General features: G+C 44.7%; 69 protein-coding genes, 1 tRNA gene and 1 pseudogene. 35 read left to right on the top strand and 36 right to left on the bottom strand.

The genetic code is table 11. The features are described 5' to 3' along the window. Positions 1-169: 169 nt before the first annotated feature. From T433_RS0111370 to T433_RS0111355, 4 genes are all read left to right on the top strand, one after another. A complete protein-coding gene (locus T433_RS0111370) occupies positions 170-619 on the top strand; it encodes an HU family DNA-binding protein (RefSeq protein WP_155808489.1) in 450 nt (149 codons plus the stop codon). A 459-nt stretch (positions 620-1,078) separates the two neighbouring features. Beyond that, entirely contained in the window at positions 1,079-1,690 is a 612-nt protein-coding gene (locus T433_RS15285; protein WP_081778479.1) for a DUF4468 domain-containing protein, read from the top strand. 38 nt (positions 1,691-1,728) lie between these two features. After that, positions 1,729-1,953 (top strand): hypothetical protein, encoded by a 225-nt coding sequence (locus T433_RS0111360; RefSeq protein WP_027449685.1) that lies wholly within the window; start codon positions 1,729-1,731, stop codon positions 1,951-1,953. Between the two features lie 61 nt (positions 1,954-2,014). Next, a complete protein-coding gene (locus tag T433_RS0111355; RefSeq protein WP_044109799.1) occupies positions 2,015-4,330 on the top strand; it encodes a putative porin in 2,316 nt (771 codons plus the stop codon). Between the two features lie 34 nt (positions 4,331-4,364). Here the strand turns inward: T433_RS0111355 and T433_RS0111350 are convergent, their stop codons facing one another. Further along, the gene (locus T433_RS0111350; RefSeq protein ID WP_027449683.1) at positions 4,365-4,985 is read right to left on the bottom strand and encodes a TetR/AcrR family transcriptional regulator; all 621 of its coding nucleotides are present in this window, start codon (positions 4,983-4,985) and stop codon (positions 4,365-4,367) included. A 135-nt stretch (positions 4,986-5,120) separates the two neighbouring features. On the opposite strand from T433_RS0111350, the gene T433_RS0111345 reads away from it, so the two are divergent. Both T433_RS0111345 and T433_RS0111340 read left to right on the top strand, forming a co-directional pair. After that, the gene (locus tag T433_RS0111345; protein ID WP_027455881.1) at positions 5,121-7,433 is read left to right on the top strand and encodes an NADP-dependent malic enzyme; all 2,313 of its coding nucleotides are present in this window, start codon (positions 5,121-5,123) and stop codon (positions 7,431-7,433) included. Positions 7,434-7,442: 9 nt separating this feature from the next. Next, positions 7,443-7,811: a 2-amino-4-hydroxy-6-hydroxymethyldihydropteridine diphosphokinase gene (locus T433_RS0111340; RefSeq protein ID WP_027455880.1), complete on the top strand. Its 369-nt coding sequence runs from the start codon at positions 7,443-7,445 to the stop codon at positions 7,809-7,811. Positions 7,812-7,896: 85 nt separating this feature from the next. On the opposite strand, the gene T433_RS0111335 is transcribed toward T433_RS0111340, so the two are convergent. Then, positions 7,897-8,814 (bottom strand): glucosaminidase domain-containing protein, encoded by a 918-nt coding sequence (locus T433_RS0111335; RefSeq protein WP_044109796.1) that lies wholly within the window; start codon positions 8,812-8,814, stop codon positions 7,897-7,899. 128 nt (positions 8,815-8,942) lie between these two features. On the opposite strand from T433_RS0111335, the gene T433_RS0111330 reads away from it, so the two are divergent. Continuing rightward, a complete protein-coding gene (locus T433_RS0111330) occupies positions 8,943-10,199 on the top strand; it encodes a rhamnogalacturonan acetylesterase (protein WP_027455878.1) in 1,257 nt (418 codons plus the stop codon). Continuing rightward, positions 10,199-12,760, top strand: coding sequence for a glycosyl hydrolase (locus T433_RS0111325; RefSeq protein WP_027455877.1), 2,562 nt, complete (start codon positions 10,199-10,201; stop codon positions 12,758-12,760). The genes T433_RS0111330 and T433_RS0111325 overlap by 1 nt, the downstream gene beginning before the upstream one ends. Here the strand turns inward: T433_RS0111325 and T433_RS0111320 are convergent. Both T433_RS0111320 and T433_RS0111315 read right to left on the bottom strand, forming a co-directional pair. Beyond that, entirely contained in the window at positions 12,746-13,507 is a 762-nt protein-coding gene (locus tag T433_RS0111320; protein ID WP_027455876.1) for a nitrilase-related carbon-nitrogen hydrolase, read from the bottom strand. The two genes, T433_RS0111325 and T433_RS0111320, sit on opposite strands and share 15 nt — an antisense overlap. Continuing rightward, positions 13,504-14,202 (bottom strand): tRNA1(Val) (adenine(37)-N6)-methyltransferase, encoded by a 699-nt coding sequence (locus T433_RS0111315; RefSeq protein ID WP_248616521.1) that lies wholly within the window; start codon positions 14,200-14,202, stop codon positions 13,504-13,506. The genes T433_RS0111320 and T433_RS0111315 overlap by 4 nt, the downstream gene beginning before the upstream one ends. 86 nt (positions 14,203-14,288) lie before the next feature. Between T433_RS0111315 and lon the strand changes: the two genes are divergently transcribed. The 9 genes from lon (at position 14,289) to T433_RS15270 (ending at position 23,634) form a co-directional block, all read left to right on the top strand. Beyond that, entirely contained in the window at positions 14,289-16,745 is a 2,457-nt protein-coding gene (lon, locus tag T433_RS0111310; protein WP_027455874.1) for an endopeptidase La, read from the top strand. Then, on the top strand, positions 16,742-17,869 hold the full coding sequence (gene tgt / locus T433_RS0111305) for a tRNA guanosine(34) transglycosylase Tgt (RefSeq protein WP_027455873.1): 1,128 nt from the start codon (positions 16,742-16,744) through the stop codon (positions 17,867-17,869). The genes lon and tgt overlap by 4 nt, the downstream gene beginning before the upstream one ends. Then, positions 17,866-18,996 carry an LptF/LptG family permease gene (locus T433_RS0111300; protein ID WP_027449673.1) on the top strand — a complete coding sequence of 377 codons (1,131 nt, stop codon included), beginning with the start codon at positions 17,866-17,868 and terminating at the stop codon, positions 18,994-18,996. The genes tgt and T433_RS0111300 overlap by 4 nt, the downstream gene beginning before the upstream one ends. Positions 18,997-18,998: 2 nt before the next feature. After that, positions 18,999-20,297, top strand: coding sequence for a DEAD/DEAH box helicase (locus T433_RS15280; protein ID WP_044109794.1), 1,299 nt, complete (start codon positions 18,999-19,001; stop codon positions 20,295-20,297). 136 nt (positions 20,298-20,433) lie between these two features. Next, positions 20,434-20,685 (top strand): T9SS type A sorting domain-containing protein, encoded by a 252-nt coding sequence (locus T433_RS0111290; RefSeq protein ID WP_162164199.1) that lies wholly within the window; start codon positions 20,434-20,436, stop codon positions 20,683-20,685. Positions 20,686-20,744: 59 nt separating this feature from the next. After that, the gene (locus tag T433_RS0111285; protein ID WP_052357098.1) at positions 20,745-22,202 is read left to right on the top strand and encodes a L,D-transpeptidase family protein; all 1,458 of its coding nucleotides are present in this window, start codon (positions 20,745-20,747) and stop codon (positions 22,200-22,202) included. A gap of 15 nt (positions 22,203-22,217) precedes the next feature. Continuing rightward, positions 22,218-22,769, top strand: coding sequence for an RNA polymerase sigma factor (locus tag T433_RS0111280; protein ID WP_027455871.1), 552 nt, complete (start codon positions 22,218-22,220; stop codon positions 22,767-22,769). Positions 22,770-22,816: 47 nt separating this feature from the next. After that, a complete protein-coding gene (locus tag T433_RS15980) occupies positions 22,817-23,170 on the top strand; it encodes a hypothetical protein (protein WP_052357097.1) in 354 nt (117 codons plus the stop codon). A 20-nt stretch (positions 23,171-23,190) separates the two neighbouring features. Beyond that, a complete protein-coding gene (locus T433_RS15270) occupies positions 23,191-23,634 on the top strand; it encodes a hypothetical protein (protein ID WP_044109790.1) in 444 nt (147 codons plus the stop codon). Here T433_RS15270 and T433_RS15265 read toward each other — a convergent pair. The 9 genes from T433_RS15265 to ileS are packed head-to-tail and all read right to left on the bottom strand — an operon-like array spanning position 23,631 to position 32,099. Next, complete coding sequence (locus tag T433_RS15265; RefSeq protein WP_081778477.1) at positions 23,631-24,074, bottom strand: DUF3256 family protein; 444 nt, start codon at positions 24,072-24,074, stop codon at positions 23,631-23,633. The genes T433_RS15270 and T433_RS15265 overlap by 4 nt on opposite strands. A gap of 3 nt (positions 24,075-24,077) precedes the next feature. Further along, a complete protein-coding gene (locus tag T433_RS0111260; RefSeq protein ID WP_027449669.1) occupies positions 24,078-24,797 on the bottom strand; it encodes a 16S rRNA (uracil(1498)-N(3))-methyltransferase in 720 nt (239 codons plus the stop codon). Further along, on the bottom strand, positions 24,797-25,327 hold the full coding sequence (locus tag T433_RS0111255) for a UvrB/UvrC motif-containing protein (protein ID WP_027455870.1): 531 nt from the start codon (positions 25,325-25,327) through the stop codon (positions 24,797-24,799). The genes T433_RS0111260 and T433_RS0111255 overlap by 1 nt, the downstream gene beginning before the upstream one ends. A 2-nt stretch (positions 25,328-25,329) precedes the next feature. Further along, complete coding sequence (locus tag T433_RS0111250) at positions 25,330-26,640, bottom strand: MFS transporter (protein ID WP_027455869.1); 1,311 nt, start codon at positions 26,638-26,640, stop codon at positions 25,330-25,332. Positions 26,641-26,662: 22 nt separating this feature from the next. Next, complete coding sequence (locus T433_RS16545) at positions 26,663-26,881, bottom strand: hypothetical protein (protein ID WP_155808488.1); 219 nt, start codon at positions 26,879-26,881, stop codon at positions 26,663-26,665. Beyond that, positions 26,838-27,662 carry a DUF4296 domain-containing protein gene (locus tag T433_RS15260; protein ID WP_052357095.1) on the bottom strand — a complete coding sequence of 275 codons (825 nt, stop codon included), beginning with the start codon at positions 27,660-27,662 and terminating at the stop codon, positions 26,838-26,840. The genes T433_RS16545 and T433_RS15260 overlap by 44 nt, the downstream gene beginning before the upstream one ends. After that, complete coding sequence (locus T433_RS0111235; RefSeq protein WP_027455868.1) at positions 27,652-28,284, bottom strand: lipoprotein signal peptidase; 633 nt, start codon at positions 28,282-28,284, stop codon at positions 27,652-27,654. Before T433_RS0111235 ends, T433_RS15260 begins: the two co-directional genes overlap by 11 nt. Next, complete coding sequence (locus T433_RS0111230) at positions 28,281-28,667, bottom strand: TraR/DksA family transcriptional regulator (protein ID WP_027449663.1); 387 nt, start codon at positions 28,665-28,667, stop codon at positions 28,281-28,283. The genes T433_RS0111235 and T433_RS0111230 overlap by 4 nt, the downstream gene beginning before the upstream one ends. A 6-nt stretch (positions 28,668-28,673) precedes the next feature. Further along, entirely contained in the window at positions 28,674-32,099 is a 3,426-nt protein-coding gene (ileS, locus tag T433_RS0111225; protein WP_027455867.1) for an isoleucine--tRNA ligase, read from the bottom strand. Between the two features lie 179 nt (positions 32,100-32,278). Here ileS and uxuA point away from each other — a divergent pair, with 179 nt between their 5' ends. The 4 genes from uxuA (at position 32,279) to T433_RS0111200 (ending at position 37,931) form a co-directional block, all read left to right on the top strand. Further along, on the top strand, positions 32,279-33,532 hold the full coding sequence (gene uxuA / locus T433_RS0111215; protein ID WP_027455866.1) for a mannonate dehydratase: 1,254 nt from the start codon (positions 32,279-32,281) through the stop codon (positions 33,530-33,532). Positions 33,533-33,563: 31 nt separating this feature from the next. Beyond that, entirely contained in the window at positions 33,564-34,376 is an 813-nt protein-coding gene (locus T433_RS0111210; RefSeq protein WP_027455865.1) for an SDR family oxidoreductase, read from the top strand. Positions 34,377-34,574: 198 nt separating this feature from the next. Continuing rightward, entirely contained in the window at positions 34,575-35,447 is an 873-nt protein-coding gene (locus tag T433_RS0111205) for a sigma-70 family RNA polymerase sigma factor (RefSeq protein ID WP_027449659.1), read from the top strand. A gap of 456 nt (positions 35,448-35,903) precedes the next feature. Further along, positions 35,904-37,931: a DUF5686 family protein gene (locus tag T433_RS0111200; protein ID WP_027455864.1), complete on the top strand. Its 2,028-nt coding sequence runs from the start codon at positions 35,904-35,906 to the stop codon at positions 37,929-37,931. A gap of 153 nt (positions 37,932-38,084) precedes the next feature. Here the strand turns inward: T433_RS0111200 and T433_RS0111195 are convergent, their stop codons facing one another. Continuing rightward, entirely contained in the window at positions 38,085-39,050 is a 966-nt protein-coding gene (locus T433_RS0111195; protein ID WP_027455863.1) for an IS110 family RNA-guided transposase, read from the bottom strand. A gap of 216 nt (positions 39,051-39,266) precedes the next feature. Here T433_RS0111195 and T433_RS0111190 point away from each other — a divergent pair, with 216 nt between their 5' ends. Next, the gene (locus T433_RS0111190) at positions 39,267-42,407 is read left to right on the top strand and encodes a UvrD-helicase domain-containing protein (RefSeq protein ID WP_044109784.1); all 3,141 of its coding nucleotides are present in this window, start codon (positions 39,267-39,269) and stop codon (positions 42,405-42,407) included. Then, positions 42,404-45,148: a PD-(D/E)XK nuclease family protein gene (locus T433_RS0111185; RefSeq protein ID WP_027455861.1), complete on the top strand. Its 2,745-nt coding sequence runs from the start codon at positions 42,404-42,406 to the stop codon at positions 45,146-45,148. The genes T433_RS0111190 and T433_RS0111185 overlap by 4 nt, the downstream gene beginning before the upstream one ends. On the opposite strand, the gene T433_RS0111180 is transcribed toward T433_RS0111185, so the two are convergent. Further along, complete coding sequence (locus T433_RS0111180; protein WP_027449655.1) at positions 45,124-46,155, bottom strand: glycosyltransferase family 2 protein; 1,032 nt, start codon at positions 46,153-46,155, stop codon at positions 45,124-45,126. The two genes, T433_RS0111185 and T433_RS0111180, sit on opposite strands and share 25 nt — an antisense overlap. A 7-nt stretch (positions 46,156-46,162) precedes the next feature. Continuing rightward, entirely contained in the window at positions 46,163-47,512 is a 1,350-nt protein-coding gene (mtaB, locus tag T433_RS0111175; protein ID WP_027449654.1) for a tRNA (N(6)-L-threonylcarbamoyladenosine(37)-C(2))-methylthiotransferase MtaB, read from the bottom strand. 277 nt (positions 47,513-47,789) lie between these two features. Here mtaB and T433_RS0111170 point away from each other — a divergent pair, with 277 nt between their 5' ends. Then, positions 47,790-48,056, top strand: a complete 267-nt coding sequence (locus tag T433_RS0111170) for a hypothetical protein (protein WP_027449653.1) — start codon at positions 47,790-47,792, stop codon at positions 48,054-48,056. A gap of 135 nt (positions 48,057-48,191) precedes the next feature. On the opposite strand, the gene T433_RS0111165 is transcribed toward T433_RS0111170, so the two are convergent. From T433_RS0111165 to T433_RS0111135, 8 genes and pseudogenes are all read right to left on the bottom strand, one after another. After that, the gene (locus T433_RS0111165; RefSeq protein ID WP_282706169.1) at positions 48,192-49,586 is read right to left on the bottom strand and encodes an RICIN domain-containing protein; all 1,395 of its coding nucleotides are present in this window, start codon (positions 49,584-49,586) and stop codon (positions 48,192-48,194) included. A 99-nt stretch (positions 49,587-49,685) separates the two neighbouring features. Beyond that, positions 49,686-49,808: pseudogene (locus T433_RS16935) on the bottom strand (C10 family peptidase); the annotation flags it as partial. Then, a complete protein-coding gene (locus T433_RS17055) occupies positions 49,793-50,098 on the bottom strand; it encodes a C10 family peptidase (RefSeq protein ID WP_428837377.1) in 306 nt (101 codons plus the stop codon). The gene T433_RS17055 and the pseudogene T433_RS16935, both read right to left, overlap by 16 nt. Before the next feature lie 224 nt (positions 50,099-50,322). After that, entirely contained in the window at positions 50,323-50,886 is a 564-nt protein-coding gene (gene rplI, locus T433_RS0111160) for a 50S ribosomal protein L9 (protein ID WP_027455859.1), read from the bottom strand. An 18-nt stretch (positions 50,887-50,904) separates the two neighbouring features. Then, the gene (gene rpsR / locus T433_RS0111155; RefSeq protein WP_027455858.1) at positions 50,905-51,171 is read right to left on the bottom strand and encodes a 30S ribosomal protein S18; all 267 of its coding nucleotides are present in this window, start codon (positions 51,169-51,171) and stop codon (positions 50,905-50,907) included. A gap of 3 nt (positions 51,172-51,174) precedes the next feature. Then, positions 51,175-51,522: a 30S ribosomal protein S6 gene (rpsF, locus tag T433_RS0111150; protein WP_027449649.1), complete on the bottom strand. Its 348-nt coding sequence runs from the start codon at positions 51,520-51,522 to the stop codon at positions 51,175-51,177. Between the two features lie 358 nt (positions 51,523-51,880). Next, positions 51,881-54,457: an alpha-glucan family phosphorylase gene (gene glgP / locus T433_RS0111140; protein ID WP_027455857.1), complete on the bottom strand. Its 2,577-nt coding sequence runs from the start codon at positions 54,455-54,457 to the stop codon at positions 51,881-51,883. 25 nt (positions 54,458-54,482) lie between these two features. Then, positions 54,483-56,180 carry a glycosyltransferase gene (locus T433_RS0111135; protein ID WP_027455856.1) on the bottom strand — a complete coding sequence of 566 codons (1,698 nt, stop codon included), beginning with the start codon at positions 56,178-56,180 and terminating at the stop codon, positions 54,483-54,485. Positions 56,181-56,316: 136 nt separating this feature from the next. Here T433_RS0111135 and T433_RS0111130 point away from each other — a divergent pair, with 136 nt between their 5' ends. Both T433_RS0111130 and T433_RS0111125 read left to right on the top strand, forming a co-directional pair. Next, positions 56,317-56,745, top strand: a complete 429-nt coding sequence (locus T433_RS0111130) for a hypothetical protein (RefSeq protein ID WP_027455855.1) — start codon at positions 56,317-56,319, stop codon at positions 56,743-56,745. 5 nt (positions 56,746-56,750) lie between these two features. Further along, positions 56,751-57,554, top strand: a complete 804-nt coding sequence (locus tag T433_RS0111125) for an EFR1 family ferrodoxin (RefSeq protein WP_027455854.1) — start codon at positions 56,751-56,753, stop codon at positions 57,552-57,554. Here the strand turns inward: T433_RS0111125 and T433_RS0111120 are convergent. The 3 genes from T433_RS0111120 to T433_RS0111110 all read right to left on the bottom strand — a co-directional run bounded on the left by T433_RS0111120 (position 57,538) and on the right by T433_RS0111110 (position 60,527). Further along, the gene (locus T433_RS0111120) at positions 57,538-58,368 is read right to left on the bottom strand and encodes an N-acetylmuramoyl-L-alanine amidase-like domain-containing protein (protein WP_052357094.1); all 831 of its coding nucleotides are present in this window, start codon (positions 58,366-58,368) and stop codon (positions 57,538-57,540) included. The two genes, T433_RS0111125 and T433_RS0111120, sit on opposite strands and share 17 nt — an antisense overlap. After that, positions 58,368-59,354 carry a DUF4421 domain-containing protein gene (locus tag T433_RS0111115; RefSeq protein WP_248616519.1) on the bottom strand — a complete coding sequence of 329 codons (987 nt, stop codon included), beginning with the start codon at positions 59,352-59,354 and terminating at the stop codon, positions 58,368-58,370. The genes T433_RS0111120 and T433_RS0111115 overlap by 1 nt, the downstream gene beginning before the upstream one ends. A 189-nt stretch (positions 59,355-59,543) precedes the next feature. Then, positions 59,544-60,527 carry a Gfo/Idh/MocA family protein gene (locus tag T433_RS0111110; RefSeq protein ID WP_027449642.1) on the bottom strand — a complete coding sequence of 328 codons (984 nt, stop codon included), beginning with the start codon at positions 60,525-60,527 and terminating at the stop codon, positions 59,544-59,546. Positions 60,528-60,615: 88 nt separating this feature from the next. On the opposite strand from T433_RS0111110, the gene T433_RS0111105 reads away from it, so the two are divergent. From T433_RS0111105 to T433_RS0111065, 9 genes are all read left to right on the top strand, one after another. Continuing rightward, positions 60,616-61,458 carry a hypothetical protein gene (locus tag T433_RS0111105; RefSeq protein ID WP_027455851.1) on the top strand — a complete coding sequence of 281 codons (843 nt, stop codon included), beginning with the start codon at positions 60,616-60,618 and terminating at the stop codon, positions 61,456-61,458. An 11-nt stretch (positions 61,459-61,469) separates the two neighbouring features. Further along, positions 61,470-62,537 (top strand): bifunctional histidinol-phosphatase/imidazoleglycerol-phosphate dehydratase HisB, encoded by a 1,068-nt coding sequence (hisB, locus tag T433_RS0111100; protein WP_027455850.1) that lies wholly within the window; start codon positions 61,470-61,472, stop codon positions 62,535-62,537. A gap of 86 nt (positions 62,538-62,623) precedes the next feature. After that, positions 62,624-62,893, top strand: coding sequence for a hypothetical protein (locus T433_RS0111095; RefSeq protein WP_027449639.1), 270 nt, complete (start codon positions 62,624-62,626; stop codon positions 62,891-62,893). A gap of 24 nt (positions 62,894-62,917) precedes the next feature. Further along, a complete protein-coding gene (locus T433_RS0111090) occupies positions 62,918-63,472 on the top strand; it encodes a 1-acyl-sn-glycerol-3-phosphate acyltransferase (RefSeq protein WP_027455849.1) in 555 nt (184 codons plus the stop codon). Next, positions 63,465-66,041: a golvesin C-terminal-like domain-containing protein gene (locus T433_RS0111085; protein WP_027455848.1), complete on the top strand. Its 2,577-nt coding sequence runs from the start codon at positions 63,465-63,467 to the stop codon at positions 66,039-66,041. Before T433_RS0111090 ends, T433_RS0111085 begins: the two co-directional genes overlap by 8 nt. 10 nt (positions 66,042-66,051) lie before the next feature. Then, positions 66,052-66,372, top strand: coding sequence for a hypothetical protein (locus T433_RS0111080; RefSeq protein ID WP_027449636.1), 321 nt, complete (start codon positions 66,052-66,054; stop codon positions 66,370-66,372). After that, positions 66,353-68,308, top strand: coding sequence for a YgiQ family radical SAM protein (locus T433_RS15255; RefSeq protein WP_044109781.1), 1,956 nt, complete (start codon positions 66,353-66,355; stop codon positions 68,306-68,308). Before T433_RS0111080 ends, T433_RS15255 begins: the two co-directional genes overlap by 20 nt. Then, the gene (locus tag T433_RS0111070) at positions 68,232-69,029 is read left to right on the top strand and encodes a hypothetical protein (protein ID WP_027455847.1); all 798 of its coding nucleotides are present in this window, start codon (positions 68,232-68,234) and stop codon (positions 69,027-69,029) included. The genes T433_RS15255 and T433_RS0111070 overlap by 77 nt, the downstream gene beginning before the upstream one ends. A gap of 74 nt (positions 69,030-69,103) precedes the next feature. Further along, a tRNA-Arg gene (locus tag T433_RS0111065) sits at positions 69,104-69,177 on the top strand. A gap of 106 nt (positions 69,178-69,283) precedes the next feature. On the opposite strand, the gene T433_RS0111060 is transcribed toward T433_RS0111065, so the two are convergent. From T433_RS0111060 to T433_RS0111020, 9 genes are all read right to left on the bottom strand, one after another. Then, positions 69,284-69,703, bottom strand: coding sequence for a hypothetical protein (locus tag T433_RS0111060; protein WP_044109804.1), 420 nt, complete (start codon positions 69,701-69,703; stop codon positions 69,284-69,286). A 181-nt stretch (positions 69,704-69,884) separates the two neighbouring features. Next, the gene (locus T433_RS0111055) at positions 69,885-72,419 is read right to left on the bottom strand and encodes a BT4734/BF3469 family protein (protein ID WP_081778472.1); all 2,535 of its coding nucleotides are present in this window, start codon (positions 72,417-72,419) and stop codon (positions 69,885-69,887) included. 17 nt (positions 72,420-72,436) lie between these two features. Next, positions 72,437-72,772, bottom strand: a complete 336-nt coding sequence (locus T433_RS0111050) for a hypothetical protein (RefSeq protein WP_027455844.1) — start codon at positions 72,770-72,772, stop codon at positions 72,437-72,439. Positions 72,773-73,265: 493 nt separating this feature from the next. After that, on the bottom strand, positions 73,266-73,553 hold the full coding sequence (locus T433_RS0111045; protein ID WP_027449630.1) for a hypothetical protein: 288 nt from the start codon (positions 73,551-73,553) through the stop codon (positions 73,266-73,268). Positions 73,554-73,566: 13 nt separating this feature from the next. After that, entirely contained in the window at positions 73,567-74,022 is a 456-nt protein-coding gene (locus tag T433_RS0111040) for a phage antirepressor KilAC domain-containing protein (RefSeq protein WP_027455843.1), read from the bottom strand. 210 nt (positions 74,023-74,232) lie between these two features. Next, a complete protein-coding gene (locus tag T433_RS15975; RefSeq protein WP_081778471.1) occupies positions 74,233-75,084 on the bottom strand; it encodes a LexA family protein in 852 nt (283 codons plus the stop codon). 286 nt (positions 75,085-75,370) lie between these two features. Continuing rightward, positions 75,371-76,378 carry a Fic family protein gene (locus T433_RS0111030; RefSeq protein WP_155808486.1) on the bottom strand — a complete coding sequence of 336 codons (1,008 nt, stop codon included), beginning with the start codon at positions 76,376-76,378 and terminating at the stop codon, positions 75,371-75,373. Between the two features lie 406 nt (positions 76,379-76,784). Continuing rightward, positions 76,785-77,753 (bottom strand): AbiH family protein, encoded by a 969-nt coding sequence (locus tag T433_RS0111025; RefSeq protein WP_027455841.1) that lies wholly within the window; start codon positions 77,751-77,753, stop codon positions 76,785-76,787. Between the two features lie 12 nt (positions 77,754-77,765). Beyond that, the gene (locus T433_RS0111020) at positions 77,766-80,864 is read right to left on the bottom strand and encodes a type ISP restriction/modification enzyme (protein WP_027455840.1); all 3,099 of its coding nucleotides are present in this window, start codon (positions 80,862-80,864) and stop codon (positions 77,766-77,768) included. Between the last annotated feature and the right edge of the window lie 486 nt (positions 80,865-81,350).

The raw sequence follows: 81,350 nt of genomic DNA, 5'->3' as shown, positions 1-81,350 counted from the left end.
TATATTTGCACACCTCGCATTTATTTAGTACCTTTGCGATACATTTGAGGAACGGAGGATGGAGGCGCCAAACGGAGCGTTTAATGCCGGCAAACGGGACGAATGGGGCCACCAAACGAAATCCTCGGCAAAATCACAATTAACTTTAACCATTTAATACCTTAACACTATGCCTGTACTTTACAAAACTTATGTCAACCAGATGAGAAACTCAAAGATGTTCGGCAAGGTCTATGCCCGCATCGTATCGCTGAAGACCATGACCTACCCTGAGCTGTGCAAGCACATGGCGGAACACAACTCGGTGTATGGCACCGATGTCTGCCTGGGCGTTGCCAACAAGTTGCAGTCCTGTATCCTGGAGCAGCTGATGGAGGGTAAGAAGGTGCAGTTTGGCGACCTGGGTACGTTCTATCTCTCTACGCACACCACGGGTGCCGACTCTGAGGAGGAGTTCAACCTGGCGTCCAACATGCGCGGAATATACCTGCGTTTCCAGCCCAGTCGCATGGACTTGAACGACCTGACGTCGAAGTCACTGAAGAAGCGTGCCTCGCTCCTAAACGTGAAGGAGTTGGCAGGAATTGAGACCGCGAGTCAGGGGGAGAATGAGGACTAACCCCTATCATCCGCTGAACTCCCCTCCCTTCAAGGGGAGGGGCAGGGGTGGGGTCTGTAACTAAACAATATTCCGCAGATTTTCTACGTAGGCACTCCCCTCCCTTCCGCTCGAGCTCTGCTCGCTTGCTACCGAAGGGACGCAAGAAGAGGTGGGGTCTGTAACTCCATTGGCAGTTAGAACAACACTGACCCCACCCCCGACCCCTCCCCTACATGGGAGGGGAGAAAACAACACAACCCAACAACCCCTCCCCGACCCTCCCGAGGGAGGGGGGTAAGTCATCCCCTTGGAGTGCAAGTAGTTTAACAGGAATACCTCAATCTTTTATAAAGCGGCCCCGTAAAAGGGTCGCTTTTTTCATGTTAACAAAGGAAACACGCAGAATAGATTTGGTTATATGGGAAATTAATTGTAATTTTGTCGCCGTAAACAAACAAAAACAAGATTAACGCAGAGATGAAACAAATTTTCACAGCAATAACACTGGCGCTGGCAATGACAGCCAACGTGCAGGCTCAAGACAACACATGGGAACAGACGACGCCCAGCGAAAAGGCCGCCATCGATGCAAAATACTTGGTGGGCGCAGTGCCCGAAAAGGATGGACGCGTGGTGTTTGAAACCACCATCAAGGTGCCGGGCAAAAGTCGCGCCCAGCTGTTTGACGAGATGCAGAAGCTGATGACGGCTATGACCAAGGCTCCCGAACAGCTGGAAAACAGCAATATCTCGACCACTGACCCCGAGAATGGATTGGTGGTGGGCGCCTACCAGGAGTGGCTGGTGTTCAAAAACAAGCCCCTGATTCTGGATCGCACCCGCCTGTACTACAACCTGGTGGCAGAATGCAACGACGGCGAAGTTCATCTGTCGATGAATCGCATCTTCTATATTTATGATGAAGAGCGCACGCCCCTGACCTACAAGGCTGAGGAGTGGATCACCGATCGCTACGGGCTGAACAAGAAGCAGAACAAGCTGGCACGCGTCAGCGGCAAATTCCGCAAGAAGACCATCGACCGCAAGGACTACCTGTTTAGCACCATCGCGAAGCAGCTGAAGAAATAATTATAATTAGGACGCAACAGACCATACAATTGTACATCATGGAAGAACAGGTAAAACACCCTCGACGCCACAATCTGGAACCTTTTCGCGACACAGGCAAGATGCGACGCTTGCGCATGTGGCTGAACATTGCCTTCATGCTGATAGCAACGGCAGGTATGGCTCTCTATTTCGTGATAGACCACGAGGTGGCCTTCTGGATTCTTATTGTGGCAACGGTGTTTAAGTTCGTGGAACTGACACTGAGATTGTTGAAACTTTAACCCGCCACACACCCTTTTACGAAGAACAAAACACACTCACATCCCCCTCTCCTACACACCAATGAGCATTAGGCAGCTATCCATCATAACACTCCTTGCAACGGCATCACTGAATACTTGGGCGCAAGACTACAACGAGATTGACGAATACGGAAACGTGACGCCACGCAACGAACAGAACCGCAACTTCAACCCTCACAACAACGACACTACGAAGAAATCGAAGGTGGTGCCAAAGGGCATCTATGTGTGGACTTTGGATCGCCGCTTTGGCGACATCCACAAGGCTGAGGTGGACACCCTGCCCTATCTGTTTCCGCAAAGCACGCTGGGAATGGGCAAGACGGGGCAGTACAACACGCTGGGCAACAACTACACGGCTCGGCTGTCGCGTATCGTGATGGATCGCAAACTGGGCACTCAGTCACTGTTTACTGATGCCTACGATCAGGTGCTAAGGTCGCCCGACGAGTGGCACTTCACCAACACGTTGTCGCCTATCACCAATCTGACCTACGACAACTGTGGCGACAAGCTGAATGGTGAGGATCATTTGGGCGCTCGCTTTGCCGTGAATGCTGGTAAACGCACTGGATTGGGCTTCGATATTGACTATGCCTACGCTCGCGGCTACTTCCAAAATCAAAGCACGTCGCATCTGGGCGCTACATTCTCGCTCTCGCATCTGGCCGACCAGTATCAGCTGCACTTGCTCGTCAGCACAAACCATCAGAAGGCCGCCGAGAACGGGGGTATCACCAACGACGACTACGTGACGCACCCTGAGCTCTTCACCGAGACGTTTGCATCCAACGAGATACCTACCATCCTGGAACGCAACTGGAACCGTAATCATCATCACCACCTCTTTCTGACGCATCGCTACAGCTTGGGCTTCTACCGCAAGGTGAAGATGACCGACGAGGAGATCAAGGCACAGCAGTTTGCGGCTAAGTCAAAGCAGCAGCGCAAACAACGCGAAGACAGCCGACAGTTTATGCCGCAACAACCTACAGGGCGCCCCGATGATGCTAAGATTGCTGGCAACGAACCCGTAATGCCCAAGCATGAGGCACTGACTGCTGACACAACCCGCATCCGTGTGGACTCGAAACAAATGGCCGACAGCCTCTTGGCACTGCAGGCACAGCAGGACTCGCTGGATGCGCTGATGAAACGCGAGTTCGTACCTGTGACCAGCGTGATACACACTGCCGAGGTGAATGCTCACGAACGCGTCTTCAAGGCTAATACAACTCCCACTGACTATTATGCCAACACCTTTTATAATACGTACGACGGTGGTACGCCTGGCGATTCTATCTACGACAAGACGAAATATCTGGACGTGAAGAACACGATGGCTCTGGCTTTGATGGAGGGATTCAATAAGTATGCACCGGCTGGTATCAAGGCCTTTGCCTCGCATCAGGTGCGACGCTACGATATGCCTTATGTGGCTGCAGCCAGCGATGCGCTGTTGCAGCGCTTCACTGAGCACAATGTGTCGGTGGGCGGACAACTGCAGAAATTGCAGGGCCACACGCTGCACTACGATCTGGTGGCAGAGACATGGGTGGCTGGCGAGGATGCCGGACAATTGAAGTTCGACGCACAGGCCGATGTGAACTTCCCACTGTTTGGCGACACTGTGCGACTGAAGGCTAAGGGCTATTTCTATCGCCTGGCGCCTACGTTCTATCAGCGCAACTACCACTCAAAGCACTTGTGGTGGGACAACACGCTGGACAAGGAGACGCGCACGCGCATTGAGGGGGCTTTCACCTACGACAAGACGCGCACCACGCTGCGCGTTGCTGTAGAAGAGATTCAGAACTATACTTATCTGGGCATGAACTACACCCGCGAAAATGGCGCGGTGAAAGGACTCGACGCCAATTTCCGTCAGCACTCGGGCAATGTTCACTTGATGATGGCTCAGCTGGATCAGAAGTTGAAGGTGGGTCCGCTGCACTGGGACAATGTGGTAACCTATCAGACCACCAGCAACAAGCAGGTACTGCCTCTACCCACACTGAACATCTTTTCAAATCTATACGTGAAATTCATGGTGGCACGTGTGCTGCGCGTAGAATTAGGCGGCTCTGCCACATGGTTTACAAAATACGAAGCTCCCGACTTCTTGCCACAGCTGAACAGCTTTGCCATTCAGGAGAATGCTGCCAGCAGAGTGCAGTTGGGTGAGTTCCCCTTTGTGGATGTCTATGCCAACATGCACCTGAAGCATGCCCGCTTCTTCGTCATGATGCAGAATGTGGCAGGCAATGCACTTTCAAAGAAAGCCTTCTTGGTCCCCCACTATCCACTGAACACCCAAGTCATCCATTTCGGTATCTCGTGGAATTTCTTCAATTAAAAATAGCTGCTATAGAAACTTTAATCTGCCGCGATCAAATATCCGTTTTGTCAAAGAGGTCCAGACCTTTGCGGGTGCATATGCCACGGATAGAGACAAAGGCAATATTGCGAAACACATCTTCGATGGGATACTGGCGATAGAGTTCGCCATTCATCATCGTCGATGTCACCGCATCCAGCAAACGGGCAATCAAATCCAGGTTTAAATCCTCGCGGAAGAGGCCCTCGTCAATACCACGACGAAGAAAGTCGTGGTAGTTGTTGTGCGCCTGCTCTCTGTCCTGGTTCAACAATTCAATCACCAATGGATACTTTGCCAGGTCAGTATAAAATTTCGGATTTGTCTTCTTGAAAGTTTTTATCTTCTGGAAATATGCATAGAACAGCAACTCTATGACGTTCTGGCAGTTGGCTGCTTTCTCATTCAGCTCTTTCTCTTTCGCTGCTTTATACGTCTTGAGTACCTCGATGAGCAACTGTTCCTTGTTGCCAAACATCTCGTAGATAGTGCGCTTCGAGATTGATAAACTCTGAGCCACATCATCCATCTTCACCGCACGAACACCATGAAGAGCAAAAGCCTTCATCGAAGCTTCAATAACAATGTCGCGTAGTGACTTTCTGTATTCCGAAATACCCTTTATTCTTTGCATATTTATGTAATTTGAGTGCAAAGATATAAAAAAAAGATAAAATAAAACGTTTTTCCGTGATATTTTAGTAATTTTGCGCCTTGAAAGATTTTGTTTGTATTCAATTCCAACATAAAATATTAAAGTATTAGTTCTATGGTAAAAATTACTAAAGAGGCTGCACTCGAATATCACGAGACAGGCAGACCTGGTAAGATTGAAGTAAAGCCCACCAAAGCTTATCGCACCCAGACCGATCTGTCGCTGGCATATTCGCCAGGCGTAGCCTTCCCTTGTTTAGAGATTCAGGAAGATCCCAATGCAGCCTATCGCTACACTGATAAAGGCAATTTGGTAGCAGTTATCTCAAATGGTACCGCTGTACTTGGACTTGGTGATATAGGTGCGCTGAGCGGAAAACCCGTGATGGAAGGTAAAGGATTGCTGTTTAAAATCTATGGCGGCATTGATGTGTTCGACATCGAAGTGGCCGAGAAAGATCCTGAGAAATTCTGCGAAGCCGTAGAACGCATTGCACCCACCTTCGGCGGTATCAACCTAGAGGATATCAAGGCGCCTGAATGTTTCTACATCGAAGACCGTCTGAAGAAGACACTGAACATCCCTGTGATGCACGACGACCAGCACGGCACAGCCATTATCTCGGCTGCTGGACTTAAGAATGCACTGGAGGTGAACGGAAAAGACATCAAGAAGGTGCGCATCGTGGTGAACGGTGCTGGCGCTGCTGCTATTTCATGCACCAAGTTATATATGGCACTGGGTGCTCAGAAGGAGAACATCGTGATGCTCGACTCTAAGGGTGTCATCTCTACCGAGCGTACCGACCTGAACGAGCAGAAGAAATTCTTCGCCACCACTCGCACAGATATTCACACACTGGCAGAGGCAGTAAATGGTGCCGACGTCTTTGTTGGTCTGTCTAAGGGCAACGTACTCTCACAGGATATGGTTCGCTCAATGGCTAAGGATCCCGTGATTTTCGCTTTGGCTAACCCCACACCCGAGATCACCTACGAAGAGGCAATGGAGGCACGCAAGGATGTGCTGATGGCTACCGGCCGTACCGACTACCCCAACCAGATCAACAATGTGATAGGCTTCCCCTACATCTTCCGCGGTGCACTCGACGTTCACGCTACGGCTATTAACGAGGAGATGAAAATGGCTGCCGTTCACGCTATCGCCGACTTGGCCAAGCAGCCTGTTCCCGATGTTGTGAACGATGTTTATAAGGTGAACAACCTGAAGTTTGGACGCAACTACTTCATCCCCAAACCCGTTGACCCACGACTCATCTCTGAGGTTAGTGCTGCCGTAGCTAAGGCTGCTATCGAGAGCGGTGTGGCTCGCAAGACCATTGAAGACTGGGACGAGTATAAGAACTCGCTATCGGTAATGCTGGGACAGGAGACCAAACTTACACAGAAGCTCTATGCCACCGCAGCATCTCATCCTCAGCGCGTCGTGTTTGCCGAAGCCATTCACCCCACCATGCTGAAGGCTGCTGTCCAAGCCAATAACGAAGGCATTTGTCAGCCCATTCTGCTCGGTAATGAGGAGATTATCGAAAAGATGGCAAAGGAGATGGACCTGAACCTGGAGGGCATCGAGATTGTCAATCTTCGTCATCCCCGCGAGCAGGAGCGTCGCGAGCGCTATGCCAAGATACTGACCAACAAGTTGCAGCGAAATGGCTACACCTTCCAGGAGGCCAACGATAAGATGTTCGAACGCAACTACTTCGGTATGATGATGGTTGAGACGGGCGAGGCAGATGCCTTTATCACAGGTCTCTATACCAAATACTCGAACACAATCAAGGTGGCTAAGGAAATCATTGGCATACGTCCTGAATACAACCACTTTGGCACCATGCATATCATCAACTCGCCTCGCGGCACACTCTATATTGGCGATACGCTGGTGAACGAGAATCCTGATACAGAGGCTCTGACAGACATAGCCAACCTGATGTCTACTGCCGTACGCTTCTTCAACGAGAAGCCTGTCATCTCAATGGTGTCACACTCTAACTTTGGTTCTTCGCAGAGCGAAGGTCCTCAGAAGGTTCGTCTGGCCACCGAGAAGATGCAGCAGATGTATCCTGATTTGGCAATCGACGGAGAGATGCAGATCGGTTTTGCACTCGACAAGGAGTTGCGCGACGAGCAGTATCCGTTCACACGCCTGAAGGGATTGGATGTCAACACACTGGTGTTCCCCAACCTGACCTCTGCGCGCTCTTCTTACAAGATGCTGCAGAAGCTCGATCCCGATGTTGAGATCATCGGCCCCATCCAGATGGGTCTTAACAAACCTATCCACTTTATCGACTTTGGCGCTTCGGTTCGCGACGTTGTGAACATCGTATCTATCGCCGTTATCGATGCTTATGTGGATAAGTTGAAGAACAATGTCACAAAGAAAATAAACCGAAAGAAATAAACTCCCTTTATGATGCATTCGGTCATCATCTCACTGGCATCTAATCATGATGCTAAACAAAATCTGAACGAGGCGCGACGATGCCTCGCTCAGATTTTTTCTAATGTCAAATATTCTAATGAACTCCTTACAGACCCTATCAATGCGAAACGTAAGGATAAGTATTTGAACCAGTTGGCGCAGTTTGAATCCGCATTTGATGCAGAGCAAATAAATAGTAGACTGAAAGCCGTCGAGCAGCAAATAGGTCGCACTGACGAAGACCGACAGCAGGGCATCGTGAGGATAGATCTGGACTTGCTGCAGCACGACGAGCAGCGCTACCACCTAAAAGACTGGGAACGTCCGTATGTGCAAAAGTTGCTGCCGGAACTCTGATGTTTATTTGAAACAACAACGAAAAAAGGAAGATACTTTCTCCCTTTTTCTGATTTAGTCTTATTTGGTCTAATCTTATCGAGTCTTATCTCAATCTTAAGTTATCGCCTACACGAATACTGTATTCAGGGGACAAACCATTCATCTGATAGAGATATTTCACGCGAATGCCATAGGCTTGAGCAATAGAATACATTGATTCACCGGGCTTCACCTGATGATAGCGATGCTTGAATTCCTTCGGGGCGCGGCGTTGCTTCTTCTTCAACCAGATAATTTCACCCTCACGCAGGCGGTCGTTCTTATCGCGCTCGTTATAGCGTGCTATCTTCTTGTAGGAAATACCAATTTCCTCGCCAATAGAACGGAAGGTGTCTCCCCGACGAGCTATCACGTAATAGTTCTTGTTGAAAATGGTGATGAGATGCAAAGGCTGCCCACCAACAGGTTTATCTTTCACTCGCTCGGTCATAAACTTATCATAGTGGCGGGCGGTATCATACTGATAGAGCTTGTAGATCTGAATTATCTCTATTAACTTATCAGCATAAACGGGATTGGTGGCATAGCCAGCAGCTTTCAAACCACGCGCCCACCCCTGATAGTCGGTGGGTTTCAAACTGAATAAGCTGCGATAGCGCTGGCCCGTCACCAAGAACACAGAGTGATCTTCGTACGACTCAAAAGCATTCTTATAAACACGGAAACACTCTCCTCGGGCATCATCATCTTTATAAATGGTAGGCCCTGTCCAATGGTGGCATTTAATACCAAAGTGATTGTTGGCTTTGACTGCCAATGTACTATTGCCTGCACCCGATTCCAACAGGCCTTGAGCCAACGTGATAGAAGCAGGAATCTTGTATTTCTGCATCTGCTCAATAGCCACATCCTTATATTGATTGATATATTGCTGGTATCGGGCGTTCCATTTGGCTTGTGCCCAAAGGCCTATAGGCAAACAAAATAATCCGATAACAACAAATGCTCTCAAATACTTCATAAAGCTCATTTTTTCTTACTATCTGCAAAGATACACAAAAAGAAAGAATATTTCCATATATCCATTTGAATTTTTAAATAATACGAAAAAAATTAGTTCCATTAATGAATAATATGTATCTTTGCAATATGAAACAGATCTACTTAAACACTTTAACAATCATTGCAGCATTTATTTCTGCAACAGGAGCTGCTAAAGCTCAATCATTTGATTTCGACATGTCCAAACCACAACCTGTTTATTGCAATGAAACTGGTTCTGGCTATGACATTCTGCCTGCACCTGACAAGAAGCATGCGGCAGATCCGTACTACTTTAGTGTGAAGGTGCCTGACGGCAACTACCTGGTAAGGGTGACGCTGGGCGGAAAGAAAAACAGTAACACTACCCTGAGAGCTGAGGGAAGACGACTCATGATGGACAACATCACCACTAGTAAATCGAAAGAAACGCGTGTCGTCTCGTTTGTTGTTAACAAACGCTCACCTCTGATTGACGAGAAACGACGCGTGAAAATCAAAGAACGTGAGAAAGACTATCTCGCTTGGGATGACAAACTGACACTTGAGGTCAATGGTTCTAACCCCGCAGTGAAGAGCATCCACATTGAGCGCACAGATGTGCCAACCATCTATCTCTGTGGCAATTCAACGGTAGTGGATCAAAACTTCGAACCATGGGCTTCGTGGGGACAGATGATTACACGCTGGTTTGATGATGGCGTTGCTGTGTCGAACCATGCAGAGAGCGGACTCACGGCTCGCACATTTATCGACTCGTTCCGATTGGAGAAGATTCTCTCTACTTTGAAGGCTGGCGACTATGTCTTCGTGGAGTTCGGTCATAACGACGAGAAGGAGAAACGGGCTGGTGACGGGGCTTGGTATCACTACCAGTATCAACTGAAAATTTTCGTTGATAAGGTGCGCGACAAAGGTGCAGAGATTGTTTTCTGCACTCCGACACAGCGCCGTTTCTTTGAGAAAGACAATAAGACAATCCGCAATACGCATGGTGACTTTCCTGCTGCGATGAAGATGGTGGCTGAATTAGAAAAGGTGCCTGTGATTGATCTCAACGGTATGACAAAGACGCTCTTCGAGACAATGGGTTTTGAAGATTCTAAGCGTCTGTTGGTACACTACCCTGCTAATACTTTCCCTAATCAACCGAATGCATTGGCAGACAATACTCACTTCAACACTTTCGGAGCTTACGAGGTGGCAAAATGTGTTGTGATGGGTATTAAAACGCTCAACTTGCCATTGGTGCAGCATCTTCGCAGTGATTGGAAAGACTTTACACCTGAACACCCTGACGACTGGAAGGTGTTTAAGTGGGCTCCAGCAAAGATCTCAGAACTAACCAAACCTGACGGAAACTAATGAAGAAATCATCATTCATCATATTGTCCACACTCTTTTCGGCTTCTGTGATGGCACAGTCATGGCCCACTCAAACCGCTGAATCAAAGGCGGGCACCCGTTGGTGGTGGCTGGGCTCTGCTGTTGACAAGGAGAATTTAAAGTGGAATCTGCACGAATATGCAAAGCATGGCATCGGAGCTGTAGAGATAACGCCGCTTTATGGTGTGCAAGGTAATGAGAAGAACAATATTCCGTATCTCTCTGACAAATGGATGGAGATGCTGAGATACACAGAAGAACAGGCCGAACGTAACGGCATCGAACTGGACATGTCAACAGGCACTGGTTGGCCTTTCGGCGGACCTTGGGTATCACTAAAAGAAAGCGCTTGTCGAGCTGTGTTTGTTGAGAAAGCTATAAGTGGCAATACGCTGATAGATATCACTCCAGCAGAGAAAGATGCTAAGAATGCTTTTCTTCATAAAGTGATGCTCTATGCTGCAGATGGAACCGCCACAGACGTTACGCAACAGGCGAAGAGCAACCAGTTGGTGCTGCAAGAAGCACAGCGTGGCGCATATAAAGTCATCGCTATATTTATAAAATATGGTGTTATGAAAGTAAAGCGTGCAGCTCCTGGCGGAGAAGGGCTGGTGATTGACCACTTCGATCGTAGAGCTGTAGCTAATTACTTGAAGCATATTGAGCAAGCCTTTGAACGAACAAAGACCCCCTACCCTCATACATTCTTCAACGACAGTTATGAAGTAGCAGATGCCACATGGACACCTTCGTTACTCGAAGAATTTGAAAAACGTAGAGGATATAAACTGGAAGAACATTTGCCAGAACTGATAGCCTATGAGCCCAAGGTGCTTTCTGACTATCGTGAAACGTTAGGCGACTTACTGCTGGAGAACTTCACCAATCAATGGACAGCATGGGCACATTCTCATGGAGCCATCACCCGCAATCAGGCTCACGGTTCGCCTGCCAACCTGATAGATTGTTATGCAGCAGTGGATATTCCCGAAATTGAGGGTTTCGGTCTTTCAAACTTTGGAATCAAAGGACTTAGAGAAGACCCAGGCAAGACACGAAAGAACGACTCAGACTTCTCGATGTTGAAATATGCGCCCTCTGCGGCTCACATTTGCGGAAAAAAGTTTACTTCAAGTGAAACGTTTACTTGGTTGACAGAACATTTCCGCACATCATTATCGCAGTTGAAACCCGACATCGACCTGATGTTTTGCGCCGGTGTGAACCACATGTTCTTTCACGGTACCTGCTATTCGCCTAAGGAAGATGAATGGCCAGGATGGAAGTTCTATGCCTCTATCGATATGTCACCCACTAACACAATCTGGCGAGATGCTCCGTTCTTTATGGATTATGTAACCAGATGTCAGAGCTTTCTGCAGTGGGGTGAGCCAGACAATGACTTCCTTGTCTATCTTCCTGTCAGAGATATGTGGAAGAAGAACATCAATAAGCTATTGATGCAATTCTCTATTCATGCTATGGGACAACTGGCTCCTGAGTTTATTCAAAGCATCCTCGCGATAGAAAAAGCTGGATATGACTGCGACTATATCAGCGATAAGTTGCTGGCGAAGGTGTCTGTCAAAGGTCAGCAACTAGTCACTGAAGCTGGTACGCACTACAAAGCCATTATCATTCCTTCCGGCACGACTATCACGCCTGAATTAAAACGGGTGTTGGAGCGCTTGTCCCCATATGTCATCTATGGTGAAGATACTCAGAAGATGGCTCACTTTGCGCAACCCGAGGAAATGAAGACATCATGCGGTTTGAAACTCATTAGGCGCAGAAATGCCAATGGTTATCATTATTTCATAGCCAATCTGACTGCCAATGATGTTGAAGAAGATGTGAAACTGGCCGTACCTTTCAAAGATGCGAAATGGTTTAATCCGCTGAATGGCGAGATAACAGATGCCGACATAGACGATGATGGCATAGAGGTTAATTTGCGTAGTGGTGAGTCTATGATACTTCAAGTGTTCAATACGCCCCTTAAAGTGAGTGAAAATGCTTGCTCTAACGAGGACGAACAAGACGAAATTGAGATTGATAACAGCTGGACTCTTTCTTTTATAGAAGAGACACCTCATATTGATAAGACCTATCAATTAGATAAGCTGCAAACTTGGGAGAGTCTCGACGAAAAGACTCGCACCGTGATGGGAACAGGCGTTTATACCACGAGTTTTGAACTGAAAAAGAAGCAGTTAGATGCTAATTGGTATATAGATCTTGGAGACGTACGAGAATCAGCTCGTGTATATATCAATGGACAGTTTATTGGATGTGCATGGGCCGTTCCTTTTATCCTCGATACTAAAGGAACGCTAAAAGCTGGTCGCAACGAACTGCGTGTGGAAGTCACTAACCTGCCAGCCAACCGCATTAGCGAACTGGATAGACAGGGCGTGAAATGGCGCAAAATGGAGGAAATCAACGTGGTTGATATCAACTACCAAAAGACGCTCTATGATCAATGGAAGCCCGTGAAGAGCGGTCTTGCCAGCAAGGTAAGACTAATATATAAATAAGTCGCGGTCTTCCAGAACCCTGAATCGACTACGTATCTTCTGTAGGTTTTCCATCGAAAGCTCTGCGGAAGATACGTTTTCTTTATCCCCATTGGCAGCTAATATAACACCTAATGGGTCAACCACAACACTTCCTCCGGCATAAACGGATGTTTCATCGCTTCCCACACGATTCACGCCTATCACATAACATTGATTCTCTATAGCACGAGCTTTCAGTAGAATATCCCACGCCTGCTGCCTGGAAGAAGGCCAATTGGCTACGTAAATGATAGCATCGTATTCGCCAGCACGCCCATATCGCGAGAAACATGGGAATCTCAGGTCATAGCACGTCTGCAACAAGAAGCGAAAACCTTGATATTCCACGATAACAGGAGTGCCGCCTGCGTGATAGAAAAGTTGCTCTTTTCCATGAGAAAACAAGTGCTTTTTGTCGTAAAAAGCATAACTATTACTTGATAAAAAGTACTGTCTATTTCTGTAGGTTCCATCTTCTAACGATACAGCCAAACTACCACAAATTGCACAATTCTTTTCTGATGCTATCTGACGCATCCATTTTAATGAAGTAGAAGTTGATTCAGATTCTGCAACGCCCTGTGGTTTAACAATAAATCCAGTTGACCACATTTCAGGAAGAACATATAAGTCAGCATCTTCCTCACGTATCAATTGTGTGGCACGAGTAATATTCTCGTCAATCTTACACCACTGAGAATCAAATTGTAGTAGTGCTACTTTCATAAGTAAAATTCATTTACCAATTCATTATATGATTCAGAACCTATTACAATCTCTTCACGCTGAAGTCCTAGAGCAACTTTACTAAACTCCAATAGATAACGTTTCACTGGCTTACGGATCGATGTTTTGACAGCACAAACTCTCGACGTAAAGAATCCAGCAAGGTAAGCCTCTGCTTCGAGTTTCGACTTGCATTCAGAAGGTATAACTACAGAGAAATGTCCCTCTGCTGACAACAAGCTGAAGGCTCCCGTCATCAGTTCGCGATAAGATAAGGACGAAGTGTGTCTTGCGGCAGTACGTTGGGCATCTGGAGATTCTAATGAGATGTCGAAAAATGGCGGATTAGAAACTATTGCATCAAACTCGCCATCGATACCCTGTCGGAAATCTCGGCAAGTAATAGCGATTCTATTGGAAAACGGCGATGCCACTATATTTTCTTGTGCTTGACTGGCTGCTTGCGCATCAATCTCGACGCCTAAAACTTGCGCATCAGGAAAACGTTGAGCCATCATCAATGCCAGCAATCCCGTACCAGCGCCAATGTCAAGGATGTGTTTTCCACCCCTTGACCAAGCTCCAAGCAATGTGCCATCGGTACCCACCTTCATGGCACATTGATCTTGAAAGATCGTGAACTGTTTGAACCTAAAGAAGTTGTTAGCCATAATAAACGCCGCAAAGATATACATTTTTTGTTAATTATCAATGAAGGTTTCGAAAATATCAATTAAAATTAGTACCTTTGCATTTCAAAATGATACAGATAAAAATAAAAATGAGCGATAATCAGAATAACAAGCCCTTTTCAATGATTGCAGATATTGAAGGGGACTTTATGGATTTAACGAATATTGAGACCCCCAGCGAGGTTCCCATACTTGCCGTTAGAAACATGGTCTTGTTTCCTGGCGTTGTTTCTCCGATTTTGATTGGTAGAGAAGCTAGCTTAAAACTAGTCAAAAAAGCTGAAAAAACAAACGGTATCATCGGTGTTGTCAGCCAGCGTGATCCCGAGGTGGAAGAACCAACAATGAGTGATCTGTACGAATATGGCGTATATGCTCGCGTGGTGAAGCAACTGACGCTGCCAAACGGTTCTGTGACTGTTATTATGCAGGGACTGGGACGTATGAGACTGTATGACATCATCAAAGAAACCCCCTATCTAGTTGGCTTCACAAAACAAGCACCCGAGATTCAGCCAGACAAACGCGACCGCGAGTGGAAGACCGCCATGGATGATCTGCGAAAGATGACTGGCGAATATATCTCTGTGACTGAAGAAATTCCTGATGATTTTTCATTTGCTATTCAGAACATCCGCAACGATGTGATGGCTTTGAACTTCGTTTGCTCTAACATGCCTTTCGGTACCAAGGAGAAGATGGCTCTTTTGGAAGCTGAATCCATGAAAGAGCGCCTGTTTGGCACAATGAAGGCGATGAATAGAGAAATCAATCTGCAGAATCTGAAGGCCGATATTAGAAACAAGACACGCGAAGATCTGGATGAGCAGCAGAAAAACTATTTTTTGCAACAGCAAATCAAGAATCTGCAGGCTGAGATGGGCAATGAGCAGTCTCCAGAGAAAAGCGAGTTGATCAAGAAAGCTAAGAAAAAGAAATGGTCGGAAGAAACACAGAAGATCTTCAACAAGGAACTTAGTAAGTTGGATACGCTCTCCACACAAAGTCCTGATTACAATGTACAGCTGAATTATCTTCAGACGTTCGTTTCGCTTCCCTGGGGAGAGTATACCGAAGACGATCTGAACCTTCAGCGTGCACACAAGATTCTGGATCACGACCATTACGGGATGGAAAAGGTGAAAGAGCGTATTTTGGAATATATGGCAGTGTTATCGCTTCGTGGTGATTTGAAGTCGCCAATCCTGTGCTTATATGGCCCTCCTGGTGTGGGTAAAACTTCACTCGGAAAATCTATTGCCGAAGCAATGAAACGCAAATATGTACGTGTGTCACTAGGTGGTCTTCACGATGAAGCAGAGATTCGAGGTCATCGCCGCACGTATGTTGGAGCAATGCCCGGACGTATTATCAAAAGCATACAAAAAGCAGGTAGCTCTAACCCCGTGTTTATACTCGACGAGATTGACAAAGTAACTCAAAACACCATCAATGGTGATCCTGCTTCGGCACTTCTCGAGGTGCTCGACCCAGAACAGAACACTGCCTTCCACGACAATTTCCTGGATGTGGACTATGACCTCTCGAAGGTTTTATTCATCGCAACAGCAAACAACCTGAGCACCATTCCTCGTCCCTTGCTGGATCGAATGGAAATTATTGAAGTAAGTGGTTATATCACAGAGGAAAAAATTGAGATTGCCAAGCGTCACTTAATCCCTCGCGAACTGGACAATACTGGATTGCAGACATTGCCGGAAAAGCCAAAATTCAATAAGGCTGCAATTGAAAAAATCATTGAGCAGTATACCCGAGAAAGTGGTGTAAGACAGCTAGAAAAGCAAATCAATAAGGCTATGCGTAAGTTGGCTTTCAAGCGCCAGATGGAGAACGTGGAGCAAAACTGGAAGATTACGCCAGATTCGCTTGAAGACCTGCTGGGCAAGCCACCCTTCTATCGTGACATCTATCAGGGCAACAACTATGCTGGTGTTGTTACTGGATTGGCATGGACAAGTGTAGGTGGCGAGATTCTCTTCATCGAGACATCACTTAGCAAAGGCAAAGGCTCAAAGCTGACTCTTACGGGTAACTTAGGAGATGTTATGAAGGAATCGGCAGTGTTGGCATTGGAATATGTCAAGGCGCATGCTGATACGCTTAATATTGATTACCGCATCTTCGATAATTGGAATATCCACATCCACGTGCCTGAAGGCGCTACACCTAAAGATGGCCCATCTGCTGGTATAACCATTGCAACTTCTATTGCTTCGGCTCTTACACAGCGAAAAGTTCGCAAGAATACAGCAATGACCGGTGAGATAACCCTTCGTGGAAAAGTATTGCCCGTAGGCGGTATCAAAGAAAAAATACTTGCTGCCAAACGTGCAGGTATCACTGACATTGTGATGTGTAAAGAGAACGAGAAGGACATCTTGGAAATTCCCGACATATACTTGAAGGGCGTTAGCTTCCACTATGTCGAGAATGTACAGGACGTATGGAATTTCGCTCTGACTGACGAGATTGTGGAGCATCCACTGACATTCACTATTGAAGAAGAAAAGGAAAGCAAAAAATGACATTCGAACTGCAACATACCGATCCCTACAGCGATGCTCGTGCTGGCGTTATTACAACCGATCACGGACAAATAAAGACACCAATCTTTATGCCGGTTGGCACGTGTGGTAGTGTGAAAGGTGTTCACTTCTCAGAACTACGTGAACAAGTGAAGGCTCAAATCATTTTGGGCAACACCTATCATTTGTATCTTCGTCCAGGCTTAGACACACTGAGAAAAGCTGGAGGCTTGCATAAATTCAACACATGGGATCGTCCGATACTAACTGATTCGGGGGGATTTCAGGTTTTTTCTCTGACAGGCATTCGCAAACTTCGAGAGGAAGGCTGTGAGTTTCGTTCACATATTGACGGATCAAAACATTTCTTTACTCCAGAGAATGTGATGGATACAGAGCGCATCATTGGTGCTGATATCATGATGGCCTTTGACGAATGTCCTCCAGGACAGAGTGACTATCAGTATGCAAAGAAAAGTCTTGGTCTAACACAGCGTTGGTTAGATCGTTGCATCAAGCGCTTCAACGAAACAGAACCTATCTATGGTCATAAGCAGAGTCTATTCCCTATAGTACAGGGTTGTACGTTTAAGGAGCTAAGACAAGAAGCCGCAAAACACGTAGCCGACAAAGGTGCTGACGGAAATGCTATCGGGGGTTTGGCTGTAGGTGAACCCACTGAGGTGATGTACGATATGATTGAGGTGGTGAATGCTATTCTTCCTAAGGACAAGCCTCGCTATTTGATGGGTGTAGGCACACCTCAAAACATTCTGGAAGGCATCGAACGTGGTGTTGATATGTTCGACTGTGTAATGCCTACTCGCAATGGTCGCAACGCAATGCTCTTCACTTATGAAGGAACCATCAACATTCGCAACAAAAAATGGGAACAGGATTTTTCTCCTATTGATCCTGACGGATGCGACATAGACCGTCTTCATAGTAAAGCCTATCTGCACCATCTTTTTAAGGCACAAGAGTTGTTAGCTATGCAAATTGCTTCAATTCACAATCTTGCCTTCTACCTACGCTTGGTATCAGATGCAAGAAAGCACATAGAACAAGGAGACTTCAGTATGTGGAAACGTTCGGTAATTGACAATTTAGGACGTAGAGTATGAAGATGCATAAGTTGAAGATTCAGAATCCTGTCAAGCTCTTCTTAACGCGCATAGACAGGTATATTATCTCGAAGTTCATCGGAACCTATATTTATTCTATCTTCTTGATAATCTCTATTTCCATCGTGTTTGATTTCAACGAGAACCTGGCAAAGTTCTCGAACAATCATGCGCCTTGGAAGGCCATTATCTTCGACTACTACGCCAACTTTATCCCATACTATGCAAGCCTTTTCTCACCGTTGTTTGTATTTATTGCCGTCATCTTTTTTACATCAAAATTGGCAGGCAACTCTGAGATTATAGCCATGTTGGCTTCTGGCACAAGTTTCAAAAGACTCTTAAGGCCTTATCTTATCTCGGCAGCAATCATCGCAGGACTGAATTTCTATTTGTCAGCTTTTCTCATTCCAAAAGGAAATGTTATTAGACAAAACTTTGAGACTCAGTACAAAAACAAGCGCAAGAATACTTCTGCGACAAATGTTCAGCTTCAAGTCGGTCCCGGAGTCATTGCTTTCATGCAGTCGTATGATAATCTCACCAAACGAGGTTATGGATTTACTTTAGATAAATTTGAAGATAAAAAACTGGTGAGCCACATGACGGCTAATGTGATTCAGTATGACACTATCAGCGATTCTCGTTATCAATGGAGGGCAATCAACTATAAGATTAGAACACTGAAAGGATTGCGCGAACACATCACCACTGGAACCGAAATGGATACCACCATCATCATGGAACCTATGGACTTGGTATATTCTAAAGGTCAACAGGAAACTTTCACGTCACCTGAACTCAAGCGTTACATCAACAAGCAACAAGAACGCGGCTCGGTTAATGTGGTTCAGTATGAAGTAGAATATCACAAGCGCATAGCTACATCGTTCGCATCTTTCATTTTGACCATTATCGGAGCATCACTTTCATCCAGAAAACGAAAAGGTGGTATGGGACTTTATCTTGGCATAGGATTAGGTTTATCTTTCTCTTATATCCTGCTGCAGACAGTGAGCTCTACATTTGCTATCAACGCCAGTGCTCCACCGTTTTTAGCCGTGTGGATCCCCAATATTTTATATGCATTAATCGCCTATTATTGCTATAGGCAAGCACCAAATTGACTATGACATTTGAAGAAACATATTTAAACGACAACATTCTAGATGCACTCTATGATATGCACTTTGACGAGATGACTCCTATACAGGAGAAGTGCATACCAGAAATACTTGACGGACACGATGTATTAGGCGTGGCACAAACGGGTACTGGTAAAACAGCGGCCTACCTACTGCCTATTCTAAGCATGCTCGACGACGGAGGATTCCCCGACGATGCCATCAACTGTATCATCATGTCGCCAACTCGAGAATTGGCCCAACAGATAGATCAGGCTATGGAGGGCTTCAGCTATTATCTTGATAATGTATCATCGATAGCTGTTTATGGAGGTAACGACGGATCACGCTTCGACCAAGAGATAAAAAGTCTTCGTGGAGGCGCACCGGTAGTTATTGCAACACCAGGAAGACTTCTCAGTCACTTGAAGGTTGGAAACCTCGATTTGTCTAAAACATCATTCTTTGTACTGGACGAAGCAGACAGAATGTTAGATATGGGTTTTTCTGAAGACATCCTTCAAATCAATAAGCTACTTCCCGATACTTGCCAGAAAGTCATGTTCTCTGCCACTATGCCGAGCAAGATTCGTGAGTTAGCCGTTTCCCTGCTGAAAGACCCCGTAGAGGTCAAATTAAAGGTGAGCAAGCCAGCGGAAAAGATACAACAATCTGCTTATGTTTGCTATGATCCGCAAAAGGTAAAGATCATTGAACATCTTTTCAAACAGGGAGAATTCAAGCGCGTCATTATATTCTGTGGAAAGAAAGACAGAGTGAAAGAAATTAATAGGACGCTACAGAAAATGAAAATCAACTGTGCTCCGATGCATTCTGATTTGACCCAAGCAGAAAGAGACGAGGTAATGTATCAATTCAAAGCTGGACAAATTGATGTTTTGGTAGCTACAGATATTGTAAGTCGCGGCATCGATATTGACGATATTCAAACGGTCATCAACTTTGATGTACCAAATGATGCCGAAGATTACGTTCACCGTATAGGAAGAACTGCTCGTGCTGATCGTGATGGTGTAGCCATAACATTTGTCAATGAGAAAGACATGAAGCAATTCCAGCAGATTGAGAAATTTCTGGAGAAAGTTGTTGATAAAAACACATTACCAGAAGGACTTGGTGAAGGACCCGAATACAAGATAATAGAGAAGAAGAAACATTCGGGAAGAAACGGAAAACCCCACAAGAGAAACACCAAGGGAACAGGCAAAGGAACGCACAAAGGCGCTTCTAAGGGACAAAACAAAGGTCAACATAAGCAAAAGGGAAAAAGCGAAGAAAAGTAATTTTTTTCGCTTTTTCTTGGAAGTTTCAGATTTTATTCCTACATTTGCAATAAATTAAATAATTGTGTATATGCGGAAACAATTACTCATACTCTTTTGTGCTACATTGCTTGGTGCTGCCACGCCCGTTAAAGCTATGAATATGGTATTGGAGATGGGTGTAGCTGAGCAGATTGACGACAATGTACCCACCATCGTCGTAGAAGGGAAAACCGTTACCATACTTGGAGCAAATGGTATGACAATGGAAATTGTCTCTTTGACAGGACGTCCTGTAACAAAACTCAAAATTGAGAATTCTTCACAACGTATTCAACTTAACAATTTACAAAAAGGGTGCTACATTATAAAAGTTGGAAAAGTAGTGCGCAAAGTGACCGTACAATAATATTCCTCCGTATTATTTTTTTCGCGCTTGCATCTAGTTTTATTAGTTGCAAGGGTATATTGACGAGTAGTAATGAAGATTTAATCGCACAAACGCTTGCTGAAAACATTGATTCAGCTAAAGTATCGTTAAATCAACTTCTTCTTAATAATAACGATTCTTTCTTATCCTCCTCTGAGCTAAAAGATTATTATCAAGATAATGGAGATTTTATATGGGTCAATTCTCCAGAATCACTTGAAAAGAGTGACACTCTAATTAAGTATATAGGAAAGTCATCAGAGGAAATCGGCTTCAATAAAAAAGTATTTTTAGTAGATAGCATTCTGTCTGATATATCAAGATTAAACCAACAAATAACAGATTCTTCATCAGTAGTTTACGAGACAATGGCTCGAATTGAGTTTAATCTTTCAAGAGCTTATCTCAAATTCATATCAGGTCAGTACTATGGCTTTCTTAATCCTTTAAGACTATTCAACAAATTAGATAAAGACAACAATGGTGCATATCGTCCCTTGTTTGATATATCTATTCAACTACCAGAAAAAGAGTTTGCAACAAATGCTCTTTCCAAGGCGAATAGCGATGATGTTCTTGAATACATCATGAGTTTAGAACCACAGGACCCGATATATCTTGCTCTAAAAAAAGAACTGCAAAAAGACAGTATAAAAGAACATCGGCAAAAGCTTATTCTCAACATGGAAAGATGCCGATGGAAGATAAAAGACTATCCTCTCAATGAGAAGAAATATGTTTTTGTAAATATTCCTTCACAGAACCTGTGGGCTATACAACCTGATAGTGTACTATCTATGAAGATTTGTTGTGGTGCATTCCATACCAAAACCCCCTTGTTAATCAGCAAGATCAACTTAGTCCAGTTTAATCCTGAATGGGGTATCCCAATGAGTATCATCAAAAAAGAAGTTAGTGAACATGCGGGCGACTCTGCCTATTTTGCACGTCATCGCTACTCTATTATCCAGAATGATGGAGATACCATCAATCCGGCTGAAATTACCAGTGCTGAACTGCGTAGTGGCAACTATCGCATTAGTCAGAAAAGTGGTCCTGGCAATTCTCTAGGCAGAATTATTTTTAGATTTCCGAATAAGTTTGATGTCTATCTGCACGACACGAATAATCCTGGTGCGTTCCAGAATGAGCGTAGAACAATTTCGCATGGATGCGTTCGTGTACAGAAGCCATTCCAGCTCACAATGTTTGTATTGCCAGATTTAGATGAATGGACAATCGACAAGATACGTCTTTCTGTTGATATCAAACCGGAAACTGATAAAGGAAAAAATTATCTTCAGAACTTCAGACACAAAAATGGTGCAAAACCTTTAAGATTGATAAATTCATTAAGAACCAATCCAGAGACACCGGTATATATTGCTTACTACACAGCATTTCCCAATCCATCAACTCACGATATTGAATTCTGGCCAGATCGTTACGAATACGACAAGCAAATGTGGCAGGCCCTTAAACCATTTCTTCCATAAGTCATAATTCTATTGATGAAACAATACGACGATGAAGCGTTAATCAATCTCATCAAAGAATCAAAAACCAGAAGGAACGGATTCGAAATGGTGGTAAGACAATATAGTGAAAAACTATATTGGCAGATAAGACGTATAGTATTGATTCATGAAGATGCAGATGATGTATTGCAAAACACATTTATCAAGGCATGGAATTCTCTAGATACTTTTCATGGCGACTCTAAGCTATATACTTGGCTATCGAGAATCGCTATTAACGAGGCTTTAGACTTCATGAGGAAGAAGAAAGTTAGAGCATCATTAAGTACTGATGACGTTGAATCTGGAATTGTTCAACAATTACTAGCCGACACTTATTTCAATGGAGATGAAACCGAAGCGCAACTACAAGAAGCTATCGCCCAATTGCCAGAAGTTCAGAAAACCGTGTTCATGCTTAGATATTACGAAGAGATGAAATACAGCGAAATCAGCAAGATTACAGGAACCACTGAGGGCGGACTAAAAGCTTCGTATCATATTGCGGTAAAAAAAATAGAGGATTTTTTTAAGCAACACGATTAAACTATTTGCATTATTAAACATCTATATATATAAAATGGTAGCATGATATGCAAAAAGAAAGAGACGACATAGAATTTAAGATGGGAAATAATAATCCATTTTCCACACCTGAGGGCTATTTTGAGCACCTCACAGATAGAGTGATGTCTAAGCTTCCTGATACTAAACCAGAAGAGAAGCCAGCCATCATTCGTTATCTACGTCCCCTACTCTATGCTGCCGTGTTCACAGGTGTGATTGTTCTAAGTGCTACATTCTTAATGAAAGATGATCAAGAACAGGAAACACAACAAATGGCATCTGCGCCCATCGATTCTGGTGACGCATACTTTGATGATGCTGCAGACTATGCAATGGTCGATAACCAAGATATCTACGCTTATCTATTAGCAGATTTATAAATTGAAAGGAAGGTAAAACTATGAAGAAGTTATTTGCATTTATCCTCTGCTCAATGTTCTTATTGAACATACAAGCACAACAACAGAAATTCTCGCCTGAAAAATTTGAATCAGACTTGGTGTCGTATATCACAAAAGAAGCTAATCTTTCACAGCAGGAGGCCTCTCAATTCTTTCCTATTTATAAGGAAATGAGAGAAAAACAACGTTCATTATTCAGTCAACAGAGAAATTTAGCAAAGAATAAGCCTCAAGACGAAAAAGGATGTCTGAAATCCATTAAAGAGAGAGATCAGATAGATATCGATTTAAAGATGCTTCAAAAAACATATCACGAGAAGTTTTTAAAAATACTTCCAGCATCGAAAGTTTATGATATACTAAAAGCTGAAGATCGCTTTCATAGAAGAATGATGAGCAACTGGGAGAACAAAAGACATGTCAGCAGAAAAGCCAGACATTAATTCTCTTTAAACAATTCTTCATCACGCTTCAACAAAAAAGACGACTTTGTTAAAGTATCTACTAATTGCCATTCAGGGGTATATAAAGAAACAATTTCCTCTGTCTGGCATTTGTTATAAATATAAGTCTTTTGAACTCGAACAAGCAAATTATCACCCTTCACAATAAGCTTCATGTCTATACGAAGAGCGTCGCTCATCTTAACACACAGCGAATCGTCACTCAGATAAGTCATCGTGCTTATTCCTTCTAACAGGTTGTTTACCTCAGCTTTCATTCCCGCTTCTCTAAAGTCAATCATATCCAGACGATTATTTTTTGTAAGATATGGCATTAGAGAGTCAGGCATCAGTTTGAACAACTCTCCTATCTTGGGAGTATCTGCGAAAACAGAAACCATGGCAAATAAAAACAAGCAAAGATTTAAAATTCTTTTCATAATCTACTGTTTAGACAATTGTATCATCATGATAGCTGCTAATCCCGCAGTTTCAGTTCTTAATCTACTATCTCCTAGGTTAACAGAAATAAAACCAGCTTCAACCGCTTTCCGAACTTCATCTATAGAGAAATCACCTTCAGGTCCAATCATCACCAAGGCATCATCTTGATTATTTCCATTTCGAAGTTCATCAAACAAATTGGTACGTGGCACTTCTTCATAACAATGCGCAATATATCGTCTTCCGGTTTGATGCGATTTAATGAAATTATCAAAAGAAAGCATTACATTAACTATCGGAGTCCATGCTTTTCTACTTTGCTTTACTGCGGAAATTACGATTTTCTCTAATCTTGGTGTCTTAACCACCCTACGTTCTGAAAACTTACAGTCTAACAAGGACAACTCATCAAAACCAATCTCAGTCGCCTTCTCTGTCATCCATTCGATGCGTTCCATCATCTTAGTAGGCGCAATCGCTAAATGAATATGCCCATTCCAGGTACGTTGCTGGGGCATTGTTTCTTGGATAGAATAAAGACACCGTTTAGAAGATGCCAATGTTACTATAGCTTTATAGAATGTACCCTTTCCATCCATCAACATCAATTCATCACCTTCTTTAAGACGAAGCACACGCAATGCATGAACTGCCTCTTCTTCAGGCAATTCTCCTACGCTGGCGGCCTGGGGAACATAGAAATAACGTACTTCTTTCATTACTTTTCGCTTCTTCTATTAATTTCATCGCGTAGCTGAGAGGCCAGCTCATAGTTTTCATCATCCACTGCACGCTGTAAAGCCTGTTTCAATCTTGGAACATCCATCGTATTAATAGGAATAGCTATTCCTTTTGCATCAGCGTCATATGGAACACTTTGGCGTTCCAACAGAGTACCCTCAATATACAGAGGCGTATCTGAAATCATTGTTAGCAGAATGGCATCACTTATTCGCATGCGTTTGGAATTACCAAATTCATCCATCAGCACTACTTGATACTGACCATCATACAAGCCATATATCATCAACTCGAACTTATCTTTTAATAAGCCTACCAGCGTTTCTGGTAACATATTATCGCATTCTTTTATATTATTGACACGCATCAGCAACTGGTGAGACATATGTCCATCACATACGACAGACATAGCATTTTTGCGCTCCATATCTGTCAATACGATCACAGAAATACCTTCACCACCAACAATCTGCTGAATACTATCAAATCTTAGCTGAATGCGCTTCATCGCTATTTCTTATCAGGATTAAATACCAGGGCAAAACAAATTCCGACTACCATCGCAAAGGCAGCAAAGATAAACCAACAAGACTGCCAATCTCCCAGCAAGTATTTTCCATGCCAAGAACAGTAACTATTCACTATCTCACCAGCAGCCAAGGTTCCTACGGTTGCTCCTATTCCATTGGTCATCATCATAAACAGACCCTGTGCAGATGCCTTGATTGATGGTGCGCACTCCTGATCTACAAAAATACCACCTGATACATTAAAGAAATCGAATGCAACACCATATACAATGCACGACAAAATAAATAGTATTACACCTGGCATTGCCGGATTACCAATTCCGAAGAAACCAAAAAGGAAAACCCATGCAAACATGGACATCAGCATAACAATCTTAATACCAAATCTTCTCAAAAAGAATGGAATCATCAGTATGCATAAAGCCTCGCTGATCTGAGAGATTGATGTAAGCAATGTTGCATTGTTGGCTGCAAACGAATTTGCTATGACTTCATCTGTACTACCTTTGAAACTTGTAATAAAAGGACCTGCGAATCCATTTGTCACCTGCAGACACATACCAAGCATGGCAGAAAAGATGAAAAACAGCGCCATCTTCTTTTTCTTAAACAGTTTAAAGGCACTCAGTCCCATTACATCTGCTAAAGAAGAACCTGCCTTCTTCTCTAATTTGCACTGAGGCAAGGAGAAACAATAAGCAAATAAAACAAGACTCAGAAATCCTGATACAAAGAACTGCATGTAGGTATACTGAAACTTGTAATCATTATCAACCAGACTAAAGAAGAATGCTCCATCTTCCCACACCGCACAGTTGACAAACCACATCGTTACAATAAAGCCAACTGTACCAAGAACACGAATCGGAGGGAAATCCTTTACGGTATCCATTCCGTTATCTTTCAATATTGTAAAAGCAGTTGTGTTAGTCAATGCTATAGTGGGCATAAAGAAAGCAACACTCAACGAATACATAGCAATGAAAGCCGACTTATTGGAAATCTCATGGCCAAAGCCAGCATTAACACCCATCCACCAGCAACCTAACATGGCAACACCAGCCATAAGATGGCATAAACCAAGCAATCGCTGAGGTTGGATATATTTATCTGCGACAATACCCATCAAAGTTGGCATGAATATAGAAACAATTCCCTGTATAGCATAAAACCAGGCAATCTGATTACCCAAACCTGCTGTTCCTAGATAATTACCCATACAGGTGAGATATGCTCCCCAAACAGCGAACTCCAGAAAGTTCATGACTGCTAAACGTACTTTCATATTCATAAACTATAAGGTTTTTAGTTTGTTATTTCAATTCTTTTCCATTATAGAAAGCCTTCATTAACCCTTGATTATCTCGTTGGAGCTTAATCGTGCCACTCAACCATTCCGTCTGAGGCTGTTCTCCTTCCAACGGATAGCAGCGAGTAACAAAACCATCTTCAAGTTCCACCACAGCCATAGACTGTATGGAATGATCCTCAAAGACTATCTGATGACAGGCTATCTTTTTCAATTTCATCATTTATCTCTAGGCGTTCTTTATGAAAACGCACCAACTGAATATTATCTATAAACAAAAGGCGCGTTGTCGTTGACCGATCTTTATCTCCTTTTAAATAGAAGAAGCCTCGTATCTGTTTTACGTTAGCTTTTTCATATTCAGGAATATGCAGTTGAGTAAGACCAGAACTTGAGAAATGAATATTTCGTGTTATCGTTGTGTCATTATCGTAGGTAACTGCAACATAGAGAACCGTATTCTTTGATCCATCCTGGAAGACATAATCGCTCATAAAACGCATTAAGAAGCGATCACCATTCCGATAGGTTGTGTCACCATTAATGGTAAAAGTCCATTTATCATAGGGTGCAACGGGCATCAACGAGAGTGTTCTACGTTCAGTCCAGACATTGGCTGTATCACCATTGTTATCCAGCGAAGCATATTGCCCCATCTCACCTTCAGTGGCACCGAGTACCAGAGCCTGATTCTCCAGTCTTTCTGCAACACGCTCATAGATATCCTCGAATCGTTCGGCATTGGTATAGTAATAAACCATTGACGAATCAAAGTCGGCCTGAGTATAACCATACTTCTGCAACACAGCCTTCATATATAAAAGCTGCAATACATCAGCACTCTCATTTGCGTCGTCATCATGAGTTGCTAATGATTTTGCCAAATGATATTCCACTAATATATCCTCCAGCTCGTCCGGTTGGATATAACGCTTTGGCACTTTTGGCGTACATGAAACCAAAAAGAGGAAAGCGACCAATATCAAGGCCCAGTTATGCTTCACGTTTGATAGAAATATGGCTAATCTCCTTTCGATAAAACAATAATAATGCTACAACCCCCACAGAGATAGAGGCATCGGCAAAGTTAAATACAGGACTGAAGAAAATAAACTCATCTCCTCCAACAATTGGAAACCAGTCGGGATAACTGGTCACGATAAGTGGAAAATAGAACATATCAACCACACGTCCCATCAAGAAAGACTCATAACCATTGCCTAAGCCTACAAACTGGCTGATCTCATAAGGAGTTGACGCATCAAAGCAAAGCCCATAAAACATGCAGTCGATAAGATTGCCTGCAGCGCCCGCTAAAACCATCGACAAACAAATCAGATAGCCCCAGCGAACGTTTGTTTTGCTTTGGAGCCAGATATAGTATGACAAGAGAGAGATGGCAACTATGCGGAAGATTGACAAAAGCAATTTTGAACCTATCTGCATGCCATAAGCCATACCATTGTTTTCTATGAATGTGATATAAAACCAATCGGTCACATGAATACTTTCATGAAGACACATATTAGTCTTAACCCAGACTTTTATAAGCTGGTCAATAATCAGAATGGCCATAATGAGGATTATGGCCATTCTGCCCTTAGTCAAATATCTACTTACGTTCACTTTCTTTTCTTTTCCAACTCTTTTGACTCAACGCTCAGTGTTGCATGAGGAACAGCTCTTAGACGCTCTTTGGGAATCAGTTTACCGGTGATCCTATCCACGCCGTAAGTCTTGTTCTCAATTCTTACAAGTGCAGCCTTCAAGCCCTGAATGAACTTTTGCTGACGAGCGGCAAACTGAATAAGATCTTCCTTTGACTGCGTTGCACTACCCTCCTCTAATGCTTTATATGTTGGTGACGTATCATCAACATCATTAGAGTCCTGATTAGTCAATACACGCATCATTTGGTCATAATCACGTTTGGCCAAAGCCAGCTTCTCATTGATAATCTCGCGGAACTCTTCAAGTTCCTCATCTGTGTAACGTGTTTTCTCTGCCATAAATCATTAGGATTTAGTTATTTTTATATTTAGTTTAAATTCATCGAATTCAACTTCCTGTCCATCATTAGCCTCGAGCTTGATGCTGTCAGCCAATACCTGGCGTGCGATATAGTCGCCGAAGGTTTCAACAGCTTTTGTGGCAGTCTCGTTTGGCTCAATGCAAACACAAATACGGTCGGTAATCTCCAGTCCACTCTTCTTACGAATGTTCTGAATACGGTTCACCAATTCACGAGCCATACCCTCGTTCTTCAGTTCGTCGGTAAGTGTAATATCAAGAGCAACAGTCAGGTTACCCTCATTGCCAACCAGCCAACCAGGAATATCCTCGCTGATAATATCAACATCAGCCACCTCTACGGTAAGGTCTTGACCTTCAACATTGATACCAATGGTGCCATTCTTCTCCAACTGAGCAATCTGGTCCTGAGAAAGAGCATCCATCTGAGCAGCAACACCCTTCATCAACTTGCCGAACTTCTTACCCATGGTACGGAAGTTGCATTTCACCTTCTTAACCAGAATGCCTGCACCTTCCACAAATTTCACGTCTTTTACGTTTACCTCCTGCAAGAAAATCTGCTTCACGCTCTCAATAGCATTACGCTGAGCATCATCAACAGGTGGAATCATCAAGGTCTGCAGAGGCTGCTTCACCTTAATACTCTCTTTACGACGCAGAGCAAGAACAATCGTTGTGATGCGCTGAGCAATCTCCATACGCTGCTCCAGATCGGCATTAACCAAATCCATATTAGCTACGGGGAATTTCTCCAGATGAACAGAATCAAGTTCTCCTCCCAAATCGCAGTAGATGCGATCTGCAAAGAATGGCGCAAACGGAGCCAGCAACTTAGAAACAGTCATCAAGCACTCATAGAGCGTCTGATAGGCAGCCAACTTATCGTTGTCCATCTCCTTACCCCAGAAACGCTTCTTGTTAAGACGAACATACCAGTTAGACAGATCCTCATCCACAAACTTATCAATTAGACGACCTGCACGTGTAGGATCAAATCCGTTCATCTCTTTCTGAACGCCCTTAACCAGAGAGTTCAGACAAGACAAAATCCAACGGTCGAATTCAGGACGCTCGTTTACAGGAATCTGTGCAGCCTTAGGATCAAACTCATCCACATTAGCATACATAGCAAAGAGTGAATAAGTATTATATAAGGTACCAAAGAACTTGCGGCTGATTTCTGCCACACCCTCTGGGTCGAACTTCAGGTTGTCCCATGGTTCAGAGTTTGTCATCATGTAGAATCTAACCGCATCCGAACCATATTTGTCGATCATCTCAAATGGATTAATCACATTACCCACATGCTTCGACATCTTATTGCCTTTGGCATCCAGCACAAGACCTGTTGAGATGACATTCTTGAAGGCTACTGAATCGAAGATCATAGTAGCAATAGCATGCAATGTGAAGAACCAACCACGTGTCTGGTCAACGCCCTCGTTGATAAAATCTGCGGGGAATGCTTTATTGTTATCAATCAGTTCACGGTTCTCGAAAGGATAGTGAACCTGTGCATAAGGCATAGAACCCGAATCAAACCACACATCAACCAAGTCGCTTTCACGTTTCATTGGCTTGCCGCTTTCGCTTACCAATATAATATAGTCCACATATGGACGGTGCATGTCGATCTTGTCGTAGTTTTCCTTTGACATATCACCAGGCACAAACCCCTTGTCTTTCAGCGGATTTGAAGTCATTACACCTGCTGCAACAGCTTTTTCAATCTCAGCATAAAGTTCTTCCAAGCTACCGATACACTTTTCTTCGCCGTCTTCGCTTCGCCAAATAGGAAGTGGTGTACCCCAGAAGCGAGAACGAGACAGGTTCCAGTCATTCAGATTCTCTAGCCAGTTACCAAAACGTCCTGTACCTGTTGACTCCGGATGCCATCCGATAGTCTTGTTCAGTTCACTCATGCGAACCTTTTTATCGGTACTCTTAATAAACCAAGAGTCCAAGGGATAGTAAAGTACAGGTTTGTCTGTACGCCAGCAATGAGGATAGTTGTGAACGTGCTTCTCGATCTTGAACACCTTACCGTCGGCTTTCAAGTCCATACAGATAGAAATGTCAAGTGTCTCATCCTTATCTGTAAGTGTTTCATCGTAGGCATTCTTTACATAGCGTCCAGCATAGCGTCCCCACTTCTCTGTATCTACGTAATTCTTAACGAAATCTGCATCCAGATCCTCAATCAAGAAGTACTTACCTTGCAGGTCAACAACTGGACGCTCGTTGCCTTTCTTGTCTATAAGCACAATAGCAGGTACACCAGCCTTCTTCGCTACGAAAGCATCGTCGGCACCAAAGTTTGGAGCAATGTGTACGATACCTGCACCATCCTCTGTTGTTACATAGTCACCAGGAATCACGCGGAAAGCGCCTTCACCTACAGGTGTAATCATTGGCAGGAGCTGTTCATACTCCATTCCCACGAGGTCGGTACCCTTGTAGCGAGCTACCACGCGATAGGGCAAGAACTTCTCACCCTTATTATATTCAGGTAGTTCACCACCATCGGAAATCTCGGCAGCAGTATCAAAGTAAGCCGCAACGCGTGCGTCTGCCATCACGATTGTGATTTTCTCTGCCGTATAAGGATTGTAAGTCTCAATAGCTACATAGTCAATTTTGGGACCTACACACAATGCTGAATTCGCAGCCAGTGTCCAGGGGGTTGTAGTCCATGCCATGAAATATGGCGTGCCCCAACCAGTCATCTCTGGCTTCGGATTCTTCATTTTGAAGAGAGCCGTACAAGTAGTATCCTTCACGTCACGATAGCAACCTGGCTGGTTCAGCTCGTGACTTGACAATCCGGTTCCGGCTGCAGGTGAATAAGGCTGAATTGTATAGCCTTTATAAAGCAATCCTTTATCATAGAACTGCTTCAGCAGCCACCACAGTGACTCAATATATTTATTATCGTAGGTGATATAAGGATTATCAAGATCTACAAAGTATCCCATGCGCTCAGTCAGTTCACGCCACTCAGCTGTAAACTTCATCACATTTTCACGACACTTCTTATTGTAATCCTCTGTTGAAATGTACTTGTCTGAATCTTTGTTATCGATATCAGCCTTGGTGATACCCAATTCTTTTTCCACACCGAGTTCCACAGGCAGTCCATGAGTATCCCATCCAGCCTTACGCTTTACCTGGAAACCCTGCATGGTCTTATAACGATTGAACTTATCCTTCAGCGAACGACCCAAGACGTGGTGAATACCTGGGTGACCATTTGCTGAGGGAGGACCCTCAAAGAAAACAAACTGAGGACATCCCTCACGCTCGTCAATTGAACGATGGAAAATATCCTCTTTCTTCCATTTATCTAAAATCTCATTGTTAACCTGAGTCAGGTTCAAACCATTATGTTCAGCGAATCTCTTTGCCATATCGTTTATAGTACTATAATTTTTTGATGTGCAAAGGTACAAAAAAAAGTGAGATACCGCAAAATATCTATGATAAAATTAGAAAAAAGCGCCAAATTATACTTTTTTGATTCTTTTTTCGATGTACAATGTCAATTATTCACTACCTTTGCAATCCGGAACACAATAAAAATCTGACAATGGAAAGAACATGGAGATGGTTTGGCAAGAAAGATAGAATCACACTTGCCATGCTCAAGCAAATTGGCGTTGAAGGCATCGTAACAGCGCTTCACGACGTGCCCTTAGGTGAAGTTTGGACACAAGAAAAGATACACGATCTACGTGAATACATCGAAAGCTACGGCATGCGTTGGTCGGTAGTGGAGAGCCTACCCGTAGTCGAGTCAATCAAATACGGAGGACCTGATCGTGACCAACAGATAGAGGTCTACATAGAGTCACTAAAGAACCTGGCCGCTGAAGGCATACACACGGTTTGTTACAATTTCATGCCAGTACTTGACTGGGCCCGCACAGACTTGCTTCACAACAATCCAAACGGAGCAACAAACCTATATTTCAACTATGCCGAATTCGCCTATTTCGACATTTATCTTTTAAAGCGAGAAGGAGCCCGGGAAGAATGGAAAAAATTTCAATTTCCAGACAATGTCGGCGCTGTGAGAGACGTCCTTGCCGAGGCAGATGAATTAGCAAAAAGCATGACTCCAGAAAAAGACCACAAACTTATTGAGAATATTGTGATTAAGACTCAAGGGTTTGTGAGCGGAAACTTCTCTGAAGGTGACAAAGAACCCATTGCAAAGTTTCAATCATTCCTTGAACTTTATCATGACATTGACAAGCAGCAGTTGCGCGAGAATATGAAATACTTCCTAGAGGCTATTATGCCTACTTGTGAAGCTTATGACATGAATATGTGTGTGCATCCAGACGACCCCCCTATCGAGATTTTAGGTCTTCCACGTATTGTACGCACAGCAGACGACATCCGCTGGTTCCTTAACGCAGTACCTAATAAGCATAATGGACTTACATTCTGTGCCGGTTCACTTAGTGCAGGAGCCTATAACGACGTGGTGGCAATGGCCCGTGAATTTGCCCCCCGCACCCATTTCGTACACCTACGTTCTTGTCATATTTTCCCGAATGGCGACTTTACAGAAGCCTCGCATCTGGGTGGTCGAGCTAACATCGTAGAACTGGCAAGAATCTTTGAGAAAGAGAATCCGGCGCTCCCAATGCGCGTTGATCATGGTATGACATTCACCGATCAACCTGGTGGCATCATGGACGAATCAAGTCACGGACACAATGCAGGCTATACACTGTTAGGACGCATGTTTGCATTGGGCCAGGTACAGGGCATCCTTGCTACTGTCGACGATGAATTGGGCATCAAATACACGCAGCCAGGATTCTTTGACTAACAACAACAATGACATATAATCAAAACCGACAATGAAGAACCTATTCGACATCAAAGACAACGTAACCGTCATCACCGGTGGAACCGGCGTTTTAGGACGTACTATAGCAAAATATCTGGCTCTTAATGGTGCCAAAGTTATCATCTTAGGTAGAAAAGAAGATGTTGGTCAGGCCATCGTTGATGATATCAAGAACGATGGTGGACAATGCGAGTTTATGAAAACCGACGTGATGGACGAAGCATGCGTACAGAAGAATTGCGACGATATCATCGCTAAATATGGACGTATCGACACACTGCTTAATGCCGCTGGCGGCAACATGCCTGGCGCTACAATCGGACCGGACAAGACATTTTTCGACCTCGACGCCAGTCAGTTCTCTAAAGTTCTCGAACTTAACCTCACCGGCACGGTTATTCCTACACAGATATTTCTGAAACCCATGGTTAAACAGGGCAAAGGATCTATCATCAACTTCTCGAGCATGGCAGCATTCCGCCCCATGACAAGAGTGTGTGGCTATGCGGCTGCAAAAGCAGGCATTTCCAACTTTACACAGTATATGGCCACAGAATGCGCCAAGAAATTTGGCGAAGGCATCCGTGTCAATGCAATAGCACCAGGTTTCTTCATCACCGAACAGAACCGTTCGCTGTTGACCAATCCTGATGGAACCTACACACAGCGCGGACAAGATGTGATCCGCCAAACACCATTTGGACGTATGGGAGAACCCGAAGAACTCTGCGGCACCATCCATTATCTCATGTCTGATGCTTCAAAGTTTGTCACAGGAACCGTGGCCGTTGTTGATGGCGGCTTCAATGTATTCGCTATGTAGGGTTTAAAACACTCCACAAACTAAAGATATAATGGCCCTTCTCAAGAGGGCCATTTTTCTTTTTTAACACAAAAAAATCCACAACTGGAGAACAACGTAACGATATTTTTTGTACCTTTGCACCGCAAATTTGCAAAAATAGGTATACTCACTTCATTATTAAGAAGTTAGGAAATATTTAAGGAAAATCATTTTAGGATGAGACAACTCAAAATTCAGAAAAGCATCACAAACCGTTCGAGTGAAGCATTGGATAAGTATCTAGTAGAGATTGGCCGTGCTCCACTTATTAGTATTGACGAAGAAATTGAACTGGCTCAGAAAATTAAGAAGGGCGGTCCTGAGGGCGAACGCGCAAAAGACAAACTGGTGACAGCCAATCTGCGCTTTGTTGTCAGTGTTGCTAAACAATATCAGCATCAGGGTTTAACATTAACAGACCTTATCGACGAAGGCAACATCGGTCTTATCAAGGCCGCACAGAAATTCGATGAGACACGCGGCTTCAAATTCATTTCTTATGCCGTATGGTGGATTCGCCAGTCTATCCTTCAGGCCATTGCCGAGCAGAGCCGTATCGTACGTCTTCCTCTGAACCAGGTTGGCTCACTGAATAAGATTAATCACGAAATCAACAAGTTTGAGCAGGAGAATCAGCGCCACCCATCTGTGAGCGAGCTGGCTGAAATGACTGACATTGACGAAGAGAAAATTGGTCAGTCAATGATGGCAGATGGTCACCATGTGTCTATTGATGCACCTTTCCAGGATGGCGAAGACAACTGTATGCTCGATGTGATGGCCTCTGGTGACGATAGCCGCACCGACCGTCACGTGGATCACGAGTCAATGGCACAGGAGTTGAACGCCGTACTCAACAAAGTACTGAAGGAGCGCGAGATTACTATTATCCGCGAATGCTTCGGTATTGGTTGCCACGAGAAGGGTCTTGAGGAAATTGGCGATCAGCTGGGACTTACCCGTGAGCGTGTGCGCCAGATTCGTGAGAAGAGCATTGCTAAACTCCGTGATTCTGGTAACGCTCGTATTTTGATGAAATATCTGGGATAAGAGATTTTCTCTTTTTACAGTAAAAATACAATGCTTCATTTCCGATTATGGAATGAAGCATTTTTTATGATCTTCCAAAAGCAACGCTTTCAGCCTCCAAAAGCATAACGTTTCTTATGCTATAGTTAAGATGCTGATAGCCAATATGAAAGCTATTACAATTCATCTAGACACTAGAAAACACATTTTTAGAGTCTAGAATTCGCCGATCTAAAGTCTAGATTCAGGCATTCTAGAGTCTAGATGCGACACAAAACAGTAAGAATAACAGGGCAAAAGTGGCACTTTTGGCTTGTAAAAGCAGTAGTATTGCACAACAAAAGGAGTACTATTGCTCGGTAATAGCGGCACTTATTCATAGAAAAGCGACACTCCCGCTTCTATAATTAAAAAGGAATATCCTTTTTATGGCAAAATATTTTTGTGGTTATTTATTTATTTGCTATCTTTGCGGCAATGAAACGAATATTGCTGCTACTTTATATAATATCAACCGTCCTTACGGCCAATGGTCACGAGTATTCTGACTCCGTGCTGTTGGAGCGCATATTCAGTTTTCAGCGCAACTACGCTCACGATGTGAACGGCTTTTCCACAAATGTTTACCTAAAACACCTCTATAACACAAAACGTCGCAATGCCACACTATGGCTGATACCTTCCATGTATCCACTGGCTAAGGGACAACGAAAGTTTCTGAGCGAACAGTATAATCACTTCACCTTCAATGACGTTGACAACTATGATAATCTGAATCAGGTATTCTATACCACCATCCCCAGAAACAAACATACGATGTCAACGCTATTTTGCTATCTGACACCTGACCTTTATAACGAGACAATTTACGATGACCACGTGCTTTCACCGTTTAATCGCTACAATCGGTTGTTCTACAAATACACAACAACAGATCTAGGTAACGGTAAGATACGCCTAGACTTCCGTCCTAAACGGGTGATGAACACGCAGCTAGTGAAAGGTCAAGCTATCGTCAACTATGCGACGGGGCGCATCGAACAGATTGAGCTGAATGGCGAGTTCGACATGATTAGTTTTCACACCATCAGTACGCAGGGCGATCATGGCGCACGGGCACTGATGCCTCAGTTATGTATCACTGATGTAACGTTTAAGTTTGCTGGCAACAACATAACTTCTCATTTTGAGGTGGCATACGACTGTCCTACTACACTACCGGACACCATGAGTCTCAAAATAAATCGCCAACTCATGGATTCTATTCGTCCGTTCAGTTTAAGCGAAGAAGAGGAGTTGGTGTATCAGCACTTTGACTCGCTGAGGCATGCAAAGAAACATAATGATAGTATCAAAGCTGTCATGCCCATGATGCTGGATAAACACAGCAATGCAAGCGACCGCACTTGGGATATGTTGGGAGAAAACCTTTTCAGCAAGACGAAAAGCAGTACTGAGAATGGATATGTATGGCTGTCGCCCCTACTCGACCCGCAATACATCAGCTACAGCAAGTCAAAGGGATTGTCATACAAGATGCGTTTGGGTGCTCACTATGAATTCAGCAAGAAAACCTGCATTGACTTTAACCCCAAAGCCGGTTACAACTTCAAATTGAAGCAATTCTTCTTTACAGCCCCCATCCGACTTGAATATAATCACAAACGCAGAGGTTATCTGGATCTCATTGTGGGTAACGGCAACCGTCTGAGCAATCAATATACACTCAACGAAATAGCGGCTATTGATGGTGAAGACTCTCAATGGCTGAATGAAGACCTGCACATATTCAGAGATTTATATGCCCAGCTGAAGAACTACTACATGATTACGCCTTGGTTGGGAATTGAAGGTGGTGTGACATTCCACCATCGTCGGTCACAGCATGCTGCAAAACTAGGTTCGTTTGGTATAGAAAACGACTACAAGAGTTTAGCCCCATCTGTGTCTGTTAAGTTGCGTCCGTGGCGAGCAGCCCCTGTCGTTTCTATCGACTATGAACGAGGTTTGAAGTTCGACAAGTTTAATCTGCCCTACGAACGATGGGAAGTTGATGCCTCTTGGAAAAGGCGCATGCACCGCCTGCAGGTGTTCAACGCACGTATCGGCGGTGGACTTTACACACTGAAAAAAGTCAACTCGTTTATGGACTTTACTAACTTCCGCGACAACAATCTGCCAGAAGGTTGGGATGATGATTGGTCGGGCAATTTTCAGTTGTTATCATCAAGTGTTTACAACGAGTCAAAATATTATATTCGAGGTAATATATCGTACGAGAGTCCGCTGATGGGCTTGTCGTTCATTCCCTTACTTGGTCATTACATAGAACGCGAACGCATTTATCTTAGTTCATTGCTCATAAACCAAAGCCGACTTTACTCCGAGCTGGGCTACGGATTCAGCAGCCGCTACATCTCAATGGGCATCTTTGCAGGCTTCCGAAACATTGAGTATCAGGAGATTGGCTGCAAGTTTACAATAGAATTATTTAGAAGATGGTAATATGAACTGTAATACGAAAAATGAATATGGTTAACGATATTTAGCATTTTGTGCTGATTCGTACCCTCTCATGGGGGCTTCTCGCCCCCAAACCCCTCGGTGTTTTCAGGTATTAGATTTTCCATCCTGATACACTTCGGGCAAATGCAGGAGCTACTTCTTTGAAGATACATAACCATCGACATAGGGTTTCTCCTGAGTGACAACGGCAAAAGCCTGTCGGATGAGTTTATTTGCTACGGCAATGACAGCTACTTTCCCAGGCTTGCCATTAGACCGCAGACGGTCATAACATGCTTTACACTCAGTATTGCACCTAAGAGATGCAAAAGCTGCCACGTAGAGCTGGCTCCTTAAAGAAGAGTCTCCGTTGCGGTTGATGTGACCTTTGAAATTAACTGAAGTACCGGACTGCTGATAAGTCGGCGACAATCCCAGATGACGGGTGAGTTGCTTGGCATTGTCAAAGTAAGTGAAGCCGCCAGTGGCCATGATGAGTGCAGCAGCAAGGGTGACGCCAATGCCTTTTACAGAGGTTAGCAGATCCATCTGCTTCTTGTACTCAGAGCGGGCAAGTGAAGATAGATTCTCTTCAAGGTCTTTGACCTGCTTCTCAAGGAAGGCAATGGTCCTCTCGATAGACTTCTTGCATTTGGCATCAAAGAATGGTAGCACTTCCATAGAACCCTTGAGGTTCCTTGTGGCAATGAGTTGCTTCTTGAGCTGGCGAATGACTGTACGCTTCTGCTTGAGTGTGAGAATGGCGTCACTGTGGAGTTTATAGGGTGCAGGCTGCATCTTCTCTCCGTAAAGAGCAATCAGTCGAGCATCTATCTCATCCGTTTTGACGGTGGATAGCATGTCACGGGCGAAGTTCTTCACTTTAAGTGGATACTCCAGGCTTGTCGTAATACCCGCCTCTGAAAGCAGGTACACAAGCAGGGCACTGTAATTGCCTGTCGCCTCCATGACACAGTGATGCTCATCCTTGGAGATAGACCTGATAAACTCATGGATACCTTTGGTGGTGTTCTTGAATGTCTTCGTCTTGCTGTTCTTGTCTGGAGAATAAGCGACAACGAAAGAGTCCTTGCTGACGTCGATACCAATGTAAGTCATAACAATAATGAATATAAACAAATATGCAACATCAAAACATCTTGGAGCCATCATTGCAAATGCGGGGTCAAAGCCCAGTGAACTGTCCGGATTCGGATGTTAAGGAGTGGGGGCAGAACATATTACACTGTCTTATGACGAATGACAAATCGGCCTTATTCCACTTCCTTGATGTTGTTAACGAATGCAAAGATATAAATTATAATTGATTATACAATGACAAAACCACTGACTATATACAAAGCAAGCGCCGGTAGTGGCAAGACATTTACGCTGGCCACAGAATATATCAAGCTATTAGTACGCGATCCTCAGGCTTACAGAAAGACGTTGGCTGTGACATTTACGAACAAAGCCACCGAGGAAATGAAGATGCGTATCCTTAGTCAGCTATATGGCATCTGGCGAGGACTTCCAGAATCGAAGCCCTATCTCGACAACGTCTGCGAGAAGTTGGATGCAAGCCCCGAATTCGTTGCTACTCAGGCAGGTAAAGCACTCAAGAACCTGCTGCACAACTACAGTTATTTCCGCGTAGAGACCATCGACTCTTTCTTTCAGAGTGTCCTTCGAAATCTGGCACGCGAACTGGATCTTACAGCCAACTTGCGCATCGAACTCAACGACTACCAGGTAGAGGAAATGGCTGTGGATCAGCTGATTGAGAATCTGACAGCTACCGACATGATGCTGCAATGGCTCTTGAAGTATATCATGGACAGCATCGAGGATAACCATTCCTGGAACGTGATTTCTCAGATTAAAAATTTCGGAAAGACCATCTTCAAAGACTTCTATAAGAAGAACAGCCAGAGTCTGAATGCCATAATCAGCGAGAAGGACTTCTATGAGAATTATACGTCTATCTTGAGAAACAAACGCAAAGAGGTGGTGGAACATATGCAGAACATAGCAGAGTCGTTCTTCGACACGATTGAGGCCGAAGGCGTTCAGCCAGAGGACTTTGCATACGCCAACCAAGGCGGTCTCCCTTCCTTCTTCAAAAAGTTAAGGGAAGGTGACCTTGACGGTGTGACCATCGGTACACGCATTATTGACGCCATAGGAAACCCAGAGAAATGGTGTAAGAAGACGAGCCCTAAGAAAGAGCTGATTTATCAGTTGGCCATTAGTGAACTGGGACAGATTGTCCGTTATGCCTACGACACCTTCCCCAAACAATACTGCATCTATAAATCGGCAGGACTGACACTGAGACACCTTAGCCAGCTGAGACTGCTGGACAGCATCGAAAAGAAAGTTCGCGAACTGAACACAGAAAGCAACCGATTCCTGCTGAGTGACACGCAGAAGATGCTGAACGACCTCATTGAGGGCAGCGACTCGCCTTTTATCTTCGAGAAGATTGGCTCACAGCTGGAGCATATCATGATAGACGAGTTTCAGGACACCTCTACCGTTCAGTGGCAGAATTTCAAGGTACTGCTGGAAGAGGCTATGAGTCATGCCGACTCCGAGAACTTGATTGTGGGCGACGTAAAACAGAGCATCTACCGCTGGCGCAGCGGTGACTGGCGCCTGCTGGCTGGCATCAAAAACGAGTTTACCAATGCCGACCAGCGCCTGCAGATAAAAACACTCAGCACCAACTATCGCTCGTCGGCCAACGTTATCAGTTTCAACAATGCTTTCTTTGCAGAGGCAGCAAAAACTGAGGAAGTGGAAGCCTACGACGACATCCATCAGGATGCGCGCAAAGGTCAACAGCCGAATGGATTGGTATCTATCAATCTGCTGCCTCAGAAAGACTATCAGCAGTGTGTGCTCGAAGCCTTGACCCAGCAAGTAGAAGACCTGTTTCAGCAAGGAGCCAAAGCTACTGACATCGCGATATTGGTGCGCACCAACTCGCTGATCCCGCTGATTGCCAACTATTTCATGGACAATATGCCCAGCACGAAGATTGTCAGCGACGAGGCGTTCCGACTCGAGGCTTCGCCTGCCGTAAGAGCTATTATTGAAGCGCTACGCGTGCTGAATCATCCTGAAGACGACATTGCTCGGGCTTATCTGCTGAAGGTATGCTACCCCGACGACGCCATCCACACCAGCCTACGCGACAAAGCACTCCCCGCAGCTTTTACCGATCACATGGACACCCTGAAGCGCATGCCGCTCTACGAACTCACAGAACAGCTGTATGCCATCTTCCAGTTGGAAAACATGAACGGACAGAGTGCTTATCTTTGCGCCTTCTTCGACCAGGTGGCCAACTTCGTAGGCGACAACACGTCGGACATCAACTCTTTCCTGAAAGAATGGGACGACAGTATCTGCGGCAAAACCATACAAAGCCCTGAGATTGATGGCATCAGATTGATATCTATCCACAAGTCAAAAGGATTGGAATTTGCGCATGTACTCATTCCCTTCTGCGACTGGCGACTGGAACAGAAAGACGTGCTATGGTGCCACCCCGAAGAGGAACCCTTCAATATGCTGCCGATTGTGCCCATTGATTTCAGCAAGAGCGGTATGGAGAACACCATATACTACAAAGACTACGAAGAAGAACACGGCCAGAACGTTGTGGACAACCTCAACTTGCTATATGTAGCTTTCACGCGTGCGGCCCATAATCTCTTCGTATGGGGAAAACGAAAAAGTTCCGCCTCGCGTTCGGCACTGATAGAATCGGTGCTGCCCGAGATTGCCCCTCAGCTTGATGGCGCTACCATCGATGGCGAGCAGGATGCTGAAGCACCACTCACCCTCACCTATGGACATATCAGCATGCCTGGCGAAGAGAAAAAGAAAACTGGCGCCAATCCCTTCCTGGCCCCTGCGGAGCCGGTTGATGTGAGTATTCATATATATGAAAAGAAGGTCAACTTCCGTCAAAGTAACAACAGTAAGATGTTTGTTACCGCTACCGATGAGGAGACGCAGCAGCAAAACAACTATATACAGCTGGGTAATGTACTCCACAATGTGTTCTCGACAATCAAGACCACCGAGGATGTTGATGCGGCATTAAAACAGATGGAACTGGACGGTATCATTTACGACAAGCAACTCACCAAGGAGCACGTGGAAGACATGATTCGAAAGCGATTGACGGATCCCCGCGTTATGACGTGGTTCGACCCGAAGGCCCGATGGACGCTCTATAATGAATGCACCATCCTGTTGCCCGACGGACAGGAGAAACGTCCCGATCGAGTCATGACCAACGGTAATGAGACCATCGTTGTTGACTTTAAGTTCGGACACGAACGCGATGAATACTTCGACCAGGTTCGAGAGTACATGCACTTACTACAACAAATGAACATGCCGGGTGTGAAAGGCTATCTGTGGTTTGTATATTCAAATAAAATCATTGAAGTGAAATGAAAACATTCCTAGAATACGTAGCAGAGGATATCCTCAAGAAATATGGTAACGACTTGTCGCGCATCGCAGTGGTGTTCCCCAACAAGCGTGCCTCTCTTTTCCTTAACGCCCACTTGGCTCGCCTATCCGAAAAGCCTATATGGAGCCCAGCATACGTCACCATCAGTGATCTGTTTCGCCAGTATAGTGACAAGAAGGTGGCTGACCCCATCAAACTGATATGCGATTTGCACCGGTCGTTCATCGAGCAAACAGGTTTCGACGAGACTTTGGACCACTTTTACAGTTGGGGACAGTTGCTTCTGGCCGATTTCGACGATATCGACAAGAATATGGCGGATGCCAATAAGGTATTTGCCAACCTGCGTGACCTTCATGAACTGGACGACGAGAGTTATCTTTCCGACGAACAAAAGGAAATCATACGCAAGTTCTTCAGCAACTTCTCTGACGATCACAACTCGCAGCTGAAAGAACGCTTTCTGAAACTCTGGTCACACATCAGCGATATCTATCATGCTTTTAATGATCGACTGACCTCGCAACAGTTGGCCTACGAGGGAGCGCTCTATCGCGAAGTGGCTGTCAAAGAGAACATCAATCTTGAGTACGACCAGTATCTGTTTGTGGGATTTAATCTGCTTCAACAGGTAGAACAAAAGCTGTTTACCACCATTTCCAAGCAGGGGAAGGCTAAATTCTACTGGGACTTTGATGCCTATTACATCAAAGACCACGAAGCCGGCCACTATATCAACCAATATCTGAAGATTTTTCCTAACGAGTTAGAGAACAACAGCGACATCATTCAGCAGTTTAAGCAGCATAAAGATATCACTTTTATATCTGCTCCCACCGAGAATATTCAGACGCGCTACGCCAGCAGTTGGCTCAACCAGGCACGTATTGCCGATGGCAGGAAGACTGCCATTGTACTTTGCGACGAAAAGCTGCTGCAAAGCCTGTTGCATTGTTTGCCCGACGAGGTTGACAAGGTCAACATCACAACGGGTTTCCCACTATCTCAATCGCCCGTATCGTCACTCTGCGCCCTGCTTTTCGATTTGCAGACGGTGGGTTACAATCATAAAACACTCAAGTTTCGTCCGCGCTACCTCACCCTCTTCAAGAACCATCCTTACGCAGACTTCATTCCAGAGGAGAAGATGAAGCGCATTGATGGCGAGCAGTTCAACCACGAACTGTTAGAATGGATGATTGACATTCTGCGTGACCTTGCACCACATGCCGGCGAAGACGAGATGATGCAGGAAGCAATTTTCCGCATGTACACACTTCTGAATCGACTTTTAGCACTCGTGGATAGTGGTGACCTGGTGGTAGATCATTCCACCTTGCGGCGCCTGCTGACCCAACTGATACAATCCACGTCGATACCTTTCCATGGTGAACCAGCCGAAGGTATTCAGCTAATGGGTGTGCTTGAAACGCGTAACCTCGACTTCAGCCACATCCTGCTGCTGTCGTGCAATGAGGGCAATATGCCGAAGGGCGTCGGAGACACGTCGTTCATTCCTTATAGTTTAAGAAAAGCCTATGGACTGACCACCATCGACCATAAGGTAGCCATCTTCTCTTACTATTTCCACCGCTTGTTGCAGCGGGCAGACGATATCACTATCTGCTACAACAATGCTACTACCGATGGGCATACCGGCGAGATGTCGCGTTTCATGTTGCAACTAATGGCAGAATGTCCGCATCCTATTCGTTTCCAGACGTTGCAGGCAGGACAGTCCTTTACACCTTTTGCGCCTCAAGCAATCAGCAAGACACCACAGGTGATGGAAAAACTAAACGAGCTATTCTCCATCGAGAAACACCCTGGGACACAAAAGCCACTGCTGACACCTACTGCCATCAATCGCTATCTGCGCTGCCAACTGCAGTTCTACTACAATTACATCTGTCAGTTGCGCGAACTCGACGAACTCGATGATGAGGAAAACATTGACAACCGCCTCTTTGGCGACATCTTCCACGAGGCAGCACAAATCATCTACGAGCGGATAACAGGGAAAAAGAATAATCAGGTCATCACAGCAGATGTGCTCAGTCAGATCTTGAAATCAAAAATAGGTATCGAAACTGCCGTTGACGAAGCCTTCAACAAGGTGCTTCAACTAAGCAAGGGCTATGAGCTCAACGGACTTCAACTCATTAACCGTGAGGTTATAATACACTATCTACGAACACTACTAGAGATTGATCGTAGAAAAAAGGAGTTTACGATTCTAGGTCTAGAAACCGATGTATGGACGCCACTTACAACACCACACATCTCTACCATCATTGGTGGTAGAATAGACCGTCTTGACATGATAGATGGTCAGATACGTGTTGTTGACTACAAAACAGGTAGTCATAACTTGAATCAACTCCCCGATGTTGACGCCATATTTTCTGATGCTAACATTGCCAAGCATAGCGACTACTACCTGCAGACTTTTCTGTATGCTAGCATCGTCAGTCAAAGTAATCCCACGCATCAAGTAGCACCGGCATTGCTGTTTATTCAGCGTACAGGCGAAAAGGATTACAATCCTATTCTGAAATTTGGAAAGGAACCTATCAATGACTTGGCACCTTACAAGGCCGACTTCGATAAGCGATTAAGCGAAACGGTGGACGAGATCTTCAACCCAGCCATCAGTTTCAATCCCACCACCGAACAAGAACGCTGTGCCTATTGCCCTTACAAGAAGCTGTGTAGCGTATGAGGCAAGTCACTAAACACCTTCTTGCCTCGCACATAATACTCCATTAATAGTGAGAACCGACTCAGTTCGGCTGCCGACTGACGCGATTGTTGAATACGTCTTCTGTCATCATCAAACTGATTGCGCCAGGCTTTAAAGTCTTTGCGTGCACGGCAAACGGCATCGAAGTCCTCTTTGTTGCGGTCTATCAACAGCATCTTCAGTGCTGCCACATAATCCAAAACGCAGCGAATTAGCATCACACGCTTCAAGCGGTTTTCAGGCAGACACTTATAGAGCATCGTCAGGTTATTGCGGAAGTTAAGGTATGTCTTCATAGGGTTGGCCTTTGGCAGAGTGCCACCACCTACGTGAAAGACCCAACTTTCGGGGACACAACAGATTTTGCGGCCCATAATGCGAAGTCGCCAGCAAAGGTCTATCTCCTCGCTATGCGCAAAGAAACGGCCATCCAGTCCTCCTACCTTATTATAATCACACGCGCGTATGAGAAGAGCTGCACCTGTGGCCCAATGTATCTCAACAGTACTGTCATATTGACCGCAATCGGTCTCAACCGCATCAAACACACGGCCACGGCAATAGGGGTAGCCATAAGCATCGATAAATCCACCGCATGCGCCAGCATACTCGAAACTGTCGCGTGCATGGACCGACAATAGCTTGGGCTGACATGCTGCTACATCCTCATGTCTGTCCATGAAGGTCACCATGGGTTCCAGCCAATTTGGCGTCACCTCTATATCACTGTTCAACAACAGATAATATTCGGCATCAATCTGAGCCAGGGCCTTGTTGTAACCATCTGCAAATCCCCAGTTCTTGTCCAACTGTATGAGGCGGCACTCAGCAAACTGATTCTTGAGTAATGCCACACTATCATCACTAGAGTGATTATCGGCCACATAGACTGTAGCTCCTGCAGAATATTCCAGCACACGGGGCAAATACGTCTTCAGCATCTTTGCCCCGTTCCAGTTCAAAATAACAATGGCAACCTTATCCATAGTATTATTATGCATTGACCAGTCGGCACTTCAAGGCAGACTTATCGTGATTAAAACCTTCCAATACAACCTGCATCAGCTGGTTGTCGTATTCAGAACGTGATTCGTTCGCAGCCAATTCCACACGCACATAGTTGCGCGTAAAACCATGCATTACACGACCTCTTGTCGCTTTTTCAAAAAGCACTTCGGCCTGCAGACCAATATGAGCAGCATAAAAAGCCTCGGTCTTGCGATCTGATAATTCCAACAGTCGCTTGCTACGCAACTTCTTATCTTTGTCATTCACCTTGTAAGGTATGCTTAAGGCTGAAGTGCCAGGACGTTCAGAGTAAGGGAATACATGCAACTGCGTCACTGGCAGCTGCTCCAAGAAGGTGTAAGTCTCTTCAAAACATTCGGGCGTTTCGCCTCTGCAGCCCACCATTACATCTACACCGATGAAAGCATCAGGCATCACTTCTTTAATGCGATGTATTTTGTCCGCAAACAACTGTCGGTCGTAGTGACGGTGCATCAACTTCAGCACCGTATCGCTTCCGCTCTGCAATGGTATATGGAAGTGCGGCATAAAAGCGCGGCTCTCTCCACAATAGCTGATCAGTTCGTCAGAAAGCAGATCTGGCTCTAAGCTGCTGATGCGATAGCGGCTAATCTCCTCTACTTGGTCCAGAGCACTTACCAAATCAATAAAATGCTCACCTGTGGTCTTTCCAAAATCACCAATATTCACGCCTGTCAAAACAATCTCCTTGCCGCCTTCGGCAGCAGCTTGACGTACCTGTTCCACCAATGAGGCTATCGATGGATTGCGACTGAACCCGCGTGCATAAGGTATGGTACAATAGGTACAGAAATAGTCGCACCCATCTTGCACCTTCAGGAAATAGCGCGTACGATTACCACGAGAGCAACTTGGCGCAAATGTCTTGATGTCTTTTGTCTTTTCTATATAATAAGGTGCACCCTTTGTCGTGTTTCCCAGCTGTCCGGTCCAGGCATCAGAAAGGAACTGCACCAGCTGTGATTTCTCGTTCGAACCCAATACCAGATCAACACCCTCAATACGACTCACCTCCTCTGCTTCCAACTGAGCATAACAACCAGTCACCACCACAAAGGCATTAGGATGCTTACGCACTAATCTATGGATGGCTTGCCGACATTTTCTGTCGGCAACCTCCGTGACAGAGCAAGTATTAATCAAACATATATCAGCTGTTTCTTCTTTTCCCACTGGCGTTACACCTAAATCCTGAAGCATTTTTCCAAAAGTGGAAGTCTCTGAGAAATTCAATTTGCATCCCAGTGTATAATAGGCTGCTGTCTTACCTTGAAAAGCAGAAGTATCAATCATACGAAAAAATATATTCTATCTCATTTTTTTTATTTAAATGCAAAGGTACTAAAAATTATCGAAAATGCGATGTTTTTCAGTGTTATTAGTATTAAGTGTCAAAATATACGTTTTTTAACATTTCGTAATTAATTGTTTTTCAGCGCTTTGCAAAAAAGTTACAGAAACACCCTAAAAAAAATCAAAAAAAAAGCAACGTCGTATTGAAAAAATGTATACCTTTGCATCGTTTTAATAAACAAATGATTGTTTTACAGATTTAAAAAGCAAAAAAGAAATGAAAAAGATCGCATTTATGTTCGTTGCTGCTGCTCTCGTTGCAGCTTGTGGTGAGACCAAGAAGCCCGCTGAGGAAGTAGAGGCTGTAGTTGAGGAAGTTGTTGCTACTGCTGAGGATTCAGCTGCTGCTGAGGCTCTCGTTGCTGACGCTGACTCACTGGTGAAGGACTCTCTGTTCCAGGTTGCTCTTGACTCTATCGTTGCTGCTAAGGCTGCTCCCGTTGAGGAGGCTGCTGAGGCTCCCGCTGAAGAGGTTGCTGAGTAATTCAACGAACCTAAAGAGTAGAAAAACAGGTCATTGGAATTTTCCAGTGACCTGTTATTATTTTATAGTTATAGAAACAATTGAATACAACGAAATAAAAGTAGAGAAGAACACAAGGTTCTCCTCTACTTTTATTTATTTTCCAATTATCACCTTTTTTCGATTGACCACGTACACACCCTTACGCAATCCTTCCAGATTTTTAGCAGAGTGCTTCACGAGCTTACCATCCACAGTGAAGATGTCGAAAGATTTCTCAGCCGTACTTACTTCAGGGGTGAGATTAGCTATACTAAAAACCGGAGCATTGGCAACTGTAAGCTGTCCTTGAGCAACCAATCCGTAATACTCAAGTTCTGCAATCTGAAAAACCGTGGATTGCAAATCTCGGCGTGCAGTGACCACCAAACGATAGTGGGCATATTCACGCGAGGGATTGATACCATAGCTTTTTTTCTGGAAACGCGCCGTGAACATTTCATTACTCCGTTCATCGATGGTTTCCCAAGTAATGCCATCCACAGAACCCTCAAGTCGCCCAGACTTTGGGTCACGACTCTCAAAGTCGTTGGCCGATGTAATTGTGTAGCTGGTCAGTCGCGCACTACGTGTGGCGTGGAATATTATCGACACCTCATCTGCAGAACCGATAAAGGCACAATACTTTGTATTCGAATTGTTATCAAACAACTTTGTGGCCGATTCGTTTGCATTTACAGCCGTGTGCGACACTTCGCACGAACCGCCGAGGTCAGTCAGATCTGCCGTAGTGTAAGCAACAGCCAACTGCCACCATGAGCAGGCTTGGTTGTGGTTGTCCCAAATCTGCACATGCGCACCCGATGTAATGCTGGCATTTGGCATCTCAATCACTCGTCCGCAATTACGTGCCACCAGTTGATACCAACCATTGCCCTTGTCCACGACGATGAACTGCTGATGTGCCCCATTCAAGTAGTCGTAGAGAATAACCTGAGTACCGTTAGACGTTCCGCGGTTGATGATGTCCAATCCACGGTTTGCAGTAGCTGCGCTTTGAATAGTGTAAACGCCCGCTTCTACCTCATTGAAACGCCACTGCTGGTAGAGTTCAGAACCTTCGTCATCCCATTGTACAATAGCTGTTCCGTTGTTGGTGCTATTGCCGTCCAGATCCATAAACTTACCACTATGGCAGTTTTTTAGTTTGTGAATGCCGCCAAGACCGCTCACACCATTAGGCTCAATCCTAATCGAGCTGGCACGGTCATTCCAATCACTGCCAATCCAATTACAATCAGCGGTTATCGTCTTACTATCACCGGTGAAAGATGAGCTATCGAACACGGTAACCTTAAATCCGTCTGTAACCTTCAGCGATGTGATATCGTTATTTCGGATACCACGTGCTTCCAATTGCGACTGTGTATATGTACCCTCGTTTAGCTGAACTGCATAACCACCATAGTTGATGTCCTGATAAAAGGTTGCTACAGGTTCGCTGCCAGAGTTGGTGCCACCACCAATACCGTCTGGTCGTCGCACATTCATCACGGCACCTTCGTGCCAGTAGTAGCCATTGCCACCAGGCGCTGCACCCATGCCACTATGATCGTCGGGGTTCAGTACGTCGAGACTAAAGTAGCCGTCGCACCATACACCCCAACCCCAGTTGATGTGGAAACAACCATCATCACGATAGCCATCGCAGACAAATGCATGTCCACCGCCCCAGTTTACATCTGAATAGCCCTCTATCAACACGGGGCGTCCATAGTAGAGTTCTGATCAGAATAGCCTGGCACCGATGTCGTAGCTCCCTCTGGCCAACGATAGTAATACATTACCTGGGCAAAGGCGGTTGCAGTACACCCAGTGTAGCAACGCTGCCCGTCACGAAAAGGACAGTTGTCCCAATACGGTGTACCCCGATTCCAAGTGCTCGACAACAGAGGCGGGATAACCACTGTAGCCGCTGCAGCTCGTGCAGTTTTAGATTTTTGATAACTGTGCGTTGTGGTGACATCTTTTTCTCCAAGCGATGTGATGCAATCGGCAACCATTTGTAACCACGACTTCATGTTTTCAGGCAATAAGCCTTCTTCATAGTAGCCCTCCTCTGTGTATCCGATTTCACACACTGTTCGGATAGTAGTAAAATCACAGTAATAATACTGCATCATGAATACGAAGTAGTTATTCAAATTGTGTATAAAAATAAATCCCGACCATCAAATGATGATCGGGATTCCCGTTATAATATCAATGATATTGCTTTACAGCGGATTTACTCAGCAGCGGGTTCCTCTACCTCTTCGGCAGCAGTAGCCTCTTCTGTAGCAACCTCCTCAGCTACAGCTGGCTTGGTAGCAGCCTTCATGGCCTCTTTCTCTGCCTTCAACTCCTCAGCATTCTCAGCTACCACAATAACAGGTACCTCAACGATAACCTCCTTGTGGAAGTGTACAAGAGCAACGTACTCACCAACCTTCTTGATATCACGCATGGTGATAATCTTGCGGTCGATGTCGTGACCCAACTTCTGCAGCTCGTCGGCTACCATGTTGGCAGTCACTGAACCATAGAGCTGACCGGTAGCACTTACCTTAGCAGCAATAGTCAGTGTAACATCCTTAATGGCATTGCCACGCTCCTCGGCAGCAGCCTTCTGGGCAGCAATTTTGTGAGCCTGCTGCTTCAGGTTCTCTGCCAAAATCTTCTTAGCAGAAGGAGAAGCAATAACACCCTTTCCCTGGGGGATGAGGTAGTTACGTCCATAGCCAGACTTTACATTTACGATATCGTTCTTAAATCCCAGACCGATAATATCTTCTTTCAGTATAATTTCCATTCTTGCGTCCTCCTTTGTTTATTTCATCAAATCGGTTACGTAAGGCAGCAGTGCAATCTGACGTGCACGCTTAACGGCCTGAGCCACACGACGCTGATACTTCAGTGAAGTATCGGTGATGCGACGGGGCAGAATCTTACCCTGCTCGTTCAAGAACTTCTTCAGGAACTCGGGATCTTTGTAGTCGATATACTTGATACCGCTCTTCTTGAAACGGCAATACTTCTTCTTCTTGGTGTCAATAGAAGGAGCAGTCAAATAACGAATTTCACTCTGTTCTGCCATAGTTTAAGCCTCCTCTGATTTAGTTGCATACTTCTTACGACGCTTCTCTGCATACTCAACAGCATACTTCTCAAGCTTCACTGTTTGGAAACGGATTACCTTCTCGTCTCGACGATAGGCAGTCTCAAGCGTCTTAATAACTGCTGGTTCAGCCTTGAACTCGATGAGGAAATAGAATCCTGAGTTCTTCTTCTCAATCTGATAAGCCAGCTTCTTCAAACCCCAAGCCTCTTCGCTCACGATCTCTGCACCATTATCTGCGAGGATCTTCTTGAACTTAGCGACCGTTTCCTTTGTCTGATCGTCAGACAAAACGGGAGTTAAAATGAAAACGGTTTCGTACTGATTCATAATACGTTTTTAATTGTTTATAAATGTTATTTTTGCAAATTGCGGTGCAAAGGTACACTTTTTTTTCTAATTACATGTCTTTAATAGTAATTATTTTGTAATTTTGCACTGATTTTTAACGATTTATAATGAATAAGCTTAGAAAAAACGCCGGAATAGCGCTGATTTTTGTAGGAATAGTACTGATGGTGGTTCTTCAAATAACACGCCTAACTTTCCTCAATTGGCTGCTATTAATCCCCCTTGTAATGATTGTAAGTGGTGTCGTCTGGCATGTTTGGCAAGAGAAAAAGGCCTTCCAATAGTTTCCTTGGAAGGCCTTTTTTATGTTTTAATATTATATCCTCAAGAATCTAATTTATCTCACATTCTGAGGCAATTCGAGCCACTTCACATAACAGAAGTCCTGACGGTGAGGCAAATTGTTATTCTTTGGGTACATACGCACAGCACTCTTGTATTCACCAGCCTGCTGGGGGGCCAGCGTAGCTTCGAAAATAAAGTTATTGCCCTCACGGCGCACCATCTTCAGTGGTTCGATAGAATAGACATGCTCTTCGCCATCCTTGTCAGTATAGACGTTGACCTTCTCTAGTGCCACAGCATCATCGAGTCCCTGTTCGTCGATGACATAACGGAGGGTGTACTTCTGTCCAGTTTCCAAACCGGTTGAAGGTATATCCCACTCCACGGATACGGCATTGATGCTGTCCCAACGCTCAGCTACTGTTTCCTTCCAGAGCGCGATTTCCTTGGCCAATTGATTATTATTTTTAGAAATCTGCTTGAAGCGCAGTGCCTCTTTCACGTAGAACTTGTCATAGTAGTCGTCGAGCTGACGCTTCATGGTGTAGTGAGGCGCGATCTGTGCGATAGAGTTCTTAACCACCTTGATCCAGCCCTTAGATATGCCTTTCTTGTCCTTAGCGTAGTAGAGAGGTATAATCTCATTCTCGAGCAGCGAATAGATGGTTGCTGCATCGAGCTGGTCCTGATAGCCCTGATTCTGATAGGTACGTTTCTCTGTGAGAGCCCATCCTGCACCTTCGCGATAACCTTCAAGCCACCAGCCGTCTTTGACACTGAGGTTAACTACACCGTTCATTTCAGCTTTCTCGCCCGATGTACCACTGGCTTCGAGTGGACGTGTTGGTGTGTTCATCCAGATATCTACGCCAGAAACGAGGCGGCGTGCCAACAAGAAGTCGTAGTCCTCAAGGAATATAATCTTACCTAAGAACTCGGGGCGCTGTGAAATCTCATAGATTCGCTTGATAAGTCCCTGACCGGCACCATCAGCGGGGTGTGCCTTACCTGCAAAGAGGAACTGCACGGGGTGCTCAGGATCGTTGACAATCTTTGACAGGCGATCCAGATCGGTAAAGAGCAAGTGAGCACGCTTGTAGGTGGCGAAGCGACGGCAGAAACCGATAATCAGTGCATTTGGATTGATACGATCCAAAAGGCTCAGTACGCGCGAAGGATCGCCCTGATTACGCAACCAGGTGTCGCTGAACTGTTCTTTGATATAATCTACCAGCTTGTTCTTCAGCGCCATACGTGTAGCCCAGATTTCTTCGTCGGGCACATTGTAGATAGCCTCCCAAATACTCTGGTTTGACTGATCGCTCATGAAGTTAGCATCGAAATACTTCGCATAAAGCTTGCGCCACTCTGTTGCCGCCCATGTTGGGAAATGCACACCGTTAGTCACGTAGCCCACGTGATTCTCTTCGGGATAATAACCCTTCCAAATGTCGGCAAACATCTGCTGCGATACCCATCCGTGCAACTTTGATACACCGTTGACCTCCTGACATGTGTTGCAAGCGAAGGTTGACATACAGAACTTCTCGTTGTGGTCGTCGGGGTTGGTGCGACCCATACCGATGAACTCATCCCAAGAGATGCCCAACTTCTGGGGGTAGCCACCCATATACTTGCCAAAAAGACCCTCATCGAAATAGTCGTGACCAGCAGGTACAGGTGTATGAACAGTATAAAGACCACTGGCACGAACTAACTCCAGTGCCTGGTTGAAGGTCAGTCCACTCTCGATATAGTCACACAGACGCTGCAAGTTACAGAGTGCTGCGTGGCCTTCGTTACAATGGTAGATATCCTTAGTGATGCCCAGTTTCTTCAGCGTCAACACGCCACCAATACCTAGCAGAATCTCTTGCTTCAGACGGTTCTCCCAATCGCCACCATACAGAGAGTGAGTGATAGGACGATCGAACTCAGAGTTCAGTTCATTATCGGTGTCCAGCAGATAAAGCTTGATGCGTCCCACATTGACACGCCAGATGTAAGCATGAACAGTATAGTTCATATATGGCACATCGACAATCATTGGATTACCATTCTCGTCAAGTTGGCGTTCGATGGGCAGCGAAGAGAAGTTCTGTGCCTCATAGTTAGCAATCTGCTGTCCATCCATAGAGAGCGACTGCGTAAAGTAGCCAAAACGGTACAGGAAACCGATGGCACACATATCCACATTCGAGTCAGAAGCCTCTTTCAGATAGTCGCCTGCCAGCATTCCAAGACCACCAGAATAAATTTTGAGTGCAGAGTGCATTCCATACTCCATCGAGAAATATGCAACAGAAGGACGATTATTATCAGGCTCTACGTCAACATAAGCGCGATAGAGTTTGTAAACGTCCTTGATGCGCTTCATCAGCGCCTTGTCTTTCACAATTTCCTCCTTACGGGCAAAAGAAAGACGCTCAAGCAACATAACGGGATTATGCTTCACATCGTGGTAGAGCGCAGGATCGAGGTCGCGAAACAGGTCGCGTGCTTCAAAATTCCAAACCCACCACAAGTTATGAGCAATCTCGTCGAGGCATTTCAATTCCTCAGGAAGACGTGATTTTACGGTAAGTTCTTTCCATTGAGGAACATTTGTGTAGTCTGCTTTAATTTTCATTGTCTTGAAATTTTATGTTTGACAATTATTGATTATTATTCTTATTTTTCGAGATACGTGTTTCTGCCTTTCTCAGGGCTATGTCGTAGGCCACATTATAGTATTTGATAAAGTTGCTCCATAAGGCCTTCTTTGACAGTTTCACTGCATTACTACGACAGGCGTCAATCTCAGCTTGCGACATATTAGAGAAATCGGCCACAGTGTCTTTGATAATGTCGGCTACTTCCGAATAGTTATAATCCGTGCGATGTATCACCTTCACGCCGTCTTTCAACTCGCCATCATGACCAAAGGTTTTGTTGGCCCAAAGACCAAACCCAGCCAGATCAGTGGTGATACAGGGTACCTTGAAGGCGATGGCTTCGAGGGGTGTATAGCCCCAAGGCTCATAGTACGAGGGATAGATGCAGAGGTCATTTCCCAACATCACATCATAGTATGTAAGATTCATCACACCGTCGTGCCCATCCAAATAGCACGGCAGAAAGACAACCTTCACACTGTCTTCGCGACGATTATGCATATCGTAGTACTTCATCATGCTCAGCACATTGTCGTGGCCCATGTTGTGAAGCCAATGGGTAACTTGAGGCACCTCGAGGGCACTATCGTACTGCGCTTGTGGGTCAGCCAATCTTTCCTGCAAATCTTTGCGAGGCTCACCTACCCAACCGGGTACTTCGATAAAAGCCAGCACTTTCTTCTTCAAATCGCGGTCGCGCAACAGGCGGTTCATGGCTTCCACAAACACATCGATACCCTTGTTGCGAAACTCATAGCGACCACTCGTAGAAACAATGATGGTGTCGTCTGTCAATTGTTCGCCAAGCAGTGCATTGGCCACCTGCAACATGCGCTTGCGGGCTTCCTTGCGTTTCTTGTCGAAAGCAGTGGAACGAGGCACAAAGCGATTGTCAAAGCCATTAGGTAATACCACGTCAACAGGCTTATCAAGCAATTCCAGACATTCGTTGGCGGTAATATCACTCACGGTAGTAAAGCAGTCAACATGGTGTGCAGTCTGCTTTTCTATCGAATGTTTGCTCTGCATATTCAGCTCATAGGCCATCTGGTCGCCGTTATAGGCAAACAAATAGTCATACAAAGGCTTTTGGTTACCTGCAATTGAGCGTCCGATACTTGTAGCGTGAGTTGTAAAGATGGTGCCTATCTCTGGCACCTTATTATTAATATATAGAGCGCCAAGTCCGCACATCCATTCATTAGCATGATAGACTACATGACTCGTTGGGAACTGATCGCAGTGGTTTTGAAGATAATGATACATGCTCTCTACAACCAAAGCAGCTGCATAAGAGAACATAGAAGCTTCGTCATAGTCACCGTAAGCATGAAGAGAGTCTACTTGATAGTGTTCCCATAGCCAACCGTAGATTTCGTTTTTCTTTTCAAAATAAGGCGCAAAGTCTACCAATATTGCAATTGGCTCTCCGGGCACTGTCCATCGGCCCACTCTAACTGAAAGTCCCTGATCCTTAGCCAGCCATTGCCATTCAGCAAAAAGCTTCCTATCCTCAAGGAAATAAGGACTTTCCTTCTCTTTCCATACATCAGGACCTATAAAAATAATTCTATCCTGAATAGTCTTCTGCAAAGTATTTGCTCGTGTAGAAAGCACGGTATAAATACCGCCTACTTTATTACAAACTTCCCAGCTTGACTCGAAGATAAAATCTGGAGTTAACTGTTTCTTTGTCATCTTAAAAATTTATATACGTGGGCAAAGATATTAATTATTTTTAAATAAAACAATTATTTCCAAAAAAAAATTCAATAATTATTTAATTTATTGATTTAATTAAGTACTTTTGTCGTTGATTGAATACACAAGAAAAATGGCAAAAAAAACAATAATTAGCTTTGTACTACTGCTTTTGACAGGGTCTTTTGCATGGGCTAATGAGCCTCAAAAGCCTTTTAAAGGCTATCTATTTAATAGTGAGTATGATGTCTATATCCGCATGAACCTCTACGATCAAGACATCATTATCCCCGGACAGGAGCTTTTCGGGCAGCTGCCTGGTTATCTCTCCAAGAATGGCACAAGCTACTGCTGGCTATTTGTGACAGCAGACATATCTAATCCCAAGAGCGCACAATTGCAAGTGAGCAACGACTATGGCAGCGAGGACTTTACCGCCAAGTTGACTCAAGAAGACGACAGCACCTACGTGTTGCAGCATTTGGGCGGCAGTGTCCTGAAAGTGCCTAAAAATGGGAAATGGCAGAAACTACCTAATACACTGAAATTTAAAAAGAAATAAAGAAAATGATATTTTACTTCTCTGGTACAGGAAACACACGATGGGCAGCACAAAAATTGGCAGAGGCTACCGGTGAACGGCTTCTGTTTGTGCCCGACGAGCTAAAAGGTTCATGCAACTATCACCTTGACGACTCCGAACGTATCGGTTTCTGCTTTCCCGTTCACGGGTGGCAGCCTCCACATATCGTCAAGCAGTTCCTTCAGAAACTCACATTTAACACCCCGTCAAATAATATGAGCAAACATTATTGCTACGTGGTGGTAACCTGTGGAGACAGCGCTGGAGAAGCTATCAAGATGTTTAGCAACGAACTTATGGCAAAAGGCTTAAACATCAATTTTGCCATTTCACTAATTATGCCAGAGTCATATGTTTGCCTGCCATTCATGTACACCGACACGCCACAGCGGGAAGCTGAAAAGATTGCACAAGCTACTAAAGACCTCGATGCAGCTCTTGATATCATTCTCAATAAACAGAGTCATTTGTTCCTCATCAAGAAGGGACCTATTCCTTGGTTCTTCAGTCATGTGGTCGGTGCCTATTTTAATAAAAAAATGATTAGTGACAAGAAATTCTCTGTTGACGAGGATTTATGCATTCATTGTGGCAAATGCAGTAAGGTCTGTCCAACAGGTGACATCGTGATAACAAATGGGCTTCCTGAATGGAAACACGACAACAGTTGTACTAATTGTCTAAATTGCTATCATCATTGTCCAAAGCACGCCATCAACTATGGTCGGATTACTAAAAAACGCGGGCAATACTACTTTGGGCACAGGACTGCTACTTCAGGCGAATAAGTCGGAAGCCGCAGACCTGTTTTCTCTTGGTCAAATATTGACGAAGACTAGTAGGCTCAACCACCACCTTCTTATGGATAGACGATGCATCGAGGAAACAGAGCACTCCATTCTTCCATATAGCAAACCCTAGGTGGGCAATGTCCAACCCATTTTTGGTACTAACAGTAGCAATCACGTCGCCATCGTGCACGGTTTCACGCATCAGTTTATTATTGACCACATTGCGTGTAGGAATAAAACGACACTGTTTACCCGTTAGTTTTTGTTCTTGTTGCTTGATGACGTCGCTGAAGTCTGGATTCTCTCGCAGTGCACGATAAGAGCCCGGATGGGTTGACATCCAATGAACGCTCACCGTTTGTAGTTCAGAAAACAAGCTAGTCGGCTTCTGAATCTCAGTCACGTATCCCATAGACTCATTGTCAATAATCCAATCTGAGAAATAGTGCAAACGACTTGGATATGCATTAATCACACCTTTTCGATAGCGAAGTTGCATTAGCTGGTGTTTAAAATCAGAAAAGCATCTCTCCCCTCTTCTGCTACACATCGTCAGTGCCAGCACATTCTCGACAAAGGTCGTACAATCAACCTCTCGGGTGTTGACAACAAGTGTTTCCTCACGATTGATTTCCAATGTATGAGCCACATATGGACGTCCGATAAATTGCTTAGCAAACCACAAAACATCAGTATGTCCGCTAGCTAGCAAACGCTCTACAAAAATGCTATCCACTTCCTTATCGTTTGCCGCATTTATGCAGATAGGCATCAATGATAATACAATAAAAACCAAAAGTTTATTCATCATTACTTCTTGTATTTCTTCTTTAATCCAAAATTATAGCCAACATACAAATTCATCGAACCAAATATGTTGTTTGTTGCGAAACGAGGCTTACGATAGTTGTAAGAATTCAGAATAATATTCATTCCTGCAAACCAACGCATATTATTATAAACCAAACCAAAACGCCCCACGCCATCGACATTTACGTTCTTGAAGTCAAAACCATTATCACGACCTTCATTGTTGTCTGCCACAGAATATTTGTAGGCAAGAGCAGCCTGTAAACTAGCTGCCAAGAGCCAGGATTTTGCAAATACCCAGTTGTAGGCGTAACCACCAGACACTTTCATATCGTGATATCTCACATCATCAATCATCAGTCCTTCGTCGAGTTTAAACGTAGAAGAGCTCAATTTGTCATTGACAAGATTCTGCAAACTTTTATAATTAAGAGAGAGAGAATTCTGCGTATATCCTATGCCAGCCATCCATGAGCCACAACTTATCTTTTGAATGGTACTCTGGCTAAAAGCGGCCGGATAAGAGAAATGTCCATGATTGAATATATAATAGATATTAAATCCCGTAATGCCGGCTTTAACACCAGAAAAGGGCACATTTTCCAACGGTTTAGTGTCTAAACCACTTCCCAGCGACACATTGCGCAACTTATAGTTGTTTCCCGTACGTCGATAAAACAAGTCGATTCCAATCTGAGAACTATATATGCTGAGAGTAAACTCGTCTTTCAAGTTCTTTGCATTCACATCTTTCAGTTCAAACGTGTATCCCGCAAAAAACCACTTCCAGCCGAAATACGGACCTAACTTCATATTCATGTCGGGAGCAAACGTAAACTCCTGTAGGTTCTGTCCACGACTGCGAAGCATATACAGATCGTAGGTATGCGTGGCCTGCAGCATAGCGGTGAATACATAATGCTGCGGTTCAATATAGGCCGTATCTAATCGGTCAAAACCACGAATGATGCGTCGCAAGAGACTCATCTTACGAGGACGATTCTCTAGACCAGCAGAAGCATCAGAATCTATCGATACCGTAGAATTTAAATCAGATATTGAATTTAAATAGGATGTAGTGGAATCAGCACGAACATCACAATCCTGCCCCAGCGCAGCTGTGGAGAAACAGGAAATAAGCCCTAATGCCAAATATCTACAGAAATTCATCCCAACTTATATCTTACCTAATATACGATCCATTGCCCAATTGGTAGGTGTGGCCGACACACTGGTACACTGACAAACAGAAAGACCTTGAAGATGCTCTATCACGTTTTTAATGAGTGGATATTGCACATAGGGAGGATTCTCGACAGCAATCTGCTGGCGTCCCTCGCTAGTATGAAGTGTGATGGGTTCATAGCTAAATACAGAGAAACTGAGCGACCCTTGTTCGCCGATAACCAAGATGCGATCTTCTTTAGCTGATTCGTGTCCCACAAAACACCATGACCCGCTGCCGGGCAATCCGTTCTCAAACTTAAAAACAGCACTTACAGAGTCTTCTGCCGAATAAAGATTTCCTCTATTTGCACAAATGCCACGAGCCTCAAGAATGACGCCAAACATGTGTTGCAGTAAGTCGAGCTGATGTGGTGCCAAATCATAAAAATAGCCACCACCTGCAATATCTGGCTGAAGTCGCCATGGCAGGTTTTCCGGATGAGCGTAATCCAAATCGCGTGGAGGCACAGCAAAGCGTACCTGCACATTGATAATTTTTCCGATAATACCCTGATCGATAATATCTTTCACACGCTGAAAATATGGAAGATAACGTCTATAGAAAGCCACAAAACACGGAACGCCTGTTTGCTCGCTAATGCGATTAATACGAGCACAATCATCATAACTGGCTGCCAGTGGCTTTTCGATATAAACGGGCTTACCGGCTTTCATCGACATGATGGCAAAGGTTGCATGACTGGAAGGAGGTGTTGCCACATAGACGGCATTCACCTCGGGATCGTCAATCAGCTCTTGTGCATCGTCATACCATTTCTTGATGCCGTGTCGCTGTGCATAGGATTTTGCTTTATCAAGGCTGCGACTCATCACCGCCTCCACCTGTGAACCGGCAACCTCGCTAAATGCAGGACCGCTTTTTTTCTCGGTCACTTCACCACACCCAATAAATCCCCACTTTAATATCTTCATAAATTGTATTAATTTTCAAATTAAATCATGCAAAGTTACAAAAAAAGTCTGTACCTTTGCAATAAATAATGAAATAATTACAGATTTTATGATTGAAAATACTTCAACAGTAGTAAAATCACGCGGTCCTATAAAAGCGCTTAGGGACGGCAACAGACTTTATATGGACAATTTCACAAGACTGTTGAAAAGGTCTTGGACGACAACACTTATTTACGCAATCGTTGCAGGAATCTATACAACAGTATTGGCCAACAACACAGGATTCTTCGCACAATGTATCTTATCGCTGTTGCTTTTCATTATGATAACGGCTATGCTTTCGCAGGGGTTTGCCACCTTAAAAGAACATCAGGAAAATGGAGCCATATTGCCAGCTAAGCATTGGTATGGTACATTTCATTTAAAACTGTTTGTCAGAATCCTCAAATTCAACCTCAGCATGTTGTTGCCCTTTGTAGTTATCATCGCGCTGGCGGTCGGTATGTTTTACCTATCTACACCCATGGGGTTGATACCTGCTGTGATCATCGCCAGCATCACCGCATTCATTCTTTCGCTATTCACCCTGCCATTAATATATGGTGAGTATCAATACGTACTTAACAAGCAAACAAAACTATCAACAGCATATGGAAAGTCTTACACCAAGGGGCTTCACCATCTGCCCAGCATTTTAGGCACCTTCTTACTGTGTGTCATCTGCATCTTCATCATCACCCAGTTCTTGCAGTTGCCAAGAACAATTCTCATCGTTGCCAATATAATAGCGCGTAGAGATTTGGCGATGGGCGACGCTGTTGTCTTGCCCGGCTATATGATATGGCTCGAACCTATTTTATTCTCAATTTCGGGATTCATACAGGGCTATCTGTTTCTATTTATGGTATATCCATTTTATTATTTATATATCAGCATTAATAACAAATAATAGACTTAACGATGAAAAAAATATTATTTATTGATCGTGACGGAACACTTGTAGAAGAACCATTCGACGAACAGGTTGACGCACTTGATAAAATCACATTCAAACCAGGCGTTTTCAGATGGTTAGGTTTTTTGAAAGAGAGGACTGACTTTCTCTTTGTAATGGTCAGCAATCAGGATGGTCTCGGCACCAAATCCTTTCCCGAAGACACCTTCTGGCCTGCGCATAACTTCATACTCAACACGCTGAAAGGCGAAGGCATTGAGTTCGATGACATTCTGATTGACTCCCACTTCCCCGAAGACAATGCTCCCACAAGAAAGCCCGAGATTGGACTCGTAAAAAAATATATAGAATCAGGTGAATATGACATAGCCAATAGCTATGTGATTGGCGATAGAGAGACCGATGCGCAGTTTGCACGCAACATTGGTTGCAAGTCACTTATTCTAACTGATGATATGACTTGGAAACAAATTGCAGAAAATATATTTGACGGAGAGCGCATTGCCAATGTCAAGAGAGCCACCAAAGAGACCGATATAGACGTCAGTGTGGCGCTTGACGGAACAGGAAAATGCGACATCAATACAGGTCTTGGCTTCTTTGACCACATGCTGGAACAGATCGGCAAACACGGAATGATTGACCTGAAAATACGTTGTAATGGTGACCTGAACGTTGACGAACATCACACCATCGAAGACACCGCTCTGGCTCTGGGACAATGCATCCACAACGCCCTAGGCACAAAAAGAGGAATTGAGCGCTATGGCTTTGCCCTGCCTATGGACGACTGCAATGCCCATGTGTGTCTCGACTTTGGAGGTCGTCCCTGGCTGGTTTGGGAAGCAGAGTTCAAACGCGAGAAGATTGGAGACATGCCTACCGAGATGTTCTTCCATTTCTTCAAGAGCCTCTCGGATGCCGCCCATATGAATCTGTATATTCATGCAGAGGGCACCAATGAGCATCACAAGATTGAAGGCATCTTCAAAGCATTGGCAAGAGCGCTACGACAGGCCGTAAGGAGAGATATCTACAATTATCAGCTTCCATCAACGAAGGGCATGTTGTAGTCGGCCAATTGTTAATTTTACAATAAAAGCTTGGAGGTTTCAAATATAATTCGTATCTTTGGCGTGAAAATCAATAAATCACGACTATGGCAAACAAAAGAACTTTAAAACGCGCAATCAACATGATCTGCGAAGAAATCTTTGCAGAGGCTATTGCTGCTTCACTTTACGGAAATCAAGTAAACGACGATAATGCTGAGGGGCTGCTATATGCCATCATCAAGATGCAAAGCGACTTTGTAAGTCGTATTTCTCACCCCGAGCCAGGATTAACGCCCAAGGCCTATTACAAAAAACTTAGAGAGGATTTTACATCGCAAGCAAGCGAGATTATTGATCAAATTAATAATCTCTAAAGAAACAGAACACAGAATATTTCAATGTTAAAACGATTTTGTAATTGGTTACTTTGCCAAAAGCTAGGATGGACCATCGAAGTAACCGAGGAACACCCCAAGAAGTTTATCATTTGCTTGGCACCTCACACTAGCAACTGGGACTTCTTCTACGGACAGCTATATAATAAAGCGATAGGTTTGAATAGCAATTTCATGATGAAGAAAGAATGGTTCTTTTGGCCATTAGGATCGCTATTCAAGAAGATGGGAGGCATCCCTGTTTACAGACAAAAGCACACCAGTATGACTGACTCTATTGCCGAGTCAGCTAAAGCTGCTGACTCTTTCCGACTTTGCATCACGCCCGAGGGTACTCGCTCTCGTGTGGAAGAATGGAAGAAAGGATTCTATTTCATCGCTCTAAAGGCAGGCATCCCCATTCTTCTTTATGGATTAGACTATGAGAAGAAGATCATCAGATGCACTAAGACCATCATCCCTTCAGGAGACCTAGAGAAGGACATGCGGGAAATCAAACTATACTTCAAGGATTTCAAAGGAAAGAATCCGGAAAACTTTACCATCGGCAATGTATAAACGAGTTCTTATAGCACTCTGCACCATCATATCATTACCCATAGCTGCGCAGACATCATGGAAAAAGATCCATCATGAAGGCGAGCCATGGGTAAAAAACATTTCAAGGCCACATATTGCCGAAAAAGGATTAGAAGGCCATCATCTTTCAGTATGGGCTAGCCACGGACGATACTTCGACAGCAATGAAGGCAAATGGAGATGGCAGCGCCCTTCGTTGTTTTGCACCAACGAGGACCTTTTCACACAAACCATTGTAGTACCCTACCTCATCCCAATGCTTGAGAATGCTGGTGCTGTGGTGTTTACACCACGCGAACGCGACTGGCAGAAGAATGAGGTAATTGTGGATAACGACGACCATACATCTATGGTGGCCTATCGCGAGAAGAATCTCAAAGAAAGTTGGACTGAGGCACCCGAGCGTGGTTTTGCACAACATGCTGGTGCCTACAGAGACAACGAGAATCCTTTCGTTGCAGGTACGGCGCGAATGGCTAAGACGACGCACAACAGAAATAATCAAAGTGTAGTATATTACACGCCTCAGATTCCTGAAGATGGACAATATGCCGTTTACATCAGCTATCAGACAGTACCAGAGAGTGTTGACGATGCCTGCTATCTTGTTTGTCACAAAGGCCAAACCACTGAGTTCAGGGTGAATCAACAGATGGGTGGAAGCACGTGGGTTTATCTGGGTACCTTCGAATTTGAAAAAGGTAATAGCGAACGCAATCATATTGCTGTAACCAACTTAAGCCGCCACAAAGGTGTGGTTACTACAGATGCCGTCAGATTTGGTGGCGGCATGGGCAATATTCAGCGCGGCAATCAGGTCAGTGGTCTTCCCAGGTGTTTAGAAGGTGCACGTTACTATGCTCAGTGGGCTGGTATGCCCTATCGGGTGTATAGCACACGACAAGGCAGCAACGACTATGCTGACGACATTAATACACGCTCGCTGACCACCAACCTGCTGGCCGGTGGATCATGCTACGCCCCCGACTCTGCAGGCAGAAAAGTACCTATTGAATTGTCTTTGGCCGTCCATAGTGATGCCGGCCACACATCCAATGGATTAGGAATATATGGTACACTCAGCATCTGTACCACGCATCACGGTGACAGTCTTTTGGCAACAGGTATGAGTAGAACAGCTTCCTACGAGTTGGCGTCAGCCTTGCTCAACAACACCACAGAAGATCTGCAATACCGCTACGGCCAGTGGTCTAAGCGCAAACTCTATGACAGGAACTACTCAGAGACACGTTTACCGATTGTCCCAAGTTCCATTATTGAGACTCTATCGCATCAGAATTTTGGCGATATGAGATATGGACATGATCCTGATTTCAAGTTTGCGCTTGCTCGTTCTATCTATAAAACCATCCTTAAGTACGTCACTTCGCATCATGCAAGCGACTATATCGTGGAGCCTCTTGCTCCCGACAATTTCCATATTGAATTTACCAACAAAGCGGGCGAAGTACGAATTAGCTGGCAAGGCATCATCGACGGACAGGAACCAAGTTCAAAACCTACTGGCTATATCCTTTACATAGCACAAGAGAACAACGGTTTTGACAATGGAACACCACTAAAAGGTACATCATGCACGGTGCGATTGACGCCAGGCATCTTGTATCATTTTAAAGTTGTAGCGACAAACGAGGGTGGATGTAGTTTCCCCACTGAGACACTTTCTGCCATATATCAAAAAGATGCCACCTACAAGGCACTTATAGTCAATGGCTTTCATCGTCTGTCCTCACCAGCCATCAGTAGCACGGGTCTGGGTTTTGATATGGAGTTAGACCCTGGCATCACTTATGGGAAAACAGCCGGATGGTTGGGACGTCAGAGAGTGTTCGATCCTGACAAAATTGGTATTGAAGACTCTACAGGACTCGGTTTCAGCGGTGAAGAACTGGCCGGACAGATTATTGCAGGAAACGATTTCAACTACGTCTGCACTCATGCTGAGGCACTGAGACATGACGGTAGATTCAATATTGTCAGTTGCTCATCACAAGCTGTAGAAAACGGTAGCGTGAAGCTGGATCAATATCAGGTTGTGGACCTGGTGCTTGGACTTGAGAAGGACGATGGACACAGTCTGGTATATTACAAGACACTGCGTCCAACGATGCAGTCGGCTCTGAGAAAGTACACCTATCACGGCGGAAACCTCTTGGTAAGTGGTGCTTTCGTGGGTAGTGACCAAGCCACAGACGATGAGAAGTTGCTACTTTCACAACTGCTGAAATGCGAGGCTTCTGGGGTCAACACATCTTCGGCTGCAGTGCGTGGTTTAGGACTTCATTTCGATTTCTATAAGTCTCTCAACGAACTTCACTATGCAGCTCCGCATACTGATGTGCTACAGCCCACTTCTTCCATGTCTTTTCCTGCTATGGTTTACGAGCACGATGAGTCGAGCGCTGCCGTGGCCTATAATGGTCCCGACTACCACGCATTCACCATGGGATTCCCCTTTGAGTGCATCACAGATCCATTGGTTCGTGCAAGAATAATGAAAGGAATTATGTCTTTTCTCATCAAATAAATCTATGATTATGAACAAAATACAAGCTAACGCTTCTGGTACAAGAAGTATTGAGGTGACCGAACAACATTTGGCCACAATAGAACAGTATCAATTATTGCGTGACCTCATTGATTCTAATGGTTACGTTGATGAACAGGTCCTGGACAAGTTGCGACTCAACATTCGTTCACTCCTCGAATCAAGTGCCGGCGAAGATAGCAAAGCGCTACTCGACTTATGCCTGGATGTGATTTATCATCCCAACATGAAAGCCATAGGATTGCAGAATCTTCTCAACCTATATATAGATTGGAAAAAGAAACAAGTGAATGAGCCTACAGCTGACTGATTTTCTGCCTACTACCAAAAAAGAACTTGAGCTAAGAGGATGGGATGAAGTGGACGTCATTTTGTTCTCTGGTGATGCTTATGTAGATCACCCTTCGTTCGGAGCTGCTGTGATTGGGCGTACACTCGAAGCTGCTGGTTATAAAGTTGCCATTGTGCCACAACCCGACTGGCATGGTGATTATCGCGACTTCAAGAAACTGGGACGCCCTCGCTTATTCTTTGGTATATCGCCTGGTTGCATGGACTCTATGGTCAACAAATATACCGCAGCCAGACGACTCAGATCTGAAGATGCCTACTCGCCTGACGGACGTCACGACATGCGTCCAGAGTATCCAACTATCGTCTATTCAAAGATCCTGAAGGAGATCTATCCAGACGTTCCCGTGGTTCTTGGTGGCATCGAAGCCTCGCTTCGTCGTCTCACCCACTACGACTACTGGCAGGATTCGCTACGCAAGTGCATTCTGTGCGACTCTGGTGGTGACATTATTATATATGGTATGGGTGAGAAGCCCATCGTTGAACTAGCACAACGATTAGAACAGGGACAAAGCATTCAGGACATCAAAGACATACCTCAGACCGTATATCTAACAGATAAGCAGCATATAGAAGGAGGTGTACAGGACTCGGACATCATACTGAACTCGCACGAGGAATGTTTGAGAAACAAACGTGCCGAAGCAGAAAACTACAAGCACATCGAAGAGCAGTCAAACATGATGCATGCTCAACGTCTGATTCAGCAGGTGGGCAACAAATACGTTGTGGTTAATCCGCCCTATCCGCCCATGACCACGGGCGAGATAGATGCGTCTTTCGACCTTCCTTACACGCGCCAGCCCCATCCTAAGTACAAAGGAAAGCGTATTCCAGCCTTCGAGATGATTAAGTTCAGCGTCAACATTCATCGTGGATGTTTCGGTGGCTGCGCCTTCTGCACCATATCGGCTCATCAAGGAAAGTTTATAGCCTGCCGTTCAAAAGAGAGCATTCTGAAAGAAGTGAAACAGGTTTGTCAACAACCCGACTTCAAAGGCTATCTCAGCGATTTAGGTGGACCCTCGGCCAATATGTACGGAATGCATGGACGAAACATCAAGGCCTGTGAGAAATGCAAGCGTCCCAGTTGCATTCATCCGCAGATATGCCCCAACCTGGACACCAATCATTCAAAACTGATTGACATATACAAGTCTGTAGATGCCCTGCCGGGAATCAAGAAAAGCTTCATAGGCAGTGGCGTTCGCTACGACTTGCTGCTGCACAGAAGTAAGGATGAAGAAGCCAACCGATCAACTCAGGAGTACACACGTGAATTGATTTGCAATCATGTGAGCGGACGTCTGAAAGTGGCTCCAGAACACACCAGCGACCGGGTGCTCTATCTCATGCGCAAACCATCATTCCGCCAGTTTGAAGACTTTAAGCGCATCTTCGACAGGATCAATAAAGAAGGCAACCTCCGCCAGCAGATCATCCCTTATTTCATTAGTTCTCATCCTGGTTGTCACGAGGAAGACATGGCTGAACTTGCTGTTCTCACCAAGAAACTTGATTTTCAGTTGGAACAAGTGCAAGACTTTACCCCTACGCCCATGACCATAGCCACAGAGACTTGGTACACGGGATACGATCCTTACACGTTGGAACCTGTATTCTCGGCAAAGACACCTAAGGAGAAAATGGCACAACGTCAATACTTCTTTTGGTACAAACCTGAGGAGCGTAGAGGCATTGAGCAAAGTCTGAGACGAATAGGTCGCACAGACCTCATTGCCAAGTTGTTCCCCAACACTGGAGGTTACAAGCCGGCAACCTATCACGACTTCAACAGAACAACATCAACTTATCATGACAATAACAGAACAGGCCATCGTAGCGAAAAGCCCAAAGAAGAAAAGCGAGGACGGCATCGTCGTAACAGATGATTTTGTAGCCGTTATCGATGGCTCTACCTCGAAGACCACACGACGCTATAGTCTTTTCAACTCCAACGGACGCTATGCCATGAAACTGATTGCCAGCTATATTGGCAAGATGAAGAAAGATTGTAGCTGTCATGAGTTTTGTCTGGGCGTGTCACATTATCTGTTCAAGCACTACAAGAAATCTGAGGTGGACCGTCTCATAGAGCATCCCGAAGAAAGACTGACGGCAAGCGTCATCATTTACAGTCGGCTTCGACGTGAAATATGGATGGTGGGCGACTGCCAGTGTCTGGTAAACGGCACGTTCTACGACAATCCCAAGCCATACGAGCAAGAACTTGCCGAGCAGAGAGCACAAATCATCAAGACGAGCGAAAAGTCCCATGCCGACTTCCTTCGCGAAGATACGGCAAGACAACAAATCATCCCACACATGCTCCAGACGATGAAGAATCAGAACATCACTTATGCTGTGGTCGATGGTTTCCGCATTCCCGAAGACAAAGTCAGAATCATCACACTCGACTTTACCCCATGGGAAATTGTGCTGGCCTCGGATGGCTATCCGTTTCTCTGCCCCACCCTGGAAGAATCAGAAGCCAAGCTGGCAAAACAGAAAGAAACAGACCCGCTAAACATTGGTGAATTCAAGGCCACAAAAGCATTCATGGAGGGCAACAACTCCTTTGACGACCGCTCATACATCAGATTTAGTGTGTAAAATTTGGCTGTTTCATAAAATATTGTTACCTTTGCACCCGCAAAATCTGGTAGTATGCCATTGATTGCAATGATGGTTCCGTAGCTCAGCTGGATAGAGCAACAGCCTTCTAAGCTGTGGGTCTTGGGTTCGAGTCCCAACGGAATCACGAAGAGAGAGACATTTATTGTCTCTCTCTCTTCGTTTAATCTGTTTTTTTATCCAGCATCTCCAGCAGTAAACTCACCACCTCCGAAATGCATAAACTGGCTGGGTCACTCCATCCTCATCTCCCACCCCTGCAACACGGCGAAGGTGTCTAGTGTGGCATCGCTACCATTCTCCTGCATCGCCATCGCGAGACCTAAGGCTATCCAGCGTCCCGGCTTGTCGCTCGGTATGCCCAGAGGCTCGTTGGGGTCTATGCCCGTGAGTCTCGACACATTGCGGATATACGCCTCCGTATTGTTCTCGCCTGGCGGCGCCCACCGCCTGATAATGTTTCGGATGGTAAACAGCCGATACGTGTGGTAGTACGTACGTGTGAGCAGCACGAAGGCTGCGCGCCAGCCATACGCCATTGTTTCAAACTGACAGAACGCAGTGTCTGTCTGCTGGGCTCTCAAGCCCTGCCACTTATCCTTAGAACGGCGAATGTTCAAAGGATTATTATTTCTGATTCCTCTTGGTAACATAATCTTCAATTTTTCCGCTCGGCTTCGCCGCTTGGCTCTGCCAAGAATTCTTCAATTTTTCAATTCTTCAATTTTTCAATTCTTCAATTTTTCCGCTCGGCTTCGCCGCTTGGCTCTGCCAAGAATTCTTCAATTTTTCAATTCTTCAATTCTTCAATTTTTCAATTCTTCAATTCTTCACCTAACTCATGATTTCCTTGACGACCTTCTTGTATTTGCCCTGCTTCACGCGCTCTACGAATCCATGTTTAAGCCAACGCTGACATTGCTTATGCGCTGCATCTTTTTCAATGTCAAGCACGACCATCACATCATTAATTAAGAATGTCTCGGGCAAATCTCTGTAGGCATCGGCATTCCTCGAATTCTTTCTGCGTGGCACAAACTCGCGGGCTGCGTTGTCCCATGAGTCCTGCAGCATCTGCCCGAAGAAATGGTCTTGGAAATAGATCACGGCATCATAGATAAGCGTGGAGAACCTCAGGTCGTCGTCGCTGATATCGAGCTGTCCCGTCTTCTTATACTGCTCATACTGCCGACCAATGATGCGGGGCACGGTGAGCCAGGTGGCATAGAACACGGCACGCTTTCTCAGATAGTCCAGCACGTGGTCATCGGCAGCCTCTGCCTCCTGTGCCGATAGCTCGCAGAGCTCATACACATGGTCGGTGAGACGTTCCAGAGGCAATTCGCCATGTAGCTGTTCGAAGCGGAAGCCCCATTGTTTCAGTGCCTCGTTAGCCTGCCAGTCCACCATCTTTTTCTTCACCATCTGATAGCGCGCCACCTCCATTTGGAAGATTGCCACACGCGAGCAAAGACCATCGTTGATGTTACGCATGGTGAACTTCTTGTAGAGCGATATCTGGGTACCCGTGGTGACGCTGTTCCAATACACAGGCAGGATGTCGTTGATTGAGTCGCCATTGGCATAGTCCACACCCGAGAGCTCATTATGGAAAGCCTTCAGCTCTAGGTCGTGCTTGCCTATCCATGCGCCTCCGCTCTGTGCCGAGATGGAAGAGTCGAGCTCTGAGTCAAACATATAAAGATGCATGGGCAGCACCTCGCCATCCACCACCTCCTTGGCCCTCTTCAGGCGTCGGAAGAAGATGTTGTTAGAAGTCTTCGTGGGCAGATAGCGTATCATACCCTCAGGCTCCACCAGTGCGTCCTGCTTCTGCGCTTTCGAGCTGGTGCCACGCTTCTTCTGTTCCTGCTTGTAGCGCGTCTCCTGCGCACGCACCTCCTCGTCCTGCGCCCTCATGGCACACATAATCTGGTCGTCCAGGTCCTTGGCAAAGCTCTTTCCGCTGGCGGGGTCACCAATAATCAATACCTGCGGGTTCATCCTTTGGCGCGCCCCGTTGAAGTGCTTATACCAGCAACGCGTCATCAGCGTACAGTACATGGCCCCCGAGGCCATCACCGCCCCCAGCCAGTTGTGTCTGCTCACTCCCTTGCAGGCTTCCGCATAAGGGGCGCAAAGGAGAGGTTCCAGCCGCGCAGCGAACTGTTCGTAAGGCACCTCAACAGCTCCCACAGGCTTTGCAGCTGCCTCGGACTTGCCTGCATGAATACCCACACTTTCAAGCACCCCTTGCATCCTCTTGGGGATGTCCTTGTATAGTTTTCGCTCACAAGCCGTATGAGCAATGTCGGTGACTTCCTTGTCGCCTCGCTCGCGGATGACGTCCTGCACAAATCCACACAGTCTAAGCACTCTGTCGACCATTTCAGGCTGGTTGTCGCAGATATACCTAAGGTCGAGAGCCAGCTGCAACATTGTTCGGTGGCGATCTCCCGAGGCAGGGGCTCCACCTTGCGCGGCCTGCCACGCTTCGCAGATTTTGGCGTATTCAACGCCATGATAGAGGTATCCTCCTTCTCCTTCCGACTGAAGGCGGTTGTCTGATTCTTTTCGTGTTTCATCTTTTTTAGTTATCTCTTTTATTTCTTCGAAACTGTGTGTTTTCTTTGTAGGCTCTGTATGACCACTACGATAAGCCTCGCTAAAGGTTTTGTCAAACGCCTCATTATAATAGTTCAGTAGTTCCTGTTCATTAAGGAAATACACATCCTCTCGCATGGGAGCATAAGAGATTCTCGATGCATCTATACAACTGGCATCTGCCTTCACGCCCAGCGCCTGTGCCAGCTCTATCTGGTTGTCGGCAATGTTGCCTACCTCCACCCTAGCCTTACACACCAGTCTGAGTCCCTTTCCCGACGAGGTCTTATGTGCCATCACCACATCCCACGGGAAGCCTTCCACCTGTGTACGTTCAAAGATCTCATGCGGGTTGTCCACATGGTCCACGTCAAACATAAACAGTCCGCTCAGGCGAATGCCAGCCAGCACCCTGCGTTTCATCTTGCGCGTGGGGTCTTTCTTCAGCGGGGTCTCGTCAAAGTCGCGGGCACCGAATATCAGAGGTGGCAAACTCTCCTTCAGTGCCGTAGCCCATCGTGCCAGCTTATCCTCGCTGCTCAGCGCCATGAAAGCCTCGCCCGTTTTCTTCTTTCCCGCCTCTTTCAGGCAGAACTTCTGAAAGTCCGAGTCCTTTGCCCATTGCTCGATGGCTCCTGGCTGTCTGACGCTACGTATCGTCCTTATCTTCCACTTCACCCTTGGCGAGTCTAGCACCTCGTTGAGCTTTTCCAAAGTGCCTGGCACCGCTGGGGAAACATATTGATTATCTTGTATGCAAAACATAATTATTCTTTTCTACATTAACAAAATTCGATGATTTCCCTATCTATCAGCACATCCTTTGCCTGCTGGTTCCCTCTATCCATCTGCGCCATGATGCGTGGCGTGCCCACTCGCTTCTGGAACGCCTCGCGCCGTATGATGAGCGTCTTCGTCTCCTTCAGCCATCCGTTCTCCAGCTCTGCAATGGTCTTGTAGCTCGGCACATAGCCCGTTGTTCTCGACTTCCTTGCGTAGGCGGTGAAAGCCTTTTCGCCGGTCTTTTCGTCAAAGTGCAGCGAACCCTGCACATACTCGCCCTTCTTCATGCGGGCAATAACACTATCGTTCAGTTTGATTTTAATGATAACTTCCATTTCTTTTGAGTTGATTTTAAGCGAGAAGAAGTTTCGGATTCTTTGGCCATTTACTCGAGAATATCCTCCTCACTTCAACTCAAAGGTTTATTGTTAAAAAGCCTGCTTCGCAGGGAAGCTATAGCTCGACGGCCGACAGGGGAAGTCAAATTTTTCAACCTGTGCGGTTGTTTCCTTAGCTTGAACCTTGCGCAGCCCCTCCCCTCCCATGTAGGGGAGGGGTTGGGGGTGGGGTCAGTGTTGTTCTAACTGCCAATGGAGATACAGACCCCACCCCTACCCCTCCCCTTGAAGGGAGGGGAGCTTGTGAGCTTAGCCTGCTTCGCAGGGAAATTTTTCAAAATTGAAAACAAAATTTTTCATTTTAATTTCTTCCTCGCAAATAGAAAAAATAATCCTGTTTAATTTTGGACCAAATTTTATATAATTTCCCGCCGTAGGCGGCCTCCAATCGCGGAGGAAGAAACCTTCCCGCCGTAGGCGGTTCGATAATCTAAAGTGCTTGCAGGTCTGTGATATAAAACATGTTTTCGTGGCGTTCCTGGTTCTCACCCCATGTGCGATGCTTCCAGTACCCCTTCACCACGTAAGGCTGATTCTGAAAATACTCCGTGTCACGGTTCTTCGATGCCAGGTCGCCCGTCATCTCCCCGTAGAAAGTGTCACCACCATGTTTCATCACCACACCACGACTACGATAATACTCCGGCGTGCCGTCCTGTCGTGTGTACTGGCGCTCAGCGTATGCGCCCACCGCTTGAATCAATACAAGTTTTTCCATTTTTTGTTGTTTTTTAGTTGTTGAACTTCTTGGCATTTCTGCCTTTTCCTATGATTAAAATTCTGATGTACTCCTGCCCCTTCTCAGTCCAGACAGGGAAGCGTGTCTCAACGAGGTTGCCCCACTTGTTGTACCGAAAGTGACTCCGAGTCTTAGCATATCCAAGCCCCGCATAACGTTTGCCGAGCTTCAGTTCGTAAGTTGTTCGCTCACGAAAGAGGAACCCCACGTCTATCAGATAGTGGTGTAGATCCAGGGCAGAGATCCCCATCTCCCTAGCCAAGTCGCTGGAGAGCATACAGTTCTCAGTGCCCGCATTGCGTTTCTGCTGCAGCTCGCGTATATATTCCTGCGCCTGCCGCATCATCATCATTTCTTCCTGCGTCATTTTTTCCTTTATATTTTTATTAGAATGTACGTGTGTGTAGGTGTGCGTATGTACCTGCGTATGCGTTGTAAATGTAAACATGTCAAAGACCGCTTGTCGTTGTTTGACATTGCAAAGATAGGCACAAAAAAACGGCGATGGAAGTAATCTTCCATCGCCGACTAGTTTGTGAGAGTTTCTTGCGCAGTTTTGCCTTTATTTGAGAGTTTTCGCCAAAAAAGAGCTAATTTTTTGAGAGTTTTGAGAGTTTTTTGAGAGTTTTGAGAGTTTTTTGAGAGTTTTTTGAGAGTTTTATTTAGAGAGTAGTAATTCTTTTGTCTGACGAGCAATTTTCTCATAGGTTATGAATCGTTGCCCCTTCACAGGTGCATTGTCCATCGTCCATAGCTTCACAGGTTTAGCAAAACTCTGTACAGCCATTCTCTGTATCTCTACCCTTGCAGGCAGATGCTCATGGTTGGGCACCTCCTTGCGCAACCTGTCGATAAAGCCATCGAAATCGTCTTTTCCCAGAACATTACAATCCACCATTACCCTAAACACAGCATACCACAATCGGGCCACCGTGATTTGCGGTGCAATCTCACGCATGGCATAGCCAACCCTTGCCTCGCTGACCTCGTACACAGGCTCCATAGCTCTCATAGCCATCCTCACCGCCTTGGCACAAAGTCTGGAGGGTACCCGTGGTGCCTTCTTCACAATTTCCTTCACCTTGCCACACAACTTCACCCGCTTGCTGCCATCCAGCAGCACGGGCTTATAGCTTTCGTTCTGTGGCACCAGCCACGTCCTTCCCTCCTCGTCCTCATAGTAAGTCTTCAGCGTGTACTCCCCTTCTATACATGCCAGCACAATGTCGCCATCGAAAGGATAGTCTATACCTACCACCTTCACCACGTCGCCCGTGGCAATGCCCACATCTTTCATCGACTCGCCCTTCACCGTCACCATGAATTCCGGCTTGATGGACAGCAGTTCCTTCGGCATGAGCACCGACTCCATAAAGTCCCCTGTGCATTGCGCAGGTTCGCCACAAGGCACCTCCGCGTCATAGAGAGGCACCTCCGTGTCGCACAGCATAGGTCTCAACCCCTTGTCCTGCATATCGCGGAACAAGGCCCTAAGTTCTTCAGTTGTCATTTTCTAGTTTAATTAATTTAGTTATACCTTTTCTCTTTTTACCTATTCTTTATATATAATCCGCTCGATCTTCGCAGAGGGTGCGGAACTTGACTTTTGATGGTAAACAATAACACGATAAGTGCGATTGTCTGCATATAGCGATGAGTTATGTCGGGGACTGTCCCTCTGGCACCCTAAATATAGACTAATATAATTCGCAAATGTATGAAAACGCAATCTTGAATAGTTGGTATAAGTCCTAATTCATTTGGCGAATCAAGTACCTGTCCCTTGATTCATTGCTTCAAATATTAACTTTCCAATAACCCGTTTTGTTACTGCCTACACGAACTATCAGCCCCAAGGATTTCAGTACGGAGATATGCTTATATATCTGTCTCTCCTTTAATCCTAACTGTTCGCAGAGAGCGTTGACCGTTGCTTTTGGATTCTGGTGGATAATGTCAAACACATCCCACGTAGGCTTTGAAACCTCAGGAAATTTATCCTGCATTTTATCCTGCATTTTATCCTGTACTTCCGACTCCTCTTCAACCTCGTAACTATCCATCGCATTAAGCAGACAGCGCAGCATAAACTCTACAAACAGTGTACTTTCGCCTACCTGATCGCTTTTTTGAATCACGCTGTAATACTCTTGCTGATGTTCTTTGACTATTGTCTCTACGGGGAGCCATGCAAAGAGCCCTTTCCAACGAGACAACAACATGGTTTGCCAATAGCGTCCCATACGTCCGTTACCATCAACAAAGGGATGGATGAACTCAAACTCATAATGGAATACGCACGAACAAACCAGCGGATGAACATCTGTCTTTTTTACCCATTCAAAGAGGTCGCCCATCAACTGTGGCACGCGCTCAGCAGGAGGAGCCATATGCAGACAGTTACCTTTTCCATCAAACACGCCCACCCCTTCTTGTCTGTAATGTCCAGAATTGCGCACCAAGTCTTTCATCATCAGCTCATGAGCCCGCAACAGGTCCTTCTCTTTGAAGGCATCCAACTCTGACATCAGGCGATATGCCTCGACAGCATTTTTCACTTCCTGAATCTCGTCAGGAGCACCTAGCACTCGCTTGCCATCAATAATATCTGTCATCTGTTTAATCGACAAGCTGTTATGCTCTATTGCCAGCGACGAATGGATGGTCTTTATCTGGTTTTTCTTGCGTAGTTGTGGAGAAGGAATATTATCTCCAAGACGGGTCATAATACTTCCTACCTGTTCTGATATCTCGCCTATCAGACGTATAATCTCAGACGTTATTTTATATGGTGGCGTATACATATTTCCTATAGGTCTTCGAATGATTTATTCAAATTGTCTATTCAAAAACTTGTCGAAGAATCGGCGGGACGAATCGGCGGGACAGGTTCCTGATTCTTTCTACCAATGCTCACGACGATTCGGTGTGAGCTGGTAGCCTCCGTCTTGAGAGAATTCTTTTTCGTGTTGCAGTTCGATGAGAATCCGAAGAACTCTGGCTCTTTTTCCTAAATCTTTCAGAGTGCGAAATTACAAAAAATCCCTTACACTCCCAAATTTATCTCAAATGAATTAGCGATTCACATCGCATTTTCTATAAATATCGATAATATAATTCGCAAATTTATGAAAACACTATCTTGAATAGTTGGTATAAGTCCTAATTCATTTGGCGATCAAGTACCTGTCCCGGTGATTCCATATTTTATTATTCTGTTTCTTGGCGAGTTTGATGTTGTAATCTAAAAAGCAAGTCTTTCCATTTTTCGTTTTCATCGTGGTCGCCATTATATATCTTGGACGAATGAATAAATGTAAAAGAAAAAAGATTATTGTACAAATCTGTTACAGAGACACCTTGGTTCCTTATATTATCTTTAATATCTCGTTCTGATTTTTCATTCAATGTAATTATTGTCAAATCTTTAGGAACCTCGTATGAAGAACTTACTTTCTTAAAAAAATCCCTAAAATAACAAAAATCCATTTCGTTTATAGAGTGACCAAAGAATATAATTTCTCTAGCCTCATTCAAACTTAGATTAATGTGATTTGTATGGTTTAGTTTATTATACTTATACATAAAAGAAAGCCGTCGGTTTAGCTCTTCATTTTCACCAACATCACAACCAATAATAATGTCGTTATCTCGCAAACTTCCGTGTATATGTTCTCGAGTAATATGGAATAAGTTTATTGGTTGTGGCACATTCCCAATTATAGATTCAGGCGTAGTATAATTGAAGGAAAAATCTGTTATGAACACAGGACATTGAGGGAGTTGCCATAAAAGCTGATATGCCAATCTGGTTTTATCTGCCTTAAAATCCTTTGTGACGCGCAATAGATAATTTTGAAAGGCTTGTGTTAACCCCTCGTATTCCATTTGAATCTTATTAGCCTGTTTTTTTGATACTGAAGAATGCTTTTTTATAAATTGATGTATTTCTTCTTCAACATCAAACCAATTAGGCTTTATTGAGTTATTTAGGTGACATAAAAGAGATGTCCCCTTTCTCCATCTGTTGAATCGAGTTATACCGAATGTAACTAATAGTTTCTTCCACTCATCACTAATAGCAAATTCAGAGAAAGAAGATGGTAATCCTAAATCTCTATCAAAACCGTTCCCTGTGACAAGGGCAATTGTGGTTTTTCGTAAGTTCCAATCTGTCATTTCCTTGTATTACTAACTCAACAACTCGTCAATTTCCTTCATCATTCTCTCTGTCTGCTGAAGCACGTAGATGATTCGCTGGTAGTGCTTCACATCCTCGAAGCTCAGGGTCAAACCCTTGCGGTCTTTGAGCCACTTCTGAGCGGGCTGGTAGCCACCAATGTAGAAGTTCCAAGCTGATTCAGACACCCCCTCGAAGAATTGTTCGCTGTTGATATAAATGCGATTCTTCTCCCAGCGATAGCAGTCCACTTGTAGGGAGCCACCAACGGGGAATGATACGCCAGTCGAATGAGGCAAATCTTCCATAAGGTGCAACTGTCGCAGTTCTTCGCCCTTTTCCACTAAGTCGCGGTACTTTTCCCAATCAGTAGGATAAGGTATGCGTGGGAAGTCTATCTTCAGGAATTCCTTGTAGCGTTCGCGATAGCTGGGCGAATGAAGCACAGCATAGTTGTAATCAAAGAGGTCTTTAGGATAGAGAACGCCATTGTATTCTGATGTAGGATCAATCAAGATGTTGTCATCATAGCATGGGAGATAGTTCAACCCCTTGGCAATGTTATCATACAATTCCTTGTTGAAATTGACGATGCACTCTTCTTTCCCCATATTCTCTTTGTAGATGTATAGTGGGAATACATATCCTCTTTCCTTTGTTTTTGAGGAAACGCGACAGTCATCAACAATACCATCTGCAACAGACACATGAAGCCATTCGTTTCCTGCTAATTGCCTACATGTCAGAATAGCAATGTTAGGCTTTTTCATATGACGCATTGTCGATTCTCTTGGGCGTTCTATTTTTTGTACATCATAGTAGATGTATCTATCGTCAAATGGCCTATAATTATATCTTTCAACAAACGATTTATCTGCATTTCCATATGCCTCGTTTACTTTCTTCAAGAGGTTATTTTCATTTATGTCAACAAGGACAGAATCATTTGCAGTTACAACAGAAACAGAACTAATTTTAAACAGCTCGTCAATTTTGAAACCTTTATCATATTCTTCTTGTAACTCGAAATCTTTCGGCACAAAGAAATACATTGGTTCTTTTGGTTTCAGCTCCTTATATCCTACGTTTTCAATTGTAGCTTCGTCAAGAAAATCATACTTGTTCTGACGTAAGCCATACATATCCTTATGGTACACCTTTCCAAGTTCATCCTTTGATTTCTTACCTGTCTTAACAAACAGGTTGATGCTTACGCCCTGCATAATGTCAAATACGTTTTCGTCTTTGCTACCATCAGGACAAGTTTCTTTCTTCTTGCTGTTGCCGTGTAGGTCAATGGTGAAGATCTTGTCGAAAGTTTTCAGCAGATTCCAACGCATACCTCTAAACGTTGGATTGTCGAGATAACCATGAGGATTGATAAAGCCTATGATGCCTTCACCATTCTTCTCTATATAGTCTTGAGCCAGACGTATGAATTTAACATAGTCGTCATTCAGCCATTTGGGGTTTCGCTCGTTCAGTTGAGACTTTCCCCCAGGCTCTTTTTTGTAACTCTCCATCAATGACATAATCCACTTCCCCTTATTTTGGCTTTCGCCACTATATGGCGGATTACCTATCATCACCATTACAGGATAGTCACGTTTGATAACATTGGCCTCCGTTGCCTCACGGCTCAGCCATTGGGCGAAAAGGGTGCGAGGCTCATTATTACTCTCTTCGAGCGAGTTGGTCAAATAGACATGCAGACGTTTATCTGTTTGGTGCTGATAGCCCGTTTCGCCAAGAAGCATATCAAGTTTGATGTGAGCTACAGCATAAGATGCCATTAGAATTTCAAAGCCATTCAAGCGAGGCAACAGATGCTGCTCCACATACTGTTGCCAAATGCCTTGATTGTCGCGATAGCGGTCATATATCTGGTTTACCACTTCCGCAAGAAATGTACCAGTACCTGTAGCTGGGTCAAGTATTTGTACACGATGGAATTTACGCTTCTCATGCTTCATGCCATCTGTGGTTCGCCTGTCGCGACTTTGCTCCACAGCCACCTCACGTTCTATCATCGAGTAGTCTGCTAATCCTTCTGGTAGACCAAACTCCTTCTGAAGTATTTCGTCCACAGCCCTGACGATGAAGCCAACGACTGGTTGTGGCGTGTACCATACACCCTTTGACTTGCGTAGCTTAGGATTGTACTCTGAAAGGAAGTCCTCGTAGAAATGAATCATGGGATCATGGTGTAGCTTGTCACGGCTATAGCTTGCCATAATCTTCTGCAGGTTAGTGGCCTGAAAGACAGTCACTAAGTCATCTACAACCCATGCAATACGCTCATCAAGGTCGTTGCCTGCCAAGTTGTTAAATATCTGACGTAGGAAAGGATTGGTCTTTGGAATCAAACGAGCAGCCTCTTCACGACTAAAATCCTCTGGTGTATCATCGTGTAGGCGAGCGGCAAACATACCATAGGCAATGGTTTGGGCATATATATCAGCAAAATCCTCAGGTTTTAGTTCCTGAATAAGTACATCCTTGAATGCCTGATATTGTCCTCGAAGATTATCGTTCTCATAGCTATGAGTCTCATCATTCATGGCAGTCTCAATGATATTAGCCAACAGACGAGCCTTTCCTGCCATTAGCTTTGCCAGACGAGGAGCTGAAGTAATGCGTTGAATGGCAGAAGCCCCCAAGTGCTGAATCATTCCGATAAACTTATCTTCTGCATCAGCTATACCTACAATTTTGTCGCCCTTTGTCTCTGCTATCCTCACACTATCCACGAACTCACCATGTTCATATAAATGGAAGTCCAAATAGTCGGTGAAGATAATGTAGTCAAGCGCCTGCTTGTAACGATCGAACTGCTCCTTGTGCCCGTTCTTATTGCGTCCGTCAAGGTCGTTGTCGTTCACGTCTTTTGCCTCTACGAAGAACACAGGCAGATGGTCTTTCTCTCTTTGTATGATATAGTCAGGCGCACCACACTCAAAATGCGCTGGTTCATTAGTCACCACCATCTTTGGCAATAAGCTCTGTAACAGGTCTTTCAGCGCAGGGCGATAGGAATGTTCACGAGCAATACCTGTACGGTACTGCTTGTTCAGTTCGTCGATATATAGTTTCAGGCTTTCTGTCTTCATATATTCAATTTCTTGTTGCTTTTATTGTTTAATGTGATGACAAGGGACTGGCACCTGCCATTTTCAGGCTAAAAAGGGGAAATTAATAATATTGATTGACGAACGAAGCGAAGTCGCTATACTACATAACGAAAATTGGGGGATGGAGGTATAACCCTCTCAAAGCCAATGTATTATGTATAAGAAATTGCGCCTTCATGCTTGGTCTTTAGTTTAATTGATGCAAAGATAGCTATAAAAACCTACACCACCAAATTTTTTAATTCGTTTATTTTCGAAACGGACGAACGGACGACGGACGAACGGACGTTTTCCCAATATTTTTTAGCAAAGGAGGAGATAATAGATAATATCTATAATTATATATATTATTATTCATATTATTATATATATTATAATATATATAATAATATGCTTTTCTTATATTATTTTTGAAAACACCAAAACGTCCGTTCGTCCGTCGTCCGTTCGTCCGTTTTGAGGTGT

It is taken from the genome of Xylanibacter brevis ATCC 19188 (genome assembly GCF_000621725.1).
GTDB classification, from domain to species: Bacteria; Bacteroidota; Bacteroidia; order Bacteroidales; family Bacteroidaceae; genus Prevotella; species Prevotella brevis.
The sequence above is the reverse complement of the archived record's forward strand: the minus strand, read 5'-3'. Positions and strand labels throughout refer to the sequence as shown.

What these genes read in the sequence shown, in the direction of transcription:
- mtaB (WP_027449654.1), bottom strand. Translation starts at nt 47,512, where the DNA reads ATGATTGATACTTCTGCTTTTCAAGGTAAGACAGCAGCCTATTATACA.
- ileS (WP_027455867.1), bottom strand. Translation starts at nt 32,099, where the DNA reads ATGGCAAAGAGATTCGCTGAACATAATGGTTTGAACCTGACTCAGGTT.
- T433_RS0111195 (WP_027455863.1), bottom strand. Translation starts at nt 39,050, where the DNA reads ATGACTTACATTGGTATCGACGTCAGCAAGGACTCTTTCGTTGTCGCT.
- T433_RS0111190 (WP_044109784.1), top strand. Translation starts at nt 39,267, where the DNA reads ATGACAAAACCACTGACTATATACAAAGCAAGCGCCGGTAGTGGCAAG.
- T433_RS0111280 (WP_027455871.1), top strand. Translation starts at nt 22,218, where the DNA reads ATGAAACAATACGACGATGAAGCGTTAATCAATCTCATCAAAGAATCA.
- hisB (WP_027455850.1), top strand. Translation starts at nt 61,470, where the DNA reads ATGAAAAAAATATTATTTATTGATCGTGACGGAACACTTGTAGAAGAA.
- T433_RS0111360 (WP_027449685.1), top strand. Translation starts at nt 1,729, where the DNA reads ATGGAAGAACAGGTAAAACACCCTCGACGCCACAATCTGGAACCTTTT.
- T433_RS0111165 (WP_282706169.1), bottom strand. Translation starts at nt 49,586, where the DNA reads ATGAATGTGCGACGACCAGACGGTATTGGTGGTGGCACCAACTCTGGC.
- T433_RS15285 (WP_081778479.1), top strand. Translation starts at nt 1,079, where the DNA reads ATGAAACAAATTTTCACAGCAATAACACTGGCGCTGGCAATGACAGCC.
- T433_RS0111170 (WP_027449653.1), top strand. Translation starts at nt 47,790, where the DNA reads ATGAAAAAGATCGCATTTATGTTCGTTGCTGCTGCTCTCGTTGCAGCT.
- T433_RS0111130 (WP_027455855.1), top strand. Translation starts at nt 56,317, where the DNA reads ATGGCAAAAAAAACAATAATTAGCTTTGTACTACTGCTTTTGACAGGG.
- T433_RS15280 (WP_044109794.1), top strand. Translation starts at nt 18,999, where the DNA reads ATGACATTTGAAGAAACATATTTAAACGACAACATTCTAGATGCACTC.
- tgt (WP_027455873.1), top strand. Translation starts at nt 16,742, where the DNA reads ATGACATTCGAACTGCAACATACCGATCCCTACAGCGATGCTCGTGCT.
- glgP (WP_027455857.1), bottom strand. Translation starts at nt 54,457, where the DNA reads ATGAAAATTAAAGCAGACTACACAAATGTTCCTCAATGGAAAGAACTT.
- T433_RS16545 (WP_155808488.1), bottom strand. Translation starts at nt 26,881, where the DNA reads ATGATGAAATTGAAAAAGATAGCCTGTCATCAGATAGTCTTTGAGGAT.
- T433_RS15265 (WP_081778477.1), bottom strand. Translation starts at nt 24,074, where the DNA reads ATGAAAAGAATTTTAAATCTTTGCTTGTTTTTATTTGCCATGGTTTCT.
- uxuA (WP_027455866.1), top strand. Translation starts at nt 32,279, where the DNA reads ATGGAAAGAACATGGAGATGGTTTGGCAAGAAAGATAGAATCACACTT.
- T433_RS0111370 (WP_155808489.1), top strand. Translation starts at nt 170, where the DNA reads ATGCCTGTACTTTACAAAACTTATGTCAACCAGATGAGAAACTCAAAG.
- T433_RS0111090 (WP_027455849.1), top strand. Translation starts at nt 62,918, where the DNA reads ATGTTAAAACGATTTTGTAATTGGTTACTTTGCCAAAAGCTAGGATGG.
- T433_RS0111080 (WP_027449636.1), top strand. Translation starts at nt 66,052, where the DNA reads ATGAACAAAATACAAGCTAACGCTTCTGGTACAAGAAGTATTGAGGTG.
- T433_RS0111335 (WP_044109796.1), bottom strand. Translation starts at nt 8,814, where the DNA reads ATGAAGTATTTGAGAGCATTTGTTGTTATCGGATTATTTTGTTTGCCT.
- T433_RS0111210 (WP_027455865.1), top strand. Translation starts at nt 33,564, where the DNA reads ATGAAGAACCTATTCGACATCAAAGACAACGTAACCGTCATCACCGGT.
- T433_RS0111095 (WP_027449639.1), top strand. Translation starts at nt 62,624, where the DNA reads ATGGCAAACAAAAGAACTTTAAAACGCGCAATCAACATGATCTGCGAA.
- T433_RS0111105 (WP_027455851.1), top strand. Translation starts at nt 60,616, where the DNA reads ATGATTGAAAATACTTCAACAGTAGTAAAATCACGCGGTCCTATAAAA.
- T433_RS0111320 (WP_027455876.1), bottom strand. Translation starts at nt 13,507, where the DNA reads ATGAAAGTAGCACTACTACAATTTGATTCTCAGTGGTGTAAGATTGAC.
- T433_RS0111350 (WP_027449683.1), bottom strand. Translation starts at nt 4,985, where the DNA reads ATGCAAAGAATAAAGGGTATTTCGGAATACAGAAAGTCACTACGCGAC.
- T433_RS0111020 (WP_027455840.1), bottom strand. Translation starts at nt 80,864, where the DNA reads ATGAAGACAGAAAGCCTGAAACTATATATCGACGAACTGAACAAGCAG.
- T433_RS0111290 (WP_162164199.1), top strand. Translation starts at nt 20,434, where the DNA reads ATGAATATGGTATTGGAGATGGGTGTAGCTGAGCAGATTGACGACAAT.
- T433_RS0111255 (WP_027455870.1), bottom strand. Translation starts at nt 25,327, where the DNA reads ATGAAGCGCATTCAGCTAAGATTTGATAGTATTCAGCAGATTGTTGGT.
- T433_RS0111125 (WP_027455854.1), top strand. Translation starts at nt 56,751, where the DNA reads ATGATATTTTACTTCTCTGGTACAGGAAACACACGATGGGCAGCACAA.
- T433_RS15980 (WP_052357097.1), top strand. Translation starts at nt 22,817, where the DNA reads ATGCAAAAAGAAAGAGACGACATAGAATTTAAGATGGGAAATAATAAT.
- T433_RS0111345 (WP_027455881.1), top strand. Translation starts at nt 5,121, where the DNA reads ATGGTAAAAATTACTAAAGAGGCTGCACTCGAATATCACGAGACAGGC.
- T433_RS17055 (WP_428837377.1), bottom strand. Translation starts at nt 50,098, where the DNA reads ATGGTTGCCGATTGCATCACATCGCTTGGAGAAAAAGATGTCACCACA.
- T433_RS0111070 (WP_027455847.1), top strand. Translation starts at nt 68,232, where the DNA reads ATGACAATAACAGAACAGGCCATCGTAGCGAAAAGCCCAAAGAAGAAA.
- T433_RS0111120 (WP_052357094.1), bottom strand. Translation starts at nt 58,368, where the DNA reads ATGATGAATAAACTTTTGGTTTTTATTGTATTATCATTGATGCCTATC.
- T433_RS0111260 (WP_027449669.1), bottom strand. Translation starts at nt 24,797, where the DNA reads ATGAAAGAAGTACGTTATTTCTATGTTCCCCAGGCCGCCAGCGTAGGA.
- rpsR (WP_027455858.1), bottom strand. Translation starts at nt 51,171, where the DNA reads ATGGCAGAACAGAGTGAAATTCGTTATTTGACTGCTCCTTCTATTGAC.
- T433_RS0111045 (WP_027449630.1), bottom strand. Translation starts at nt 73,553, where the DNA reads ATGGAAAAACTTGTATTGATTCAAGCGGTGGGCGCATACGCTGAGCGC.
- T433_RS15975 (WP_081778471.1), bottom strand. Translation starts at nt 75,084, where the DNA reads ATGACAACTGAAGAACTTAGGGCCTTGTTCCGCGATATGCAGGACAAG.
- T433_RS0111355 (WP_044109799.1), top strand. Translation starts at nt 2,015, where the DNA reads ATGAGCATTAGGCAGCTATCCATCATAACACTCCTTGCAACGGCATCA.
- T433_RS0111205 (WP_027449659.1), top strand. Translation starts at nt 34,575, where the DNA reads ATGAGACAACTCAAAATTCAGAAAAGCATCACAAACCGTTCGAGTGAA.
- T433_RS0111185 (WP_027455861.1), top strand. Translation starts at nt 42,404, where the DNA reads ATGAAAACATTCCTAGAATACGTAGCAGAGGATATCCTCAAGAAATAT.
- T433_RS0111110 (WP_027449642.1), bottom strand. Translation starts at nt 60,527, where the DNA reads ATGAAGATATTAAAGTGGGGATTTATTGGGTGTGGTGAAGTGACCGAG.
- rplI (WP_027455859.1), bottom strand. Translation starts at nt 50,886, where the DNA reads ATGGAAATTATACTGAAAGAAGATATTATCGGTCTGGGATTTAAGAAC.
- T433_RS0111230 (WP_027449663.1), bottom strand. Translation starts at nt 28,667, where the DNA reads ATGGCAGAGAAAACACGTTACACAGATGAGGAACTTGAAGAGTTCCGC.
- T433_RS15270 (WP_044109790.1), top strand. Translation starts at nt 23,191, where the DNA reads ATGAAGAAGTTATTTGCATTTATCCTCTGCTCAATGTTCTTATTGAAC.
- T433_RS0111055 (WP_081778472.1), bottom strand. Translation starts at nt 72,419, where the DNA reads ATGTTTTGCATACAAGATAATCAATATGTTTCCCCAGCGGTGCCAGGC.
- T433_RS0111330 (WP_027455878.1), top strand. Translation starts at nt 8,943, where the DNA reads ATGAAACAGATCTACTTAAACACTTTAACAATCATTGCAGCATTTATT.
- lon (WP_027455874.1), top strand. Translation starts at nt 14,289, where the DNA reads ATGAGCGATAATCAGAATAACAAGCCCTTTTCAATGATTGCAGATATT.
- T433_RS0111315 (WP_248616521.1), bottom strand. Translation starts at nt 14,202, where the DNA reads ATGTATATCTTTGCGGCGTTTATTATGGCTAACAACTTCTTTAGGTTC.
- T433_RS15255 (WP_044109781.1), top strand. Translation starts at nt 66,353, where the DNA reads ATGAGCCTACAGCTGACTGATTTTCTGCCTACTACCAAAAAAGAACTT.
- T433_RS0111030 (WP_155808486.1), bottom strand. Translation starts at nt 76,378, where the DNA reads ATGTATACGCCACCATATAAAATAACGTCTGAGATTATACGTCTGATA.
- T433_RS0111300 (WP_027449673.1), top strand. Translation starts at nt 17,866, where the DNA reads ATGAAGATGCATAAGTTGAAGATTCAGAATCCTGTCAAGCTCTTCTTA.
- T433_RS0111135 (WP_027455856.1), bottom strand. Translation starts at nt 56,180, where the DNA reads ATGACAAAGAAACAGTTAACTCCAGATTTTATCTTCGAGTCAAGCTGG.
- rpsF (WP_027449649.1), bottom strand. Translation starts at nt 51,522, where the DNA reads ATGAATCAGTACGAAACCGTTTTCATTTTAACTCCCGTTTTGTCTGAC.
- T433_RS0111025 (WP_027455841.1), bottom strand. Translation starts at nt 77,753, where the DNA reads ATGACAGATTGGAACTTACGAAAAACCACAATTGCCCTTGTCACAGGG.
- T433_RS0111050 (WP_027455844.1), bottom strand. Translation starts at nt 72,772, where the DNA reads ATGGAAGTTATCATTAAAATCAAACTGAACGATAGTGTTATTGCCCGC.
- T433_RS0111115 (WP_248616519.1), bottom strand. Translation starts at nt 59,354, where the DNA reads ATGAGTCTCTTGCGACGCATCATTCGTGGTTTTGACCGATTAGATACG.
- T433_RS0111060 (WP_044109804.1), bottom strand. Translation starts at nt 69,703, where the DNA reads ATGTTACCAAGAGGAATCAGAAATAATAATCCTTTGAACATTCGCCGT.
- T433_RS0111250 (WP_027455869.1), bottom strand. Translation starts at nt 26,640, where the DNA reads ATGAATATGAAAGTACGTTTAGCAGTCATGAACTTTCTGGAGTTCGCT.
- T433_RS0111340 (WP_027455880.1), top strand. Translation starts at nt 7,443, where the DNA reads ATGATGCATTCGGTCATCATCTCACTGGCATCTAATCATGATGCTAAA.
- T433_RS0111325 (WP_027455877.1), top strand. Translation starts at nt 10,199, where the DNA reads ATGAAGAAATCATCATTCATCATATTGTCCACACTCTTTTCGGCTTCT.
- T433_RS0111200 (WP_027455864.1), top strand. Translation starts at nt 35,904, where the DNA reads ATGAAACGAATATTGCTGCTACTTTATATAATATCAACCGTCCTTACG.
- T433_RS0111180 (WP_027449655.1), bottom strand. Translation starts at nt 46,155, where the DNA reads ATGGATAAGGTTGCCATTGTTATTTTGAACTGGAACGGGGCAAAGATG.
- T433_RS0111040 (WP_027455843.1), bottom strand. Translation starts at nt 74,022, where the DNA reads ATGTTTACATTTACAACGCATACGCAGGTACATACGCACACCTACACA.
- T433_RS0111085 (WP_027455848.1), top strand. Translation starts at nt 63,465, where the DNA reads ATGTATAAACGAGTTCTTATAGCACTCTGCACCATCATATCATTACCC.